The following is a 113,116-nucleotide window of genomic DNA, read 5'->3' as shown; positions in this document are numbered from 1 at the left end:
GACTCACTCGCCGCTGCCGTGGGCGTCGGGCAGCGACCGCGTGCGCACGACGTCGGCCGCGACCCGGCTGAGCTTGACGTTGTTGTCGCGCGAGTACCGGCGCAGCACCTCGAACGACTGGGCGGCGTCCAGGCCGTACCGCTCTATGAGGATGCCCTGCGCCAGCCCGATCTGGTAGCGGGCGTCGATGGCCTCGCGCAGCGTCGACGACCGCCGGGAGTCGGTGATCGCGATGGCGGCGTGCCGCAGCAACATCCGCGCCACGGCGACGTGCCGCTCGGCCGGCTGCTCGGGCTGCTCCCAGAACACGACGATCGCACCGGAGAAGTGCGGCCCGAGCTCCAGCGGCAGCGCCAGCAGGCTGCGGTAGCCGAGCTCCGCGAGGGCCAGTCGCCAGCGTGGCCAGCGCGGCTCGGCGTCGGTGTCGTCGACCAGGACCGGCGCCCGCGCCGCCAGGGCGGTCAGCGACGGCCCCTCGGCGAGGTCGAACTGGGAACGATCGGCCTCCTCGGCCCGGCTGGTCGTGCCGACGACCAGCTCGCGGTCGCCGCGCGGGCGCAGCAGCGTGGCGCTCGCGGCGTCGCCGCCGATGATCTCGACACCTTGCTGCGCGACGGCGGTCACCGTCGAGTGCACGTCGGGCTGCAGGTAGAGCTGCGACGCGGCGGCGGCGAGGAGCCGGGTGACGGTGTCCGGCTCCGGCTCGGGGAGCGCCTCGTAGGGCGAGTCCATGAAGACCTCGGTGCGTCGGCCTGATGCGGCGAGACTGCCGCCGGCTGGCGTCTTAACCGGAGACCGTCAAGGTACAGAGCCCGGCCCGGAAAAGACAACTCGTGGGCGGTGCGGCCCGGCTTACGCGCCCGCGCCGCCCATGCCGCCGTCGTCGAGCGCCGGCGTCGCCTCGGGCATGGACCCGCCCGGCCGCCGCTGGAACACGGCCGTCCGCGGCGCCGGCTGCCCGGACACCTTCGCCACCATCCGCTCGGCGACGGTGCGCAGCTTGAGGTTGTTGTTCTGCGAGTGCTTGCGCAACAGCCCGAACGCCTGGTCGGCCGAGCACCGCTGCTGCGCCATGAGGATGCCGACGGCCTGGTCGATGACGCTGCGCGTGGCCAGCGCCTGCTCGAGCTGGTCGGTCAGCTCGGCGTCGTGCGCCTGGCGCAGCGCGAGCGTCAGCGCCGTCGACGCCTGCGCGGCGAACGTCTCGGCCCGGTGCCGGTTCTGGGCGTCGAACGCCTCGGGCTGGTCGAAGTCGTAGAGGTTCATCGCGCCGATGACCTCGCGATTCACGGTCAGCGGCAGGCTCAGCGACGAGCGCACGCCGAGCGCGACGGCGTGGACGCGGTACTTCGGCCAGCGTTCGTCGGACTCCTGGTCGGCGATCTCGACCGGGTCGCCGGTGGCCAGCGTGTGCACGCACGGGCCCCAGCCGCCGGTGTACTGCCCCTCGTCGACCTGCGCGGCGCGCGGGTCGCTGCTGACGACCGTCCGTGGCCGGCCGTCGTAGCTGGTGGTGATGCCGCACGACGCCGGCGGCTCGACGAGGTCGGCGGCCAGCTTGGCGAGGTCGGTGAGGAACTCCTCGACCCGCGGCGAGTTGAGCAGCAGGTTGTGCACGGCGCCGAGCAACTCGGTGAGGTCGCGGCCGGCTTGCGGCCCGTCGTCGGTCATGGTGGTCGCCCCCCGTGGCGATGGTCAGCGGAACTGTTCGATCAGGCTGGCCGCCATCGCCCTGGCCCGGCGGGCGGCGTCGACGTCGCCCTCGAGCGCGGCGATGATGGAGCCCTTCATGAGGATCTGCCACGACCGGGCGAACTCGTCCGGGTCGCGCAGCCCGGCCTCGCCGGCCCGGTGGCTGACGATGCCGCGCAGGTTGGCCAGGTGCTGGATGCTGGCCTGGCCCAGCGGGTGCGACTTGCCCATCTCGAGCAGCACGGTGATGAAGGCGATGCCGTCGAAGTCGTCGCCGCGGAACCACTCGTCGAACACGTCGAAGATGGCGAGCAGTTGCTCCTCGGGGGTGTCGCCGCGCTTCTGCGACTCGGTCTCGACCAGGCCGATGGTCCACTCGCGTTCCCGCCGGTCGAGAAACGCCAGGACCAGGTCGTTCTTCGACGGGAAGTGTTTGTAGAAGGTGGCCTTGGCGACATGGGAGCGTTCGATGACCTCGTCGACGCCCACGCCCAGCACACCTCGCCTGGCGAACAGCCGATAACTGGTCGCCAGGATGCGCTCTCGCGCGGTCGGCGAGGCGCCGAGTGTGTCCGGAGCCTGCATGACGCTCCACCATACCCGTTGACAGCAATCGGTGTCGCACGGTAGACAGAACTGTCTGTTCGTCGGTGGTGGAGCCTCGTGCCCCCTGGCAGAAGGTGAGCGAAGCCATGGACCCCAATCCCACGTCCGATCTCGCCGAAGCGGCTGCTGGCCTGCACCGCGAGCCCGACGTCGAGAGCACGGTACAGAGCGTCCTGCAGTACGCGCAGGAGCTCACCGGCGGCGACGGCGTGGCCGTCATGCTCCGCCGGGGCAGCCGGCCGGCGGTGCTGTCGGCGACCAGCCCGGCGGCCGAGCGGGCCGACAGAGTGCAACTCGAGTGCGCCGAGGGCCCGGGTCTCCAGGCGATGTCCGCGCGCGACGCCGTCGTGGTCGACGACACCGCGGCCGATTCGCGCTGGAGCAGCTGGGGCCGTCCGGTCTGTGAGCTGGGCTTCCGCAGCGTGCTGTCGCTCTCGCTCGGCACCAGCCGGTCGTCGCTGGGCGCGCTGAGTGTCTACTCGGCGAAGGTGGGCGCGTTCGCCGCCGAGCGGGCGGAGCTGACCCGGTTCTACGCCCAGCACGCGTCCGTCGCGCTGGTGTCGGCCCAGCGCGAGTCCGGGCTGCGCCGGGCCATGAACACGCGGCATGCCATCGGGCAGGCGCAGGGCGTGCTGATGGAGCGGCACGGCCTCGACGCCGGCCAGGCGTTCGCGCTGCTGCGCAACAGCGCCCGCGATCACGGCGTCACGCTCGGCGAGCGGGCCGAGCAGATCGTCGCCTCGCGGCCGGCCGACGTCGGCTGAGCCCCGGCTCATCCCGGCGCCGGCCGGTCCCACCGCAGCAGGGCGGCGACGCCGTCGTCGGGCAGCAGCGACGGCGCGGTGAAGACGGCCTCGGCGCCGGTGGCCGCGGCCGCGGCGAGCACCAGCAGGTCGGACCGGACCGCGGGCGCCGCGCGCACGCCGTCCGGCAACGGCAGGAACGGGTGATCGGCCGGGCGCACCGAGCGGCCGGCCGTCCGCTCCTCGTCGAGGACGACGGTGTCGACGCCGGCCTGGACGGTCATGTCCAGCACGTCGGCGAGCCCGACGGCGACGGCGTACTGCCGGCCGAGGTGCTCCTCCAACCGGGCCGCCGCGCGCCGGTGCCGCTCGTCCACCGCCCGCTCCACCGCGGCGTCGACCTCCGCGACGAACGCGTCGGTGGCGGCGCCGTCGGCGCGGCTGCCGCGCTCGACCTCGACCACCCGCTCGGCGATCTGCGGCGGCAGGCCGGTGCGGACGTCGTGACGGGCGCGCGGGTCGCCGGCGAGCACGATCAGCGGGGGCTCCGACCCGGCCAGCCGTTCCACCTCGGCGACCACCGCGCGGGCGTTGAACCGCCACAGCTCGTCGGTCCGGCCCTGCGGGTCGGCGCGGTCCATGCCTCCGTCGGAGACCTTGGCCGGCAGCTCGCTGCCGCCGTCGACGGTGTGGACGATGACGGCCGCGCGGCCCCAGGCGGCGCAGTGCAGCAGGTCGGCGCCGGCCTGGTCGGCCAGCACGACGAGCACCGGGACCGCCGTCTCCTGGTAGGCCAGCCATCCCGTCGCGTCGGGCAGCGGGCCCCACGTCAGCGCCTCTCGCCCGGCCCAGCCCGGGAGCAGCTCGTCCACCAGCACGCCGTCCCGCCCCGCCACCACGAGCCGGGCCGTTTCGCCCGGCCGTCCGGACGGCTCCAGCAACCGCCCGACCACCTCCTCCGCGACGGCGTCAGGCGCGCCTGACGCCGCCAGCTCCGTCCGGGCGGCCCGGCCGCGCAGCTCCAGCCGCTGGCGTGCGTCCTCCGTCGTGCGGCTGACGTCCAGCAGCGCGCTGGCGAACGGTCCGGGATGGTCGAGGATGCCGGTGAGAGTGTCCAGTCGCATCGTCGTCACCTACCCGGCGGTCCCGCTGGCAAACGACGGCGGATGGTTTCGGCGGGGGCGGGTACGGGCCCTGTGACGGAGGTGATCTGGATGCCGAGACAGTGGAGTGACAAGCGGGAGCGGCAGTACGAGCACATCAAGGAGGGCTTGGAGGACCGCGACTACGGCGAGGATCGCGCCGAGGAGATCGCCGCGCGCACCGTCAACAAGGAGCGGGCGAGGTCCGGCGAGGCGCGCCAGAAGAGCCGCTCGTCCACCGACGACATCTCCTCCGGCCGGCGTGGGGGACTGCGCTCCGGCAAGGGCCCGGGCGGCCGGACGAAGGCGCAGCTCTACAACGAGGCCAAGGAGAAGGGCGTCAAGGGGCGCTCGAAGATGACGAAGAAGCAACTGGAGAAGGCGGTCGGCCGCTGACGCCTGACCGCCGATCGATGCATGCCGGGCCGGTGCCGAGGGTCACACCGGCCCGGCGCCTTGCTGTTGACGCCGGCGCCGCCATACTTCGGCCATGACGGTGGTCGCGTGGGTCTTCGCGGTGGTGGCCGGCCTCTTCCACCTCGCGGCGTTCGTGATGGAGAGCATCCTGTTCGACCGGCCGTCCGTGCAGCGGGCGTTCGTCCGCGATCCCGGCCATGCGGCCGGTGTGCGGGTGTGGGCCTTCAATCAGGGCTTCTACAATCTGGCCCTCGCGGCCGGCGTGCTGATCGGCGTCGGAGTGTGGGCGGTGGACGAGGACGCCGTCGGGAAGACGCTGGTGGTCTTCGGCTGCGCCGCGATGGTGCTGGCGGGGATCGTCCTGTTCGTCTCCGACCGGCGGCTCTGGCAGGGCGCCGTCGGTCAGGCGTTGCCGCCCGCCGTCGCGATCGTGGCGACGCTCGCCACGTGACGGCTGTTGACGGGGTCACGGAGCGGGGATAGCCTCGCCGCTTCCCATACAGGGCAGGGGGCCGGGGGGCCATGGGTTTCGGTGGAACGCGCCTGCGTACAGGCGTTCTCGTTCTTGTTCCGCTCGCGTTGACGGTGGCCGCGTGCGGCTCCGGCGACGACGGAGCGCGGGCCGCGCCGGTCGCGGCCGAACCGACGACGGCGAGCTCGACGCCGTCGCCGACTCCGACGCCGGTGGTGACGGTCGAGACGGTGACGCAGACCGAGGCGGTCCCGTTCGAGCGGGTCACCGTCGAGGACGACACGATGGACGTGGGCACGTCCGCCGTCACGACGGCCGGGGTCGCGGGCGTGCGGACGCTCACCTACGAGGTGACGCTGACCGACGGCGCCGAGACCGGCCGTGAGCTCGTCAGCGACGAGGTGACCACGACGCCGGTCGACGAGGTGACGTCGGTCGGGACGTACGAGCCACCGCCGCCGCCCCCGGAGCCCGAACCCGAGCCGGAACCCGAACCGGAGCCCGAGCCGGAGGAGGACGCTCTCGGGCTGGTCGACCCGCCGGACGAGGGCTGCGACCCGAACTACTCCGGGTGCGTGCCGATCGACTCCGACGTCGACTGCGCCGGCGGCAGCGGCAACGGGCCGTCGTACGCGGACGGGCCGGTCGACGTCGTCGGCGAGGACATCTACGGCCTGGACGCCGACGACGACGGGGTCGGCTGCGAGTAGCCGGCCCCGTCGCCGCAGGGTCAGCGCATCCGGCCGGTCCGGGTCCAGGTGCGCTCGGTGTGCTGGCGCGGATGCGCCGCCCGGCCCGGCACCGCGCGGGGCTGCCGCCGGCGCCGTCGCTCGGCCGGGTGCGTGGACCGGGACCGTCCGCGCAAACCCCGGCTGAGCAGGCCCGGCGTCAGCGACACCGCCGCCTGCGGCACCGAGTCGCGCGGCACGACGTACAGCAGGCCGCGGCCGGGCCGGTCGCGCAGGATGAGCCGGGTGGTCAGCCGGCCCTTCCGGGCCAGCACCGCCCCGACGACGACGGCGCCCAGCAGCGGCCCGGCGCCGCTGACGACCATGGCGACGTGCGCGCCGAACTCGTGCGCGATCCAGCCGATCAGCGTGCCGGAACCGGCCTGTGCGCCGAACAGCACGAGGATGTACAGCGCCATGACCCGGCCGCGCATGGTGCCCGCGACCGTCGTCTGGACCAGGGTGTTGCCGCCGGTCAGGTACAGCAGCGACACCGCTCCGACGCCGACGAGCACGATGCAGAACAGCGGCAGCGAGTTGATCACGCCGGCCGTCATCTGCAGCACGCCTAGCACGGCGGCCGAGTACACCAGCGTGCGCAGCCGCAGGCTCTTACGCCGGGTCGAGGCCAGCGCCCCGGCCACGGCGCCGGCGGCCAGACACGAGTTCAGCAGGCCGTACCCGGCCGCGCCGATGCCGAACACGTCGTCGGCGTAGGCGGCCAGGACGGTGGCGAGGTTGATGCCGGTGATCGCGACGAAGCCGACCAGCACAGTCGACCACAGGATCACCGGCTTCTCGCCGACATAGTGCAGCCCCGCCCGCAGCTGCCCGCGGGCACGGGCGATCGCCGGCGCGGCCGACAGTTCCGACGGGCGCATCGCGACCAGCAGCACGACCGCGACGACGCCGGCCATCGCGTTGACGACGAACGACCAGCCCTCGCCGACCAGTGCGATGCCGACGGCGGCCAGCGCCGGCCCGACCAGCGCGCCGAGCTGGAACACCGTCGAGTTGATGCTGATCGCGTTGCGCAGGTGCTCGTGCCCGGCGACCTCCGGGACGAACGCCTGCCGCGTCGGGTTGTCGACGACGATCGCCAGGCCCAGGAACGCGGCGCTGGCCAGGACGTGCCACGGCTCGATCGCGCCGAGCAGCGTCAGCAGGCCGAGGACCAGGGCGGACAGCGCGAACAGCGACTGCGTGATCATCAGCAGCCTGCGCTTGTCGAACCGATCCGCGACGACGCCGCCCCACAGGCCGAACAGGAGCATCGGGGCGAGCTGGAGGGTGACGGTGAGCCCGACCCAGGCGACGTTGCCGGTCAGGCTGAGGATGAGCCAGTCCTGCGCCACGCGCTGCATCCAGCCGCACGTGTTGGTCAGGACCTGGGAGATGACGTAGAGACGGTAGTTGCGGACCCGCAGCGAGGCGAACGTGTCGCGCCAGTGCGGGCGGTGGGTATCTGAGTGGGCTGGTGAGGATGGGTGCGGGGCGACGGGCGCCGGTCTCACGGTGCGATTCCTTCGATGGTGCGTTGGCAGGACCGTGTTCAACGTTAGGTGCTGAACTGCCGATTCGCGAAGCCGATAAGGGCTATAAATGTCATCAAGAAACTCAATGACAGTGGGGTGGCCCGTGTTCGATCCGGTGCATCTGCGGACATTCCTGGCGGTCGCGTCGACGCTGAACTTCACTCAGGCGGCGCAGCAGCTGGGCATCAGTCAGCCGAGCGTCAGCCAGCACGTCCGCCGGCTCGAGGAGGCGGCCGGCCGGCAGCTGCTGCTGCGCGACACCCGCGTCGTCACGCTCACCGACAACGGCGAGGCGATGGCCGGCTTCGCCCGCTCGATCCTCGCCGTCCACGACGAGGCGGCCAGCTACTTCACCGGGACGGCGATGCGCGGCCGGCTCCGCTTCGGCGCGGCCGACGACCTCGCGCTGGCCCAGCTGCCCGCCGTCCTGCGGGCGTTCCGGCAGCTGCACCCGCGGATCAACCTGGAGCTGACGGTCACGCAGACGCGCACGCTGATGCGCCGGCTGGAGGCCAACCAGCTCGACCTCGTCTTCATCAAGGAGTTCCCCGACGAGACCGTCGGCCGGGTCGTCCGCCGCGACCGTCTCGTCTGGATCGGACTGCCCGGCACCCAGGTCCGGCCGGACGAGCCGATCCCGCTGATCACCTACACCGCGCCGTCGGTCAGCCGGGTGACGGCGCTGCGGGTGCTTGCGGAGTCCGGGCGCAGCTGGAAGATCACCTGCAAGACGCTCGAGGTGAACGGCGTCCTGGCCGCGGCCCGCGCCGGCATCGGCGTCGCGGTCTTCCCCAGCAGCCTCGTCCCGGCCGACCTCCAGGCCCTGCCCGCGTCGGTCGGCCTCCCCGAGCTCGGCGACATCGACTTCACGCTGCTGTCGAACCCGCGGTCGCCGGTCGAGCCGGTCGAGGCGCTCACCTCCGCCATCCTCGGCCAGCCGTTCGCCGCCCGAGCCGCCGCACCCTGAACCCGCGTTGATCTTGGAGTTGTTCGGCCATCTATCGGACAATTCGTCCTGCGATTGCCGAACAACTCCAAGATCAACTTGGCTCGGGCCAGGTGATGGCGGCCTTGACGAAGCCGGGCGCCTTGTCGACCAGGGCGGTGAAGGCGGCGTCGACGTCGTCCAGCGCGAAGCGGTGGGTGATCAGGGCGCCGACGTTGATGCGGCCGGCGGCGACCAGGTCGAGGCCGCGACGGACGCTGTCGCGCAGCCGGTCGCGGTCGCGGACGTGCGCGTTGACGACGTCGATGGACTTGAAGTTCCACGTCTTCAGGTCGACGGTGCGCGGGCCCTGGTGGTAGCCCATGATCGACAGCACGCCGTGCGGCCGCACCAGCGTCGTCGCGAGGTCGAGTCCCGGCGCGGTGCCGGACGCCTCGACGACGACGTCGAAGGCGTCGGCGTACGCGGGCCCCGCCGCCTCGCCCGGCGCCACCACGGCGTCCGCGCCGTGGATCAGTGCCTGGTCGCGCGCGTCCGGCCGCGGGTCGATCGCGACGACCTGGCGCGTGCCCGCGTGCCGGAGCAGCTGCAGCAGCACCAGCCCCATGAACCCGGTCCCGACGACGGCGACCCGGTCGCCGGTGTCGAGCCGGGTCCGGCGCAGCGCCTCGACGACGCAGCCGAGCGGCTCGCCGAGCGCCTCGGCCGGCTCCAGCCCGGGCGGGACGACGACGAGGTCGCGGGCGTCGGCGATGGTGTGGTCGGCGAACGACGCGTCGACCCGGCCGGTGACGACGTCGCCCGGCCGCACCGCCGAGACGTCGGGGCCGGTGGCGACGACCTCGCCCACCGGCTCGTGCCCCAGCGCCAAGACGCCGGCGCCGTCGCCCGGTCCCGCCGTCCACTCCGCCACCTCGCTGGCGCAAACACCGCTGACCAGCAGCCGTAGCAGCACCTCGCCGTACCCCGGCTCGGGCAGGTCCACGGACCGGACGGCCGACGTCCGCGGAGCGGTCAGCTCGCTCCGTCGCGTCTGCATCGCGCTCACCGCGCCGGGTAGGCGATGGTCGACATGAGGGCGTTGGCCGCCTGCCGCGAGTCCAGTCGCGTGTGCTGCACCACGACCGGCACGTCACTGTGCAGGACGACGCTGTAGTCGACGCCCGCGGGGACGCCGAGCGCGCCGAGCTGCTGGTGGAACGCCCGCCGCGCCGGGACGGGCAGGACGTGCGGGCCGTCGGGATCGCGGTCGGTGAAGTACACCCACAGCTCGACGGCCGCGTCCGCCGGCCCGGTGTTGAGGATGCAGACGCTCTCGTGACTGGCCAGCGCCGGGTCGTCGCCGCTGCTGCCCGGCGGGATGTACCCGTCGGCGACCACCCACACCGTCGAACCGATCTCCTCCACAAGGCCTCCTCGGAAGTCAGAAGTCGTTGGCGCTCTTCGCCATCAGCCCGCCGTCGCAGACCAGGTGCGACCCGGTCACGTATGACGATTCCCCGGACAGCAGCCACAGAACCGCCGCGGCCACCTCGTCCGGCCGGCCGAGCCGCCCGAGCGGGATCTGGGTCGCGGCCGCCGCCCGCAGCCGGTCCGGGTCGGCGCCCCCGGCGGTGAGCATCGCGGTGTCGGTCGCGCCCGGAACGACGGCGTTGACGCGGATGCCGTACGGCGCGTAGTCGAGCGCCGCCGACCGGACGAACGCCGACACCCCGCCCTTCGACGCGGCGTAGGCGCTGTTGCCGCCGCCGGAGTGCCCGACGAAGGCGGCCGGCGACGATGTGCAGACGACCGAGCCGCCGCGCCCCGCATCGACCAGCCGGCGCAGCGCCTCACGGCAGGTGAGGAACACGCCGACCAGGTTGACGGCCACCACGCGCTCCCAGTCGCCGGCCGGGAACTCGTGCAAGGCGGCGTTGACCTCGATGCCGGCGTTGGCGTACACCGCGCCCGGGTCGCCGACCGCCGCCGACACCGTGTCGAACGCCGCGGCCACCGACGACTCGGACGCGACGTCGCACCGCACGGCCACGGCGCGCGCCGCCCCGGCGGTCAGCGCCTGCTCGGCCACCGACGCGGCCGCCGCCTCGTTCACGTCCAGCGCCGCCACCCGTGCTCCGCGCGCGGCCGCCGCCAGCAGCACCGCCCGGCCGATGCCGGAACCGGCCCCGGTGACGGCGACCGTCTCAGCCCACATCGTCGCCGGCTCCGCGCGGGGCGAGGTGGATGTGGATGTGCCGCTCGACGGCGTCGAGCACGGCGTCGCGGTCGCCGCCGCGCAGGACGTCCAGCAACTCCTGGTGCTGCCGGGCGACCTCGGCCGGGTCGTCGTGCGCCGGTGCGTCGCGGCGGAAGTACGCCCGCACCCGCGGCTGGATGGTCTTCCACATCTGCAGGCAGTGCCGCTGCTCGGAGCGGGTGATGACCAGCTCGTGGAACCGGATGTCGAGGTCGGCCAGCCGTTCGGCCTCGCCCGCCGACGCAGCGGCGAGCATGTCGTCGACCATGCCCTGCAGGGCGTCGAGGTCGTCGTCGGTCAGCTTGTCCAGCGCCTTGCCGAACGCGAACCGTTCCAGGGTGATCCGGATCGGCACCAGCACCTGCTCGACCTCGTCCTGTGAGACGCCGAGCACCTCGCTGCCGCGGTACGGATAGGACGCGACCAGCCCCTCCTGCTCGAGCTGGCGCAGCGCCTCGCGGATGGGGGCGCGGCTGGTGCCCAGCTCGGCGGCGAGGTCGAGCTCGATCAGCCGGTCGCCCGGTTTGAGCCGGCCGCTGGTGATCGCCTCACGCAGGATCTCGGCGACGTGCTCGCGCCGCGACAGGCTCGGAACCCGGCGCAAGCCCAGCCCGCTCATGGAAGACCTCCGCCGTTTCGAGGGTGCATGGCCATGATCCTAGAGCATATGAGCGACTGTCGACAATCGGCCGTCGACCCTGCTACGGTCCCGCTCTACGAAACCCACCGGCCATCCCGACGAACCGAGGAGCCGACCATGAACCTGCGTCACCGTGGGACCGCGCTGGTCGCGGCGGGTGCCGTCATCACCGCGCTGGCCGCGTGCAGCAGCGGCGACCAGTCCGCCCGTCCGGAGGAACCGGCGGCCGACGACGCCGCGGTCGCCGCCGCCGAAGAAGCCGCGCTCGCGGCAGCCGACGGCGAGGAGCTCGGCGGCAGCGTGACGATGCTCGGCGTGCTGGGCGGCGAGGAGCTCGACGCGTTCCTCAGCGTGGTCGCGCCGTTCGAGGACGCCACCGGCATCGAGGTGCGCTACGAGGGCACCCGCGACTTCGCCGCCGTCCTGCAGACCCGCATCGACGGCGGCAACCCGCCCGACCTCGTCGCCACGCCGGCCATCGGCGAGATGGCGGCGCTGGCCGAGCAGGGCGCCCTCGTCGACCTCGCAACGGTGGTCGACGACGCCGTGCTCAGCGCGAACTACCCGGCCAGCATGCTCGAGACCGGCACGGCCGGCGGCGAGCTGTTCGGCCTGTACAGCACCGTCAACCTGGGCGGCCTGATCTGGTACGACCCGCGCCGCTACGACGGCCCGACCGAGCCGGAGAGCTGGGACGAGCTGCAGACCTGGGCCGCGGAGAAGGCAGCCGCCGGCGAGACGCCGTGGTGCGTCGGGCTGGAGAGCGGCGCCGCGAGCGGCTGGCCGGCCGCGGACTTCATCGACGAGATCCTGCTCCGCCAGGCCGGTCCGGAGTTCCACCGCGCCTGGCGCGAGGGCGCCGAGCCGTGGACGTCGCCGCAGGTCGCGCAGGCCTACCAGACGTACGGCGAGATGATCGCCGACGGCATGGTCTACGGCGGCACGACGACGGTGCTCAGCACCGACTTCTCCCAGGCGGCCAACCCGATGTTCGCGCCGGAGCCCGGCTGCTACCTGCTCCAGCAGGCGACGTTCATGGGCGGCATCATCACCGACGCGTTCCCCGACCTGGTGCCGGGTGAGGACCTCGACTTCTTCCCCGCGCCGGACTTCAATCCCGAGCATCCGGGCATCTCCTCGTTCTCCGGCGAGATCCTCGGCCTGGTCAACGAGACGCCGCAGTCGGCCGCGCTCACCCGGTACCTCGCCTCCACCGAGGCGGGCACGCTGGTCGCGGCGACCGGCCGCTGGCTGTCGCCGAACGTCACGGTGCCGGCCGACGCGTACGAGGACCCGTTCCTGCGCCGCGCTCAGGAAGTCCTGACCGCGGCGGAGGCGACGTACCCGCTGGGCAACTCGCTGATGCCGCAGTCCGAGGTGGACGCGTTCTGGCAGTCCGGGCTGGCGTTCGCGCAGGAGCCGGGCGACCTGGACGCGATCCTGCAGGGCATCGAGGACGCCCGGGGATGATCGCCGATCGCATCGTCCTCACGCTGGCGGCGACGGCCGTGATCGTCGTCGCCGGCTGGGCCTACCTGCGCCTCGGCGACCGTGCGCTGGCGGCGCTGCCGCGGGGCGCGTACCGGCGGCTGGTGCCGTGGCTGTTCGCCGGCCCGGCGGTCGCGATGGTGCTGCTGGCGCTGGCCTTCCCGGCGGTCGTCACGGTCGGGTGGAGCTTCGTCGATGACGACGGCGGGTTCGCGGGGTTCGCCAACTACACGCAGACGCTGTCCGACGAGGTCACCCGCGTCGCGCTGCGCAACACCGTGCTCTGGGTGGTGCTGCTGCCGACGCTCGCGGTGCTGGCCGGGCTGGCCATCGCCGTGCTGGCCGACCGGGTGCGCTACGGCGCGCTGGTCAAGGCCGCGCTGTTCCTGCCGATCGCGATCTCGGCCGTCGCGGCCGGGGTGATCTGGAGCTTCATGTACGACTACCAGCCGCCCGGCGCCCCGCAGACCGCGACGTTGAACGCCGTCGTGACGGCGCTGGGCGGCGAGCCGGTCGCGTGGATCGTCGACACCGCGACGAACAACTACGCGCTGATCGGCGCGACGCTGTGGACGCAGGCCGGGTTCGCGATGGTGATCTTCGACGCGGCACTGCGCTCGGTGCCGGGCGAGCTGCTGGAGGCGGCCCGGCTGGACGGCGCGTCGGAGTGGGCGGCGTTCCGGCACGTCACGCTGCCGTTCCTGGTGCCGACCGTCGTGGTCGTCGCGACGACGATGACGGTGACCGCGCTCAAGGCGTTCGACATCGTGTACGTGATGACCAACGGCAACTACGGCACCGACGTGCTGTCGACGGTCATGTACCGGGCGCTGTTCACCGCGAAGGACAACGGGCTGGCCGGGGCGGTCGCGACGATCCTCATGCTCACCGTCGTGCCGATCATGGTGTTCAACGTGCGGCAGTTCCGGCGGGAGAGCGCGGCGGCATGACGGCGGCGGGAGCGGTGCGCGTGCGGCCGGCGTGGTGGCGGCGGGTGCCGTTGCACGTCGTGGTGGTCGGCGTCGCGGTGATCTGGGCGGTGCCGCTGCTCGGCCTGGTGGTCAGCGCGTTCCGGCCGTCGTGGGCGGTGCTGTCGTCGGGGTGGTGGGAGTCGTTCGCGCTGCCCGGCGACTACACGCTGGAGAACTACCGGCGGGTGCTCGACCGCGACGGCATGGCGTTGAGCCTGTTCAACAGCCTCGCTGTGGTGGTGCCGGCGACGGTGCTGACGGTGGCGCTCGGCGCGGCCGCGGCGTACGCGCTGGCCGGCATGCGGTTCCGGCTGCGGTCGGCGGTGCTGCTGACCGTCGTCGCGCTGATCATCGTGCCGATCCAGATCACGCTGGTGCCGCTGCTGCGGGTGTTCAACACGCTGGACCTCACCGGTAGCTTCCTCGGCATCTGGCTGGTGCACCTGGGCTTCGGGCTGCCGTTCGCCGTCTACCTGCTGCACAACTTCTTCGCCGCCATCCCGCGCGAACTGTTCGAGGCGGCGGAGATGGACGGCGCGAGCCGGAGCCAGATCTTCCTCTCCATCGTGCTTCCAGTGGCCCGGCCGGCGCTCGCGGCGCTGGCCATCTTCGACTTCGTGTGGACGTGGAACGACCTGCTGGTCGCGCTGATCTTCCTCGGCGGCTTCCGCGATGTCGCGCCGATGACCGTCGCGGTGTCGCAGCTGGTCGCCTCGCGCGGCGACGGCTGGGAGATCCTCACGTCCGCCGCCGTGCTGTCCGTGCTGGTGCCGATGGCCGTGTTCGTCGCGCTGCAACGGCACTTCGTCCGCGGCCTGCTGGCCGGTGTCTCGAAAGGATGACCTGACCATGACCTTGCGGATCGGCTTCGGCCGGACCGACCTCACCCCGCCGCTGGGCGTCGAGCTGGCCGGCTTCGGCCCGTTCCTGCGCCGCCGGGCGACGTCCGTGCACGCCCCGCTGTACGCCCGGGCCGTCGCGGTCGCCGGTGCCGACGGCGGGCGCTGGGTGCTGGTCAGCTGCGACCTGCTGGGCGTGGCGGCCTCGATCGTCGACGACGTGGCCGCGCGGGTCGCCGCCGCGACCGGCTGGCGGCCGGACGAGGTCGTCGTCCACGCCACGCACAACCACTCCGGCCCGGCCACCGTCGAGAACGTGGGCTGGGGCGCGCCGGACGAGCAGTACGTCGCGGGGGTCGCGGACCTCATCGCCCGCGCGTGCGTCGCGGCGGTGCGCGGGCTCGCCCCCGCGACCGTGCGGCACGCCGTCGTCCCCCTAGAGGAGTTCGCGCACAACCGCATGCTGCCGTCGCGCGACCCGGCACTGATCGATTCCGGCGTGCACGTGCTGCGGGTCGACCACGACGGCGCGCTGGCCGGGTTCGTCGCGTCGTACTCGTGTCACCCGGTGATCTGCTGCGAGTCGACGTCGGCCGTGCACGGCGACTTCCCGGGCGAGGCGCTGCGGATCGTCGAAGCGGCGCACCCCGGCGCGACCGGGGTGTTCCTGCAGGGCGCGCTCGGCGACGTCAACCCGCTGTACGCACACGGCCCGGCGGACGAGTCGATGGTCGCGCTGGAGCTGTTCGCCGGCCGGTTCGCCGACGCCGTCACCGCCGGCATCGCCGGGAGCACCCCGGTCGAGGACGACGCCGTCGCCGTCGTCAAGCAGGAGATCCCGTACGAGCTGGCCCCGTACGACCTCGATGAGCTGCGCAAACGCCGCGACGAGGGCGACGACGTCACGTCCCTGTCGCTGCGCCGCACCGTCGCCGCGCTGGAGGAGGGGCGAGAGGTGCGCCGGCCGCTGTGGGTGCACGCACTGCGGCTCGGCCCGCTGACGCTGCTCGGCTACAACGTCGAGGTGTTCGACGGCATCAAGCGGCGGCTGGTGGAGGCGCTGGGCGAGCACTGCCTGGTGCTGTCGACGACGAACGGCTGGCTCGGCTACGCGCCGACGCACGACGCGTACGAGCCGCCGGCCGACCCGTACCCGGCCTACGAGGTGCCGATCATCGCCGGTCACCTGCCGTTCCGGCCGGACATCTCGGACGACCTGGTCGCGGCGGGGGTGCGGGCGGCCGGGCTGCTCCGCGGGTCCGCCGATCCGGAGTGGTGGCGCGGCGCCGTCGTCTACGAGTGCCACCTGCCCAGCTTCCGCGACGGGTCCGGCGACGGCATCGGCGACCTGGAGGGGCTGATCGAGGGCCTGGACTACCTGCGCGACCTGGGCGTCGATGCGGTCTGGACCGGGCCGTTCTTCCGGTCGCCGCTGCTGGACCAGGGCTTCGACGTGTCCGACTACCTCGACGTCGAGCCGGTCTTCGGGACGCTCGGGACGTTCGACCGGCTGGTCGCCGCCGCCCATGAGCGGGGCATCCGGGTGATCGTCGACTACATCCCGAACCACACGTCCGACCAGCACCCGTGGTTCGTCGCGTCCCGCTCGTCGCGAGACGACCCGAAGCGGGACTGGTACATGTGGCGCGACGAGCCGAACAACTGGACCAGCGAGGCCGGCGGCTCGGTGTGGGAGTACGACGAACCGACCGGGCAGTACTACCTGCACTCGCACCTGGTCGAGCAGCCGGACCTCAACTGGCGCAACCCCGAGGTCCGCAAGGCGCTGCTGGACGTGCTGCGGTTCTGGCTGGACCGGGGTGCGGACGGCGTGCGGATCGACGTCGCGCACATGCTGATGAAGGACCCCGAGTTCCGCGACAACCCGTCGGCGCCCGAGGGTCATCACAACGTGTTCGACCTGCAGCATCCCGACTTCGGCACCCAGCTGCACGTCCACGACCGGCGGCACCCGGACACCTTCGCGGCGCTGGCCGAGATCCGCGCCGTCGCCGACGAGTACGCGGGCGGCCGCGTGACGATCGCCGAGATCGAGGCGATGCCGTGGGCGGACTGGGCCGCGTACTACGCCGCCGGGATGCACCTGCCGTTCCCGTTCCGGCTGCTGGAGACGCACTGGCGGGCCGACCTGCTGCGCTCGGAGCTGGAGGCGTTGTACGCGGCGCTGCCGGACGGCGCCTGGCCGATCGTCGCACTGGGCAACCACGACCGGCCGCGGCTGGCGACGCGGCTGGGCCCGGCGCAGGCGCGGGTCGCGGCTGTCCTGCTGCTCACGCTGGCCGCGACGCCGTGCCTGCTGTACGCCGACGAGCTGGGCATGACCGACCAGCCGGTGCCGGTCGATCGGCAGCGCGACTACTTCGCCCGCACCCACGGCGGCGTGAGCCGGGACCCGTCCCGTACCCCGATGCCGTGGACGGACGGCGCGACCGGCGGCTTCTCCACGGCGGACGAGTCGCGGCTGTGGCTGCCGGTGTCGCATGACGTCGCGACGCTCAACGTGGCCGCTCAGCTGGCCGATCCGGCGTCGATGCTGCGGCTGTACCGGGCGCTGACCCGGCTGCGGCACGCGTCGCCGGCGCTGCGTCGCGGCTCGATCGCGTTCGCCGGCGGAACCGACTCGGTCCTCGCCTACACCCGGTCCGCGGGGAGCGACCGGAAGCTCGTCCTGCTCAACCTGACCGACCGGCCGGCGACGGTGCCGTCGTCCGTGACCGGGCGGGTGGTGCTGTCGACGACCGGCGCGGCGCCGCGGCCGGTCGCGGGGACGGAGCTCGAGCTGGCCGCCGGCGAGGCGGTCGTCATCGACGTGGAGAGGGATCATGCGGATCACTGACATCAGGGCGGCCGGACTGCGCGGCGCGACCCCGAAGGGCGGCTGGGCGCGCGAGCTGGACCCGGACGACAACGTCCACACGCTGGTCGCGGTGCACACCGACGAGGGCGTCGTCGGCATCGGCAGCGTGTTCTCCAGCGAGGCGCTGGTGCGGGCGGCGCTGGAGACGCTGCGTCCGCTCGCCGTCCGCGCCGACCCGCGAGAGCCGGACCGGGTCAGCCAGATCCTGCACGAGCACACGTTCTGGCTGGGCCGCGGCGGCGCCGTCACGCACGCCGTCAGCGGCATCGACATCGCGCTGTGGGACATCCTCGGCCAGGTCACCGGGCTGCCGGTCAGCACGTTGCTGGGCGGGCGGTACCGCGAGCGGGTCCGGCCGTACGCGTCGGTGCTGATGGACGACCCGCCGGTGCTGAAGGACGACCTCGCCCGGCTGGTGGCGCTCGGGTTCACGGCGTTCAAGATCGGCTGGGGCGCCTTCGGCCGGGTCGGCGACGCGGTGGACGAGGAGATCGTGCGGGCCGCGCGCGAGACCGTCGGGCCGGACGCGCTGCTGGCCGTCGACGCCGGCGGGTCCGACGCGTTCTGGGCTCGCGGCCTGTCGTGGGCGGTGCGGACGTCGGACATGCTGGCCGGCTACGACGTCGCCTGGTTCGAGGAGGCGCTGCGACCCGATGACGTCGAGGGCTTCGTCTCGCTGCGGTCGCGCTCGCGGGTGCCGATCTCCGGTGGCGAGGTGCTGACCCGGAGGCAGGACTTCCACCGGTTCCTCACCGCCGGCGCCTTCGACCTCGTCCAGCCCGACACGACGAAGGGCGGCGGGCTGTCCGAGTCGCGCCGGGTGGCCTGGCTGGCCGGCGAGTACGGCGTCGGCTTCGTCCCGCACGGCTGGAACACCGCCGTCGGGCTGGCCGCCGACCTGCACCTGGCGGCGGCGCTGCCCGGGACCGAGCTGGTGGAGTACAAGACCGGGTCGGCCTACATCGACGAGCTGGCCGCGGGCGGGTTCGCGCTGGACGCCGACGGGCTGCTGCCGGTGCCGTCGTCGCCGGGGCTCGGGGTGCGGCTCGACGCCGACGCGCTGGAGCGGTACGCGCCGGGCCATTCCCTCTTCTCTGACGCAGGCCCGCGATGAGCGGCGTCGCGCTGCCGGCCGTGCTGGGCGGTGACCCTGTCGTCACCTCGGCGAACGACCCGGTGTGGCCGGAGGTCGGCGGCGTCGAAAGCGCGATCCTCGGCGAGGTCACCGACGGCGGGCAGTGGGTCGGGTATGCCAACCACCCGGCGAAGTGGCGGGCGGTGCTCGAGCAGGTCGTCGCCGACACCACCGGCTACCGGTACGGCGTCGGCCAGCCCAACGGCACCCTGGCGATCGCGAGCGGGCTGCGGGCCCAGCTGTTCGCCCGGGGTGCATCGCGTGCGTCGTGGGCGCAGGGGCGGGACGAGGTGCTGGTGGCGGACCTGACGCACGCGTCGGCGCATCACGGCGTCGTGCTGGGCGTGGCCGCGCAGCTGGGCCGGTCGCCGCGGCTGGTGCCGATCCCCGCCAAGCTCGACGCGACGATGGACGAGGAGGTCGCGGCGGAGTACTTGGCGCGGCACGCGGACCGGGTGCTGGCCGTCGTCCCCGCGACCATGTACGGCAACTTCGGCGCGATCGACCGGTTCGCCGCGCTCGGCCGTCAGTACGACGTCGTCGTCCACCACGACAACGCGCTCGGCGGCGCGGCCCGGTTCGACGGCGATGGGGCGCCGACGGCGTCGATCTCCGGCCAGGGCGGCGGCAAGGCGGCACCGTCGTGCGAGGGCGGGCTGACCGTGACCTCGGACCCGGAGTTGGCCGCGCTACTGCGCGCCGACACCGACTGCGGCACCGGGCCGGGCCGCCTCGACCCGATCCCGTACGCCGAGGTCGGGCCGATGATGGCGGGCAACCAGCGCATGGGCGAGCAGCCGGCGGCGCTGCTGCTGGTGCAGTGGCTGCGCGCGCTGCACGCCCGGCTGGTGATGCGGGAGAACCGGCGGCTGATCCGCTCGCTGATCGCTGATGCCTCGGTGTTCCCGGAGCCGGTCCTGTGGAACCCGCCGCCGGACGCGGAGTACCCGCCGTTCTTCGCGCTGTACCTGTCCTGCACCGATGCGCTCGAGTCGTCGCTCGGCCTGACGCCGAAGGACCTGCGGGTGGCGCTGGCCGCGGAGGGCGTCTGGGCCGAGGCCGGCTTCACGCCGACGCACCTGGACCCGGCCTGGCGGCACTGGGCCGAGGGCGTTGATCTTTCCTACGACGTGTCCGCGCGGGTGGTCGAGCGGGCGGTGTTCGTGCACACCAAGTTCCTGCGCGATCCGCGGTTCCCGGACGTCCTGGCCGAGATCTTCCGCCGGGTGGTCGCGCACCGTGACCGGCTGCGCGGCATCGGGGACGGGCGGCCGGAACCGGCGTGGTGAGCTCACTTCGGCGGGAAGCCGCCGGCGAAGTCGAGGCCGCGGCCGGCCCAGCGGTGCAGGTCATCGTCCTCGGCCAGTGCGGTGGCGTCGACGACCAGCCAGCCCTTCATCGGGCGGCCGGTCAGGTCGAAGATGCTTGCGCCTGGCTCGCCGAGCGCCGCCTCGTGCTCGTCGGCGGGCAGCCGGACCAGCAGGTCGTCGTGGTGGACCGCGCAGGCGAGGTTGCCGTTGACCAGGAACGCGAGGCCGCCGAACATGCGCTTCTCGGTGACGTCGAGGCGGTCGGCCACGACCTCGCGGATGCGGGCGGCGAGCCCTTCGTCGTACGCCATGGCCTCAGCCTGCCAGCCGGGCGGGCGTCGTGGGGTAGGCCTGCCGCATGCCGTTATCGTGCCCGATAGGTTCGGGGGGTGGGCAAGGTCCTGTGGCATGTGACGATGTCGGTCGACGGCTTCATCGCCGGGCCGGAGCACGACATGGACTGGGTGTTCGAGCAGCCGGCGCCGCCGGAGGCCTCGGCCGACGTCGTGCCGCGGGTCGGCGCGATCCTCTCCGGCCGGCACACCTACGACGTCGGGCAGCGTGACGTCGGCAAGGGCAGCGGTGAGGCGTACGAGGGCGCGTGGTCGGGCCCGGAGTTCGTGCTGACGACGCACCCGCCCGCCGCGGCGGAGGACGGGCCGGCGTTCCTGTCCGGCGACATTCTCGCCGCGGTCGCGACGGCCCAGGCCGCGGCCGGCGACGGCGACCTGCTGGTGCTCGGCGCCGACGTCGCCCTGCAGTGCGTCGAGGCCGGGCTGGTCGACGAGCTGCTGGTGCATATCGCGCCGCTGCTGCTCGGCGACGGCATCAGGCTCTACGGCGGGCCCGGCCGCGACCGCGTCGACCTCGAGCTGGTCGAAGCCGCCGGCACGGTGCTGCGCTACCGCGTGGTCAAGCCCTAGCCGCGCGGCGGCGAGACCGATCCCTCCAGCGTGTGTGTGCACGGCAGCAGGATCTGCCGTTCGTAGTCGCCCTGCGGGTCGGTGATCAGCGACGTCAGCAGCCGGACCGCGCGCCGCCCCATAGCGTTGCGCGGCACCTGCAGCGACGCCCACTCGCGGCCGCCGACCTCGCCGCCCGGATCGTCGACCAGGAGGACGACGGAGAGGTCGTCGGGGATGGACAGGCCACGCAGGCCGGCCATGGCGGTCAGCACGCGCAGCAGGCCGACCGACTCGACCATGACCACGGTCGCGCCGGCATCGAGGACGCCGTCGAGCCACTGGGCGGTCAGTTCGTCGGGCCGGTCGTAGGCGGGCTCGGGCACCGGGAGCCCGAACCGGCCGAGCGCGCTGCTGAAGCCGTCCCAGCGGTCGACCTGCGGCTCGTCGCGGAGGGCGTCGCCGAGGTAGGCAAACGTGCGGTGACCCATGGCGACCAGTTCGTCGACGATGCGGCCGGTGCCGGACCGGTAGTCGCCGCCGACGTAGCTGATCTCGGCGCCCGACACCTCGCGGTGGCCGATGTAGGCGAACGGGTAGCCGTCGGCGGCGAGGTGGGCGAGGTCGTCGCGGTGCGGGTGGTAGCCGAGCAGCAGGCTGCCGGTCGCCTGCCCCAGGCGGTTGAGGTTGTCCTGGTAGATGCGCCGGACGCCGTCCTCGTCCTGCGCCGCCGTGAACAGCACCAGGTTGTGGCCCTCGGCGCCGGCCTGCACCTCGATGCCGCGCAGGAACTCGAAGTAGTAGTCGCGGGCGCTGGTCGGGAAGATCGGTTCGAACGTGTGCACGCCGAGCAGCAGCGGCGAGGCCAGCTGCCGCGCCGCCGCCTGCCGTGACCCGGCCTGCCGTGACGCTGCCTGCCGCGCGGTCGCCTGCCGAGTCGCGACCTGCCGGGTGACCGGCCAGCCGACCCGCACGCTCTGGGCCGCCGGAATGTAGTCCAGCTGCCGGGCCGCCTCGAGGACGCGCCGCTGGGTCTCTGGCGAGATGCGGCCGAGGTCGCCCGCGCCGGTGAGCACCATGGACACCGTCGACTGCGAGACGCCGGCCTCGCGGGCGACGTCGGCCTGCCGCGACCGGCGGCTGCCACTGGTGCGCTCGCTCTCGGAGTCGGTCACCGCTGTGTCACCCCCGTGTCAGTTGCCGGCCGGCAGAATGGCGTCGCCGAGCACGAGCTCGCGCCGGAGCGCGGCGTACTCGACGTCTTGGACCGCGACCTTATCGGTGATCGCCTTCCCCGCGGCGACGCCGGCGGCCTCGCCGAGCATCATGAACACCGGCTCCATACGGGCCGACGCGAACGCTGCGTGCGACGCGGAGATGGCCGACGCGACCAGCAGGTTGGAGCACTCGCCGGCCCGCGGCACCAGCGCGCGGTAGGAGACGCCGAACGGCGCGGTGAGCGGCTGCTGGACGTTGCCCTCGTTGCGTGGCTGCCCGTCGACGAGCACCCGCTTCGCGTTGTGGGAGTCCATGACGTACGAGGCCAGCGCGACCGGGTCGGCGGCCCGGGACCCGCCGGTGGCGTCGTGCTGGGTGATGACGTAGGCGGACACCATGCGCCGCGCCTCGCGGATGTACAGCTGCGCCGGCCAGTGCGAGCTGTCGGCGAACTCGCCCGGCGCCAGCCCGAACCGGTTGGTCTCGGCGCGCACGTCCGCCGGCAGCCGCGGGTCGGTGGCCAGGAAGTGCAGCAGCCCGGCCTGGTAGCGGACGTGGTCCTGGAAGATCTCCTCGCGCCGGGCGTAGTCGCCCTCGGGCCAGTCGTAATTGGCGCCGATGTGGTCCGACGAGAACGCGCCGTGGTTGTTCATGTCGTAGACGTCGCCGCGGACCCGGGTGGTGCGGCCGAACAGCTCGTAGCCGCCGGCTTCGACGTAGCGGCGCAGCAGCTCGTAGCGGGCGGGGTCGTAGCCGGCCGGCCGCGGGAACGGCAGCCGGCCGGGCGCGGTGGTGACGTGCAGCCGGAAGTTGTACGCCTGGATGCGCCGGTCGCCGTCGCCGACCTTGCCGTACGGGTCGGCCGAGATGCCCGGCAGTAGCCCGGACGCCGGCTCGCCGGGCACGACGTACGGGTCGACCGGTAGGTCGAACTGGTGGTTGACGCTGTGCCGGACGCCGGCGACCGTCTCGTCGTAGACCGAGGACGCCTCGCGGCCCAGCGTGTACGTGACCCCCGCCGCGGCCAGCAGGTCGCCCTCGTAGGAGGCGTCGACGTAGACCTTCGCGCGGTACCCGCTGCCGTCGTCGGTGCGCAGCTCGGTGATGCGCTCGCCGTCGCGCTCGGCCGACGCCAGGTGCCGCCGCCGGTGCACCGTGACGCCCGCCTCGGCCAGCCAGCGCTCGAAGACCTCCTCGCCGACGTGCGCCTCGACGTCCCAGTGCGGCGCGGGTGCGCCGTAGGCCGCCGCGACGTCGTCGTAGAACGACCTGGCCAGGCCGCCGACCGTGCGCGCGTCGCCGACGTCGGTGGTGCCGAGGCCACCCGTGGTCATGCCGCCGACGTGGTCGCCGAAGGCCAGCAGCACCACCGACTGCCCGCCGCGGGCGGCCCGCACCGCCGCCACGACGCCGCCCGACGTGGCGCCGTAGACGACGACGTCGGCATCGGCGTCCACGGGTGGGCCGTCGGGTGGATGGTGGTGGCGCAGACCGGGCAGCGCGGGTTCGGGCGTCATGGATGAGGTTCTAGCATCAGCAACATCGACTTGTCCATCGCTGATATCAGCATGCCGACCATCTCACCTTCACCCTGGAACTTTCCTCTTGACATCATCCGGGGACTTGGCTGTAGCGTGACCGAAACATTTGTGGCGGGCGCCACATCGGCTAATATTAGCAGCGTCTGGAGTGAGATCGGCGTGACGGAACTGAAGACTGATCTGCTGGTCGTCGGCGGTGGCCTCGGCGGTGTGGCGGCGGCGCTGACGGCGGCGACGCTCGGCCTTCGCGTCGTGCTCACCGAGGAGACCGACTGGCTCGGCGGGCAGCTCACCGCGCAGGCGGTGCCGTCCGACGAGCACCCGTGGATCGAGACCCCGCACGTCTCCGCCGGCTACGCCGACCTGCGCACCCGCGTCCGCGACTACTACCGCCGCAACTACGCCCTGACGCCCGAGGCGGCCGCCGACCCGACGCTCAACCCGGGCCTCGGCAACGTCAGCAAGCTCTGCCACGAGCCGCGCGTCGGCGTCGCCGTCATCGACGAGTTGCTGGCCGGCTGGATCTCCGCCGGCCGGGTCAGCGTCCGCTACCACCACGTGCCGGTGGCGGCCGAGGTCGACGGCGACCACGTCACCGCCGTGACACTGCGCGACACCCGCACCGGCGAGACCGTCACCGCCACCGCGCCGCTGATCGTCGACGCCACCGAGCTGGGCGACCTCCTCGAGCTGGCCGGCGTCGAACACGTCATCGGCGCCGAGTCGCACGACCAGACCGGCGAGCCGTACGCCGCGCCCGTCGCCGACCCGACCGACCAGCAGGCCATCACCTGGTGCTTCCCGCTGGAGTACCGGCCGGGCGAGGACCACACGGTCGCCAAGCCGGCCTCGTACGACCACTGGAAGACCCACGTCGACCCGTTCTGGCCGGGGCCGCAGCTGTCCTGGGAGAAGATCGACATCCACACGATGTCGGGCAAGGTCAACCGCATCTTCGAGGGCGACCTCGACGCCGTCCGGCTGCCCGACCTCTGGCACTTCCGTCGCATCCGGGCCCGCACGCAGTTCCGCCGCGACGTCGTCGACACCGACATCTCGCTGGTCAACTGGCCGAACATCGACTACTGGGAGGCGCCGCTGCTCGGCCCGGGCGTCGACGACACCGCCCGCGAGACTGCGCTGCAGCGGTGCAAGGAGCTGTCGCTGTCGTACCTGCACTGGATGCAGACCGAGGCGCCGCGGCACGACGGCGGCACCGGCTACCCGGGCCTGACCCTGCGGCCCGACCTCACCGGCACCGGCGACGGCCTCGCGAAGTACGCCTACATCCGCGAGGCGCGCCGCATCCAGGCCCGGTTCACCGTGCTCGAGCAGCACGTCGCCGTCGTCGACCGGCCCGACGGCAAGGGCGCGGAGCAGTTCGCCGATGCCGTCGGGGTCGGGCACTACAACATCGACCTGCACCCCAGCGCCGCCGGCGTCAACTACGTCAACCTCGAGACCTACCCGTTCCAGATCCCGCTCGGCGCGCTGCTGCCGGTCCGGGTGCGCAACCTGCTGCCGGCCAACAAGAACATCGGCACCACCCACATCACCAACGGCTGCTACCGGCTGCACCCGGTCGAGTGGAGCATCGGCGAGGCGGTCGGCGCTCTGGCCGCGCTCTGCCACCGCGAGGGCACCGAGCCGCACGCCGTCGGCGACGCGCCGGCCCGCGTCGAGGACCTCCAGCGCCTGCTCACCGGCACGGTCGGCGCGCCGGTTCAATGGCCCGACGACATCCGGCGCACCCGGCCCTCGCAGACGGTGAAGAACTCCACCCCGGTGCTCGCACTGCCGGAGAGGCGGGTGCGCCGTGCCTGAATCCGCGGACCACCGCGACTACGACGTCGTCATCTACGGCGCCACCCTGGCCGGCATCATGGCGGTGCTGCGGCTGCGGCTGCGCGGCTACACCAGCCTGGTGCTCGAGCCGACCGGCCACGTCGGCGGCATCGTCGCCGGCGGGCTGGTGAAGTCCGACACGCCCGGCGTGCCGGCGGCGCTGGCCGGGTTGACCCAGGACCGCTTCTTCGCCGGCATCGGCGCCGAGTACGCGGCCGAGGGGCTCGACGACCCGAAGGCCCAGTACCTGTTCGAGCCGAAGGTGGCCGAGCGGGTCGCCTGGCGGCTGCTCGACGAGGCCGGCGCGACGGTCGTGCTGAACGCGCGCCTGCACGACTCCGAGGACGTCGGCGTGCGCGGCGGCCGCATCGTCGCCGTCCGGGCCGACGGCCGCTGGCGCCGGGCGTCGTTCTTCATCGACGCGTCCTACGAGGGCGACCTGCTGGCCGCGGCGGGCGTGCCCTACGCAGTCGGCCGCGAGGCCGCGTCGCAGTACGGCGAGGCGTACGCCGGGTTCCAGCCGGGCCGGGCGCACCGCATCCAGTCGTTCCGGCCCAACACCGGGTACCCGGTCGGCCCGGTACCCGACTCCGAGCCCGGCGACGGCGACGCCAAGGTGCAGGCGTACAACTTCCGCGGCGTGCTGACCCGCGAGGCCGACCGCCTGCCGTTCCCGAAGCCCGACGGCTACGACCCCGCGCTGTACACCCACCTGCGCAGCCTGCTCGAGCACCGCGGCGTCCCGGGGCTGTCGTCCATCGTCACGCACACCGCCGCGCTGCCGCACGGCAAGTTCCAGACCAACCAGGCGCAGTTCATCGGCTTCGACCTGCCCGGCGTGAACTGGGACTACCCCGACGGCGGCTGGAAGCGACGCGACGAGATCATCGCCGAGCAGGTCCGCTGGCACCAGGGCATGCTGTACTTCCTGGCCAACGACCCGGCGCTGCCCGCGACGTTCCGCGCCGACGCCCAGACCTTCGGCCTGCCGCCCGACGAGTTCGCCGACAGCCCCTACGGCGCCGGTTTCCCGCACGCGCTCTATGTGCGCGAGGCCCGCCGCATGATCGGCGAGCACGTGTTCACCGAACACGACACCCAGCGGCCGGACAACACCAAGGCCACCGCGGTGTGCTGCTGGCAGTACGGCCTCGACTGCCACATCGTCCAGTACTACCCCGACGGCGACGACACCATCGTCGGCGAGGGCAGCACCACGGGGAGCTACCGCAACGCGCCGGCCGACCTCTACCAGCTGCCGGCCGAGAGCCTGTTCCCGGCGCGGGGCAGCATCGAGAACCTGGCCGTGCCGGTGTGCTTCTCCGCCAGCCACGTCGGCATCCTGTCGCCGCGCATGGAGCCGGCCTACGGCATGCTCGGCGAGGCCGCCGGCGAACTGGCCGCGCAGGCGCTGCGCAGCGGGCGGCCGGTGCAGCAGTACGACTACCCCACGTTGGCCGCGGCGCTGGCCGAGCACGGCACCGTGCTGGAGCTGCCCGAGCTCGAGGCGGCGCCATGACGCTGACCCTCGCGACTCCCGGGGTGGAGCTGCCGGCGTTCCAGCCGGGACCGCTCGACGCCGCGGGCGGCTGGCGCGACCACCGGGTCGAGCTCCCGTTCGCCGTCGCCGAGGCGGCCGGCAGCGTGCTGCGGCTGGAGTTCGACGCCGGCCACGGGCCCTGCCCCGACCTGCTGGTCGAGCTCGACGGCCGACGCGGCTTCTTCCATCCGGCGGTGGTCCGCGACGACCGCGCCGAGGTCTACCGCCACGGCCCCATCGCGGGATCTTGCGTGCTCGAGATCGCCCTGCCGGCCGCCTGGCTGGCGCCGGGCGACCACGTCCTCGCCCTGACGACGACGCTCGACGCCGCGGCCGCCACCGGCCCGGTCGACGTGCCGGCCGACGCGCTGGGTGGGCGGCATCGGGAGCAGTTCGGGCACCACTTCGGCAGCGGGATCACCTGGCGGAGCCTCACGCTCGCGCCGTCGGCCACCGCGGCCGGCCCAGCGCCGGTGCGGCCGTCGGCCGGCGCGCGACTGTTCAGCACGCCGCTCTACCCGCTGGCCGGCGGCCAGCTGGCCGAGCTGACCGTCGACGTGCCGGCCGGTGCGTCCTGGCCGTCGGCCGCCACAGTCGTCGTCGGCGGCGAGTCGCAGACGCTTCAGCTGGCGCGGGAGGGCCGCGAGTTCGGCCAGGTCCGGGTCCGGTTCCCGATCACCGAGCTGACCGCACCCACGTCCGCCGCCGTCACCATCGACGACGCCGCACCCACGACGTTCACGCTCGCGCCGCAGCGCAAGTGGACCGTCCACCTCATCCCGCACGTCCACCTCGACGTCGGCTACACCGACGTCCAGGGCAAGGTGCTCGAGCTGCACAGCCGCAACCTCGACCGCGCGCTCGACGCCCTGGATCGCGACGACGCGTTCGCGTTCTCCGTCGACGGCTCGCTGGTGGTCGGGCAGTACCTGGCGACGCGGTCGGAGAAGCGGTCGCAGCGAGTGCTCGACGCGCTGCGGTCGGGCCGGCTGTCGGTCAACGCGTTCCACAGCCTGTTCCTGTCCGGCGTGGCCAGCCTGGAAGAGGTGTACCGCGCGGCGTATCTGGCCGCCCGGCTGCGCGACGAGTACGGCGTCCCGGTCGGCTACGCGAACCTCACCGACGTGCCGTCGTACAGCGCGGCGGTCCCGTCCATGCTGACGGCGCTGGGCATCGACGCGTTCGTCGGCATTGAGAATCACCACCGCGGCGGCAACGCCGACAGCGACCTCCAGCACCTAGCCAGCCCGGTGCAGTGGGAGGGCGTCGACGGATCGCGGGTGCTCACCCACTTCTCCGACACCTACTCGCAGCTGCGGTTCATGGCCGGCGACCCGCAGACGGTGGCCGGCGGCGCGCACGCGCTGGTCCGGCTGCTCGACCGGTACGAGCGCGCCGACTACCTGCCGCACGACCTCGCCGTCATCGGCACGCACGCCGACAACGAGGACCTCGCCGACGGCGACGCCGCGTTCGCCGCCCGCTGGAACGCCGTGTTCGCCTGGCCCCGCGTCGCCGTGTCGACCATGGCCGGCTACCTCGACGCCGTCCGCCCGTTGGCCGACCGCCTCCCGGTGTGGCGCGGCGACGGGGGCAGCTACTGGGAGGACGGCGTCGGCACCGGCGCGGTCGTCATCGCCGAGCACCGACGGGCCCAGGTGGCGCTGCCGACGGCGGAGGCGCTGGCCGCGCTGGTGGCCCGGGCCGACGACACCTACCGGCCGAACCGCGCCGCGCTCGACGCCGCCTGGGACGGCGTGCTGTTCGGCAGCGAGCACACGTGGACGTGGTCGCACGCCAACGCGCACCCGCACGGCGAACAGGTCGGCGACCAGCTGGACTGGAAGCGGCACCAGGTGCACAGCGGGTACCGCACCGCGGTCGACGAGACCCGGCGGGCGTTCAGCCAGCTCGGCGAGCTGGTCAGCACCGCCGGCCCGACGGTGCTCGCGTACAACCCGCTGGGCTGGGCGCGCGACGTCGAGATCGAGGTCGAGGCGCCGGCCGGCACGCCGTTCTTGCTCGACGGCGCCGAGCTGGCCACCGAGGTGCTCGAGGACTGCAACGGGCTGCTGCGCTACCGGCTCACGGTGCCCGACGTGCCGCCGTTCGGCTACCGGACGGTCCCGCTGGGCGCCGCCCGCACGCTGGCGCCCGGTGAAGAGGGCGGCGCGGCCGGCGGCGGTTCGAGTGCGGGCGGTTCGAGCGCCGGCGGTTCGAGTGTGGCCGGCGACGGCGGATGGGCGCCGGTCCCGCCGAGCCTGGAGACGTCCCGGTGGCAGGTGGAGTTCGACCCTGCCACCGGGTCGGTGACGACCTTGACGCACCAGCGCACCGGCCGATCGCTGCTCGACGACGCCGCGCCGTGGCGGCTCGGCCAGGTGCTCTACGTGCTGAACGGTCCGGCCGCCCTGACCCGCGGCTACGATCCGCACGAGCTGATCCACTCGGGTACGCCGCACGTGCATCCGCCGGCGCCGCGCAGCACGCTGTCCGGCCGTCGCCCGGTCGCCGACCGTCCCGAGCTGACGGTCACCGCCGCGACGATGCGACCCGTCGGCCTGCGCCGCACCCACGACGGCTGGCGGCTGCGTACGGTCGGGTCGGCGCCGAGCCTGCCCAGCATCGAGGCCGACGTGCTGCTGCGCGACGACTCCGACCGCGTCGACGTCACGGTGCGGCTGACCAAGGAGCGCGAGCTGGCCAAAGAGTCGGTGTACATCGCGTTCCCGTTCGCCGCCGACGCGCCCCGGTTCCGCTACGACCGTCAGCAGGGCTGGATCAACCCCGCCACCGACCACGCACCCGGCGCGTGTCACGAGTGGTTCACCACCCAGTACGGCGTCGTGGTCGAGTCCGCGCCCGGCGGCCCGGCGGTCGCCTGGACCAGCGCCGACGCGCCGTTGTTCACCGCCGGCGACATCGTCCGCGGCGCCTGGCCGGAACGGTTCGAGCCGGCGAGCGGCAGCGTCCTGTCATGGGTGATGAACAACTACTGGCCGACCAACACGCCACCTGAGCAGGACGGCGAGCTGACGCTGCGGTACGCGTTCACGCCGCTGCCGTCGTTCGACCCGGTGGCGGCAGGGCGGTTCGGCCGCGAGGTCCGGGTTCCCGCAGCCGTCTCCGAGGTGACCCGGCTGGACAAGTTCGGCACCGACCCGCGGCCGCTTCCGGCGGGCGGCGCCTCGCTGCTCGACCTCGGGCTGCCCGGCTGGGTGCACGCGACGGTCGCCGAGGCCCGCGACCGCGACGGGCTGCTGCTGCGGCTGCAGGACCTCTCCGGCGACGGCGGGACCGTCCGCCTGCCGGTCGCAGGCCGCGTCGTACGGTGTCACGCCGACGAACGCGAGGCCGGTCCGGTGCCGGTCGACGACTCCGGCGCCGCGGTCGTGCAGCTGCGCCCGTGGCAGGTCGTGTCAGTGCTGGTACGCGGTGGGGAGGGTGGGCGATGAGACGGCGCAGTTTCCTGGGTGCCACGACGGCGCTGGTGGCCGGTGGTGCGCTGGCGAGTGGTGCGGCGGCCGCGAGCGCGACCGCGGCGCCGGCCGCCCGCGGGGTTCGGGCCGGCACGTGGGGCGCCGGAGCCTACGGCCTCGCCGGCGTCACGTTCGGCGGGCGTACCGGGCGGTTCATCGTCCGCACCAGCGTCGGCGGCACCAATCCGCGGGTCCGGCTGTCCAACGTCGCCGGTGCCGAACCCATCACGGTCGGGCCGGTGCACCTCGGCCTGCACGCCGGTGGCGGCGCCGTCAGCCCGGGCACCAACCGGGCGGTGACGTTCGGCGGCGCGGCCACCATCACGATCGCCGCCGGCGCCGTCGTCCTCGGCGACGCCGTCGACCTCACGCTGCCCGAGCAGGCCGACCTCGCCATCAGTGTCCACCTCGGCACCCCGGTCGCCAACGTCACCGGGCACAGCATCGCCGCACAGCGCTCCTACCTGAGCACCGACGGCGACCACGGCGCGGACGAGTCTGCGGCGGCGTTCGTCACGCCGATCTCGCAGTGGTACCTGATCGACGAGGTGACGGTCGAGACCGGCGCGGCCGGCGGCACCGTCGTCTGCCTCGGCGACTCCATCACCGACGGCGTCGGCTCGACGTCCGGCACCAACCGGCGCTGGCCCGACTTCCTGGCCCGGCGGCTGCTGGCGGCGGGCGGCACGTTCGGCCCCGTCGGCGTCGTCAACGCCGGCATCTCCGGCAACCGCGTGCTCTGGGACGGCGCCTCGCCCAACAGCCAGGCCCGGCTCGACCGCGACGTCCTGTCGCACCCCGGCGTGTACGCGGTCGTGCTGGTCGAGGGCATCAACGACATCGCCAGCGGCAAGGCCGCCAGCGCCGACGACCTGCTCGCCGCGTATCGCCAGATCGGCGAGCGGCTGAGCCTGCACGGCATCCGGTTCAGCTGCGGCACCATCACGCCGTGGCTGGGCTCGGCCAGCTACACGGACGAGAAGGAAGCGATCCGCGAGGCGGTCAACACCGCCGTCCGGGCCGCCGGCGGCGTCGACTTCGACCTTGCCGTCCGCGACCCGGCGAACCCGAAGCAGCTGCGCGCCGAGTTCGACTCCGGCGGCGGCGTGCACCTCACCGGGGCCGGCTACCAGGCGATGGCCGACGCCGTCGACCTGGCTCTGCTCGACCCGGCCCTGACCTCCACTTCCAGCATGATCGGAGTAGCCCCATGAGCGACATGCGATTCACCAGGCGGCGGTTCCTCGAGGTCACCGGAGGCCTGGCCGCCGTCGTGGCCGCTCCCAGCCTCCTGTCCGCGTGCGGCGGCGACGGCGGCGCCAGCCCGTCCGACGCCGCGTCGGCCAACAAGGCGGTCCAGCTGCCGACGTACACGCCGTGGGAGCAGGTCAGCCCCGACCTGCCGGCGACGCCCGACGGCGTCATGGCCGGCTTCTACAGCTACCCGACGCCGGTCGACGCGTTCAGCTCGCCGCCGCTGGCCGGCGCCGAGCCGGTCGAGATGCTGACCAGCCTGCTCGGCCCGCTGCCGCCGGCCGTCGGCGACAACGCGTACTGGCAGGAGCTCAACACCCGGGTCGGCACCGAGCTGAACGTCACGATGACACCGCAGGCGGACTACCCGAACAAGCTGGCGACGGTGTTCGCCGGCGGCGACCTGCCCGACATCATCCTGATCAACACGACGCTGGCGAACCGGTCCGACGTGCTGACCCGGCTGTGCGCCGACCTGACCGAGTACCTGTCCGGCGACGCCGTGAACGAGTACCCGTTCCTGGCCAACATCCCGGCCGACTCGTGGCCGAACATGGTGTACGGCGGCGGCATCTACGCGCTGCCGATCCCGCGGGCGGTCGTCGGCACCATCTTCTTCTCGCGCGCCGACTTCATCGCCGAGCGCAGCCTCAACCCGGCGCCGGCCGGCTTCGCGGAGTTCCGTGAGCTGGCCGAGGGCCTCAACGACCCGGCGAACAACCGGTGGGCGTTCAGCAGCGGCGAGGTCGGCAACGGCAAGAACATCATCACGTTCGTCGGCAACATGCTCGGCGTCCCGAACGCGTGGAAGGAAGAGGGCGGCACGTTCACGTCCGAGCACGAGACCGAGGAACGCAAAGAGGCCATCGCCCGCACCGCTGAGCTGGTGCAGGCCGGGCTGTTCCACCCCGACGCGCTCGGCGGCAAGCTGCAGGAACGCGAGCTGTTCGGCAATGGGACGCTGGCGTTCAAGTCCGACGGCTACGCGGCCTGGGACATCCTGGCCGACACCTACCCCGTCGAGGTCGGCGCCGTCGCCGCACCGAAGTTCGACGGCGGCGGCCCAGGCATGGTCCGCGCCGGCGCCACCAGCTTCGGCTACACCGCGTTCAAGCAGGCCGACCCCGAGCGCATCCAGCAGCTGCTGGCGCTGTGCAACTGGCTGGCCGCGCCGCTGGGCACCAGCGAGTTCATGTTCCGCAAGTACGGCATCGAGGGCACCCACTACACGATGGAGAACGGCGCGCCGGTCCGCACCCCTGAGGGCGACACCGAGGTCAAGGTGCCGCTGGAGTACGTCGCCGACTCCCCGCACGTGCTCGGCCCGCGCGCTCGCGACCGGGTCGACGCCCAGCGCGCCTACCAGGAGGAGGCCATCCCCAACGTCGTCCGCAGCGCCGCCGAGGGCCTGTACTCCGAAGCGTCCATCAACAAGGGCGGCCAGCTGACGAAGATCGTCGACGACGGCGCGCTCGAGATCCTCGCCGGCCGCCAGCCGATCGAGTACTGGGACACCGTCGTGGACAACTGGCGCCGGCAGGGTGGCGACCAGATCCGCACGGAGCTCGAGGCCGCCTTCGCCGAGGCACGCTGAGGATGCCGCCGACCGGCATGGAGGCAGCATGGCCACAGAGGTAGAGACGACACCGGCTCCGGCCGGCCGGAGCCGCCGGCCGCGCCGGAGCGGCCGGCCCGGGTCGCCCGGGGCGGGCGCGCCGCAGGCGCGGGCGTCGCGGCGGACCAGGTTCCGTCGCGACCGGTTCCTGCTGCTGCTCGGTGTGCCCGGGCTGCTGGTCGTGCTGCTGTTCAACTACGTGCCGCTGCTCGGCAACGTCATCGCGTTCAAGGACTACCAGCCCTACATCGGCATCTGGGACTCCCCCTGGGTCGGGTTCCAGAACTTCGAGGTGGTCTTCAACGGCGACCCCGCGTTCGTCAACGCGCTGACGAACACCCTGGTCATCTCGTTCGTGCAGATCGTCGTCGTGTTCCCGGTGCCGATCGCGCTCGCACTGCTGCTGAACTCCATGCTCAGCGAGCGGCTCAAGCGGCTGGTGCAGTCGATCCTGTACCTGCCGCACTTCATGTCGTGGGTGGTCGTCGTCGCGATCTTCCAGCACATGCTGGGCAACGCCGGGCTGCTGAACAACTTCCTGCGGTCGCACGAGTGGGCGACGCTGTCGATCTTCGGCAACCCCGACATGTTCCTCACGCTCATCACGTCGCAGGTGATCTGGAAGGACGCCGGCTGGGGGACGATCATCTTCCTGGCCGCGCTGTCGCGGGTCGACATGGAGCTGTACGAGGCCAGCGCGGTCGACGGCGCGTCGCGCATGCGGCAGCTGTGGCACGTCACGCTGCCGAGCATCCGCGGCGTCATCGTGCTGCTGCTCATCCTCAAGCTCGGCGACGTGCTGACCGTCGGCTTCGAGCAGCTCATCCTGCAACAGCAACAGGTCGGCGCCGACGCCGCCGAAGTGCTCGACACCTACGTCTACTTCAACGGCGTCATCGGCGGCAACTGGGGCGTGTCGGCGGCGGTCGGCCTGATCAAGGGGCTGGTCGGCGTCGTCCTGGTGCTGGGCGCCAACAAGGTCGCGCACCTGCTCGGCGAGAGAGGGGTGTACTCCAAGTGACCGACACCATCATCCGCGACGACCGGCGCGACGACCGCCGCGGCGGCCGGGCCCGCCGGCCGCACACGATCGCCGGGACGCCACGGCCGGGGCTGCCGGTCCGCGGCCTCAAGGGCATCGTGCTGCTGATCGCCTGCGCCCTGGTGATCCTGCCGTTCCTCGCCGTCGTCTCGACCAGCCTGGCCGACCAGCAGCAGGTCACCGAGGCCGGCGGCTACGTGCTCTGGCCGGACCGGCCGAACCTCGACGCGTACCGGGCGATCCTGTCCGGCGGCGTGGTCACCCGCGCGTTGGTGATCTCCATCGGCATCACCGTGGTCGGCACCGGGCTGTCGCTGACCTGCGTCACCCTGCTCGCGTACTCGCTGAGCCGGTCCAGCAGCTTCCTGCACAAGCCGGTGCTGCTCACCGTGCTGTTCACGCTGTTCTTCACGCCGGGCATGATCCCGACGTACCTCACCGTGCGGCAGCTCGGGCTGCTCGACTCCTACTGGTCACTGATCCTGCCGACCATGGTGGGCGCGTTCCAGGTGATCATCATGCGCGCGTTCTTCCAAGAGATCCCCGGCGAGCTGGTCGACGCCGCTCGCATCGACGGCGCCAACGAGCTGCAGATCCTCACCCGCATCGTGCTGCCGCTGTCGAAGGCCGTCATCGCGGTCATCGGGCTGTTCAACGCCGTCGCCTACTGGAACGCGTTCTTCAACGCCGTCCTCTACATCAACGACACCGAGAAATGGCCGTTGCAGCTGGTCTTGCGCACGTACGTGGTCGACAACGCCGCGTTCGGCGTCGACACCGCGGACATCGCCGGCACCGTCATGCCGCCGGCGCAGTCGCTGCAGATGGCGATCCTCGTCATCAGCCTGGTCCCCATCGCGCTCGTCTACCCGTTCCTCCAGCGCCACTTCGCGAAGGGAATGCTCATCGGCGCGGTCAAGGGCTGAGCCCAGGCCGCACCACCCGCTCGATCGTCACGCCCGTTCTGCTCGCCCAGCTGAACATTCTCGTCCTCGGTTGAGAGACGTACCTCGGCCGGGAGCGTGCCCCCGCGCGCCCTCACAAAGGAGTGATCGCCATGAGCACAGGTGACCGCACGATCAGCCGCCGCGGCCTGTCCGCCCTCGGAGTCGCCGGCCTGGCCGCCGCCGGCGGCGCCGCGCTGGCTCCGTCTGCGGCGGCCGCCCCACGCGCCGCGCTGGCCGGCATCGAGACCATCGAGTGCGTCGACGACCTCCTGGCCGGCGCGGCCGACGGCGCCCAGCTCCAACTGCTCGGCTACTGGAAGGACGCCCCCGGCATCGCCGGCGCCGGCATCGGCGGCGGCGTGCTGTACTGGGACGCCGCCTCCACCGAGGCCGGCAACGGCGGCACCGTCTTCGCCGTCGACGGGGTCGCCACCGGCCGCTGGAAGCGCCCGGCCTCGACGACGATCAACCTGGCCGACTTCGGCTGCCTCGGCGTCGGCGACACCGACGACTCCGACCGCGTCCAGAAGGCCGTCGACGCCCTGCCGCTCGGCGGCATCATCGAGTTCGGGCCGGGCAAGATCCGCATCCAGTCGACGATCCGGGTCGAGCGGGTACCGATCACCTTCCGCGGCGTCGGCCCCACCGACTCGCTCGGCACCGGGACGCAGTTCCTCATCGCGACCGGCACGGCCGACGGCTTCGTGTTGTCCGGCTGCCACGGCGGCGGCTTCCGCGACCTGCAGTTCCAGGGCGTGAACCTTCAGGGTGGGTACATGATCCGCACCGAGCGGATCGGCCCCGAGAAGGACGACGGCAACTACATGCTGACGTTCCAGAACGTCCGGTTCCGGCTCGGCTACAACGGCATCCTGCTGCGCTCGTGCAACACCGTCCGGTTCCTCAACTGCGTCTGGAACGAGTTCCACGGCGAGCAGGTGATCCTGCTCAACGGCGAGGCGAACACGTCCCGGGCCGACCCGGTCGAGTTCGTCGAGTGCGCCATCGCCGCCGGCACTGACAACCCGAACACCGACAACGTCGTCATCGACGGCCAGGGCGGCTCGATCAAGTTCATCGGGGTAGCGATCCTGTTCGGGCGGCACGGCATCTGGATGCGCAACACCATCACCACCGACCCGGATGACGACGCCCTGCCGAAGTTCCTCTACTTCGAGGGCGGCGGCTTCGAGAACGGCCACGGCCACCCGGTGCTGCTGGAGAAGGGCGCCCAGGCGAAGTTCGCCAACTGCTACATCTCCTGCGACGGCGTGCACGACAACGTCCGCATCCTCGAGACGTTCACCGGCGGCGCCCTGTTCACCGGCTGCGTGATCCGCGGCTCGGGCCGGCACGGCATCGACGTCGCCTCCACCCGCGTCACGGTCACCGGCTGCACCATCGGCAACAACGGCCGCTTCGCCCACACCGACTACGGCCTCGCCGTCACCGGCGTTGCCGCCGTCTCCGGCGGGGTCCGGGTCACGCTCGGCACCGCGCATGGCTGGGAGACCGGCGACCGCGTCCGCATCGAGCAGGTCGCCGGGGCCGTCGGGGTCAACGGCACCTGGCCCATCACCGTCGTCGACGCCACCCGGGTCGACCTGGCCGGCGCGGCACTCGGCGGCACCTACAGCGGCGGCGGGCTGGCCATGCTCACCGGCACCGGCATCCACCTGCGCTCCACCGCGTCGAAGGTGGTCGTGACGGGCAACATCCTGGGCCGGCTGGCCGAGGGCAGCCACCGTCAGGACTACGGCCTGATCAGCGCCGCGCCCGACGTGCTGATCAGCAACAACGACCTCGCCGGCAACGCCGTCGGGCCGTACCTGCTGACCGGGACGCAGAACGCGCAGACCCGCATCATCGGCAACAAGGGCATGGAACAGCTCGACGGCCGCCTCATCGCGCGTGTCGCCGGCGCGGTCGCCGATGGCCTGTACGACTTCGGCAACCTCCTCTACCTCGACGGCCAGCGGATCCGCATCACCCGTGTCACCCGGGTGGTCGGCGCCGGCAGCTGCACCGTGCAACTTGAGGCCGCCGGCGCGCTGGTCGGCTCGCAGCAGGCCACCACGACGTCGCTGCAGACCATCCAGCTCACCGTTCCACCGGCCGTTGACGCGCTGGCCGCGCCGAAGCGGCTGCAGGTGCGGGTCGCGGGCGCCAGCGGGGCGCAGAACCTCGAGGTCCAGTTCGGCTACCAGCTGGTCAGCTGAGCGCGGGGCGGGCGGTTCGCGCGGCGTCGTGGCTGCGCGAACCACGCGCCGTCAGCGGATGGTGACACTGCCCTCGGGGAAGTCGGCCACGACGCGCACCCGGCCGCCCAGCGCCTCGACGTAGCGGGCGACGGTGTCGACCTCGGTCTTCATCAGGTCGCCGGACTCGATGGCGCTGATCCGCTTCTGGCTTACCCCCATGTCGGCAGCGACCTGCGTCTGCGTACGTCCCTGGGCCTTGCGGATTTCCGTGAGCTGGTAGGCGGCGATCTCGGTGTCCAGCTGCGCCCGGGCTTCGGACAGGGCTGCCGGGCCGATGCTCCGCTTGGCCTCATCGGGGTCGTAGACGACCCACGGCCGCCCGTCGGCGGTTCGTGGCGTGCGGTCAGTGGGGTTCGAGGCCACGGTCGCTCCTTCGTCATCGCATCGAGCCACTCGTCGTACCGGGCGTCAGCCGTCCTGACGGCGGTCGCGTACCAGCGGCTCCACGCGCCTCTCTTGTCGCCGCCCACCAAGAGGACGGCGCGTCGCTGCGGGTCGAACGCGAACAGCACGCGGATCGTGCGGGCCCGCAGTTCCTTCAGGTGGTGATGCCGGCTGCCCCTGATGGTGTCGACGAGCGGTCGTCCCAGGCCGGGGCCGTTCTGGGACAGCCGATCGAGCGCGTCGGCCACGAGGGCGGCCTTGGCTTCGTCCAGACCCTTCCGCCACTCCACCACGTCCGGGTGCTGAATGATCGTCCATTGGTCCACAGCATATACCTCACGTATTCTAGAACGCAAGCGTGGTGCGATACGCCGGTGCGTTCAGTGCCGTGGCCGGGCGAGACCAGCCTCGCCGATGGAGCGCCTCCCCTCAACTCGACGTCGGGAGGCTGTGGACAACCGGTGTGCCGCCGCGCTTGACGGCGCCGGGCGGGAGGCCGACGACGCGTTTGAAGGCGCGGGCGAAGGCGGCCTCGGAGCGGTAGCCGAGCCGCCGGGCGAGCTGGGCGGCCGTCGCCTGCTCGGACTGCAGTGCGTCGAGCGCGAGGTTCATCCGCCACGTCGTCAGGTACTGCATGGCCGGCTCGCCGACCACCTTGGTGAAGCGGTCGGCGAACGCCGACCGGGACATCGCCAGCTCGGAGGCGAGGCTGGCCACCGACCACTCGCGGTCGGGCTGCTTGTGGATCAGTGAGATCGCCCGGCCGATCTGCTCGTCGTGCAGGGCGCCGAGCCAGCCGGTGCGGGCGGCGGGGTCGGTCTCGAGCCACGCCCGGATCGCCTGGATCACCAGGATGTCGCCGAGCCGGGTGATCACCTCCTCGCCGCCGGGGCGCAGCTGCTGCGCCTCGACCGCCATCAGCCGCAGGGTGCTGTGGATCCACTCCTGCTGCGGCGAGCCGCCGACCTCGACGTGGATGGTCTCGGGGAGCGCGTCGACGAGCTTGCGCGCGGCCGGGTGGTCGAACCGGACGGCGCCGCAGATCAAGGTGGTCGGGTCGCCGCCACCGCCGTAGCGGATCAGCTCGTACCGGTCGCTGACGGCCTCGCGCTCGAGGCTCATGACGTCGGGCGCGGGCACGCCGGGCGCGCCGAGGATGAGATGCCCGCGGCCGTGCGGGACCAGCGCCAGCTCGCCGGGGAGCAGCGGCCGCGGCTCGCCGTTCTCGGGCTGCAGCCAGGCCGGGCCGGACGTCACGATGTGGAACCAGATGTGGCCCGGCATCGCCGGCATCGTCATGCCCCACGGGGCGGTCAGCTCGGAACGGCTGTAGAACGCGCCGTTCATGCGCATCTGATGCAGCGCCTCACCCAGCGGGTCGGTGGGCGCCCAGTAGTCCGGCGTCGTCGTCATACGTCGAGTATCCGCCCGTCCATGCCGGAGATCCAGCCCCGCTGGACGATCGAGCATGAACGGCGGCCGAGCAGTCATAGATCCGCCGGTGGAGCGCTGCTTGACTGGACGACAAGTCAAGAACACACCGAAGCAACGGAGGAGACACCATGAACGCCACCACCCTCGTCCTCGGCGGCACCGGCAAGACCGGCAGCCGGGTCATCGAGCGGCTCACCGCCCGCGGCGTCGACGTTCGCGTCGGGTCGCGGTCGGCCGAGATCCCGTTCGAGTGGACCGACCGCTCGACCTGGCCGGCCGCGCTGGCCGGGGCCCGCCGGGTGTACGTCGCGTACTACCCGGACCTCGCGGTCCCCGGCTCCGTCGAGGCGATCACCGCACTGACCGACGCCGCCCGCGAGGCCGGCGTCGAGCGGATCGTGCTGCTGTCCGGCCGTGGCGAGGAGGAGGCGCAGGCCGCAGAGAAGGTCGTGCAGGAGTCCGGGCTGGAGTGGACGATCGTGCGGTGCTCCTGGTTCAACCAGAACTTCGACGAGAACTACCTGCTCGAGCCGATCCTGGCCGGCGAGGTCGCCCTGCCGTCCGGCGACGTGCCGGAGCCGTTCGTCGACGCCGACGACATCGCCGATGTCGCGGTTGCGGCGCTGACGGAGGACGGCCACCTCGGTGAGCTGTACGAGCTGACCGGCCCGCGGATGCTGACCTTCGCCGAGGCGGTCGCCGAGATCGCCAAGGCCACCGGCCGCGAGATCGCCTTCGTCCACGTCCCGCTGGACGACTACAGCGCGGCGCTGGAGACCGAGGGCCTCCCGGCCGACATCGCCTGGCTGCTCGGCTACCTGTTCCGCGAGGTGCTCGACGGCCGCAACTCGTCCTTGGCCGACGGCGTCCAGCGTGCTCTGGGCCGCGCTCCCAAGGACTTCTCCGACTACGCTCGCGACGCCGCCGCCCGCGGCGTGTGGACCGCCTGACCAGCCCAACGACCCCCTCCGCACACCGAGACCAGCGAAGGAGACCGGCCATGTCCGGCAGCCTCGAGACCACCGCCACCGTCATCGCGATCACCGGCAGCGCCCTCATGGCCGGTCTGTGGTTCTTCTGCTCCATCGCCCTGATGCCCGCCCTGGCGAAGCGCCCGGTCCCCGAGGCGATCGCCGCGATGCAGCAGATCAACGTCGTCATCCTCAACCCGGTCTTCGGGCTGGCGTTCGGCGGGACGGCGCTGGTCTCGCTCGGCCTGACGATCTCGACGTTCTTCCGGCTGGACCGGCCGGCGTCCGGGCTGCTGCTGGCGGCGGCCCTGGTGATCCTCGTCGGCACGTTCGTCGTGACGATGGCGTTCAACGTCCCGCTCAACGAGCAGCTGCACGCCGCCGACCCGGCCAGCGCCGCCGGCGCCGAGGTCTGGGAGCGCTACCTGTCGCGCTGGACCGCCTGGAACCACGTCCGGCTGGTCAGCTCGACGGCGTCGGTCGTGCTGTTCGCGACCTACCTCATCCGGCGCTGAGCTCGACGTCGAGCTGATCGTGGCCCGCCAGCCACTCGACCGCCTCGCGGACCGCCGCCTCCGGCGTGTACCGCGGGGCGTAGCCGAGCAGCCGCACCGCCTTGTCGATCGAGGCGAACTGGCTCCGCGACAGGTGGTCCCAGCTCTGCTCCGCGTACTCCGGCGCGGTGCGGGCGCGGAACTCGTCCCAGCCGACGAACTCCAGCGCCGCCTCGCGACCGAACCAGCCCGCCGCGTACCCGGCGAAGCCGCGCACCGTCAGCGCCGATGGCGCCGTGACGTGGAACGCCTCGCCGGCCGCGGCGTCGCGGTTCTCGATCGCCAGCTGGAAGCCCTGCGCGACGTCGTCGGCGTGGACGTGGTGCAACAGCTCCGCGCCGATGCCGGGGACGGCCAGCGGCGCGCCCGAGGCCAGCGCCGTCCACACCGACGGGTCGAGGTTGCCGAGCGGGTTGATCGGGTGCCAGCCCGGCCCGCTGATGTGCCCGGGATGCAGTGACGTCGTCACCAGCCCGCCGCCGGCGGTCTCGTCGCGCAGCAGCCGCGCGATGGCCGCCTTCTGCACCCCGTACTCGCCGAACGGGACCGTCTCGCTGTCCTCGTGCAGCGGGATGGACCGGCTCGGCCCGTGCATCCAGATCGACCCGCAGTGCACGAGGTGCGCCACCCGGCCGCGCAGCCCGTCGACCAGCTGACGCGCGGACTCCTCGGTGAAGCAGACCATGTCGACGACGACGTCCGGCCCCAGGCCGGCGACCCGGCCGGCGAACGTCCCGGCCCGGTCCTCCGCCTCCCGGTCGGCGACCAGCTGCTCGACCTCCGCCCAGGCCGGGTGCTCCGAGTACGGACGGCGGGTGCCGCGGCTGAGGTTGACGACCTGGTGGCCGGCGGCGACCAGCCGCGGGATCAGGTACGTGCCGACATGACCGGTCCCGCCGATCACCACGATGCGCATGGGGACATCATGGGTCATCCTGCCCGTGCCCGACTCTTCCGAGCCGGGTGAGTGGCGTCGAATTGATCTTGTCGGTGGGCCCGGCTAGGGTGGTTCGCATGTTCGAGGAAGCGCTGCTGTCTGCTCCGTCGCCGGGTATAGGCCCGGCGTCGGAGGGTGAGTGCGTGGTGCTGGACCCGTGCGATGTGATCGATCCCGACCTGGATGCTCAGCTGGACCTGCTGGCCGCCGGCTACGCCGCGGTGCCTGCGGCGGCGGTGTTCCCGCCCGACGCGGACGAGTTGCCTCCGGGGCCGGAGCTGGCGGCGATGGTCGCCCGGTTCGACCCGGCGCATGCCGAGGCGGGTGACCTGCTGGAGGTGGCCGCGGCGCTCGGCCGGTTGGAGGCGTGGACCGAGGGTCTGCAGGCGGCGGTCTCGGCCGCGCTCGCCTCACGGGCGGAGATGCGCCCCGACCAGACCGGGTACAGGTCGGCGAACCCGGTGACGAACACCGCGGTCGCGGTGGCCGGGCGCTGCCACCTCACCGCCAGGCAGGCGGAGAACCTGGTCGGTCACTCGCTGCAGCTGGTCGAGGACTTCCCCGACACGCACGCTTGCCTGTCGGCCGGGTTGATCGATCTGCGGCGTGCTCGAGTCATCACCGACGAGCTCGGCGGACAGGACCCGGCCGTGCGGGAGCGGGTGGAGGCCGCGGTGTTGCCGAAGGCGCCGCACCTGGATTCTGTTGCTCTGCGGGCGCTGATCAAGCGGTTGCTGCATGAGCTCGCGCCGGTCGAGACCGCCGAGCGTCACCGGCGTGCTCGTGACCGCCGGTATGTGGCCGTCACGCCGGCGTCGGACGGGATGTCGTTCGTCGAGGCGCTGATGCCGGCGGAGGACGCCACCGCGATCGACACGGCGTTGAACGTCGCCGCCGCGGACGCCAAGCGCGCCGACGCCGCCGCCGGGAGGCCGGCCCGCACCCGAGACCAGCGCCGCGCCGACGCCCTCGCCGACCTGGGCTGGGAAGCCCTCACCGCCTGCGCCGACGCCGCCACTCGCCCCACCCCCGACCCCACCCCCGGCCAGACTGCCGCGGCTGCGACGAGCAGCGGCCCGCCCGAGCGAGCAACGGCGGTGACGACCGGGCCGCGGCGGCGGCCGATCAGCGTGCACGTCACGATCCCGTTCACGGCACTGTGCGGGCTGACCGACGAGCCCGGCGAGCTGGACGGGTACGGGCCGATCCCCGCCCACGTCGCGCGAGCCTTGGCCGCCGAGGGGGTGTGGACCTGGCTATCCACCGATCCCGGCACGGGGCAGCTGCTCGACCTCGGGCGCAGGAAGTATCGGCCCACCAAGGCGCTGGCCGACTTCATCACCGCCCGCGACCGCACCTGCCGCGCACCGGGCTGCCACCGGGCCGCCCGCAGCTGCGACCTCGACCACATCGTCCCGTTCGCCGCCGGCGGCGCCACCTCGGCCGCGAACTGCCACGCGCTCTGCGAAACCCATCACCTGCTCAAACACCACGCCAACTGGACCGTCGAACGACAACCCGACGGCACCACCCGATGGCGCAGCCCCACCGGACACCACTTCCTGAAGCCGCCCCCGCGGGCGGGCTAAGGCTGCACGAAGTACGGTGCTGACCACTACCGAAGACCACTCGAGGCGATCACTCCCGACTCCGGGCCCGCCCCGGCCTCTAGGCTCGTCGCTATGAAGGCGCTGCGGGCGGTCGATGTCAGAGGCGTGTGGGGGACGGTGCTGCTGCCGCTGGGCGGCGACGGCGCGATCGACTGGTGCCGGCTGGCCGCGCAGGTCGACACGCTGGTAGCCAGCGGGGTCGACGGCGTCTACGCGCACGGGACGGCGGGGGAGTTCCACGCCATCGACGAGGACGAGTTCGACCGCGTCAACGAGGTGCTGGCGACGCGGTGCGAGGCGGCCGGGCTGCCGTTCCAGCTGGGCGGTTCGCACCCCGCGACGCCGGTGATGATGGGCCGGATCCGCCGGGCCGCGGCGCTGGAGCCGGGCGCGATCCAGGTGATCCTGCCCGACTGGGTGCCGCTGAACGACGACGAGGTCGTGCGCTTCCTCGCCGGTGCGGCCGCGGCCGCCGGGCCGGTGCCGCTCATCCTCTACAACCCGCCGCACGCGAAGACGCAGGTCGGGCCGGCGCTGCTGGCGCGGGCCGCCGCGGCGACGCCGTCGCTGATCGGGGTGAAGATGGCCGGCGGCGACGAGGACTGGTACGCGGCGATGGCCGAGTCGGCCGGCGACCTGTCCGTCTTCGTGCCCGGTCACCTGCTGGCGACGGGGATCGCCCGGGGCGCGCACGGCAGCTACTCCAACGTCGCCGCGATGTCGCCGTGTGGCGCCGTCGCCTGGTACCGGATGATGACGACGGACCCGGAGGACGCGCTCGACCTGGAGGCGCGCATCGCCGAGCTGTTCCGCCGGCACATCGCCCCGCTGCAGGCCGCCGGGCTGTCCAACCCGGCCCTGGACAAGTTCCTCGCCACCGTCGGCGGCTGGGCCGACGTCGGGACGACCCTGCGCTGGCCCGCGTCGTCGGCCCCGCACGACGCCGTCGCGCCGGCCGGCGCCGACGCCCACCGGCTGCTGCCGGAGCTGTTCCCGGCCTGATCGCACCGGTTACCGTGGCCAGATGCTGGAAGCCGCGGGCGTCACCGCCGTCGAGGAGCAGGTCTACGGCGCCCTCGTCGACTCGCCCGCCGACACCGCGGCGGCCATCGCGACCGGGCTCGGGCTGTCGCTCGACGAGACCGCGGCGGTGCTCGCGTCGCTCGAGGCCAAGGGGCTGATGAGCCGCACGGCCGACCGCACGCCGCGGTTCCTGGCGACGCCGCCGGACATCGCGATCGAGCCGCTGATCCTGCAGCGGCAGGCCGAGCTCCAGGAGACCCGCCGGGTCGTCGACGAGCTGCTGCGGCGGTACCGCGCCAGCCGCCGGCCGCGCGAGGCGGCCGAGCTGGTCGAGGTCGTCGTCGGGCGCCCGGCGGTCGCGCAGCGCTTCCAGCAGCTCCAACGGCGCGCCGAGCGTGAGGTGCTGGTGCTGGTCAAGCCGACGTTCGCGATCCCGCACGAGGCCAACGACACCGAGCTGGACCTGCTCGCCCGCGGCGTCACCGCCCGCGCCGTCTACGAACGGTCGGTGCTGGAGTCCGACGGCGGCAGCGCGGCCGTCGCGCGCTACGTCGCCGCCGGCGAACAGGCTCGCGTCGTCGACGAGCTGCCGGTGAAGTTCGCGCTGATCGACGGGTCGGAGGCGTTCGTGCCACTGACCCCCGACGACCCCGAGACCGAGCCGACGTTCATGGTCGTGCATCGCAGCGGGCTGCTGGCGGCACTGATCGCGCTGTTCGAGTCGCTGTGGGAGCGGGCGTTCGAGCTGTCCGCTCTGACGGCGCAGACGCCCGGCGATGGCCAGCCGCAGCGGCTGCCCCCGGCCGACGCACAGCTGGTGTCGCTGCTGCTGGCCGGGCTGACGGACAAGGCGATCGCCGGCCAGCTGGGGCTGAGCATCCGCACCGTGCACCGGCGGATCAGCGCGCTGCTCGACCGCGCCCAGGTCTCCACCCGCATGCAACTGGGTTGGCACGCCGCCCAGCACGGCTGGCTGGACGGCTACGGGCCGGCGGGTGCTCGCGGCGGCGCGGACTAGCTCGCCCCACCCCGAAGTTGATCTTGGAGAAAGTGGGCCATCTATCGGACATTTCGCCCGGTAATTGCCCCAGAACTCCAAGATCAACTTCTGGTGGGGCGAGAGCGGTTCAGGGCCGGGTGGTCAGCGCAGGCCGTATGCGCGCAGCACGGTCTGCTCGATCCAGTTACCGTCGCCGTCCCAGGCCTCGACCCGGAGGCTGACGGCGTCGGCGGCGCGGTCGGGGTCCAGCATCGCGGTGTACGCCGAACCTCGGCGGGTGACCCGCGCGGGCTGCCAGCTGGCGCCGTCGTCGTAGGAGGCCCAGAGCCGCAGCCCGCCGCCGGTCACCGGGGCGGCGTCGGCCTGCCGGTGCACCGTCAGGCCGACGCGGGTGCGGGTGCGGTCGCTCACCGCGCCCCACTGGTCCACGTCGACGGCGTAGTCGACCTGCAGCAGTGGCAGCGCCGCCCGCGAACCGGCGGCCGGTCGCGCCGACTCGAACGTCCACGCCGTCCGGGTCGACGTCGACCGCTCCCACCAGGGCGCGTCGCGGTCGACGTCCAGCTCGAGGCGGTAGGTCGCGGACCCCGGCGCCGCCGGCCAGCCGCCGTACACCGCATCGCGCTCGGCGACCAGCGTGCCGTCGCGGTAGAGCCGGGCCGCGGTCGTGTCGACGCCGGCCTCGTCGCCGTTGCGGTCGCTGCCGTCGAGGAACGAGCGGACCAGGACGGTGAGCTCGTCACCCTCGCGGAAGCCGGGCATGCCGTACTGCCCGTAGTGATCCGTGTCGAGCGGCACACCCGGCCGGACCACCGGGCCGAACCACGACCGCGGGTCGGACTCGCCGGCCGTGTACGTGCGCTCGCCCTCGATCATGCCCGCGACCAGCAGCCGCTGCGCCCACACGAACTGCTGCCAGCGGGTGTCGCCGGGCGAGACCCACTCGTCGCGGTGCGACGGCAGCGCCACCTCGCGCGGGCTGCGGATGGAGTAGTTGTCGTACGGCCGGAACGCGTGTCGCGCCTCGTTGCCCAGGTGCTCGGGACCGGTCGCGACGTAGGTGCTGTCCAGCTCGGCGAGGTCGCGCGGGCGCACCCGCTCGGACACGTCGGACGGGATCGCCGCGGGCCACGACTGCATGAGGTCGTACAGGTACGGGCTGACGGCCACCCCGTCGAACTGGAGGACAGGCAGCCGGGCCAGCAGCATCACCCCGTCGGCCTGCGAGATCGTCACCACCGGGACGGCCGTGCCCTCGGCGACCTCCGTGAGCAGCCAGCCGGGCCGGTCATGGTGGACGATCACCGCCGACGCGCCCGCGGCGGCAGCCGCGGCCGCCTGGTCGGAGACGTTGATCTCGTCGGAGCGGCGGACCAGCGCGGCGGCGCCGGTGAGGTCGCGGCCGGCCAGCTCGGCGGGGGTGCCGGTGCCGGCGTCGGCGACGGGGTAGCGGTGCCGGCCGTCGATCTTCGGCGAGCCGATCGCGTACTCGTGCGCCAGCGCGCGGCCGCCGGCCCGCAGCGTCAGCTCCGGCGCGAACAGCTCCCACAGGCTGGAGAACTCGAACGTGCCCCGCTCCACCGGCTCGGTGGGCGCCGCGTACGCGACGTCGATGTACTGGTCGAGCATGTACTTGAGGTTGAACATGTGCTCCTCGGAGCTGCGGTACCAGCCGAGCGTGAGGCCCTGGTGCTCCGTCGGCTCGGGGGTGTCGACGGCGACGCGCGTGGCGGTGCGCCCGTCCAGCACGAGGTGGGTGTCCTCGGTCAGCTCCAGCTCGGTGTCGCCGACGATCGCCACCTCGCGTGCCTGCTCGCCGGACTCGTCCGGGCTGAACAGGATGCCGAGCAGGCTGTACGTGCCCGGCTGCACCCGGAACACCACCGGCTGGCTGCCGCCGCCCTTGCTGCCGAAGAAGCCGCTGCCCCACCAGTCGGTGTCCAGGCTCCACAGCTCGGCCGAGCTGGTGCCGGCCGCCGGCGCGCCCTCGTGGTCGATGCCCTCGATCGTCACCTCGATGGTCTGCGGCTCCTTGGTCACGCCCACGACCGTGTGCACGACGACGGCGCCGTCGGCCGAGCGGGCGGTGACGCGGCCGCCGTAGACGTCGGGGTCGCCGACGTTCGGGTCGAGCGTGACGTCGACGGTCGCGGTGCCGCCGGCCGGGACGGTCAGCTCCGGGCGGCTCAACGTCAGCATGCCGGCCGGCGCGGGGGCGCCGGTGGCGCCGGTCAGCGTTGCCTCGAGGGTCAGGACGACCGGCGCGGCGCCGTCGTTGGTGTACGTGACGGCGTGTGTGACCAGCGGGTCGGTGCCGTCGTGCGGCCAGTCGTACGTGCCGAGGTTCAGCGTCGCGGTGTCGGCGAAGGTGGTCTGCGTGACGGCGCGGGCGGCGTCGAGGCGGCCGGCGCCCTGCTCGTAGACGGTGTACTCGTCCAGCTCCTGCGCCGACTGCACCAGCGCCTGCTTGAGCCGGTCCGCCGCCCAGTCCGGGTGCCGCTGCTGCAGCAGCGCGGCCGCGCCGGCCACGTGCGGCGTCGCCATCGAAGTGCCGTCCAGGCTGGTGTAGTGCGCGTCGACGGGGTCGCCGAGCGACGTCCCGGCAGCTCGCGCGGCGACGATCGCCACGCCTGGCGCGATGATCTCCGGCTTGATCGCGTGGTCGCCCAGGCGCGGGCCGCGGCTGGAGAATCCGGCCAGGACGTCGGACTTGTCGACGGCGCCGACGCTCAGCGCCGCGTCGGCCACCCCCGGCGCCCGGACGCTGGTCGCGCCGGGGCCCTCGTTGCCGGCCGCCGCCACGAACAGCGTCCCGCTCGCCGCGGTCAGCTCGTTCACGGCTTGGCTGAGCGGGTCGGTACCGTCGGTGACCTCGCTGGACAGGCTCATGCTGACGACGTCCGCGCCCTGCGCGACCGCCCACTCCATGCCCTCGATCAGCCACGAGTTCTGGCCGCTGCCGTCGTCGCCGAGGACCTTGCCGATCAGCAGGTCCGCCCCCGGCGCGACGCCAGGGCGGGCGCCGCCGGAGGCCGCACCGGTCCCGGCGACGGTGGCCGCGACGTGGGTGCCGTGGCCGTGCGCGTCCTGGACGCCGTTCCCGGAGAAGTCCGCCGCCCCCGCGACCTGCCCGGCGAGGTCCGGGTGGGCGGCGTCGTAACCGGTGTCGAGGACCGCGACGGTGACGCCGGCGCCGTCGTACCCGGCCGCCCACGCCGCGGGCGCGCCGACCTGCGGCACGCTCTCGGACAGTGCCGGCCGGACCTGCGCGTCCAGCCAGATCTTCTCGATGGTTGACGCGGCCCGGCGGGCGTTGCCGTCCGGCAGGTCCGCGGCCACGTCGGCCCAGAACGCGGGCAGGTCGGCGGCGGTGGCGTCGACGGCGACCGAGCCCACGCTCTCCAGCGTGGCGGTGACGACGGCGTGCTCCGGCGCGTCCAGCGCGGCCCGGGCGGTGCCGCCGCCGGCGTACGTGACGATCAGCGGCAGCGCGTCGCCGGTGTAGCCCTGCTCGATCAGGCCGGTGACGTTGAACAGCGCGCGGTCCAGCGACCCGGCCGCGAGGTACGGCTCGGCCTCGGCGGGGATCGCGTAGAGGCCCTCCGGCCGCTCGACCACCTTGAGGTTCGCCCGGACGGCGCCCGGCGCGGGCAGCGCGGTGACCGCCTGCCGGCCGTCGGCGAACCTGTCGACCCGCAGCCGGTGCCCGGTGACCAGCGTGACCGTCGCGCTGGACGATGCGCCGTCCGTCATGGGCGGGGCGGCCGGCGTCAGGTCGGCCGGGGCCGGGTCGGCGGCGCCCGGCGCGGCGGCCGCGACCAGCAGACCGGCGGCACAGAGCGCGAGCAGGGGACGAGACCGGCGCATGGGACCTCCCGGGCAGAGGCGCCGAAAGCGGCGCGGATGCCCGGGAGCCTAGAGGCGCGCGGCCGCCCGGCCGAGAGGTCGAGGCTGACCGATGACCGCCATGGCAGAAACCCGCCAGCCGCCCAGAGGCGTCAGACCCGCCGGCGCAGCGCCCACACCGAGAGCGGCGCGAACACCGCGGCGATGGCGGCCGCCCAGATCAGCGACTGCACGGCCGGACCGGTGGCGGACTCGACGTACCACTCGGTGTCGATGGTGTCGTCGCCCACCATGAGCGCCCGGCAGGCGTCGGCCAGGATGGTGACCGGGTTCGCCTCGACGATCGGTTGCAGCCAGCTCGGCATGGTGTTGGTCGGCGCGAACACGTTGCTGACGAACGTCACCGGGAACAGCGCCGTGAAGCCGAACAGCTGCACCTTCTCGGGATCTTTCGCCACCACGCCCACCAGCACCGACACCCACGAGAACGCGAGCGCGAACACCAGCAGGAGGCCGATCGCCGCCAGCACCGACCAGACGTCGGTGCCGATGCGGAAGCCGAGCACCATGCCGATGGCCAGCAGCAGCAGGATCGACCACGCCTGCTTGACCTGGTCGGCGATGATGCGCCCGGCCATGGGCGCCCACCGCGCGATGGGCAGCGACCGCAGCCGGTCGAAGACGCCTTTGGTGAGGTCGATGTTCAGGCCGGTGCCGACGTACATGGTGATGAACAGCATGTTCATGACGATGATGCCGGGCAGCGCGAACGTGAGGTACTCACCGGTCGACCCGGCGATGGCACCGCCGAACACGTAGGTGAACAGCAGCACGAACATGATCGGCTGGATGCTGAAGTCGCCCAGCTCCCACGGGTTGTGCCGGACCTGGACGATGGTGCGCCAGGCCAGCGTCATGGTCTGCCGGATGCCCTCGCCGACTCCGACGCGCGGGCTCAGCTCGGCCGGTGCGGGACGGGCCGCGGTGGCGGTGGTCATGCCGGCCTCCCTTCGGACTCGGTCTCGTCTTCGACCGGCCGCCCGGTGAGCGAGAGGAACACCTCGTTGAGGCTGGCGCCGCGCAGCGTCAGCTCGATGACCAGCACGCCGGCGTCGTCGAGCCGGCGGACCACGGCCGGCAGAACGGCGGGGTCGGCGACCTGCGCGGTGACCCGGGGTCCGTCGATCTCGGGGGTGGTCTTCGTCAGGTCGGCCACGACGGAGACGACGACCCCGAGCTTGGTGTCGTCCTCGGGCCGGACGACCAGGGTCTGCGAGCCGGTCTTGGCCTTCAGCTCGTCGGGCGTGCCGGACGCGATGACCCGGCCGTGGTCGATGACGGTGATCTCGTCGGCCAGCGCGTCGGCCTCGTCGAGGTACTGCGTGGTGAGCAGCACGGTGACGCCCTTGGCGACCAGGCCGCGGGTCAGCGCCCACAGCTCCGAGCGGGCCCGTGGGTCGAGCCCGGTGGTGGGCTCGTCGAGGAACAGGATGGACGGACGGCCGACCAGGCTGGCGGCGAGGTCGAGCCGGCGCCGCATGCCGCCGGAGTACGTCTTGGCCGCGCGGTCGGCGGCGTCGGTGAGGTCGAACTCGGTCAGCAGTTCGCGCGCCCGCTGCTTCGCGGCCGCCCGCGGCACGCCCAGCAGCCGGCCGATGAGCAGCAGGTTCTCGGCACCGGTGAGCATCTCGTCGACCGCCGCGTACTGCCCGGTGAGCCCGATGAGCTGGCGGGCCTGGTGCGCCTGCCGGATGACGTCGTAGCCGCCGACCGACGCGTGGCCGTCGTCGGGCCGGAGCAGGGTGGCGAAGATGCGCACGGCCGTGGTCTTGCCGGCGCCGTTGGGGCCGAGCAGACCGAGCACCGTGCCGGTGCGCACGGACAGGCTGACGCCGTCGAGCGCCGTCGTCTCGCCGAAGCGCTTCACCAGGCCCTCGGCCTGGATGGCGTGGTCCATGGGGAACCTCCTTGTTCCTCCTGGCAGGGGACCAGCATGCCCTGTGCCACCGACATTGTCGGTGTCCACTGCCATGCTGTTTCGGTGCCGCCCCCCGAGCTGCCGCCCGACGACGTGCTCACCGGCCTGCTGCTGGCCGGTGACGAGTCGGCGTTCGCGCAGGTCGTCGACGCGTGGTCGCCGGGCATGGTCCGGCTGGCCCGGGTCTACGTGTCGACGGAGGACTCGGCGGCCGAGGTGGTCCAGGAGGCGTGGCTGGCCGTCGTCCGCGGCATCGGCACGTTCGCCGGACGGTCGTCGCTGCGCACCTGGGTCTACCGCATCGTCGCGAACCTCGCCCGCCGGCGCGGCGGGCGCGAAGCGCGTACCGTCCCGGCCAGCAGCCTGCGCGGCGTGGGCGACGGCGGCGGTCCCACCGTCGACCCGGCCAGGTTCGCCGCCCCCGGGCACCCGTTGGCCGGCCACTGGGAGCGGCCGCCGACGCCCTGGCCCACGCCCGAACAGGCGCTGCTGGCGGCCGAGGTCCGGTCCGAGGTGACGGCCGCGCTGGCCGGGCTGCCGGCCCGGCAACGCGTGGTCATCACCCTGCGTGACGTGCACGGTTACGACGCGGCCGAGGTGTGCTCGATACTGGAGATCTCGGCGGCGAACCAGCGGGTGTTGCTGCACCGGGCCCGGGCCACGGTCCGGCTCCGGTTGGAGCGCTACTTCGACCACGCCGCCGTCCGCACCGGAGAGGAGGTGCCGTGACCGAGTCGCTGAACGACCCCGTCGACCACCTCGCCTGCAACGAGCTGGTCGAACTGGTCACCGCGTTCCTCGAGGGCGACCTCGACCCCGCCACCGAGCGGCGCGTCGTCGACCACATCTCGCTGTGCGACGGCTGCCACCTCTACGTCGACCAGGTGCGCCAGACCACCGACGTGCTGGCCGGGCTGTCCGGCGGCGCGCCGCTGTCGCCCGAGGACCGCGAGCGGCTGCTCGCCGCGTTCCGAGATTCCTCCGCCTGAGGCGTAACGTTTCGCGGTCCCGCTGACACTGAACGGGCATGCCGAAACCAACCGCGTTGCGCCGCCGGCTGCGTCCGCTGCAGTTGGCCGTTGTCCTGCAGGCCGTCCTGCTGTGGGTGCCGATCGAGAAGCTGTTCCTCAGCGAGATCGGCTTCGACCCGATGACCATCGGCATCATGACCGCCGTCTACGCCGGTGTGGTGCCGCTGATCGAGATCCCGTCGGGCGTGCTGGCCGACCGGTGGAGCCGGCGGTCGGTGCTGCTCACCGGGACCGCCGGACTGGCGGGCGCGGCGCTGATCGGTGGCCTGAGCACCGGCGTCCCGCTGTACCTGGTCAGCGCGATGTCGCTGGGCGTGTACTTCGCGATGTCGACCGGCACGCTGGACGCCGTCGTCTACGACACCGTGCTCGAGGAGACCGGCTCCAGCGACGCGTACGAGCGCACCCTCGGCCGGATCCGGCTGATCGAGAGCGTCTCGCTGGTGGGCAGCTCGTTGGCCGGCGGCTGGCTGGCCGGACTGCTGTCGCTGCGGGCGACCTACTTCCTGACCGTGCCGTTCATGGTGCTGGCGGCCGTGGCGCTGCTGTGGTTCCGGGAGCCGCGGCTGCATGAGGCCGGCCGGCCGGAGTCGCTGCGCCGGCACCTCGCGCAGACCTACCGGATCCTCGGCGACCGCGGCCGGGTGCTGCCGATCGTGGCCGCGATCGTGCTGGCCGCCGTGACGACGTCGTTCCTGTTCGAGTTCGGGCCGCTGTGGCTGGTGGCGCTGGCCGTCCCGGCGGTCGCGTTCGGGCCGTACTGGGCGGCGCTGACGGCGGCGTTCGGCATCGCCGGCGCGCTGGCCGGGCGGGTGCGGCTGGACTCGCCCCGGGTGGCGGTGGGCGGGACGGCCCTGCTGGCGGCGACCGGGCTGGTGCTGACGACGGGCGCCTCGGCCGCGCTGATCGTGCCGGCGCAGGTCGTCATGGCCGTGCTGACCATCCTCGCCGGCATCCACCTGTCGAAGCTGTTGCACGACGCGGTGCCGTCGGCCGTCCGCTCCGGTGTGGCGTCGGGCGTGAGCGCGCTGTCGTGGATGGTGTTCCTGCCGGTCGCGCTGGTGGCGGGGGCCGTCATCGACGGCGGTGGCGTGCGGTCGGCCGGCTGGATGGTGCTGGCGACGGCGATCTTGACCGGTGTCCTGCTGGTCGGCCTGGCCCGCCGGTCGGCGGCGGCGCCGGCGCCGGCGCCGTGCCCCGAGGCCGAGCTCGTCGGCGCCCGCTGACGTCCGAAACCTTCAAGCGGGGCGGGCCGGGCGGCGCGAGGATGGCGGCATGGATCTCACCGCTGCTTCCGCGTTCATGGCCGGCCACTCCCGTCAGCTGGACCGGCTCCGGCTGGGTCTGGTGAGCGGCACCGGCGACCGGACGGCGACGCTGGCCGCCCTGGCCGGTTACCGCAACCCCGACGGCGGCTTCGGCTGGGGCCTGGAGCCGGACCTGCGCTCCCCGGAGAGCCAGCCGCCGGCCGCGCTGCACGCGTTCGAGGTACTCGCCGAGACCGGTCCCGGCGACGGCGGCCTGGCCGGCCCGCTCTGCGACTGGCTCGCCTCGGTGACGCTGCCCGACGGCGGCGTGCCGTTCGCGTTGCCGGTCACCGTGCCCGAGGGGACGTCGCACTGGTGGATCGGCGCCGACGCATCGGAGTCGTCGCTGCAGATCACCAGTGCGGTCGCGGGTCAGGCCCACCGCGCGGCCCGGCTGGACCCCGTCATCGCCGGACACCCGTGGCTGGACCGGGCCACCGAGTTCTGCCTGACGACCATCGCCGCGACCGAGCGCCCGCGCGCCCACGAGCTGATGTTCTCGCTGGGCTTCCTCGACGCCGTTCACGACAGCCGGCCCGAGGCGGCAGCGGAGCTGGAGCGGCTGGGCCGGCTGGTCCCGTCCGACGGCGGCATCCCCGTCGAAGGCGGCATCGAGGGCGAGGCGATGCACCTGCTCGACCTGTCGCCGGAGCCCGGCCGGCCGCTGCGCGCGCTGCTCGACCCGGACGCCGTCGAGCGCGACCTCGACCGGCTGGCGGCCCTGCAGCAGGACGACGGCGGCTGGGTGGTCGACTTCGACTCGTCGTCGGCGGCCGGCGCGCTGGAGTGGCGCGGCTACCAGACGGTGTGGGCGGTGCGGACGCTGCTCGCCCACGGCCGCCGCTAACTTTGGCTGCTCAGCGTTTGACGCAGGTGTAGGCGCCGAACAGGCCGGCGGCGTCGTACTCGACGTCGGCGATGTCGAAGCCGGCGTGGTCGAGCATCGGCTCGAGCAGCCAGCGGAAGGTGCTGTTCTCGGTGCGGACGTGCTCGGCGTAGTCGGCGCCGGTGTACCCCTCCGCCGGGTCGGCCACGCCGCCGGACACCCAGCGGTCCATGATCTGCTCGGTCGCCGCGGACGGGAAGTCGTAGACGAGGTCGCGCAGCCGCAGCACGCCGCCGGGCCCCAGGATGCGGGCGATGCGGTGCAGCGCGACGACCTTCCAGAAGTCGGGCAGCTGGTGCAGCGCGTGCCGGGTGTAGACGGCGTCGACCGGCTCGCCCTGGTGCTCGTAGCTGACGAACCCGGCCTGCGCCAGCTCCAACGTGACGCCGGCGCTCTCGGCCTGTGACCGCAGGTAGTCGACCATCGCCGGTGAGACGTCGACGGCCACGACGCGGTCGAACCGCGCGGCGGCCGGGACGGCGAACTGGCCGGTGCCGGCGCCGATGTCGACGACGGAGCGGACGCCGCGCTCGTCCAGCAGCGCGATGTCGGAGGCGGGGTCGGGATAGCCCTGTTTGCGGTCGAACCCGGCCACGAACGCCGGGTCGAGGTGCTCGTGGCCGGCGTGGGCGGTCTCGTCGAGCTTCCAGGACGGGCGCATGTGGTCGATCGTCACATGTGCCCGCGCCTGGAAGCGAGTGCGTTTACGAGCCGGTGATCTCGTTCAGCCGGTCGATGTGCTCCTGCGCGTTCTCCTGGGTGATCTGCGGGGAGTCGACGACGGTGTCCTTCTCGACGTCCTCGCCGTCCAGGATGTCCAGCGCACGGTCCAGGCCGAGCCGGCCGATCTCGTCGGCGCTGTTCAGGCCGGTGACGACGTAGTTGCCGCCGGCGGCGATCGCCTCCAGCGCCTCCAGCTGGCCGTCGACGCCGGCGAGCACGATCTGGTCGGTCAGGCCGGCGTTGTCGATGGCCCGCTGCGCGCCCAGGCACATCGCGTCGTTCTCGCAGAACACCGCGGCGAGGTCCGGGTGCGACGCGAGCAGGTTCTCCATGACGGTCAGGCCGCCGTCGGAGCCCCAGCCGCCGAAGTCGGGCGCCTCGACGACCTCGAACCGGTCGTCCGCGCCGATGACGGACGTGAAGCCCTCGGTGCGGGCCAGCCCGATGCTGTTGTCGGCCGGGCCGCCCTTGATGATGCCGACCTTGCCGCCGTCGGGCAGGTACTCGGCGATGAACTCGCCGTCCTGGACGCCGATGCGCTCGTTGTCCGGGCCCAGCCAGCTGGTGTACTCGCCGGACTGGAACTGCCGGTCGACCAGCACGACGGGGATGCCGGCGGCGTCGAGCGAGTTGAGCACCGCGGGCGCGGACTCCAGCGGGCCGCCGGAGATGATGACGGCGTCGACGCCGCGGCTGATCAGGTCCTCGACGTCGGAGGCGAGCTTGGCGGCGTCGCCGTTGGCGTCGGTGCTGATCGCCTCGACGCCGCGCTCGTCGGCCTGGGCGCGGATCGCGGTGTCCATGCCGTTGAAGTACGGGCCGCCGAGGGTGAAGTTCGCGACGCCGACCGTGTAGTCGCCGTCGCCTCCGCCGTCGCTGCTGGTGTCGTCGGAGTCGTCCGAGCCGCAGGCCGCGAGCCCGAGGGCGAGCAGTCCGGCGACCACTGTGGCACCGATCCGGGAAGCCTTCATGTTCGTGTGCTCCTGTTCCTTGTCAGGCACGCTCGCCCATGGAGCGGCGCTGGACGATGATGACGGCGATGATGATCAGGCCCTTGAGGACCTGCTGCCAGAAGCTCTGGACGCCGTGCAGGTTCAGCAGGTTGTTGATCAGCGAGAGGACGAGGACGCCGCCGAGCGTCGCTCGCACGGACCCCCGTCCACCCGCCAGGCTGGCGCCGCCGATGACGCAGGCGGCGATCGCGTCCAGCTCGAACGCGACGCCGACGCTGGGCTGTGCGATGCCGACCCGGCTGGCGAGGATGACGCCCGCGAGGCCGGCGCAGGTGCCGCTGATCGTGTAGGCCAGCACCAGGTGCTTCTTGACGCTGATGCCGGCCAGCCGCACGGTCTCGCGGTTGCCGCCGATCGCGACGATGGCCCGCCCGGCCGGCGTCCGGGTGAGGAAGACCCCGCCGAGCAGGAACACTCCGATCATGATCAGCGTCGGGACGGGGATCGGCCCGGCCAGCGCCGTGCCGAGGGTGAAGAAGCCGGGATCCTCCGGCGCGATCGGCACCTCGGAGTACACGAACGCCAGGCCGCGGATCGTGGTCAGCGCGGCCAGCGTGACGACGAACGGCGCGAGGTCGAACCCGGCGATCAGCAACCCGTTGACCAGCCCGAACCCGAGGCCGGCCGCGACGCCCACGGCGAGCGCCAGCGGGATCGGCAGGTCGGACACCAGCCCCGCGCTGACGATGCCGGAGAACGCGACGACCGACCCGACCGACAGGTCGATACCCGCGGTGAGGATGACGACCAGCATCCCGTAGGCGAGCAGCCCGACCGTCACCATCTGCCGCAGCAGGTTGGTGAGGTTCTGCTCGGTCAGGAAGTTCTCCGTGGTGACGGCCGCCAGGACCACGAGCAGCGCCAGGGCGACGACGAACCCGACGCCGCTGGTGACGTCGCGGCCGCCGACCACGAGCCGAGGCAGCTGCCGCCGGGTGCTCCGGCGGTCGTCCTCGACGGGTGGCGGTGCGGTCTGGGATGTCATGCTGCCTCTCCGATCGAACGCGCGAGCACCTGGTCCTCCGTGGCGCCAGCCGAGTCCAGCTCGCCGGCGATCCGCCCCTCGTGCATGACGAGCACCCGGTCGGTCGCGCCGATGACCTCCGTCAGGTCGGACGAGATCAGCAGGACCGTGCAGCCGGAGCGGGCCAGCTCGTCGACGGTGCGGTAGATGTCGACCCGGGTCGCCATGTCGACGCCGCGGGTGGGCTCGTCGAGGATGAGTACGCGTGGGCCGGCCAGCAGCCACTTGGCGAGGATCGCCTTCTGCTGGTTGCCGCCGCTGAGCCGGTCGATGCGCATGCCGGCGCTGTGCGCGGGGCGGATGTCGAAGCGCTGCACCATGTCGGCCACCTGGGCGCTCTGCTTCGGCCCGTCGATGAGCGGCCCGCGCATCGTCGAGCGCATGGTGGCCAGCGCGATGTTGTCGCGGACGGTCATCGACGCGACGATGCCGGTGCGCTTGCGGTCCTCGGTCACCAGCGCCAGGCCGGACCCGATGGCGGCGCCCGGACCGCCGGCCCGCAGCTGCGCGCCGTCCAGCCGCACCGTGCCGCCGTCGGGCCGGGTGGCGCCGAACAGGCACAGCGCCAGCTCGCTGCGGCCGGCGCCGACCAGCCCGAACAGGCCGACGATCTCGCCGGCGCGCAGCTCGAAGCTGACGTCGGCGAACTCGCCCTCGCGGCTGAGGCCGTTCACCTGCAGGACGGGGTCACCGGCGGGCGGGCGGCGGTCGGGGTAGATGCGCTCCAGCCGGCGCCCGGCCATCAGCGCGATCAGCTCGGTCTCGTCGGTCTGCGCCGGCGTGGTGGTGGCGACGACGGAGCCGTCGCGGATGACGACGATCGAGTTCGCCAGCGCCGCGACCTCGGCCAGCCGGTGCGAGATGTAGACGACGATGACGCCGCGCTCCTGCAGCCGCCGGATCAGGGCGAACAGCGAGTCGAGGTCGCTGCCGGCCAGCACCGCGGACGGCTCGTCCAGCACCAGCACCTTCGGCTCGCTGACCAGCGCCTTCGCGATCTCGACCATCTGCTGACGAGCCACGCTGAGCCGGCCCGCCTTGGTCGTCGCCTTGACGCCGCCGAAGCCGAGCTCGTCGAGCAGCGCCTGGGCCCGCCGGTGCGCGGCCGGCCAGTCGATCAGCCCGGCCCGCCGCGGCAGCGCGCCGATCAGCAGGTTCTCGGTGACGGTCAGCTCCGGCACCAGCGTGAGCTCCTGGTAGACGGTGCGGATGCCGGCCTCGTGCGCGTCGTGCGGGGAGCGCAGGTCCAGTCGTTCGCCGTCGAGCGACAGCTCGCCCGACGACGCCGGCTGCGCGCCGGCCAGGATCTTGATCAGCGTCGACTTGCCGGCGCCGTTGGCACCGACGACGGCGACCACCTCACCCTTCGCGGCCTCGAGGTCGACGCCGTGCAGGACCTCGACCGACCCGAAGGACTTGCGTACCCCGCGGATCCGCAGCGTCACCCGAACGCCTCCATCACGATCATCGTCTTCTCGCGGGTCAGGTCGCGGACGGTGTGGTGGTAACCCTCGCGGTGCCCGCCGGTGTCCTTGGTCCCGCCGAACGGCAGGTTCTCCGCGCGCAGCGCCGTCGAGCCGTTGATCACGACGCCGCCGACGTCGAGCCGCTTGGCGATGGAGAACGCGCGGGAGACGTCGCGGGTGAACACGGCCGCCTGCAGGCCGTACGGCGACGCGTTGGCCAGGGCGACCGCCTCGGCCGGGTCGGTGAACCGGGCGACCGGCGCGACCGGGCCGAAGATCTCCTCGGCCAGCGCCGGGCTGTCGGCCGGCACGTCGGTGAGGACGGCCGGCGTGTAGAAGGCGCCGTCGCGCACACCGCCGGCCGTCAGCCGGGCGCCGTCGTCGATCAGCTGCTTGACCGCACCCTCGACGGCCTCGGCCGCGGACTCGGCGATGAGCGGGCCGACCTCGGTAGCGCGCTGGAGCTGGTCGCCGACGGTGAGCGCGGCGGCCTTGGCGGTCAGCGACTCGACGAACGCGTCGTGCACCGAGGCGTCGACGTAGACCCGCTTCACGGCGCAGCAGATCTGCCCGTTGCCGCGGGCCAGCCGGCCGAGCACGACGGCGTCGGTGGCGGCGTCGAGGTCGGCGTCGGAGCAGACGATGAGCGCGTCGTTGCCGCCCAGCTCGAGCAGCACCTTCTTGAACGTCGCGCCGCCGCGGCGGCCGATCTCACGCCCGGCGACGGTGCTGCCGGTCAGGGTGACCGCGGCGATGCCCGGGTGGTCGGCCAGCTGCTGCGACACAGGGACACCGCCGGTGACCAGCTGGTGTGCGAACTCCGGCGCGCCCGCCTCCGCGAACAGCTCGTGCACCCGCAGCAGCGAGAGCGGGCAGCGGGCCGGCGGCTGGACGACGACGGCGTTCCCGGCGGCCAGCGCGCCGGCCGCCTTGTGCGCGTACAGCTCGACGGGGTAGTTGAACGGCACGATCGCGGCGACGACGCCGAGCGGCTCGCGGATCGTCACCGCGAGGTTGCGCTCCAGGCCGGGCACGGCGTCGAGCGGGTACTGGGTGCCGAACAGCCGGGTGGCCTCGCCGGCGGTGCCGCGGAAGATCCGGATCGCGGCGTCGACCTCGCCCTCGGTCTGCTCGATCGGCTTGCCGTTCTCGGCGGCCAGCAGCGCCGCCAGCGGGTCGCGCTCGGCCTCGAGCCGGGCGGCGACGTCCAGCAGCAGCGCGGCGCGCGCATGAGCGGGCAACGCGGCCATGGCGTCCTGCCCGGCCGCGGCGTTCGCGACGACCGCGTCGACCTCGGCCGCCGTCATGATCGGCAGCCGGCCGAGCACCTCACCGGTGCCGGGGTTGGTCACCTCGGTGTACGCCGCTTCATCAGGCATCCGGCAACGTCTCCAGCTTCGTCGATGGCGTTCGCAGTGCCGCGGCGGGGAACCGGGCCGCGTGTTCGCGATTACGAACATGGTTCGCAATTCTGGACGGGACGCTACAGCCGCCGCCATGGCTCGTCAAGGTTCCATCGCCGCTCGGCGGCCTCGTCGACCCCTTGACGCCGAAACGACGCCGCCAATATGGTGACGTCGCGTATGAGAACGTAGTTCGTATTTGGGAACACCAGGCGGGCGCGGGTCTCGTCGCCCCCGGAGCCACACGCCCGGCGTATGACGCATGCTCCACCGGTGAGAACACACGTTCCATCACAGAGAAGGACAGTGACGTCCATGCTGCGATCGACTCGAACCCTTGTGTCGCTGACAAGTGTGACGGTGATCGCACTTGGCCTCGGCGGCTGTCAGGCGGCCGACCAGCCTGCGGAGACGGCGGGGTCGCCGGACCCGGCGAGCCTCTCCTCGGCCGCCCCTTCGGTCGATGCCTTCCAGGCCGACGGCTTCACGATCGGCATCGCCAACTACTCGCTGGCGACCCCCTACCTGGCTGCCTTGAACACGGCCATGGAGGACCGGGCGGCCGAGGTCGGCGTCACCGCCATCAGCACGGACGCCGGCGGCGATCCCGCTCAGCTCGCCGCCGACGTCACCGACCTGCTGGCTCAGGAGGTCGACGGCATCATCGTCTCGGGCGGCGATCTGGTCAACGCACCCGGCGTGTCCTTGGCGATGAAGGACTCCCAGGTGTCGCTCGTCTTCGTGGACAGGCTCTTCGACTCCGGCTTCTACAACGCGTGGATCGGGCCGGACTACTCGACGATCGCCTGGGATTCGTGCGACTACATCGGCAGCGCCCTGGGTGGACGGGGCAAGGTCGCCACCATCAAGGGTGGCCCGGCCAGTCACCCGATCGGGCTCCTCCTGGCCGAGAGTTTCGGGGAGTGCTTCGCGCAGACCTTGCCCGAGATGTCGCTGGTCGAATCCGGCGAGCTCGGCGACTGGACCGAAGCCGGCGGTGAGCGCGTCATGAACTCACTCCTGGCCGAGCACGGGGACCTCGTGGCCGTGTTCTGTCAGAACGATGCGATGTGTCTCGGGGCGCAGAAGGCTGCCGCCGATGCGGGACGTACTGACGAGATGATCTTCGTCGGCGTGGGCGGAACTCCCGAGGCATTCGAGGCCATCATGGCCGGCTCCAATTTCAATGCCACGTCCCTGGTCGACCCGGATGAGATCGGCGAGCAGGGCGTCAACCTCATGGTGACCATCTTCCGGCGAGAAGACTTCGCCCGAAATTCCTTCGTGCCATCTCCGCTGGTCCGGCCGGGAAATGCGGCCGAGTACCAGGAATAGCGCCCATCAACAGAAGGGAAGAAGGCGGTACCAGCTCTCGAACGCACCAGAAGGAAAGAGGGTAGTACAAGTGCGAAGAAGACGTGAACTGACCCCGGTGCTGGGGCTGGGGGTGGGTCTGGCGGTCGTGCTGACCCTGACCGCCGGCCCGTCAGCGGCGTCGGCCAGTGGGGACGGCGAGGGCGGTGCGGCACAAGCGGCCGACGACACCTTCCGGCCCGGCTGGGAGTTGAAGTACCGCGAGCTGTTCGACGAAGAGGATCTCGACATCAACATGGACGAGATTCCTTGGAAGCTCGACAACTACGAGAACGTCTACGACACGATCAGCGACGACGACGGCGACGCCTACTGGGGCGAGATGGGCATGGGCTTCGGCCAGGCCATCAGATCGTTCCGGACCTGGGAGAAGACCAAGGAGATCGGCGAGGACAACTGGATCACCGTCGCGCTGACCGGCCGCCAGCAGGATCTGACCTCGGGCAAGAACCAGCCCGAGCGGCCGGGCGTCTTCCACGTCATCGAGCAGCCGGAGACGGGCAACATCGTCGCCGAGCTGAGGTCCGACGACCCCACCGCCGGCGCCATGATCCGCAACACCGACCCGATGCCCGCGGAATACCGCATGGAGTACACGGTCACCCGCTATGAGATGGGTGGCGAGCGGTACGACCCGGAGACCGGGGAATGGTCGGCCTGGACCGAGCACCCCGGATTCGAGTACGGCGACGACGGCGAATACAGCATCGAGCCGGGCACCCCGCGGTGGAACGGTTTCACGCTGACCGACGCGCTGGGCCGGGAGAACTGCAAGAACCAGTACCCGTGGCCCGACAGCCAGACCAACGCGTACACCACCCCGCAGTGCGGTGTAGGCAACTGGAACCCGCTCAATTACGGGGGTGCCGGCTACAACGGTCTGCACGCGCTGACGGTCACCGACGTCCAGAACCCGATGCCGCGCAACCTGCACTTCTGGCACTATCACCGCAAGGTGCTGATGGACCAGTTCGCCACTGATCCGGACCGCATCAACAACGGCGCGGTCTGCAACTCCGAGACCGGCGTTCTGACCCGCATGCAGGAAACCCACCGCAACGGCGTCAACCCGTGGGTCAGCGGTCGCATGAACGGCTTCAACAGCGCCGGGGGCTACTACGAGGTCGGCCGAATGGCCGGGCAGTCCCAGCGATTCTTCTCCGACTGCAACAACTCCGTGCCGGACCCGGATCACCCCGGCCGCATGATCTACGAAGACACCACCACCAACGCGCCGCGCGCCATGGCGCAGTCCGACCCGCGGTTCTTCCCGTACATTCCGTACACCTTCGCGGTCGAGCGCTCCGAACTGGGTTACACCCTCGAGTGGAGCGGCATGTTCCAGGACGTGGGCTGGCACACCTACCGCTACTACCGTCCGTTCATCCTGAACAACAACCCGGTCTGGCGTTACAACGCCTACCCGGGCGACCACTACGACGGCCGCTACAACGGCTATGCCCGGTCGACGACCAGTCAGTTCCAGCCCGACGGTACGCGGGCGCCGAGTTCGACCAAGCGCACCTGGCCGGACATGTGGCATGCCAACTCGGCCTACCCGGACTTCGTGATGATGGGCATCGAGTACACCAACTCGACCGAGGGCTGGCTGCAGTTCGACGACGTCCGCCTGTACGAGCCCGCCGACAACCGGCCGCCGGTGTCCATCACGGCCAAGGCCAACGTCGACAACTGGCACGGCACGCAGCCGCAGTTGGACATCGAGGTGATCAACCTCGAGGAGACGGTTCCGAACGTCGACGTCACCGTGACGACCGATTACGGCACCCAGACGTTCACGGACGTTCGTCCCGACGCCCATCCGAACGCCAGATTCAAGGTCAACGGCCCGATTCCCGACGGCGTGGCGCACGTGACCGCGACCAAGGGCGACCAGACCTATTCGCTCGAGGTGCCCTACGAGGGCATCGACTCACTCGAGCTGACGACCGAGGTGTCGGGCAGATGCTTCGCCGACCGCGCGCGGATGGATTATCGGGTGACCAACACCGATGACGTCGCGGCCGAGGACGTCACCGTCACCACCCCGCAGGGCACGAGGACGTTCGACTCCATCGCGCCCGGCGCCACGGTGAACGTCTCCATCGGGACCCGTCTCGACACGGTTCCGGAAGGGACGTACACGGTCGCGGCCACCGCCGGCGGTGATCCGGTCGAGTATCCGTTCACGAAGGACGTGGAGTACCAGTACACGGCTGCTCCATTCGCCTGCGACGACTAGGGGGTGTCTGACGGATATTGGTGGATGCGGGCGGCGTTCAGGCGTCGGTCCAGCAAGGCGTCGAAGTAGCTCGATGCCGCGCCATCGGGTGATGACACAACGCAGCTGGTCGGCGTCTGGGCGTCGATCCGCGCCGCCGAAGATCCGTCAGACACCCCCTAGTGCTCGAGGCCGTGCCGCCGGGGACTCCCGGCGGCACGGCCCCACGACACACGATGAGGACCGGACCCATGCGCCGAACCACCCGTTTCACCGCCGTCTGCGTGACCCTGACCGCCGTCCTGCTCACCGGGTGCGGCGGGGAGGACGGTGCAGCCGGCTCGTCTCCTGCCGCGTCCGCGCTCCCGTCGATCGACGCGGCCGCGGACACCGCGGCGCTGGCCACGGTGGAACAGACGGCGGAACCGGGCACCGCGCCCGTCCTGGGCTTCACCGCGCCCCTGCGCGTGACCGGGCCGGTCGCCCGCGTCATGCAACCGGGCGCGGGCGAGGTCATCGAGGTGAATCGCGCCGTGGTGGCCGACGTCGTGACCGTCAACGGCTCCGACGGGACCGAGGAGGGCAACACCTATGACGGCTCGCCGCAGATCCTGATGACCGACGAGGCCAACATGCCGGGGGCCCTGCTGGACGTGCTGGTCGGCGCCCAGGTGGGTGCCCGGCTCCTCCTGGCCTCGCCGGTGGCCGAGGACGAGACCACGCTGTGGGCGTTCGAGATCGAGTCCGTGCTCGACGTACCCGTCCAGGCCGAGGGCACCGAGGCGAGACTGCAACCCGGACTGCCGGTCGTCGACCATGCCGACAGCGCCACGACCGACGTCCGCATGCCGGTGATCGTTCCCGCCGACGGCCCGCCGCCGGAGGAGCTGGTCGTCCAGCCCCTGCTCATCGGCGCCGGCCAGCCGGTCACGGCGGACTCCAGCCTGGTCGTCCAGGTCGCCGGGTCGCTCTGGGACGGCACCCAGTTCCAGAACACCTGGGAGGAGGGCGCCGGGAAGCCCATCGTCCTCAGCGGAGCCATCGAGGGCTGGCGGCAGGGGCTCCTGGGCCAGACCATCGGCAGCCGGGTGATGTTGGTGGTTCCGCCCGAGCTGGCGTGGGGTGATGATGGCCGCGGCGACCTCATCCCCGCCGGTTCGACGCTGGTGTACGTCATCGACATCCTGGCCGGAATCTAGGGCGGGCGGCACATATGCGACGTAGCGCTTCCGTCATCGCGGCCGGTACGGCCCTGAGCCTTCTCCTGCTCGTGGGGTGCTCCGGAGACGGGCCGGACGACGACACGTCCGCCCGCGACCAGGCATCGACCACCGAGCCGTCCGTGCCTGCCGGGCCGTCCGCGCCTGCCGAGCCGCCCCCGGCCGAGGCCCCTCCCGCCGACCACGAGGCCGACGTCGCCGCCCTGGCCGGCGTCACGCTGACCGGGAACCCGGGCACCATGCCGTTCTTCAACGTGGAGACACCACTCGCCCTCACCGGGGAGGTCGCCCGGGTGGCGGACGTCGGCGCCGGCCCGGTCGTCGAGTCGGGCGACGCCGTGGCCGTGCACGTCGCATCCTTCAATCCGGATACCCAGACCATCGAGGCCAGCTCCTACGAGCAGGGCCCCGAGCTGCTGCTGGCCGAGCCGGGCGGCCTGCCGCAGGCGCTGCTCGACTCGATGCTGGGGGCGCAGGTCGGCTCCCGGGTCCTGTTCGGCGCTCCGGCCGACGGTCACACGACGATCTACTCGTTCGAGATCCTCGGCACGGGCCCGGTCTTCGAGCGGGCCGAAGGCACCGCGGTGACTCCGCCGGCCGGCCTGCCGGTCGTCACCCTCGCCGCCGACGGCACGCCCGCCCTGACGCCGGCCGAGGGCGAGCCGCCGGCCGGCATGGTGGTGCAGCCGCTGATCACGGGGGCGGGCGACCCCGTCAGCGCGGACTCCTGGCTGGTCGTCAACTCCAGCACCTGGCTGTGGGACGGGACCGAGGTGTTCTCGACGTGGCAGGGCGGCACCACGACGGTCATGCGGCTGGCCGACGCGATGACCGGCTGGCAGGAGGGGCTGGCGGGCCAGACGATCGGCAGCCAGGTGCTGCTGGTGCTGCCGCCCGACAAGGCGTTCGGCGCCGAGGGCACGGAGGAGGTGCCCGCGGGTTCGACCGTGGTGGTCGTCGTCGACATCCTGGCCGGTATGTGAGTCGCTCAGCGGGTTGATTCGGCCGGCCTGACCGGCGCCTGCGTCGTGGCGCCGACCGTGCTGCTGAGCAGCGCCAGCGCCTGCTCGGACGGGCTGCCCGGCTCCGCGTGGTAGGCGATGACCAGCTGGCCGGGCGAACCGGTGATGGCCAGCGTCTCGTAGTCGAGGGTGAGGTCGCCGACCATCGGGTGCCGGAAGCGCTTCGTGCCGGACACCTTCACCCGGACGTCGTGGCGGGCCCACAGCCGGCGGAACTCCTCGCTCTTCAGCGACAGCTCACCGACCAGTTCGGTCAGCCGCGGGTCGTCGAGGTCGGCGCCCGCGGTCGCGCGCAGGGTGGCCACGGTCTCGGCGGCGATGATGTCCCACTCGGGATAGACGTCGCGCGCGACCGGGTCGAGGAAGAACGCGCGCACCTGGTTCTCGCCCGCGCGCAGGCACGAGTTCAACGCGCCGGCCAGCGCGTTCGCGGCCAGCACGTCGAGGTAGCGGCCGTAGACCAGGGCCGGCGTGAACGCCCAGCTGTGGATCAGCCGTTCCGCGCCCGGGCTGACCCGTTCCGCCCTCGGGCGCGGCCGGCGACGGCGGCTCACCGGCCGGGCCAGCTCACGGACGTGGGCGACGGCGTCGTCGTCGAGCCCGAGCACACCGGCCAGGGCCTCGATGACCTGCTCGGACGGGTGTTTGTCGCGGCCCTGCTCGAGCCGGACGTAGTAGTCGGCGCTGACGCCGGCCAGCATCGCCACTTCTTCGCGGCGCAGCCCCGGCACCCGCCGCCGGCCGAACCCGCCGGGCAGCCCGACGTCGGCCGGCTGCGCCAGCTCACGCCGTGCGCGCAGGTACTCGCCGAGCCGGTTGTCGCCGTCCGCCATACCTCCTGAGCGTAGGCGCTGCGTCGGCGCGGCTGGGTGGCCGTGCCACTCCCAGGGTCCGGTCTCCTGGTCGTCAGCCGATCTGGTTGGACCCGCCCGCAGCGCGCAGCCTGAAGCCATGACCACAACCAACGCAGGACCCCTGACCGGCCGCGTCGCGGTCGTCACCGGCGCCACCAGCGGGATCGGCGCCGAGACCGCCCGCCGGTTCGCCGCCGACGGCGCCGCCGTCGCCGTCCTCGGGCGGCGCGAGGACCGTCTGAAGGCCCTCGCCACCGAGATCGGCGCCCTCGCGGTGCCCGTCGACGTCACCGACCAGGACGCCGTCGGGGCCGCGGCCGCGACCGTCCGGGCCGAGTTCGGCCGGGCCGACCTCGTCGTCGCCAACGCCGGCGTCATGCTGGCCGCGCCGTTCGAGTCCGCCGACACCCGCGAGTGGGACCAGATGATCGGCACCAACATCACCGGCCTGCTGCACACCGGCCGGGCGTTCGCCGACGACCTGATCGCGACGGCGGCCGGCGGGGGCGCGGCCGACCTGGTGCACGTCGGCTCCGTCGGCGGGCACATGGTGTTCCCCGACTACGCCGTCTACTGCGCGACGAAGGCGGCCGTGGCGCACCTGACCCGCAACCTGCGCGCTGAGCTCGGGCCGCGCAAGGTCCGGGTCAAGAACGTCGAGCCCGGTTTCGTCGGCACCGAGCTCGGTGCCGGCATGCAGCACGACGGCAACCGCGAGCAGCTGACCGGGTGGCGCGAGTCCATGGAGATCCTCGTGCCCGAGGACATCGCCGACGTGATCGCCTACGCCGTTGCCGCCCCGCCGCGGGTCAACGTCGCCGAGCTGGTCGTTGTGCCGGTGGAGCAGGGCTGAGCCCTCAGGCCCTCGTCTTGGCGATGACCTCGATGGCGGCCTTGCAGAACTCCGGCAGGTCGTCGGGGACGCGTCCGGTGACGACGTTCCCGTCGACCACCGCCGGCTCGTCGACGAAGACGCCGCCCGCGTTCTTCAGGTCGTCCTGCACCGCGGCGTAGGCGGTGCAGCGGCGGCCGCGGATGAGGTCGGTGCCCTCGTGCAGGTCGGTCGAGATCATGATCTGCGGGCCGTGGCAGATGGACGCGATGACCTTGCCGGCGCGGTGCGCCTCGGCGACCAGCCGCCGCGATGGCGCGTGCAGCCGGACCGCGTCGGGGCCGAAGCCGCCGGGCAGGTAGACCGCGTCGTAGTCGTCGACGGAGACGTCGGCAGTGGGCGCCTGGCGCCAGCGCTTGCCCTCCTCGAGCACCACGAACGGGATGGTGGTGCCGAACCGGCCGGTGATCGGCTTATCGGGGGCGTAGGACCGGGGCGAGAAGTGCCCGGGCATGTCCTTGGGCGGGTACGTGATGGTGATCGCCGCGCCCTCCTCGCTGAACCTGAGCAGCGGGTACAGGACCTCGACGTCTTCGAACTCGTGCGCGGTGATGAAGAGGATGCTGCTGCCTTCCAGGGCCCCCACAGGACTACTCCTTTGCTCCGTTGCGGTGAGAGGTGTCGGTGGTGCCGATGGGCTGGATGTGGGTGAGTGCGAACCGGATCGCGAGCCGGTCGAGGTCCTCCGTCGTGCTCTCGGCCAGGGCGACGCCGCCGGCGTGCGCCGCCTCGGACTGGTGCCGCTCGACGTCGCCGGGCAGCCGGACCGCGGGGTGGCCGGCGGCGAGCGTCGACGACGCGACCCGGTCGGTCAGCTCGACCGCCCGCTCGGTGTAGACGCCGGTGCCGGTGAGGCTGCCCGGCTGGATCGCGATGACGAGGTGCCCGGTGCCCATGCGTGAGCCAGGGTCGACCCAGATGTCGGTGATCTGGTGGCTGAGCAGCGCGCCTGGTAACGCCGCGGCCAGCAGCTCGATGGCGATGGCCAGGCCCGACCCCTTGTGCTCGCCGAACGGGAGCAGCACGCCCTTGAGCGCGGCCTCCGGGTCGGTGGTCGGCGCGCCCGCGGCGTCCAGCGCCCAGCCCGCCGGGATGTCGTCGCCGTTCTTCGCCGCGGCGACGATGCGCCCGAACGCGCCGGCGGACGTGGCCATGTCGAGCACCACCGGCGGCCGGCCGTCGACCGGGAAACCGATCGAGATGGGGTTGGTGCCCAGCAGCGGCTCGGCCGAACCGTACGGTGCCATCGACGGGCCGGTGTTCGACAGCACGAACGTCACGATACCGCGCGCGGCCAGTCGCTCCACCCAGGGAGCGGCCATGCCGAAGTGGGTGCTCCGGCGTACCCCGACGACCGCGCAGCCGTAGCGTCCGGCCAGCTCGCCGGCGCGCTCGATGGCCAGCTCGATGGCGGTGTGGCCGAACCCGAAGCCGGCGTCCAGCGTCGCCGTCGCGCCGTGCTCGTGCGCCCACGTCATCGGCGCGTCCGGCACGATCCCGCCGGCGTCGACCGACGACACGTACAGCGGCAGCCGCAACAGCCCGTGCGAGGGCAGGCCGCGCGCGTCGGCCTCGACCAGGCACGACGCGACTCGGGCGGCCTCGGTCGCGGAGCAGCCGGCCGCCCGCAGGACCGCGGTGGTGAAGGCCGTCAGGTCGGCGGGACGGTACAGCCGTGGCTGGTCGCTCAACGGGGCTCCTACGGGGCTCGGAGGTCGTGACCGGGCTCCGGTGCGGGAGCGGCAGCCCGCTCATGTTCCCAAATAGGAACAATGTTCCAGATGGTGCACGGTGACGCTACAACCGCCGGTGCACCCCGTCAAGGTCGCTGGTTGGCGACTCAGAAGGCCCGGCTGGAGACCCGCCCGTTGATGCGGCCCGCGGCCTCGCGCAGCCGCGCGACCACGGCCTCCTCGGTGTCGTCGTGGAGGCGCGCGATCGGGATGGCGCAGCTGACGGCGTCGTGCGGCGGGTTCGTGGTGCCCAGGGCGACGGCGAAGCCCTTGATGCCCTCGCTGTTCTCCTCGTTGTCGACGGCGTAGCCGCGCTCGCGGGTCAGCGCGAGGTCGGCCCGCAGCGCCTTGAGGTCGGCGATGGTGTGCGGCGTGAGCCGGGTGAGCGGCCGGGGGAGGTGGGTCTCGAGCTGGTCGTCCGGGAGTCCGGCGAGGATCGACTTGCCCAGCGCGGTGGTGAACGCGGGCAGGTGCCGGCCGATCGCGGAGAACAGCCGCAGCGGGTGCACGGACTCGCGCTTGTCGAGGTAGACGATGGAGGTGCCGTCGAGGCGGCCGAGGTGGACGGTCTCGCCGGTCTCCGCGGCGAGCTGGTCGAGGACGGCGGCGGCCAGCGCGACCAGGTTGTCGGACTCGACGTAGGAACGGCCGACCAGCAGCGCGTGCAGGCCGATGCGGAACCGTCCGCTGGCCTCGTCGGACTCGATCCAGCCGCGGCCGGTCAACGTCCACAGCAGCGCGTGCAGCGTGCTCTTCGGGATGTCGAGCGTGGCGGACAGTTCCGCCAGCGTCTGCGGCCGTTCGCTGCGGGCCAGCAGCTCGACGATCTCCAGCGCGCGGTCGACCGAGCGCACCACCTTGGAGCCGGGCATGGCTCTCCTCCCCCTCGTTCCGGACCTCGTCGCGTGTCTTGACGAAGGTCGAATCATCGCAGTACGTTCGCGTCCACGATAGCGAACTTTGTTCGTATTTGGGAACGCGCGCCACATCCTACCGAGGAGGTTGCCCGATGATCGCCGCAGCCGGGCCGCACAGACTCAGGTCACTGCCGATCGGTCTCGTTCTCCTGCTCGTGCTGGCGGCACTGATCCCGCTGACGAGCTCGCGGCCGGCCGGCGCCGACGAGGGCCTCGCGATCGAGGGCGTCGTCGCCACCGACGACAAGACCATCGAGATCGACTTCGACCGGGCCCTGGACGAGGGGCTGCGGCAGTACGTCGAGGCCAACGCGAACGCCGTCCGCGCCTTCATCCACGTGGACGGCGGCACCGCGGGCGGCCCGGACGCCGCGCTCGACGGCGCGGACCTGCAGACGCTCGGCGCCGAGGTGTTCGCCGTCGACACGCCGGAGCAGGACACGCTGCGGATCGTGCTGCCCGCCACGACGACACTGGCCGCCGACGGCTCCTACCAGCTGTGGCTGGACGGCGCCGGGTCGTCGTTCGACGACCTGCGGATCCGGGCCGCCGACGGCAGCGCGCTGGCCGGCGCCTCGACCGCGCGGTTCGCGTTCGCCGGGTCGCCGGCGGCCGCCACGCTCGCTTCGGTCGCGAGCGTCGAGCCGGTCACGTCGCGGCTGGTCCGCGTCACGTTCGCCCAGCCGATCCTGGCCGGGATGGCGGCGCACGCCTACACGACGAACCCGAGCCGCATCACCGTCGGCGGCGTCGCAGCGACGTACGTCCAGAAGGTCGCCGGCTCGGACTCGCGCGTCTACGACCTCTACCTGGGCGCCGACCTCGCCGCCGGTCAGCAGCACGCGCTGCAGCTGCTCGGGAACCCGACCGGCACGGCGGCGAACGGCGCGCTGCGCACCAGCGCCGGCCGGGTCGACCCCGCTGCACCGGTCGGTGGCGCCGTGACGTTCACGGGCGCGGCCGTTCCCCACGCGAACGGCCTGGCCGGCGTCGAGGTGAGCGACGACCGCCGGCAGCTCACCGTTACCTTCGACCACAAGCTGGCCGAGCTCGCACAGCTGCCCACCTGGCGGCCCAACGGCATCGGCGACCGCCCGGTCGTCGAGAGCCCGCGCACCGGCACCACCGGCGACAGCCTGAGCGTCGCCGAGCTGTCGACGGTCCTCGACCTCAGCGGCGTGGTCGCCGACGCCGGTGCGGACCCGTCCGGAACCCCGGGCGTGGCCGCGGACCTGGCCGGCTCGCTGCGGCACACCGCCGCCTACTTCGCCGACCGGCGCACGATCGTGGTCAGCCTGGCCGAGGGCAGCGTGTTCGGGCGCGGCTCGTCCGGTGCCGTGACGCTGCTGGCCGGCAGCGTCACCGACGTCGCGGGCGTCACCAACGCCGCGGCCGAGACGCTGGAGTTCACCGCGCCCGCCGGCGACCTGCCCGAGCGCGGCGCGGACTACGAGCCGCGCGACCGCGACTACCTGACCGTCGACGAGGACGCCTCGACCACGTTCACCCACTACGACTACACGTTCACGCCGGGGACGCCGACGCCGGACTACCGCGTCGACCAGGCGAACGTCAGCGACCGGGTCGTCGAGGAGGAGGTCGACGCGATCGTCGTCGAGAACAAGTACATCAAGGCGACGTTCACGCCCGACTACGGCGCCCGGCTGCTCTCGTTGATCTACAAGCCGACCGGCAACGACCTGCTGTACGCCAACCCCGTCGGCACGCCCTACGGTCACGGCGCGAACTCGCCGTTCTACGCGAACTGGCTGATGGTCTGGGGTGGCGTCGCGCCGACGTTCTCCGAGGCCGAGCACGGCAAGTACTGGTTCCTGCCGTGGGACTACGAGATCGTCGAGACCGACGACAGCGTGTCGATCGTCATGACCAAGACCGACACCATCAACCACCGCCAGGACGGCCGGTTCCGCTACGGCGCCACGGGCATGGAGATCTCGGCGACCTACACCGTCTTCAAGGACAAGCCGGTCGTCGACCTCGACGTGTCGCTGCACAACCCGGGCGCCGTCGCCAAGGAGTACGAGTACTGGACGCTGACGACGCTCGGCCCGGGCCGCCCGCTGCACGAGGGCTCGCCGACGGTGGAGCACCTGACCCCACTGGAGCAGGTCCGACGCGACTCGTCCTACACCTGGATGGCCGACGTCGAGCGCCGCGTCAATCCCGATGCGCCGCCCAACAGCGAGGCCGGGCGCGAGCTGTACTTCGACAACATGCGCTACCTGTCGCGGTGGCTCGGCGGCAACGGCATCGCCTACGGCCTCGACCTGCCAGAGAACCCGCAGGGCGACTGGTGGGGCGCGGTCAACCACGAGAACGAGGAGGGCGTCATCCGGGTGTCGGAGAACGACATCACCACCGGGATGAAGTTCTGGACCTGGGGCTTCAACAGCTCCTTCGACACCAACCCGTACTCGAAGGGCAACTCCGGCCGGCCCTACGTCGAGCCCTGGGGCGGCGTCACGGACCGGTTCTTCCTGCCCGACGTGCTCGGCCCGGGCGAGACGAAGTCGTGGACCGAGACGTTCATGCCGATCCAGGACCTGTACAGCGTCACGAACGCCAACGAGCACGGCGCCGCGGTCGTCGACTTCGGCGAGGACGGCACCGTGAGCGGCCACGTCTTCCCGACCGACCTCGGCCGCGACGCGGTCTTCCGCGCCTCGCTGGTGGACGCCGCGTCTGGTGAGGTGCTGGTTCGCGAGCTGTTCCGCAGCGACGAGTACGAGTCGGCCAAGCTCGAGGCCGACGCGGGTTCCGCCACCACCGTCCAGCTCGTGCTCGAGCGGGTCTCCGGCGGCCGGCAGACGCTGCTGACCGCGGAGGAGAGCCGCTGACCGGCCGCACCGGCTGAGGCCGCGCTCCTGGAACGTCCGCAGCGATTCCAGGGGCGCGGCCGGCTGGACGCTGGTCGCGCGGGTGTGTTTGACTTGTCGTGCTGAGGGCACTAGCCCGAAGAAGTGAGCCCCGCGGCCAGCCGGAATGACTGGTAGGCGGGGTTTCGCGCTATCCGGCGTCCAGGACCGTGACGTGGTCGGCCACGCGTTGGCGCCAGCCGCCGCCGCTCGCCCAGCACCACGCGATCGCGTCGGGCACCCAGAGCAGCGGCTCGTGGTGCGCGAGCTCGTGCTGATAGGTCATCGCGGCGCCGGCCTTCCTCGTCTCCTCGAACAGGACTCGTTTGTCGAGCAGCTCGGTGGCGGTGTCCAGCTCCAGTACCAAACGGTCGACGCTGAGATCCACCAGATCCGGGACCATCCGGCTGAGGCAGTTCTCCCGGGCGCTTCGCCGGCCACCGCACACGTACAGGCGGCAGCCGGAGCTCACCTCGAGAGCCGCGGCGAGGACCTGCTCCTTGCGGGCCGGCTTCTCGTCCTTGAAGTGGATGCGCCGCTGCTTGCCGATACGCAGGTCGCGGAGAACGCGACGAGCGGCGGCGACGTCGCTCGCTGACACGAGGGCAGCAGCCAGGATGTAGTCGTTCTTCTTGGACTCGTCGGCATAGGCGTGCAACGCCACGGTCGCACCCCTTTCGGCGCACTGACGGGATCAGCCATCCAGTCTGCCCATGCAGGCGCGGTGCCGGGCCGCTGCGGACGCGACTTGTGGATAGTCGCTCGGTTGTCCACAGCCCGGCGCCGAGCGGTCGGCAAGCGCGGCTTCTTCGCGTGTTCGGCAGCGGCGCGACCATCGGGTGTGTCATGATCGGCCCCGATGAACATGAGTCTCACTAGCAACATATTCGGTCAAATCGACGTGACCGACCCTCGCCGTCCGACGGCGGAGGACATTACTGCGTCGGTGGGTGAGGTGTACCGCGATCTGGCCGCCCGCGACGATCTTCGTCCGGGGCCGGAGGTCGACGGGCTGTTCGACCGGCTGGTGCGGCTGGTGCTGACGGCGCCGGCGGAGACCGTGCCGGCCGTCCTGAACGACGTCGAGATCCAGCACCTGGCGCCCCGCCTGCGCGCCCTCTGCGCCCTCGGCGAGGGCGAGCTGGAGCACGCCTGGGCGAACCGGATCGTCGCCGGCCGGCCGCCGCGCGAGGAGCTGGCGCGGTTCCCGTACTTCGGCAACTACCGGCAGCTCAGCCGCATGGAGATCGGCATCCTCGCGTCCGCGCTGCCGCGGCGGGTGCGCTCGGTGGCGTTCGTCGGCTCCGGCCCGCTGCCGCTCAGCTCGCTCTACCTGGCCGGCGAGCTGGACGCGTCGGTCGACAACTTCGACCGCGACGCCGCCGCGCTGCGGGCCGGCGAACGGGTGGCGACGGCGCTCGGCTACGGCGAGCTGGGCTTCCACGAGGCCGACGTGCTGGCGGCGGATCTGTCCGGCTACGACGTGGTCGTGCTGGCCGCGCTGGTCGGGGACACGCTCGAGGCGAAGCGGCGGATCCTGCGTCACCTGGCCGACACGATGCGCCCGGGCGCCGTCCTGCTCGCCCGCAGCGCCCGCGGCCTGCGCACGTTGCTCTACCCGCCGATCGACCGGACCGCGCTCGACGGTTTCGAGCCCCTCACGGAGGTGCACCCGGTGAACGACGTCATCAACTCGGCGATCCTGGCCCGGGCAGGAGGCTGACGTGGCGACCCTGCTCATGGTGGAGAGCTGGGTGCAGTCGACGGGGCTCGCGCTGCCGCCGCTGCTGCGCGAGCTGGGCCACGACTACATCCTGTTCACTCGTGACCCCGGGCTCTATCCGGACGTCGACGGCGAGCGGCACCCGGTGGTGCGCGACGCCGACGAGGTGATCGTCGTCGACACGAACGACCGGGCCTCGATGACCGCCGCCGTCATCGGCATCGTCTGCCGGCGGCGCATCGACGGCGTGCTCACGACCTGCGACTATTACCTCGACGCGGTCGCGGAGCTGGGCAGGATGCTCGGCCTCGCCGGCGCGTCGCCGGACATCATGCGGCGGGCGGTGCGCAAGGACGCGGTGCGGACGGTGCTCGCGCGGGCCGGGCTGCCCGGGCCGCGGTTCGCCGTCGCCGCGACGTGGGACGACGCGCTGGCCCGCGCGACGGAGCTCGGCTTCCCGCTGGTCGCGAAGCCGGTCGACCTCAACTCCGGCACGTCGGTGCACCTGGTCGACGGCGAGGCCGCGCTGAAGGACGCGTTCCACGAGGTCACCGGCGTCGAGCGGAACACCCGCGACCAGCCGCTGGCCCGCCGGCTGCTGCTGGAGGAGGTGCTCCAGGGCCCCGAGGTCAGCGTCGAGGCGGTCACCGTCGCCGGCCAGACGACGATCCTCGGCATCACCGGCAAGAGCGTCACGCCGTCGTTCGTCGAGGCCGGCCACGTCTTCCCGGCGCCACTGCCGCCCGCTGTCGCCGCCGCCGTCACGGAGCATGTCCGCGCCGCCCTGGCCGCCATCGGCTACAGCCACGGGCTCAGCCACACGGAGCTGCGGCTGACGCCGTCGGGGCCGCGGATCGTCGAGATCAACCCGCGCCAGGGCGGCGGCTACGTGTTCGACCTCGTCCGCACGGTCACTGGGGTGAACCCGCTCGCCCTGCTCGTCGACCTCGCGCTCGGCCGCACGCCGGCGCTCGACCCGCACCCGACCGGCACGGCGGCGGTCGCGTTCGTGCTGTCGCCCGTCGACGGCGTCGTCACCGGCGTCGACGGCCGGGACGAGCTGGACGCGAACCCGTCGATCGCCCGCTGGCAGCTCGACGTCCCGGGGGCGGTGCGCCGTCCGCGCGACAACAACGACCGCGTCGGCCACGTCCTGGCCGTCGACCCGTCGGGCGACCGGGCCGGCGAGTTCGCGGCCACCGCCGTCGGCTCGCTGCGGCTGCGGCTGGCCGACGGCGCCGAGGTCGCCCCGGCCTCGATCTGAGCGACGAGGGCCGGCCGCCGCCGCGGATGTACGTTGACGTCGTGGACATCGGAATCACCACCTTCGCCGGCGAGTACGGCATGGAACCGCCCGCGCTCGGCCGGGCCGTCGAGGAGCGCGGCTTCGAGTCGCTGTTCTTCCCCGAGCACACCCACATCCCCGTGCACAGCCGGCGGGCCGATGGCAGCTCGACCCGGGGGTATGCCGAGACCTACGACCCGTTCGTCGCGCTGTCCTCGATCGCGGCGGTGACCAGCAGGCTCACGCTCGGCACCAGCGTCTGCCTGGTGACCCAGCGCGACCCGATCGTCACCGCCAAGGAGGTCGCGTCGCTCGATCGGCTGTCGGGCGGCCGTTTTGTCTTTGGCGTCGGCGCCGGCTGGAACCGCATGGAGCTGGCCAACCACGGCACCGATCCACGCACCCGCATGGCGCTGCTCGCGGAGCGGGTGCTGGCGATGCGCCAGATCTGGACCACCGACGAGGCCGAGTTCCACGGTGAGTACGTCGACTTCGAGCCGGTGTGGTCCTGGCCCAAGCCGCTGCAGCGCCCCCACCCGCCGGTCCTGGTCGGCGGCAACGGCCCGGGCGTCGAGGACCGGGTGCTCGCCTTCGGCGACGGCTGGTTCCCCCAGTGCGGCGGGCTGGCCGACGTCGACGAGCTGGGCCGGCGGGCCGCGGTGCTCCGCCAGCGCGCCGCCGACGCCGGCCGCGGCTCGATCCCCGTCACGGTGTTCAACACCCCGCCTGACAAGCGGCTGCTCGACGCGCTGGCCGGCGCCGGCATCGACCGGTGCCTCCTGCTGCTGCCGGCCGGCACGGAGTCGGAGCTGCTCGCCACGCTCGACGAGTGGACGGCGCTCGCGGCCGGGCGGTGAGTCAGGCGGCGAACAGGCCGATGGCGTCCCAGGCGATCCAGGACCCCTCGTCCTTGACCATCGTGACGACGTTCTCGCCCGGCTGGATCAGCCCGGCCGGCAGTGGCCGCTCCAGGTAGGACGGACGAAGCCGGGTGCCGGGCACGGTGGTGTCGCCCTCGAGCGAGCCGCGGGTCGCGCCGCCCTCGAACCGCAGCCGGTCGACCGCCGTGTCGTTGACCGACAGCAGCGCCGAGCCGGGGATCGTCGCGTGGCTGTCGATCAGCCAGACGGCCAGCCAGATCTCGCCGGTTGGCACCGCGGCCAGGTCGAACCGGAACCGGAACGTGTAGGTACGCCGGCCGGCCCACGAGTCCGACGGGCCGGGGAACAGGTAGCTCCAGCCGGTCCCCGGCGCGTCGGCGCCCACGCGGAAGTCGACCCCGTCGGGGAAGGTCGCGGGGAAGCGGCTGTAGCCGTTGGGCGAGAGCGCGAACTCCAGGCCCTTGCCGTCGTACTGGCCGATCACCGCGAGCGGCGAGCCGGTCGCCGTCACCGACACCTGGCTGCTGGCGGCGAGCGGAGCGGACGGTTTGCTGCGGGCGCCGGCGGCGTCGACGGTGACGACGCGGTAGGCGAACCGGCGCGCGTTGCCGCCGAGGCCGCTGTGCCGGAAGTGCGGGTAGACCGTCTTCGTGAGCAGCGTCGCCGGGCCGACCTCGACGTCGGCGGCGTCGGGTGCGCCGTACACCGCGTAGTGGTCGACGACGGTGTCCCAGGGCACCGGCGTCCAGTCCAGCTCGATGCGGCCGAGCTGTCCCTCGGCGCGCAGGCCGGTGACGGTTCTGACGTGGCGGCCGCTCATGCGAGGCGCTCCAGACCCGGCGCACCGGCCGGCGTGACGAAACGGGCGACGGTCTCCAGTGGGGCGCCGGCGTCGGCCTCGACCCACGGCACGACCTTGAACTCCGACGTCATGGCCGTGCCCGTCAGGGTCACGTGGATGTAGCCGCGGCGGCCGTCGTAGAGCTTGACGTAGGGGTGCTGCACCCAGTCGGGCGTGTAGGCGTCGGTGGGCGCGCCGTCGCCGTCGGAGGCGATCGACGTGCAGATCAGCTCGACGCCGACGGTGGCCGAGGCGGGGTCGGCGAAGTCGGCCTTCAGCTCCGCGGCGACGTGCTTGTGGATGTCGCCGGTGAGGACGACCGGGTTGCTCGTCGTCCGCATCGCGGCCAGCAGCCGGCGGCGGTTGGCCGGGTAGCCGTCCCACTGGTCGGTGCGGTTCGTCGTGATGGCCGCGACCGTGACGCCGTTGGCGATGACGTTCCACGTGGCCGGCGACGCCGCCAGCTCGTCGTACAGCCAGGCCTCCTGGTCCGCGCCGAGGATCGTGCGGTCCTCGCGGTTCTGGTCCGCCGCGTCCGTGGGCAGCGGGTCGCGGTACTGGCGGGTGTCGAGGACGTGGAAGCGGACCAGCCCGCCGTCGCCGAACGCGCGGTGCACCGTGCTGTCCGGGCCCTCCGGCAGGGTCGACAGCGACACCGGCAGGTTCTCGTAGAACGCGCGGTAGCCGACCGCGCGCAGGTGCACGAAGTGCTCGGGCAGCACGCCGTACTGCGAGCCGTCGGCGCCGTAGTTGTTCTGCACCTCGTGGTCGTCCCAGGTGACGATCCAGGGCGCGGCGGCGTGGGCGGCCTGCAGGTGCGGGTCGGACTTGAACAGCGAGTAGCGCAGCCGGAACTGCTCCAGCGTCTGGATCTCGACGCCGTGCTCGGGTGTGACGGCCGCGCCCAGGCGCCACAGGTTCGACGCCGTGATGCCGTACTCGTAGATGTAGTCGCCCAGGAAGACGACCGCGTCCAGCTCCTCCTGGACCAGGTGCTTGTACGCCGTGAAGTGGCCGTGGTACCAGGCCTGGCAGGAGGCCGTGGCGAACCGGAACGTGGCGTCGGCGGTCGCCGGGAGCGTCTTCGCACGGCCGGTCGGGCTCACCTGGCGGCCGACCTGGAACCGGTAGAAGTACTCGCGCCCCGCCTCCAGCCCGTCGATCTCCGGGTGCACCGAGTGGGCGAGCTCCGGCGAGGCGACTGCGGCGCCTCGCCGGACGACCTGGCGGAACCTCGCGTCGGCGGCCACCTCGTACCGCACCGGCACCGGGCGCAGCGGCATCCCGCCGTGGCCGTCGGGTGCCAGCGGCTGCGGCGCCAGCCGGGTCCACAGGACCACGCTGCTGGTGCTCGGGTCCCCCGAGGCGACGCCCAGGCCGAACACGCCGTCCGGCACCGCGCCACCATCCTCGGCGGCGGCCAGCGCCTCGGCGGGCGCGGCGACGCCCAACGCGAGAGCGGCCGAGCTGACGCCGCTGAGCTGCAGGAACGTGCGTCGGTTCAGACGGGGCTCGGTCACGCCGTCGACCTAACCGAACCGAAGTGTCCGAGAGCTGTCCTACAGGTGACGCCTAGACCTGTGGTCCATGTCAGGCGGGCGACAGGGGCAGGCGGGCGGTGAAGGTCGTGCCGTCGGGGCCGGTGGTGAAGGCGAGCGTGCCGCGGTGCCGCTTCTCGATGATGCGCTTGGCGTTGTCGAGCCCGAGCCCGCTGCCCTGACCGACCGGCTTGGTGGTGACGAACGGCTCGAAGAGGCGGTGCTTGACCTCTTCGGGGATGCCGTGCCCGTGGTCCCTGACGTCGACGGCGGCGAAGTCGCCGTCGCGGTAGGTGCGCAGCTCGAGAACGCCCTTGCCGTCCATGGCGTCGACGGCGTTGTCGATGAGGTTGGTCCAGACCTGGTTGAGCTCGGCCGCGAACGCCGGCACGAGCGGCAGCGTGGTGTCGTAGTCGCGGTGCACCTCGACCTCGGCGAGCTTGTGGCCGAGCATGACCAGCGTGCTCTCGATGCCGGGGTGCAGCTCGATCTCCTGGTGCGCGGCCTGGTCGAGGTGGGTGTACTGCTTGACCGACGCGACCAGGGTCGAGATGCGGTTGGAGGCGTCCTCGATCTCGTCCATCAGCGCCTCGGTCTCGAGCGTGTAGCCGAGCCAGGCCAGCGCCGACGGGAGGGAGTCGCCCACTTCGGCGGCGACGTCGTCGAAGAAGGTGGGGTCGAGGCCGGCCGAGACGAAGACCGGCGCGACGTCGACGGCGTAGGGGAAGCCGAGCGCCTCGAGGTGGTCGGTGAGCTCGTCCTCGAGGTCGGTCTCCTGCAGGGCGGTGAGCGGCTCGCGCTTCTTCGACGCGATCTCGACGGCGCGTTCCTGGATCTCGATCAGCCGGGCGATGACGGCCGGCTCGAGCGTGCCGGACGCGATGGCGCCGAGCTTCTGCCGCATGTGCGCCACGCGGTCGCGCAGCTGCCCGGCGGCCCGGACGGTGGCGGCGGCGGGGTTGTTCAGCTCGTGCGCGAGGTTCGCCGACAGCGTGCCCAGCTGGGCCAGGTGCTCGCGCTGCCGGACGGTCGCCTCGGTGGTGCGGATGCCGAGGTACAGCCCGTCGAACAGGTGGATCGCCATCGGGAACCACTGGCGGACGAGGTCGGCGAACGCTTCGGCGGGGTAGCGCAGGAACCGGCACGGAGTGACGGCGACCAGCGACGTTTGGTAGACGGCGGCCGCGGACGTGGCGAAGGCGCGGACGGCGCCGGCGTACGAGCCGCGGTAGTCGGTCTCGTTGACGGTGACGGCGCCGTCGTCGTCGGTGTGCCGCATCAGCCGCAGTGTGCCGTCGAGCAGCACCCACAGCGCGTCGGACGCCTCGCCCTCGGCGTAGACGGTGGCGCCGGCGGTGTAGGCGCGCACCTCGGCGGCGTCGGCCACCTGCTCCAGCTGCTCGGGCGTCATCGCCTCGAACAGGAAGAGGGTGCGCAGTTCCTCGATGTCGATGCGTGAGTCGGTGGTCACGTCGCCTCCAGATACCGGTGGACCAGGGTCACCGCCATGGCGCCCTCGCCGACGGCCGACGCGACGCGCTTGACCGACTCGGCGCGGACGTCGCCGGCGACGAACACGCCGGGGACGCTCGACTCCAGGTGGTACGGGTTGCGCGCGAGCGGCCAGTTCCGCGGCGGACGTCCGTCCTCGTCGAGCAGGGCGGGACCCGTCAAGACGAAACCACGCTGGTCGCGCGCGAATTCCTCGCCGAGCCAGGCCGTCGGCGGCTCGGCGCCGATGAAGACGAACAGCCGCGACGCCGGCACGGTCTCGGTCACGCTGCTGCGGGTGTCGGTGAGCAGGATGCGCTCGAGCCGGCCGTCGCCCTCGGTGGCGGCGACCTCGGTCCACGTGCGCACCTCGATGCGGGGGTCGTTCTCGATGCGCCCGACCAGATATTCAGACATGCGGCGGCGCAGGTCCGGGCCGCGGACCAGCATGATCACCTTGTTCGCGTAGTTGGCGAAGTGCAGCGCGGCCTGGCCGGCGGAGTTCGCCGCGCCGACGATGTAGACGTCCTCGCCCTTGCAGCCGTGTGCCTCGTGCGCGACGGCGCCGTAGTAGACGCCGCGGCCGGACAGCTCCTCGGCGCCCTCGGCCGGCAGCCGGGTCCACCAGACCCCGGTGGCGATGATGACGGCGTGCGCGGTGACCTCGTGGCCGTCGTCGAACTTGACCACTCGGCCCTCGCCCTGCGCGACGACGTCGACGGCGGCCGCGGCGGTGACCAGCTCGACGTCGAAGCGGACCGCCTGCTCGCGGGCCCGCTGGGCCAGTTCGGCGCCGGACACGCCCTGCGGGAAGCCGAGGTAGTTCTCGATGCGGCTGCTGCGCGCCGCCTGCCCGCCGACGCCGACCTTGTCGACCAGCAGCGTGCGCAGGCCCTCGCTGGCGCCGTACACGGCCGCGCCGAGCCCGGCCGGGCCGCTGCCGATGACGACGAGGTCGTAGAGCGGGCTGCCGGCGTGGGTGGACAGGCCCAGCCGCTGGGCCAGCTCGCGCAGCCCCGGCCGGCGCAGGACGACGCCGTCGGACAGGCCGAGCGCCGGCAGCTCGTCGTCGGCGACCCCGGCGGTGCGCTGGTAGGCGTCGGCCTCGGCCCCGCGCAGGTGCTGGTACGGCACCTGGTTGCTGGCCAGGAACTCCTTGAGCTGCTGCGTCTCGGCCGACCACTGGTGGCCCAGCAGCTTGATGCCGTCGTACCCGAGCCGGCTGTCGCGGGCCCACCGGTCCAGCAGCTCGTCGAGGACGGGGTACAGCTGCTCCTCGGGCGGGTCCCACGGCTTGACGAGGTAGTGGTCGAGGTCGACGTCGTTGACGGCGCGGATGGCGGCGTCGGTGTCGGCGTACGCCGTCAGCAGGACCCGCTTGGCCTGCGGCACGATGTCCATGGCCTGCTCGAGGAAGTCGATGCCGTTCATGCCGGGCATGCGGTAGTCGGCCAGGATCAGCGCGGTGGCCTCACCTCGCAGCGTCAGCTCGCGCAGCACTTCCAGGGCGTCGGCCCCGCTCTCGGACCGGACGACCCGGTGGTCGGAGTTGTAGCGGCGGCGTAGGTCGCGCGCGATGGCGCGGCTCACCGCGGGATCGTCCTCGACGGTCAGCAGCACAGGTCCCTGGCGTGGCACGTCCCCAGAGTACGGCGTCAGAGCCCTCGTGCGTTCAGCCAGTTCAGCCCGCCTGCCGCGGCGCCGCGAGCTCGCGGCTGATGACGGCGCGCAGCGACTCCAGGTCGTAGGCGCCGAAGTGCCGCACGCCGTTGACGAAGAACGTCGGCGTGCCGGCGACGCCGCTCTGCTCGGCGCTCTCGACGTCGCGGGTCACCCGCAGGGCGAAGTGGCGCGACGACAGGTCGCGGGCGAACCGGTCGACGTCCAGGTCCAGGTCCTCGGCATAACGGAGCAGGTCGGGGTAGGTGAGCGCGTCCTGGTGGGTCAGCAGCAGGTCGTGCAGCTCCCAGAACCGGCCCTGCTTGCCGGCCGCCTCCGACGCCTCCGCGGCCAGCTGGGCGTGCTCGTGCACGTCGGTGAGCGGCAGGTGCCGGAACACGAACGTCAGGTCGTCGCCGAAGGCCTGGGTCAGCTCGCGCAGCACCGGCTCGGCCCGGCCGCAGTACGGGCACTCGAAGTCGCCGTACTCGACCAGCGTGACCTTGCCGTCCACCGGCCCGCGGATGTGGTCGACCTCGGGGTCGACCGGGTCGGCGAGGTCGACGATCGGCGCGGCCAGCCGGTCCTGCCCGGCCGTCCGGGCCCGCTGCGGCAGCCGTCCGATCAGCCGGAACACCAGCAGCGAGAGCAGCGTGGCGAGAATCGACGCGGCGAGGATGCCGAGCTTGGCGTCGTCGAGCTCGCGGCCCTCGAAGGCGATGCCGGCGATCAGCAGCGAGACGGTGAAGCCGACGCCGCCGATCGTCCCGGCGCCGATCAGCTGCGGCCACGGCACAGTCAGCGGGAAGCCGAACCGGCTGGCCAGCCACGTCACCCCGATGATGCCGACCGGCTTCCCGACCACCAGCCCGAGCACGATGCCCAGCGTGATCGGCGACGTCGCCGCCTCGCGCAGCACGTCGCCGTTGATCACCATGCCGGCGTTGGCCAGCGCGAACAACGGCACGATCAGGTAGTTGGCCCACGGATGGAACAGGTGCTGCAGCCGCTCGTTCGGCGAGATCGCGGTCGCGAGCGAGCGGGTGGCGGTGCGGGCGTACTCGGGCACCGGCTGCTCGCGGAACAGCCGCCACATCGCGCCGACGCGTTCCAGGTCCTCGCGCGACGGCGGGAAGGCCGACGCGATCAGCCCGAGCGCGATGCCGGCCAGCGTCGCATGCACGCCGGAGATGAGGGTCGCCAGCCAGATGCCGGTGCCGACGAGGAAGTACGGCACGCCGTGGCGCACCCCGCTGTGCTTGAGCACGAGCACGACGCCGAACAGCGCAACGGCGACGGCGAGCGCCACGATCGAGACGTCCTCGGAGTACGCGACCGCGATGATGGTCAGCGCCACGACGTCGTCGACGATCACCGCCGTCAGCACGAACGTCCGGGTCCGCGGCGACGCCCGCTGCCCGGCCAGCGTCAGCACACCCAGCGCGAACGCGGTGTCCGTCCCCATCGCGATGGCCCAGCCGTGCACGGCCGAGCCTTCGCCGGCGTTGACGGCCAGGTAGAGCAGCGCCGGCACGGTCATCCCGCCCAGCGCGGCCAGCACCGGCGTCGCCACCCGGCGGCGTTCGCGCAGCTCACCCATGTCGAACTCGCGGCGGATCTCCAGCCCGACGACGAAGAAGAACAGCGCCATCAGCCCGTCGTCGACCCAGTGGCGGATGTCCAGCGACAGTTCCGCGTCGCCGAGCCGGATGGCCAGCTCGGTCTGCCAGAACTCCTCGTAGCTGTCCGGCCACGGCGAGTTCGCCCACACCAGCGCCACCACGGTCGCCGCGAGCAGCACGACCGCGCCGGAGCTCTGCGTCGCGATGAACTCGCGGATCGGCGAGGTCAGCCGCCGGGACCGCGGAGTCTGCCCGGTCGCCATCTACGTGAGTGTGCCGAGCTGCTGCTTGGCCTCGCGGCGGCGCCGCCGGGCGGCCTCGGACGCCTTGCGGGCCGCCTCGACGTCGTCCTCGGCGGAGCCGACGTCGTCGCGGGCCTGTTCCAGCTCGCGGCGAGCGGCCGCCAGCTCCTCGGTCAGCCGCTCGGCCGTCTGTTGGGCGCGCTCCAACCGCTGCCGCTGCTCGTCGAGCGCGGCCTCGGCGTCGTCGACCTGCTCCTCGGCGGCGTCGACGGCGGACTCGGCCTGCTCGAGCTCGCGTTCGGCCCGGGCGACGTCGTCGTCGCCCTCGTCAGCCGGCTCCTCGTCAGCCGGTTCCTCGACGGCCGGTTCCTCGGCCGCCTCCTCCTCGGCGGGCGGGGTGGCGCGTGGCCGTCGGGTCGTCTCCAGCCGCTGGCCGCGGGCGACCCGGGCGTCGGACAGCGAGATGACCTCGGCCGGCTCGCCGTCGTCCTCGGCCGCGCCGAACCCGACGTGTTCGAGCCCGTGCGACAGGTGCGCGGCCCGCAGCAGCTCGGCGGCGCGGGGGTCGGCGATGGCGGCGTCGAGCGACGCGGCGACGCTCTCGATGAGGTCGGGGCCGGCCTTCTGCCCGGCGTCCTTGGCCACCTTGTGCGCCGCCTTGAGCAGCGCGTCGACCTGCTTCTTCCGTTCGGCGGTCAGCTCGCGCAGCGCCGCGCCGTCCATCGCCGACATCGCCTTGCGCATGCGCCCGCCGAGTTCCGCGAGCGCCGCCACCTCGTCGCCATGCCGGCGGGCGAGCTGGTTGGTCAGCCACGCGGCCACCGTCGGCTTGCGCAGCGCCTTGACCCGCGCGGCGACGTCGCCGTCGCCCTCGCTCTTGAGTCGCTTGGCCAGCGTGTTGCGGGCCTCGACGAACTCATCGATCGGAAGCGCGTACAGCTCGTCCGCCGCGTCGTCGAGGTTCATGTGTCCAGTGTCCTACTGGAGGTACTTCTCCACCTCGTCGACGGGCCGGGCGGCGGCCTCGTCGGGGTTCTGCCCGGCCTCGACCCGGGCGCGGCGCTGGCGCAGCAGGTCCCAGCACTGGTCCAGCTGCTCCTCGACCTGACGCAGCCGGGCGTGCTCGTCGTCGGTCGAGATCTCACCGGCCTGCAGCCGCTGGCGCAGGTCGTGCTCGTCCTCGACCAGCGCGTTGATCCTGCTCCTGATGTCGTCTTCCTGCATCCTTGCTCCCACGGCTCGGTCGAGCACTGACCCTGCTGAGCATATGTGCCGCTCAGCGGATGAGGTCGAGCATCGCCCGAGCCGCCGCCGACAGCAGCTCGCGCGGCGGGTGCGCGACGGCGACCCGCCAGGTGGGCGCGGGGTCGACGGTGACGTACTCGAGCCGGGCCCGCTCGGCCGCCACACCGGGCGGGACGAAGCCGATGCCGAGGCCCTGCCCGACGAGGTCGGTGAACAGCGGGATGTCGTTGACCTCGAACGCCGTGAGCCGTTCCAGCCCGGCCGCCCGGAACAGGTCGTCCGTCGCGGTGCGAGCGCCCCAGCCGGGGCCGAAGTCGACGAACGGCTCGCCGGCCACCTCGGCCAGCGGCACCGGCCCGGCCGCGGCGAACCGGTGCCCGGGCGGGCAGGCCAGCGGCATCGGCCCGGCGCTGAGGATGCGGACAGCGACGCCGCCCGGCGGCCGGTCGCCGATCGCGACGAAGGCGAGGTCGAGTCGGGCGGTGCGGACGCCCTCGACCAGCTCGGCGCTGGGCGCCTGGCGCAGCCGCAGGTGCACCTTCGGGTGCGCGGTGTGGAACCGGCGCAACAGATCGGGCAGGTCGTAGCTGTACGAGGCCTGCATGAACCCGACCACCAGCCGCCCTGTGGTGAGTCCTTGCACCGCGGCCACGGTCTCGCGGGCCACGGCGGCCGCCCGCAGCGTCCGGCGGGCCTCGGGCAGGAGCGCCCGCCCGGCCTCGGTGAGCTGCACCTGCTTGGTGCTGCGGTGGAACAGCGGCGTGCCGAGGTCGGACTCGAGCGCGCGGATGGACGCCGACAGCGCCGACTGCACGATGTGCAGCCGGCCGGCAGCCCGGGTGAAGTGCAGCTCGTCAGCGAGGAGGACGAAGTGTTCGAGCTGGCGGAGTTCCATCGGTGATCCCGATGAGTGGAATCGAAAAGATCTGTTGGCAAGATGGATCTTCTCGCGCGCACGCTGGGGACGTCAACCGCACGAGAAGGATGAAGATGACCACCGAGGTCCTGACCCGGCCCGAGCGCGGGACCGTCGCGCACGGCACCGGGTTCTGGCTCACCGCCTACGCGTTCACCGTCACGATGGCGTTCTCGGCCGTCCCGACGCCGTTGTACGTCGACTACCAGCAGCGCGACCAGTTCTCCGCCGCCACTGTCACGGTCGTGTTCGCCGTCTACGCGCTCGGCGTGGCGGCCAGCCTGCTGCTCGTCGGCCACGTCTCGGACCGGTTCGGCCGCCGCCGGGTGCTGGTGCCGGCGGTGCTGGTGTCCGTGCTGGCCGGCTTCGTGTTCCTGTCCTGGTCGACGCTGCCCGGCCTGCTGCTGGCCAGGGTGCTCACCGGGTTCGCCGTCGGCGCGATCACCGCGACCGCGACCGTCCACCTCGCCGAGCTGCACCGGGCCGCCCGCCCGGAGGCCGGTCGGCGGCGGGCCGAGATCGTCGCCGTCGCGGCGAACCTCGGCGGCATCGGGCTCGGGCCGCTGGTGTCCGGGCTGCTGGCCGACGTCGCCGCCGACCCGCTGCGGCTGCCGTACCTGGTCGTCACCGTGCTGCTGGTGTTCGCGGCGATCGGGCTGTCGCTGGTGCCGGAGACCGCGCCGGTGCTGGACCCGCCCGGGCCGTACCGGCCGCAGCGGGTCCGGGTGCCGGCGGGCGAGCGTGGGCTGTACTACGCGGCGGCGCTGACGGCGTTCACGGCGCTGGCGGTGTTCGGGCTGTTCACGTCCGTCACGCCGACGCTGCTGAGTGACCTGCTGGACGCGCCGTCGCACGCGCTGACCGGCGCGGTCGTGTTCGTGACGTTCGCCGCCGGGGCGACCGGTCAGGTGCTGCTGGCCGGCCGTCCACCGCGGGGGACGCTGACGACGGGCGCGGGTCTCGTCGCGGCGGGGCTGAGCGTGCTGGCGGTGTCCGTGTACGCGTCGTCGCTGGCCGGGTTCGTGCTGGGCGGGGTCGTGGCGAGCGCCGGGGCCGGACTGCTGTTCGCCGCCGGAGTCGCCGTCGTCGCCGGGCTGGCCGGGGCGTCCGGACGGGCCGAGGCGCTGGCCGGGCTGTTCCTTGCCGGCTACATCGGCCTGGCGGTGCCCGTGCTCGGGCTGGGGCTGGCGAGCCGGGCGTTCGGGCTCACCGGCGCGCTGGTCGCGTTCGTGGTGGTCGTCGTCGCACTCGGCGTGGGATCGGCTCTGGTCGCGCGGCGCCGGCTCCGCTAGCGTCGAGTCGTGACCGTCATCGGCACGTGGAATCTGGAGAATCTGTTCCGGCCCGGCGACGAGGACGGCCGGCCGCCGGACCAGGCGACGTACGAGGCGAAGCTCGAGGCGCTGGCCGGCACCATCGACCGCATGGCGCCGGACGTGCTCGGCGTGCAGGAGATCGGCGAGTCCGTCGCGCTGGACGACCTCGTCGAGCGGCTGGCCGGCGACTGGACCACGCACGTGTCCGCCCACCCGGACCCGCGCGGCATCCGCAACGCCGTCATCTCGCGGCTGCCGGTCGAGGAGACCGAGGACCTGGTCGCGTACGCCGACGGCGTGGGCCCGGTCCGCGCGTCCGACGGTGGCGCGCTGTCGACGGAGATGGGCCGCGGGGCGTTCCGGGTTCGCGTGCGGACGGCCGGCGGCGGCACCGTCGACGTCGTCACGTGTCACCTCAAGTCCAAGCTGCTCAGCTACCCCGGCGGCCGGTTCAACCCGCGCGACGAGTCCGAGCGGGCCCGCTACGGCGCGTTCGCGCTGTACCGGCGCGCGGCCGAGGCGGCCACCGTCCGCGAGTGGGCGAACACGTTGCTCGACGGCGACGGGCAGGACCGCTCGTTGGTGGTCTGCGGCGACCTCAACGACGAGCCGGGTGCCGCGACGACGCAGATCCTGCTCGGCCCGGGTGGCTCGGAGATCGGCACGCCCGGCCAGAACCAGCCGGACCAGGGCGACGCGTGGCGGCTGTGGAACACCGCGCCGCTGATCCCGGAGGCGCGCCGGTACAGCCGCATCTACCGCGGCCGCGGCGAGCTGATCGACCACGTGCTCATCTCGCACCGGCTGCTCCAGCGGGTCGAGACGGTCGACAGCCTGGTCGACCGCGGGCTGCCGTCCGTCACCGACGACCCGCGTCCGCGGGCCGCGGCCGAGGACTCCGACCACGCGCCCGTCGTCGCGACCTTCAGCGACTGACGACCGGCCGACCGGCGAGTCGCCGCTGGTCGGTGGTGGGTGCTGGCCGCTTTGCAATGAGCACCTATACGCACCGGCGCGCGGGTGGTGCGTATAGGTGCTCATTGCAAAGGGCCTGAGCAGGTAGGCGCTCGCCTCGTTCAGCAGGGGGGACCGGCGTTCTCAGGTGAGCGTCAGGTTCTCGAACACGGCCAGGCCGAGCCGGTCCTGGACGTGTGCGCACGACAGCACGCCGACGTCCTGGGTGGCGGCCGCGGTCGGCAGGTCGATCGAGCCGATCGCCTGCCACGTCGTGCCGTCCAGGCTGTACGAGCCGTGGAACCGCTGCCCCTCGCGGGTCAGCCGCAGGTGGACGGGGTACGGCGACGGCGTCAGCACCGCGCGCAGTACCGACTCGACCGTCCCGCTGCCGTCGGCGTCCCAGAGCAGCAGCAGCCCGTTCTCCGGCTTGACCACCAGCGCGACGTAGCCGGTGGACGTGCCGGCGGCGCGCAGGTCGTTGCGGAACACCAGCCCGGCCCGCGCGTTGGGGTCGGTGGCCTCCTGTGAGACGACGGTGACGGTCGCCGTCGTCGCCGGGCCGGCCGCGCCGTCGTGGAAGATCGCGCCGTACTGGTCGATGCCGGTCCACAGGTCCGCGCCGTTGCCGAGGATCGCCAGCCGGGCGCCGCGCTGCCCGAAGTGCGCCCGCGTCGAGGCAGCCGTCTGCAGCGGCGCCTGGACGGGCTCGGCGACGGCGACCACGTGCGCGGCGCTGTGGCTGACGCCGCCGGAGTACGTCACGGTGGCCTCGAGCGCCGACTGCGTCACCGGCTCGGCCGGCGCCGGCGCCGTCACCCGCCAGGTCGCCTCGAACTCCTCGCCCGGCTCGACCGCCTCGGCGTCCACGGGCGTCGACGGTGTCACCGTCCAGCCGGCGGGGGCGGCCAGCACGAGCCGTACGCCGGTCACCGTCGCCACCTCCTCGTTGACGAACGTGACGGTGACGTCGCCGGCGGCGCCCGGGCGCAGCTCACCCGGTGCGTCGAAGGCGAGCACGCCGGCGTTCGGCGGCCACGTCAGCACCATCTGCTCGGCGCGCAGCCGTTGCCGCAGCGTCGGGTAGTGGACGTCCTGCACCGCGACGCCGGCGCTGAGTGCGAGGTCGGCCGCGACCGCCGCCGCGTGCCCCGTCGCCATGAACACCGGCTCCATGCGGGCCGACCCGAACGCGATGTGAGAGGCCGAGATCGCACACGCGACCAGCAGGTTCGTGCACTCGCCGCGGGCCGGGACGATGGCGCGGTAGGAGATGCCGTACGGGCCGGCCGGCGGTACCTGCACGTCGCCCTCGTTGCGGGCGAACCCGCCCACGACCACGCGGGCGCAGTTGTGCGAGTCCATCGTGTACGAGGCCAGCGCGATCGGGTCCGGCGCGGCCACCGTCCACCGGCAGTCGTGCTCGGTGATGACGTAGTCGGCGACCATCCGGCGGGCCTCGCGGATGTACAGCTCGTGCGACCAGCCGCCGGTGCCGGCGAACTCGTCGTTCGTCAGGCCCCAGCCGTTGACCTCGGCCCGGATCGCCTCCGGCACCCGCGGGTCGTTGGCCAAGAACCAGAGCAGGCCCTGCTGGTAGGTCACGTGGTCCTGGAAGATCGCCTCGCGGGTAGCGTGGCCGGCGTCCGGCCAGGCGTAGTTGCGGCCGATGTTGTCCGTGCTGACCGCGCCGTTGTTGTTCATGTCGGTCTTGCCGTTCGGCATCGGCGTGTTCAGCCGCATCGCGTCCCAGACGCCGGCCTGGAGGTAGCGCAGCAGCAGCTCGTAGCGCTGTGCGTCGTAGTTCGGCGGCTGCGGGAACGGGCGCCGGTCGGCCGCCCTCGTCAGGCAGACGCGGAAGTTGAACGCCTGGATGCGGTCATCGCCCTCGCCGGTGCTGCCCGGCGGGTCCGCGACGACGCCCGGGACGAGGCCGCTGGCCGGGTCGCCCGGGACCACGTACGGGTCGATCTGGCGCTGGAACTGGTGACCGGAGCGGAACTGGACGCCGTTGAGCGTCTCGCCGTAGGTCGCGTTCGCCTCGCGGCCGACGGTGTAGCTGACGCCGGCCGCCGCCATCAGGTCGCCCTCGTAGCTGGCGTCGATGAACGCCTTCGCGACGAACACCTTCCCGTTCTCGGTGCGCAGCGAGTGGATCCTGTCGCCGGTCAGCCGGACGTCCTCGAGCCGGTGGTCGCGGTAGACGTCGACGCCTTCCTCTTCCACCCAGGCGTCGAAGGTCTGCTCCGCCACGTGCGGCTCGAACGTGAACGACTCGGGGCGGCCGTAGTGCGCCCCCAGGCGCCGGTAGAACTCGCGGCTCAGCCCGCCGATCGACTCGATCCGCCCGGTGTCGGTCGCGCCCAGCCCGGCCGAGCTGAGGCCGCCCAGGTGCCGGCCGAACACCACCAGCGCGACGCTGCGGCCCGCCTGCGCGGCCCGGACCGCCGCTGTCACCCCGGCCGAGGTACCGCCGTAGACGCACACGTCGGTGCGCACGACGCCCGGGTCGCGGGGGACGGGGTACCAGTAGCGCAGCCCGGGGTGCTCGCCCGGCCCGACGACGGCCTCGGCCGCGGCCGGGGGCGACGCCGCGGCCGTGGGCGCGCCCGCGGCGAGCCAGAGCGCGCCGGCGCCGGCGGCGCCGAGCACGGTGCGTCGGGTGGGTTCGGGAGCGGACATGCGCATCACCAATCCGGGCCGGGCGCTGGAAAGCGGTTGCCCCGGATCGTACTGATCATCCCGGTGCGAGCGGAAGGGCTATCGCCAAGGCGATGGCGAAACTTGTCCGGCTAGTGGCGAAAGTCGCGGGACAGCGACCAGAGCGTGTCGCGGAACGCGGCCGGGACGAGTTCCGGCGCGGCCGCCAGGAAGTCCCGTTCGACCACGTCCATCGCCCGGGTCGCGTCGGCGCCGGTCCGCCGTCCGTGCTCGGTCAGCTCGACGACGTTCTTCCGGCGATCGTCCGGGTCGGGCCGGCGGCGGACCAGGTCCAGCCCCTCGAGCCGGTCGACCAGCGCGACCATCGTCGTCCGGTCCACCTGCAGCTGGCGGGCCAGATCCTGCTGTGACAGCGCGTCGTCGCCTGTCAGCAGCGTCAGTGCGGCCAGCTCGCGCGGGTCGATGCCGTACGGCTCCAGCGCCTGGCCCACCAGCTCGGCCAGCTGCAGGTGGGCCCGCTTGAGCAGGTAGTGCAGGCGGTAGGCGGGCGGCGGCGAGCCGGTGTCGTCGTCGGTGGCCATGGCCCCGATTCTGCCATCGACCGATCATCAGTTAAGCTGACGATCAGTCGTACTGACGAAAGGATGGCCACCATGGACGGTGTCAGCTTCGGGATCAAGACCACGCAGGTGAATACGGGCTACGACGACCTCGTGCGGGTGTGGCGCGAGGCGGACGAGGTCCCCGTCCTCGCCGACGCCTGGCTGTGGGACCACCTGGTGCCGATCTTCGGCCCGCCGACGACGCCGGCGTTCGAGGGGTGGACGCTGCTGACCGCGCTCGCCGCCCAGACGTCGCGGATCAGGCTGGGGCACCTGGTCACCAGCAACCGCTTCCGGGCGCCGTCGGTGCTGGCGAAGATGGCGGCGACGCTCGACGTCATCTCCGGCGGCCGGCTGATCCTCGGGCTCGGCGTCGGCGCGACCGACGCACACGGCGAGGGCCAGGAGTTCGCCGTCCGCGAGCACGCCGCCTACGGGCTGCCGCTGGTGCCGCCGGCCGAGGGGCGGGCCGCGCTGGCCGAGGCGTGCACGATCATCCGGCGGCTGTGGACCGAGGACCTGTTCGACTTCGACGGCGACCACTACACGCTGCGCGGCGCCGTCTGCGAGCCCAAGCCGGTGCAGCGGCCCGGTCCGCCGGTGCTGCTCGGCGCCTGGGGCCCGCGGTCGCTGCGCGTCGTCGCCGAGCACGCCGACGTGTGGAACGTGCCCGGCCCGCCGCACTTCGACCTCGGTCTCCTGCGGGAGCGTTCGGCGCTGCTGGACGAGCGGTGCAAGGAGATCGGCCGCGACCCGGCCGAGATCGTCCGCTCCACCCAGGTGATCGTCGAGTACGACCAGGTGGCGCAGGCTCAGGCGGTGGTCGGCGAGCTGATCGAGGCCGGCTTCGGGCACATCGTGCTCAGCGTGCGGCCCCCGTTCCCCGACGGCGTCGCGCATTGGCTGGCCGACGAGATCATCGCGCCGGTAATCCGGTAGCGTCCCGCATCGCTCGCCCGGCCAAGTTGATCTTGGAGTTCTCCGGGAATCAACTGGACATTTCCCACCGCAATTGCCGAACAACTCCAAGATCAACTTGTGGGTGGGGCGGTCAGGCCGGAGCGGCGCCGTCCACCAGCGCGGCCAGCGCCGGCGAGTCCGTCTCGCTGACCGAGCGCAGCGCCGTGACGACCGGGTGCCCGCCGGCCAGCAGGTCCGCGTCGGTGCCGGGCTCGGACGGGTCGGACAGGTCGGTGACGGAGATCCGGACGTGCTTGTCGGTGTGTTCGGTCAGCGTCGTCTGGACGATGCCGAACTCGGCCAGCGGCGCGGAGCGCAGGGCGCCCAGCTCGGCCATCTCGCGGTCGGGGACGTTGACGTTGAGCACCGTCCCCGGCTGCTGGTCCAGCAGCACCGGCACCACCCGGGCGGCCAGCTCGGCCGCCGTCGCCCAGTGCGCCTCGGTCTCCGGCGGCTCCATGCCGAACTCGGCGGCCAGTCCGACGTCGAGCGAGACGGCGAGGCCGCGGCCGCCGTTGATGCCGGCGGTGAGTGCGGCGCCGACGGTCCCGGAGTGCAGGATCGCCCGGCCGACGTTCGCGCCGTGGTTGATCCCGGACAGGACGACGTCGGGCGGGTCGCCGAACGCGCCGTAGGCCGCGATCAGCGCGATCAGCCCGGGCGCGGCGCCCACGGCGAACGCCGGCGCACCGTCGAGCGTCCGCTGCTCCAGGGCGATGCGGTCGCGCTCCTCCAGCCCGGCGACGATCGACGCGCCGCTGCCGCTGAACTGGACCGCCGGCGCCGCCACGACGACGTCGAGGCCGAGGCCGCGGGCCATGCCGGCCAGCACCCGCAGGCCGGGCGCGTCGATGCCGTCGTCGTTGGTGACGAGGGCGCGACGGGGGCCGGTCATGAGTCGCGGGCCCGGTCGTCCAGCCGGTCGATCTCGACCAGCTCGCGCAGCTTCAGCACCGCCTCGGCGTCGCCGGTGCCCAGGCCGTGCCGGGTGACGTTGAGCATGCCGGCCGCGGCGCCCAGCCGGACGGCCTCCTCGATGTCGCCGCCGCGGGCCAGCGTCGCCGTCACGCCGGCCGTGAGCGAGTCGCCGGCGCCGTGGGTGTCGGCGGACTGCAGTTGCGGCACCCGCACGACCCGGGCGACGTCGTCGGCGAGCAGCAGCAGCGGCTCGTGCGCCCGCGTGACGACGACGTGCTCGGCGCCCTGGTCGTGCAGCTCGTGCATCGCCCGGACCAGCGCGTCCTGGTCGTCGGAGTCCGCGCGGCCGTCGGCGAGCAGCTCCTCGTGGCTGACCTTGACCACCGTCAGGCCGCTCTCGAGGACCGCGGCGAGGCGGTCGCCGGCGAGGTCGGCGACGACCGGCTTCCCGACGGCGCGCAGGTCCGCGGCCAGCCGCCGGTACGCGTCGGCCGGGATCGAGTCCTGCGCCGCCGCATGGTCCGACGGCCCGCTGAGCAGCACGGCGTCGGCGTCCAGAGCGGCGCTCAGCGTGAGGCCGTACAGCTCGTCCAGCTCGTGCCGGGTGAGCGGGTCGGACGGCGCCTCGGCCACGGTGACCCGCTCGCCGTCGCGGCGGTCGTGGACGTAGGCGCCGTTGTGCCCGGTGCCGTCGACCGACTTGACGATGATCCCCTCGTCCTCGATCAGGTGACGCAGCACCATCCCGGTCTCACCGCCCAGCACGCAGCAAAGCGTCACCGACGCGCCCAGCGTGACGAGCATCCGCGCCTGCCAGACGCCCTGGCTGCCGGCGTGGATGTGGATGTCCGCCTGGCCGGCCTGATCCTCGATGGTGAGCGTCAGCACCGGCGACGGGGCGAACAACACGACCTGGCTGTGCGCCATGGGGCTCCTTCGGTTGGTTCCCGGCGACGTACCCACGGCGCGATGAATCCACGCCATCGGGGTATGCCATCGGGCAGGATTGAGACACACCTACCTCGGGAGGGCTCGTGGACGTCACCGGCATCATCTCGGCCATCGTCATCGGCGCGATCATCGGTGCGCTGGGCCGGCTCGTGATCCCCGGGAAGCAGTCCATCCCGATCTGGCTGACCGTGGTCATCGGCATCGTGGCCGCGCTCATCGGCACCGCGATCGTCGGCCCATTGCGCGACACCGACGGCGTCGACTGGATCGAGATCATCGTCCAGGTGGGACTCGCCGCCGTCGGCGTCCTGCTGGCGACCAGCATGAGGACCAAGCGCGGCACCTGAGGCTCACGACAGCTCGCGCGCGACCGCCCGCTGGAACCAGGCGAGCGTGGCCGTCAGCCCCGCGCGCACGGAGGTCCGCGGCCGCCAGTCCAGTAGCTGGCTGGCGAGTGTGATGTCGGGCCGGCGGGCGTGGACGTCGACGGCCGGGGGCTCGACGAAGACGACCTCGGCGTCCGGGCCGGCGATCTCGGCCACTGTACGGGCGATCGTGAACACCGACACCGTCTCCGGGCTGCCGATGTTCACCGGCCCCGGGTAGCCGCCGCGGCCCAGCGCCAGCAGCCCGGCCACCGCGTCGTCGACGTAGCAGAGGGAGCGGGTCTGGGTGCCGGGACCGGGCACCGTCAGCGGCGCCCCGGCCAGCGCCTGCCGGATGAACCGCGACAGCACGCGGCCGTCGTCCAGGCGCATCCGCGGCCCGTACGTGCTGAAGATCCGCGCGATCGCCGTGCGCAGGGCGTACGTCGACCGGTACGCGGTCGTCAGCGCCTCGGCGAACCGGCGCGACTCGTAGTACGCGCCGTAGCCGTCGGCCGGGTCGACCTGACCGACCTGGTCCTCGCGGCTGGGCTCGTCGCCGGCCGGTCCGTACACCTCCGACGTCGACGCCAGCACGAACCGGGCCGACCGGGCGCGGGCGAGGTCCAGGGCGTTCAGCGTGCCGGAGCTGGCGCTGCGCATCGTCGCGACCGGGTCGAGCAGGTAGTCGCTCGGCGCCGCCGGCGCCGCCAGGTGGTAGACGACATCGACCGGCCCGGCGAGGTCGGCGCCCTCGTACACGTTGAGGTCGCGCCGCAGCAGCGCGAAACGGGGCTCGTCGTCCAGATGCCGGACGTTCGCCGCCCGGCCGGTCTCGAAGTTGTCGACGCAGGTCACCCGGTGGCCGGACGCGATGAGCGCGTCGCACAGGTGCGAGCCGAGGAAACCGGCTCCTCCGGTCACCACCGCATGCGGTTCAGCGCCGTTACCCACCATGTTCAGGTGCGTACCCGATGGGGGAGGATCGACACCGCCGACCCGGGTCGGGAAGAATGGACCATGGAGCTCGACGTGGCGGAGGACGGGCGTGAGCGAACCTGATGCGGGCGACTTCGCCGACATGGCGCTCGTGCTGCACGAAGAGCCCGACGTCGAACAGACGCTGGAACGCGTGGTCGAGTACGCGCAGCAGGCCACCGTCTGCGACGACGCCGGGCTGATGCTGCTGCACGGCGGCGGTCGCATCGAGACCACCGGCGCCACCGACCCGCGCGTGGGCAAGGCCGACGAGCTGCAGACCACGCTCGAGGAGGGGCCGGGCCGGGCCGCCATAGAGACCCGGGCGTCGGTCCTGGTCGAGGACACCGCGACCGACCCGCGCTGGCCGGCGTGGGGTCCGCAGGTCGCTGACCTGGGCCTGCGCAGCGCGCTGTCGGTGCGGCTGCACACCGGCAGGACCACGCTCGGCACGCTGAACCTCTACGGCCACCGGCCCGGCATGTTCGACGACGACGACACCGACGTCGCGGAGATCTTCGGCCGGCACGCCTCCATCGCGCTCGCGTCCGCGCGTGAAGAGGACGGCCTGCGGCAGGCCATCGGCGCCCGGCACGTCATCGGGCTGGCCCAAGGCATCCTCATGGAGCGCTACGGCGTCGACGCCGACCGCGCCTTCGCCGTCCTGCGCCGCTACTCCCGCAACTCCAACGTCAAGCTGCGCGTCGTCGCCGAGCGGGTCATCGCCACCGGACGGCTGCCCGACGAGCCCTGATCGTCGGGCCATCGCCCGGTTTGACCCGGGAGCCCCTGGGTATCCGGGGGTGATGGATGTCGGTGTGATGCGGATCGTGCCGCGGACCGAGGCCGGCCGCCGCAGCGATGTGGTGGTGCCGAGCCCGGACGAGCCCGGCGCGCGCGCCGACTCGGCGTCGTGGTGGGAGTACGGGCTGTGCCGGGCGTGGGACGCGGACCTGTTCTGCGTCCCCGAGGGCGTGACGCCGAGTCGCAAGCGCGCCCAGGAGACCCGGGCCAAGCGGATCTGCGAGACCTGCCCGGTCCGCGAACGCTGCCTCGCCGAGGCGATGGACCGCGACGAGCAGTACGGCGTATGGGGTGGGCTGGACACCGACGAACGGCGGCAGCTGGAGCGACGGCGACGGGGGCTGCGCCGCTCCAGCTGACCGCCTGCGGCCGGGTCTACCAGCCCTGACGCCCGCGGTCGCCGTCGTCCGCGACGACGTCGTGGCCGTCGGGATCCCGGCCGTTGGTGTCGCGACCGTTGGTGTCGCGGTCGTTGGTGGTCCGGCCGTCGGCGTCCGGGCCGTCGGCGTCTCGCCGCGGCGGCAGCGTGGTGGCCGGATCCGGCCGGTCGGGGTGCAGCGCGTCGGCCTTGCGGCGCCGTTCCGCTGCCGTCTCGGCCTCCTCGCCGGCGGTGACCCGCAGCCGCTCGGCCTCGGCCTCGCGTTCCGCGGCCTCGGCCCGCTCCCGGCGGGCCCGGGCGGCCAGCTCCTCGGCCTCGGCGTGGTGCCGTTCGGCCGTCCGTTCCGTGGCGGCCGCCTCCTTGTGCTCCTGGAGGGCGGCCTCGCGGCGCGCCGCCGTGTCGTGCGTGCGCCGGCGGGTGTACAGCCAGGCGGCCACGGCGATCAGCACCACGAGCACGATCAACACGATGATCAGCTCGGTACTCATGTCAGGGCACCTTCCCTTCGCCGCGGTCACGGTGACCGCGGCACAGGGGATCCGTACCCGATATGTCCCGGTTCAGTGGTCCGGCGGCGGGACCGGGCCAGGACCCATGGATACATCGCCGGCCGGCTTGTCGTCGCGCAGCCCCTCGAAGGACGGATGCCGCAGCGTGCCGGCGCCGGTCCACTCGGCGAACTCGACCTCGGCGACCAGCTCGGGCCGGACGAAGACGGCGTCGCGCTGCGGCTGGCGGCCGGTGAACGGGCTCTCGCCGATACGCAGCGCCTTCAACCGGCGCAGCAGCCGGGCGCGGGTGGCGTCGTCGAAGCCGGTGCCGACCTTGCCGGCGAACCGCAGAGCGCCGTCGTCGTCGTGATAGCCGGCCAGGAGCGCGCCGAGCGACCCCGCCAGCCGGCCCTGGCCCGGCACCCAGCCGCCGATGACGACCTCCTGGCGGCGCACGTTCTTGATCTTCAGCCAGTCGCGGCTGCGCCGTCCCGGCCGGTACGGGCTGTCCAGCCGCTTGGCGACGACGCCCTCCAGGCCCTGCCGCCGCGTGGCGTCGAGCAGGACGTCGCCGTCGCCGCGTTGGTAGTCAGGCGCCTGCCAGTGCGGGCCGGCCAGCTCGAGCGCCGCCAGCGCGCGCCGTCGCTCCTCGTAGGGCCGGTCCAGCAGCGACTCGCCGTCGAGGTAGAGCAGGTCGAAGACGACGTAGACCACCGGTGTGGTCTCCGCATGGCGGCGGATGTCGGCATCGGAGGCGAGGTGGATGCGCGGCTGGATGCGCTGGAAGCTGGGCCGCCCGGCGTCGTCGAACGCGACTATTTCGCCATCGAGCACCAGCCGGTGCGCGCCGACGGCGTTCGTCAGCGACCGCAGCTCGGGGTACTGCCGGGTGAACTCGCGGCCGTTGCGCCCGACCAGACGGAGCCGGCCGGGCTCGCCGAACGCGAGCGCGCGGACGCCGTCCCACTTGATCTCGAAGCCCCAGCCGTCCTGGTCGGGCGGCAGCGTCGACAGCGTGGCGGCCATCGGCACCAGCGACTCCGGCATCGGCTCGCCGTCGTCGGCCGGGCCGTCCATGCGGTGGATCATCCAGTCGTCGCCGCGGGTGCGGAACAGCGCGAACCGGCCCCGGACCCGCTCGCCGAACAGCCGGGCCACGACCTTGTCGTCGCGGAACTTCTCCGCCTCGTAGGTGCCGCTGTCCCAGATGGTCAGGGCGCCGCCGCCGTACTGGCCGGCCGGGATGTCGCCGTCGAAGGTCAGGAACTCCAGCGGGTGGTCGTCGGTGCGGACGGCGAGCCGGTTCTCGTCGGGCGTGCGCGGGAAGCCGCGGGGCAGCGCCCACGACGCCAGCACGCCGTCGTGCTCGAGCCGCAGGTCCCAGTGCAGCCGGCGGGCGTGGTGCTCCTGCACGACGAACCGTCCGCGGGAACCATCGTCCTCGCTCATCCGTTCCATCGTCGCTGGGGTAGCACTCTGCCGACAAGCGCGAACGCCGGAATACCCGGCTCTATCGGGACGTTCCCATTGCTGGAAGTCCCCGATAGGCCGCGATCGGCCCGGGGCTTCGGGAGCCGGATCGAGAGATTCGCGGGCTCCCGCAGGGCAACCCACCAGACGCAACCACCGACGGTTCGCGCGCCCATGGGCGCGCGGCCTGGGCGTGCCGTGGCCGCCACGACGACGTTGAGACGAGCAAGGGAGACAGAAACGCATGACGATGGTGGAGGAGCAGGTCCGCGCCCCGAACCGGGGGGCGGGTGAGGACTACGACCTGGTCGGCCAGTACCTCAAGCAGATCGGCACGACGCCGCTGCTGTCGGCGGCCGAGGAGGTCGAGCTGGCGCGCCGCATCGAGGCGGGCGTCTACGCGGCGTCGCTGCTGGAGACCGAGGGTCCCGGCCGGCGGCGCGACGAGCTGGCGGCGCTGGTCCGCGACGGCGAGCAGGCCAGGGACCACATGATCCGGGCCAACCTGCGGCTGGTCGTGTCGGCGGCGCGCAGGTACTACCGCAACAGCGGGCTGCCGTTCCTGGACGTCGTGCAGGAGGGGAACCTGGGCCTGATCCGGGCGGTCGAGAAGTTCGACTACTCGAAGGGCTTCAAGTTCTCGACCTACGCGATGTGGTGGATTCGGCAGGCCATCGAGCGCGGCAAGGCCGAGCGCGCCCGCACGATCCGGCTGCCGGTGCACGTGCTCGAGACGCTGTCCAAGGTGGGCAAGGCCGAGCGCAAGCTGACCGTCTCGCTGGGCCGCGACCCGACGCCGGAGGAGCTGGCCGCCGAGACCGACCTCACGCCCGCCCGGGTGGTCGAGCTGCGTCGCATTTCGCGCGACACCCTCAGCCTCGACACCCCGGTCGGCGAGCAGGGCAGCGCGAGCATCGGCGACCTCATCGAGGACACCGAGACCCCGCAGGCCACCGACGTCGTCGAGTTCCAGGCGCTCGGCGAGCAGGTCCGCGACCTCGTCAACACGCTGGCCCCGCGCGAGGCGCTGATCGTCTCGATGCGCTTCGGCCTCGAGGACGGCGAGCAGCACACCCTCCAGGAGGTCGCCGAGCGGGTCGGCCTGACGAAGGAGCGGGTGCGGCAGCTGGAGAAGCTGGCGCTGGCCGAGCTCCGCGACCCCGCGCGGCACCAGCCGCTGATCGAGTGGGCCGGCTGAGTCCCGAACCGCACGGAGGGCCCAGGGTTAACCTGGGCCCTTCGGCGTATTCGGAGGCTGTCATGAGCGAGCACCGCGACGGTGTGCACCACACCACCCAGGAGGATCGGGACCGCGCGATGGCCGTCCACTCCGTCGACGACGAGACGCGCGTACACGGCGATCCCGACGAGACCGAGCAGGTCATGGGCGCCGGCGGCGACCTGCGGACGCCCGAGCCCGAGCCGGAGCCCGAGGACGGCGACGGCGGCTGAGCTCAGCCGGCGAGGAACGACAACCGCAGCTTCCGGTCGCGGTTGTCGACGTTGGAGTCGACGACGACAACGCTCTGCCAGGTGCCCAGCGCCGGCGAGCCGCCCAGCACGGGCAGCGTCAGCGACGGCGCGATGAAGGCGGGCAGGACGTGGTCGCGTCCGTGGCCGAGGCTGCCGTGGCGGTGCCGGTAGACGTCCTGGCGCGGGAGCAGCCGGTCGACGGCGTCGGCGAGGTCGGGCTCGGTGCCGGAGCCGGTCTCGATCAGCGCCAGCCCGGCCGTGGCGTGCGGCACGAACAACTGACACAGGCCGTCGCCGCGGCCGCGGCAGAAGTCGAGCACGTCGCGCGTCACGTCGGTCACGAGATCGGTGCCGGTGCGCAGGTCGATGAGCAGGCTGTCCACGGGTCCATTCTGGCTGCTGTTGTGCACGTACGTTCCGGGATGCCGACGTCTGCCCGTAACCTTCTGGCCAGCGAGGTGATCACACTGTGAGGCAGGCGCCGACGGGAGGCGAGCGATCATCGGGGAAGACTTCGGGGTCGTGCTCGACGCGGCGCGCGCGGGTGCGCCGTGGGCGTTCGAGCGCCTGTACAACGACCTCGCGCCCGTCGTCACGGGCTATCTCCGGCTCCAGGGCGCGGCCGAACCCGACGATCTGACCAGCGAGGTCTTCCTCGGCGTGTTCGCCGGACTGCCCACGTTCGAGGGGACGGAGCCGCAGTTCCGGTCGTGGGTCTTCACCATCGCGCACCGGCGGTTGATCGACGAGCGGCGGCGGGCCGTTCGCCGTCCCAGCGAGCCCACCGACGACCCTGCGACGCTGGACGGGCCGGCCGGCGACGCCGAGGCGGAGGCGCTCGACGCGTTGGGGCTGCGGCGGGTGTACGAGCTTTGCGCGACGCTCTCGGCCGAGCAGCGCGAGGTGGTGCTGCTGCGCGTCGTCGGCGACCTCACCGTCGAGCAGGTCGCCCGCGCCGTCGGCCGGTCCGTGGGTGCCGTGAAGGCGCTGCAACGGCGCGGGCTCACGGCGCTACGAAAAAAAGTCGAGTGACCCCGTACCCCTGGGCGCCCCCGCGGCGATCACAGTGACGAGATGCTTCCACTGCACCTGCTCGACGAGGACGCCGTCGAGGCCCTGCTGACCGGCCGCCCGGTCACGCCCGGACTCGCGCCGCTGGCCGGCGCCGTCGGGGAGCTCCGGGCTGCCGCGCGGCAGCCCGCGCGGCCGTCGGCCGAGCTGGCGCAGCGGATGGCCGCCGGCGACTTCAGCGGCATCGCTCCCGCCCCGCTGACCCCGCAGCCGGACGGGCGCCGGCTGCGGTCCTGGCTGGCCGGCGTCAGCCCCCGGGTCCGCGCGGTCACGGGTGCGGTCGTCGTGTTCACCGGCCTCACCGCCGCCACCGCCACGGGCGCGCTCCCCGGCGCCGCTCAGGCGCACATGCAGTCGTTCATCGAGACGGTGACGCCGATCAGCTTCCAGCCCGACGAGCCCGACGCCGACGTCGTCGAGGACGTCAGTGACACGGGCCGGCCCGATGACTCCGGCGAGTCGGTGCGTCCACCCGGCAAGCCGGAGACCCCGCCCGGGAAGCCCGAAACTCCGGGCAACCCGAACAAGCCCGAGACGCCGCCGGGTAAGCCGCCTGAGAAGCCGGACAACCCGAACAAGCCGGAGTCGCCACCGGGCAAACCAGAGAAGCCGGAGAAGCCGGAGAAGCCCGAGAACCAGGGCAACGGTAACGGCAACTCCGGTGACGGCAATTCCGGGAACAACGGGAATGGCCAAGGCAACGGCAATTCCGGAAACGGCAACAACGGTAACGGCAACGGAAACGGCCCTTAGGGCCCCGAGAACGCCCGACGTACCACGAAGACGTCGGGTGCAGGTTGCGGCCCCGGTTCGCTGCGGAGGCCGGGGTCGCAACCTTCTACTCCCGAATGTCTGCCACCGGACCGGGGTAAGCAGACGCATGTCCCCATCGGGAGGAGTCGCGGTGTCGAAGCCCGCAGCAGACCTGACCATTCGGCCGGAGCCACAGCTGCTCGGCATCTACCTCAACGACCACCTGGCCGGCTCGACGGCCGGTGTGCAGTTGGTCCGCCGGCTCGCGCGCAGCATGCGTGGCACGCCTGTGGGGGAGCCGCTGAGCGGCCTGGCCGACGAGATCGGCGCCGACCGCGAGGAGCTGCTCGCCATCATGGACGAGCTCGAGGTGCCGATCCGGCGCTACAAGCTCTACACCGCGGCCGCCGCGGAACTGGCCGGCCGGCTGAAGTTCAACGGCCACCTGCTGACCCGCTCGCCGCTGAGCGTCATCGTGGAGCTGGAGATGCTGCGGCTGGGCATCGAGGGCAAGGCCAGCGGCTGGCGCACGTTACGCACGGTCGGCGCGGCCCGCGGGCGGCCGGACGTCGGCCGCGTCGACCGGCTCATCGAGCGGGCGACCGAGCAGGCGGCCCTGATCGAGACGCTTCGCGTCCGGGCCGCGGCGCGGGTGTTCGGCGTCGCGGCCTGAACGCGGGCGTCGGACGGGTCAGACGGATCGCTGGTAGGCGCGGAACGCCCGGGTCGCGAGCCAGGCCATGACGAGCGTCAGCGCGGCCAGCAGCCCGGCCCGGCCGAGGACGGCGGACCAGTCGGGGTCGCCGAGCAGTGCGTCACGGCTGGCCCGTGCGGCCCAGTCGACCGGGTTGTAGCGGGCGACGGTGCCGACCCAGTCGGGCAGCAGCGCCGGCGCCATCATCACCGTCGACGTGAACGCCAGCGGCAGCGTCAGGAACTGCGACACCCCGATCAGCGACTCCTGCGACCGCAGCGACAGCGCCACCGCGCAGGACAGCGCCGCGAAGATCACCGCGAGCAGCGTGGCGCAGAGGAGCACAACGAGCACGCCGGCCACGCCGCCGTCGTACCGGGCGCCGGCCAGCAGGCCGACCCCGAACACGATCAGCGACTGCACGACCGTCACGACCGCCTGGTACGCCAGCACGCCGGTGATCAGGGCGCCGCGGCTGACCGGCGAGGTGAGGTTGCGGTCCATGACGCCGCGTTGCATGTCGTCGATGAAGCCGGTGCCGGCCCACCCGGCCGACATCATCGCGGTCATGACGACGACGCCGGGGGTGAGGTACTCCAGGTAGGAGATGTCGCCGAAGCCGGGCAGGTCGGCGACCCGCTCGAACAGGGCGCCGAACAGCAGCAGCCACACCATCGGCTGGATCAGGGTGAACGCCAGGTACACGGGCTCGCGGCGCAGGATCCGCAGCGAGCGCCCGATGAGGTAGACCGAGTGCCGCAGCGCGAGGCCGCGCTGGACGTCGGGCCGGGCCGGCGCCACGGGTGCGAGGGTCGCGCTCATGCCGCCACCTCCGTCGCGGCCCGGTCGGTCAGGCCCGCGCGGTCGGCGCTGTGGAAGGACCGGCCGGCGTGGCGCAGGTACACGTCGTCGAGGGACGGACGGGCGACGGTCACCGAGGCGAGCGGGACGCCGGCGCCCTCGAGCGCGGCGAGCAGGCCGGGCAGCGTCGCCGCGCCGTTGCCGACGCGGGCGTGCAGCCGCGCGCCGTCGACGCCGACGTCGCCGACCCCGTGGACCGTGTCGATGGCCCGCCGGGCGGCCGCCTGCTGGCCCGGGTCGGCCAGCTCGACCTGGACGGTGTCGCCGTCGAGGCCGCCCTTCAGCTCCTCCGGCGTGCCCTCGGCGACGACCTGGCCGCGGTCGATGATGACGAGGCGGTCGGCCAGCTGGTCGGCCTCCTCCAGATAGTGGGTCGTGAGCAGGACGGTGACGCCGTCGGCCCGCGTGACGCCGGAGATCTCCGCCCACATGTCCGCGCGAGCCTCCGGGTCCAGGCCGGTGGTCGGCTCGTCGAGGAACAGCACCTGCGGCCGGTGCATCAGCGCCAGCGCGACGTCGAGCTTGCGCTGCATGCCGCCGGACCACGTCTTGGTGATCCGGTTCGCGGCCTCGGCCAGCCCGAACCGCTCCAGCAGCTGGTCGCCGCGGCTGCGGATGTCCGCGCGCGGCAGCCCGTAGACGTGGCCCTGCAGGGTGAGGTTCTCGCGCCCGGTCGCGGTCGGGTCGAAGCACGGCCGCTGCGGCACGTAGCCGATCGCGTGCCGGACCCGGCCGGGCTCCTTCGCGACGTCCAGGCCGGCGACGACGGCGGTGCCGCTGTCAGGCGTGGAGAGCGTGGTGAGGATCTTGGTGGTGGTGGACTTGCCGGCCCCGTTCGGCCCGAGCAGCCCGAACACGGTGCCGCGGGGGACCGCGAAGCCGACGCCGGACAGCGCCCGGACGGCCTTGGCCCCCTTGCCGTAGGTCTTCACCAGACCGTCGGCCTCGATGGCGTGCTCCATGGTGCGGATCTCCTTCCGATGGAAGGAACCGGTGCCGCACGGCGTCGCCCGTATCCTTGAAGGTGCAGAACCTGGGATCGGGGCGATCCTCGCGGTGAGTCTCCGGCTCCTGGTTTTCCGATCGGCTCCCGGTCGTGGTGTTGCAGCACCGCGGCCGGGAGCCGTGCTCGTCTAGGTCTTCTCGTAGGGCTGGGCGAAGGCGAGGTCGTCGGCGAACTCGACGCTGAGCTTTGCCTCGATCTCGTCGGGCGGCACGCCGTCCTGACGCAGCTCGTGCATGCGCTGCCACATGGCGAATCCGCCGAGGCTGCCGGCGCGCAACTCCGTCAGCAGCTGCTCGACGAACGCGGTCTCGGCCGTCAGCAGCGCGGCGGAGAACTCGGCCTCGATCATGAACAGCCGCGGCAGGTTGACCGACCGTGCCTCCTCGAACATCGCCTCGACGGCCTTCTGCTGGAAGCGCAGGTTGCGCAGCCGCTGGCCGAGCAGCTCGATGACCTCGTCCGGCGGCAGCGCGCCGGCCAGCGACAGCGCCGCCTCGAACTGGGTGAACTCCTTCTTCGGCGTGCTCAGCAGCTCGACCAGCCAGTCGACCATGATCTGGCCGCCGGTCTCGGTGATGGCGTAGACCGTGCGCTCCGGCCGCCGCCCCTCGCGCACCGTCGCGCCCACCTCGATCAGACCGCGCTTCTGCAGCGACTCGACGACGGAGTACAGCGAGCCGTAGTTGAGCTTGATGCTGTCCTCCTTGCGCCGCTCGCGCAGGGTGCTCGACATCTCGTAGGGGTGCATGGGCCGTTCCCACAGCAGCACGAGCACGGCCAGTGCCAGCGGATTGGACGGACGGGTGGCGGCCACGGCAACTCCTCCAGCTCGAATACTCGACTTCGAGTATTCGCCGCCGAGCGAGGCTTGTCAACTAGGGGGTGTCTGATGGATCTTGGTGGATGCGGGCGGCGTTCAGGCGTCGGTCCAGCAAGGCGTCGAAGTAGCTCGATGCCGCGCCATCGGGTGATGACACAACGCAGCTGGTCGGCGTCTGGGCGTCGATCCGCGCCGCCGAAGATCCATCAGACACCCCCTAGTCTGCGGCCATGTCCGAGGCATGCGTCATCGTCACCACGACGGCGGGCAGCGAGGCGGCGGCGCGCGAGCTGGCCGCCGGCGTCGTGGCGGCCCGGCTCGGCGCCTGCGCGCAGCTCGTCCCGATCACCACCGTCTACCGGTGGGGCGGTGAGGTGCGGACCGAGCCCGAGTGGCGGGTCGAGGTGAAGACCACGGCGGCCCGGGCCGAGGCGCTGACGGCACACCTGCGCGAGGTGCATCCGTACGACCTGCCGGAGATCGTGGTGACGCCGATCGTGGGCGGCAGCGGCGAGTATCTCGCCTGGGTGAGCACCGAAACCGGCTGACGGCCAGGGCCCCGCTCCGGGGGTCCGGGTCCGCGCTCAGGGCACGGACCCGGCCACCCGGTGCGCCGCGAACGGCGCGGGCACCCCCGTGGCGGGCTCGCCGGCCCGCCACTCGAGATGACGCCCGACCAGGGCGCACGGTTGCATCCGGCGCGGCACGTGAGGTTGACGGCGCAAAGGATCTTGATTCCGGGCGGCCGCCGTGCCAGAGTGACGTCCTCGCGATGATCCATGGAGACCTTGACAGTTCACACGACGCTCAGTAAAGGTAGGCGTCGGGTGAAATCGGCACCGGACGGGGCGAACGTTCCCCTCGCCGGGTGCCGACCACTGGAGGCTTGGCAGGACTCGGGGTGGAGTCCAGGCCTCCCGAACCGATGGTGGTGAAGCGTCCGTGAGCAACGACGTCGCCGTGCAGGCCCGCGACTTCGGTGGCTGCACGATCCTGACCGTTCCCGGCGATCTCGACGCCGCACTGGCCGACGAGGTCCGGTGGGCCGCCAACGCCGCCGACAGCCGTCATGTCGTGGTCGACCTGGGCCGAGCCGGCTCCGTCGACCCGTCGGCGGCGTCGGTGCTGGCCGGCCTGCATGAGCGTATCCGCGCCAGGGGCGGTGGCGTCTGCGTGGTCACCCGCGACCACGGTGTGCGAGCCCAGCTGGAGCGGCTCGCGGCCGACCTGGGGCTGCGCTGCTACACCGAGATCGGCGACGCCCTCGAGGCGTCCATGTCCGAGCGCCAGGCGGGCCTGGCCCGCGCGTAACGGAGAGAAGTGGTGGGCGGCGCCAGCACGCCGCCCACCGGTCCAGAGGTGTCGCTCAGCCGAGCGAGGCCAGTTCCTCCGGCGTGAGCACCAGCTCCACCGCAGCGGCCGAGTCGCGGATGGTCTCGGGCCGGCTCGAGCCGGGGATCGGGACCACGCGCTCGCTCTTCGCCAGCATCCAGGCGAGGCACACCTGCTGCGGGCTGACGCCGTGCGCGGCGGCCACACGGGCGAACGGCTCGTGCGCCGAGCCGAGCCCGCCGGCGCGGGTGATGCCGCCGAGCGGGCTCCACGGCAGGAACGCGATGCCGAGGCGGTCGCACAGCTCCAGCTCCGGCTCGCTGGTGCGGAACCGCGGCGAGAACTGGTTCTGCACCGACGCCAGGCGGCCGCCCAGGATCTCGTTGGCCAGCTCGATCTGCTCAGGGTTCGCGTTGGAGATGCCGGCCATCCGGATCTTGCCCTCGTCGAGCAGGTCGCGGATGGCGCCGACGGAGTCCGCGTACGGCACCGCCGGGTCGGACCGGTGGAACTGATAGAGGCCGATCGCGTCGACGCCGAGGCGCTTCAACGACGCCTCGCAGGCCGCCTTCAGGTAGTCGGGCGAGCCGTTCTTCGTCCATGACCCGTCGCCGGGGCGCAGGTGGCCGCCCTTGGTGGCGACCAGGACGCCGGACGTGTCGCCGCCGTACGCGGCCAGCGCCTTGGCGATGAGCGTCTCGTTGTGGCCGACCTCGCCGGCCAGCAGGTGGTACGAGTCGGCGGTGTCGATGAACGTGATACCCGCGTCGAGCGCCGCGTGGATCGTGGCGATCGATCGGGCTTCGTCCGGCCGGCCTTCGATGGACATGGGCATGCCGCCCAGCCCGATGGCGCTGACCTGGACGTCGCCGATGTGGCGGAACTGCATGGGACGTGACCTCCGGGGATCGGATCGGTGCTGCGCCTCCAGTCTCGGCGCGGCGTCCACGGTGTGTCCAACAGGAGAACCCGAACGAATTCAGAAGCTACGATTCTCAATCGTGGAACTGCGGCACTTGGAGCATTTCGTCGCCGTCGCCGAAGAGGGGCACTTCACCCGGGCGGCGCAGCGGCTGATCATCAGCCAGTCGGGGCTGTCGGCCTCGATCCGGACGCTGGAGCGCGAGCTGGGCGCGGCGCTGTTCCACCGCAACACCCGGCAGGTCAGCCTCACCGAGGCCGGCCGGGCGCTGCTGGCGGAGTCGCGGCGGGCGCTGGCGTCGGTCGAGGCGGCGCGAGAGGCGGTGGCCGCGGTCAACGGGCTGCTGCGCGGGACGGTGCGCATCGGCGCCGAGCAGTGCCTGGGCGCCGTCGACGTCCCCGGCCTGCTGGCCCGGTTCCGGGCCGCGCACGCCGGTGTCGAGGTGCGGCTGGACCAGGCCGGCTCGGCCCGGCTGCTGGCCGACGTCCGGGCCGGCGTGCTCGACGTCGCGTTCGTGCCGGTCGTCGCGCCGCCGCCTGACGACGTCGACCTCGTCCCGCTGAACACCGAGGCGATGGTCATGCTGTGCCGGCCCGACCACCGGCTGGCCGGGCGCGGCAGCATCGCGCTGAGCCAGCTGCACGGCACGGCGTTCGTCGACTTCCAGGAGGAGTGGGGCGCCCGGCAGCTGACCGACGCCGCGTTCGCCGCGGCCGGCCTGGACCGCCAGGTGACGATGGAGGTCAACGACGTCCACACGCTGCTCGACCTCGTGGGGCACGGCCTCGGAGTCGCGCTGGTGCCCGAGCACGTCAGCCGCAAACGGGCCGCCCAGGGGCTGGACGTCGTCATGATCGACGACACCCTGCCGCGCTGGGCGGTCTCCGTCGCGCTACCGGCCGCCCAGCGCCGCGGGGTGGCCGTCGACCGGCTGCTCGAGCTGCTCAGCGGCCACTCCTAGGCGGCGACGCTGGCGCCGACACGGGTGCGCAACTGGCCCAGGATGCGGGCCAGCAGGCGCGACACCTGCATCTGGGTGACGCCCAGCTCCTTGGCGATCTCCTGCTGCGTCCAGCCCTTGAAGAAGCGCAGGTAGAGGATCTGCCGGTCGCGGGCCTTGAGCTCCCGGCAGGCCGGGGCCAGTGCGACCACGGCCTCGGCGCGGCCGAAGCCGTCGTCGTCCTCGCCGAGCGTCTCGGCGAGCGGGGTCTCCTCGCCACCGCTGCCGCGGTAGTCGATCGAGGCCACCGTGAAGCACTCGTGCGAGGCGCTGGCCTCGAGGACGTCGTCGACCTCGACGCCGAGGTGCTCGGCGAGGTCGGCCGGCGTCGGCGCCGCACCCTTGGCCTGCGAGATCTCCGCCGTGGCGGCGGTGACCCGGGCGTGCAGCTCCTGGACCCGGCGCGGCGGGCGGACCGTCCAGCCGTGGTCGCGGAAGTAGCGCTTGACCTCACCGGTGATGGTGGGGACGGCGAAGGAGACGAAGTCCTTGCCGCGGTCGGGGTCGAACCGCTGTGCGGCGTTGACCAGGCCGAGGTTGGCGACCTGCAGCAGGTCGTCGCGCTCGATGCCGCGCCCGTAGTAGCGCCGGGCGATCGACTCGGCGAGCCGTAGATGAATGAGAACGACCTCGTCGAGGAGCCGCTGGCGCTGCATGCCGGTACTGCGCGCCGCCCGGCGAAGAAGGTCGTGGGTGAGTTCGTGACGCTCAGTGTTCTGGTGCTGGTGCTGATGGTCGTCCGTCGACGCGAGTACGTGGGTCTGCACGGCCTACACCTCTCCAGAATGAAGCGGAAGTGGCGATTGCTTGACCACGTGCCATACACCGAACCACAGTAACCTGTTCGTTATCAAGCCCCTTCTGAACAGAACGGTCCGTCTGCCCCCTGGCCGGCGGCCGTCGCAGGGTCGCTGAGCAGCGCGAACGGCCGTTTGAGCGAGGTCCGGACCACCTGGAATACTGCTCTGGACGCGCCGCGGCCCCCGTACCTGCGGGAGGTACGGGGGCCGCGGTGTGACAGGTTGATCAGACCGGACGGACCGCGTCAGCCTGCGGGCCCTTCGGGCCCTGGGTGATCTCGAACTCCACCCGCTGGTTCTCGTCCAGCGTGCGGTAGCCGTCGGCCTGAATCGCCGAGTAGTGCACGAAGACGTCCGGCTCGCCGTTGTCCTGTGCGATGAAGCCGAAGCCCTTCTCAGCGTTGAACCACTTGACGGTTCCCTGTGCCATGTGCCGTGTCCTCCTACGGGACGGTGACGAAGGCCGCACCGTGCGACCTCCGGGTTGCTGCCGCCGTCTCCCGCTACCACAGTGCTGGAGGCACAGAGAAGCGAAAAACGCCCGCGATAACATCCCACGGGCGTTCAAGGACGTGCGAGGAACTGTTACTGCAACCGCGGAAACAGTACCACCTTGGGCCCGCGCCGGGAAGCATACGATGATCGAACGCTAGTTGCACAAGTGTGTATCCCACTTTGTGAACGCGGCGTATCAGGGGAGCTTCCAGTCGACCGGCGCTGCGCCCAGGCCCTGCAGGAGCTCGTTTGCCCTACTGAACGGCCGTGAGCCGAAGAAACCGTTGCGCGCAGACATGGGGCTCGGGTGGGCCGACTCAATACATGGAACGTTACCAAGTAGTGGCCGGAGATTTCTCGCATCGCGACCCCACAAGATGGCGACGATAGGCGTTCCACGTCCGGCGAGCGCCCGGATGGCTTGCTCGGTGACTTCTTCCCAGCCCTTTCCCCTGTGCGCGCCGGGATTTCTCGGCGCCACCGTCAGAGCCCGGTTGAGCAGCAGCACGCCGTGTTCGGCCCACGGCGTGAGGTCGCCGGTGGCGGGCGGCGGGTGGCCGAGGTCGGCGCCGTACTCCTGGAAGATGTTGACCAGGCTCGGCGGCAGCGGCCGGACGTCGGGCGCCACCGAGAAGCTCAGCCCGACCGCGTGACCCGGCGTCGGGTACGGGTCCTGGCCCACGATGAGCACCCGGACGTCGTCGAACGGCTGGGTGAAAGCGCGCAGCACGTTCTGCCCGGCCGGCAGGTACGTGCGTCCGGCGGCCAGTTCGGCGCGCAGGAACTCGCCCATGGCGGCGATGCGCGGGGCGACCGGCTCGAGGGCGCGCGCCCAGCCGGGATCGACGAGTTCGGAGAGCGGCCGAGCGGTCATTGCGGCCAAGTGTAGAGAAGCGGTGCGCCGGCGTCAGTCCGCCCCGGCGACCAGCGGTTCGAGCGCGACGTCGGGGTGCCGGCGCTGCACCGACGCCAGCCGCCACTTGTCCGGGAACAGCGCCAGCAGGGCGCCGTCGCGCCGCTCGGCCACCTCGACGCCGGCCTCGGCGTTCAGCAACGCGACGCCGTCGGCGTCGGTGCGCCGGGCCAGGCCGTAGGGCAGCGAGTCGAGCGCGATCGGCACGCCGAACTCCTGGCCGAGCCGGGCGGTGGCGACCTCGAACTGCAGCGGCCCGACGGCGGCCAGGATCGGCGCGCCGTCGCCGCGCCGGTTCGAGGTGAGGATCTGCACGACGCCCTCCTCGGCCAGCTGCTCGATGCCGCGGCGGAACTGCTTGGCCTTGCTGGTGTCGGTGGTCCGCGCGGTGACGAAGTGCTCAGGGGCGAACGACGGCATCGGCGGGAACGCGACGGGGGAGCCCTCGGCGTACAGGGTGTCGCCGACGGTCAGCGCGTTCGCGTTGACCAGGCCGACGATGTCGCCCGGGAAGGCGATGTCGATGGTCTCGCGCTCGCGGCCGAGCATGGTGCGGGCGTACTTGGTGGCGAACGGCCGGCCGGTGGCGGCGTGCGTGACGACGGCGCCGCGCTCGAACCGTCCGGAGCAGACCCGGACGAAGGCCAGGCGGTCGCGGTGCGCCTTGTCCATGCCGGCCTGCACCTTGAACACCAGCCCGGAGAACGGCGCCTCGACCGGCCGCGGCGTGCCCTCGGCGTCGGGCCGGGCGCTGGGCGGCGGGGCCAGTTCCACCAGCGCGTCGAGCAGCTGGCGCACGCCGACGTTCACCACGGCGGCGCCGAACAGCATGGGCGTCGAGGTGCCGGCGTGGAACGTCTCGAGGTCCAGGGTGTCGAGCAGCGACACCTCGTCGAGTGCGGTGCCCCACGCGTCGGCGTAGCGCTCCTTCGCCTCGGCCGCGCTCAGGAGCTGCTCCTCGGCGATGCGCGCGCCGCCGGGCGCCCGCTCGAACGTCGTCATGGTCTCGTCGTCGCGGTCGAGCAGGCCGTGGAAGGTGCCGGCCTCGCCGACCGGCCAGTTCAGCGGCGTGGCCGTGAGCCCGATGCGCTGGTCCAGCTCGTCGACGAGGTCGAGCACGTGCATGCCCGGCCGGTCCCACTTGTTGACGAACGTGACCACCGGGACGCCGCGGTGCCGGCAGACGTCGAACAGCTTCAGCGTCTGCGGCTCGAGGCCCTTCGCGGCGTCGAGCAGCATGACCGCGCAGTCGACGGCGGCCAGCACCCGGTAGGTGTCCTCGGAGAAGTCGGCGTGCCCCGGGGTGTCGAGCAGGTTGACGACGTGTCCCTGGTACTCGAACTGCAGCGCCGCCGACGTGACGGAGATGCCGCGGGCCTGCTCCATCTCCATCCAGTCGGAGATGACCGCCCGCCGGCCCGACTTCCCGTGCACCGCGCCGGCCTCGCCGATGACGCGCGCGTGCAGCGCCAGCGCCTCGGTGAGCGTCGACTTGCCGGCGTCGGGGTGGCTGATGACGGCGAACGTGCGGCGCCTGGCCGCCTCGGCGGCGACGCCGGA

General features: G+C 72.5%; 104 protein-coding genes and 1 pseudogene (1 of these 105 cut by a window edge). 52 read left to right on the top strand and 53 right to left on the bottom strand.

The window, feature by feature from the left end:
- Positions 1–3: 3 nt before the first annotated feature.
- From BLV05_RS01345 to BLV05_RS01335, 3 genes are all read right to left on the bottom strand, one after another.
- Positions 4–732, bottom strand: coding sequence for a GAF and ANTAR domain-containing protein (locus BLV05_RS01345; protein ID WP_046772463.1), 729 nt, complete (start codon positions 730–732; stop codon positions 4–6).
- A gap of 120 nt (positions 733–852) precedes the next feature.
- Positions 853–1,671: a GAF and ANTAR domain-containing protein gene (locus BLV05_RS01340; protein WP_063932648.1), complete on the bottom strand. Its 819-nt coding sequence runs from the start codon at positions 1,669–1,671 to the stop codon at positions 853–855.
- 24 nt (positions 1,672–1,695) lie between these two features.
- Positions 1,696–2,277, bottom strand: coding sequence for a TetR/AcrR family transcriptional regulator (locus tag BLV05_RS01335; protein ID WP_046772462.1), 582 nt, complete (start codon positions 2,275–2,277; stop codon positions 1,696–1,698).
- A 107-nt stretch (positions 2,278–2,384) separates the two neighbouring features.
- Between BLV05_RS01335 and BLV05_RS01330 the strand changes: the two genes are divergently transcribed.
- A complete protein-coding gene (locus BLV05_RS01330) occupies positions 2,385–3,062 on the top strand; it encodes a GAF and ANTAR domain-containing protein (protein ID WP_046772461.1) in 678 nt (225 codons plus the stop codon).
- 8 nt (positions 3,063–3,070) lie between these two features.
- Here the strand turns inward: BLV05_RS01330 and BLV05_RS01325 are convergent, their stop codons facing one another.
- Entirely contained in the window at positions 3,071–4,165 is a 1,095-nt protein-coding gene (locus tag BLV05_RS01325; RefSeq protein ID WP_046772460.1) for a baeRF2 domain-containing protein, read from the bottom strand.
- A gap of 90 nt (positions 4,166–4,255) precedes the next feature.
- On the opposite strand from BLV05_RS01325, the gene BLV05_RS01320 reads away from it, so the two are divergent.
- From BLV05_RS01320 to BLV05_RS01310, 3 genes are all read left to right on the top strand, one after another.
- Positions 4,256–4,579, top strand: coding sequence for a hypothetical protein (locus tag BLV05_RS01320; RefSeq protein ID WP_046772482.1), 324 nt, complete (start codon positions 4,256–4,258; stop codon positions 4,577–4,579).
- Positions 4,580–4,673: 94 nt separating this feature from the next.
- Positions 4,674–5,051, top strand: a complete 378-nt coding sequence (locus BLV05_RS01315; RefSeq protein ID WP_046772459.1) for a DUF1304 domain-containing protein — start codon at positions 4,674–4,676, stop codon at positions 5,049–5,051.
- Positions 5,052–5,179: 128 nt separating this feature from the next.
- Positions 5,180–5,782: a G5 domain-containing protein gene (locus BLV05_RS01310; RefSeq protein ID WP_197683490.1), complete on the top strand. Its 603-nt coding sequence runs from the start codon at positions 5,180–5,182 to the stop codon at positions 5,780–5,782.
- Between the two features lie 20 nt (positions 5,783–5,802).
- Here BLV05_RS01310 and BLV05_RS01305 read toward each other — a convergent pair whose 3' ends face one another.
- A complete protein-coding gene (locus tag BLV05_RS01305) occupies positions 5,803–7,314 on the bottom strand; it encodes an MFS transporter (protein WP_082155796.1) in 1,512 nt (503 codons plus the stop codon).
- A 124-nt stretch (positions 7,315–7,438) separates the two neighbouring features.
- Here BLV05_RS01305 and BLV05_RS01300 point away from each other — a divergent pair, with 124 nt between their 5' ends.
- Positions 7,439–8,302, top strand: coding sequence for a LysR substrate-binding domain-containing protein (locus tag BLV05_RS01300; protein ID WP_046772458.1), 864 nt, complete (start codon positions 7,439–7,441; stop codon positions 8,300–8,302).
- Between the two features lie 73 nt (positions 8,303–8,375).
- On the opposite strand, the gene BLV05_RS01295 is transcribed toward BLV05_RS01300, so the two are convergent.
- Genes BLV05_RS01295 through BLV05_RS01280 form a run of 4 tightly spaced genes read right to left on the bottom strand, consistent with a single transcriptional unit; the run spans position 8,376 to position 11,139 of the window.
- Positions 8,376–9,320: a zinc-binding dehydrogenase gene (locus BLV05_RS01295; RefSeq protein WP_046772479.1), complete on the bottom strand. Its 945-nt coding sequence runs from the start codon at positions 9,318–9,320 to the stop codon at positions 8,376–8,378.
- 5 nt (positions 9,321–9,325) lie between these two features.
- The gene (locus BLV05_RS01290) at positions 9,326–9,688 is read right to left on the bottom strand and encodes a sensory rhodopsin transducer (RefSeq protein ID WP_046772457.1); all 363 of its coding nucleotides are present in this window, start codon (positions 9,686–9,688) and stop codon (positions 9,326–9,328) included.
- 16 nt (positions 9,689–9,704) lie between these two features.
- The gene (locus BLV05_RS01285; RefSeq protein WP_046772456.1) at positions 9,705–10,478 is read right to left on the bottom strand and encodes an SDR family NAD(P)-dependent oxidoreductase; all 774 of its coding nucleotides are present in this window, start codon (positions 10,476–10,478) and stop codon (positions 9,705–9,707) included.
- The gene (locus tag BLV05_RS01280; protein WP_046772455.1) at positions 10,468–11,139 is read right to left on the bottom strand and encodes a GntR family transcriptional regulator; all 672 of its coding nucleotides are present in this window, start codon (positions 11,137–11,139) and stop codon (positions 10,468–10,470) included. Before BLV05_RS01280 ends, BLV05_RS01285 begins: the two co-directional genes overlap by 11 nt.
- 138 nt (positions 11,140–11,277) lie before the next feature.
- Here BLV05_RS01280 and BLV05_RS01275 point away from each other — a divergent pair, with 138 nt between their 5' ends.
- The 6 genes from BLV05_RS01275 to BLV05_RS01250 are packed head-to-tail and all read left to right on the top strand — an operon-like array spanning position 11,278 to position 19,760.
- The gene (locus BLV05_RS01275; protein WP_046772454.1) at positions 11,278–12,630 is read left to right on the top strand and encodes an ABC transporter substrate-binding protein; all 1,353 of its coding nucleotides are present in this window, start codon (positions 11,278–11,280) and stop codon (positions 12,628–12,630) included.
- Entirely contained in the window at positions 12,627–13,598 is a 972-nt protein-coding gene (locus BLV05_RS01270) for a carbohydrate ABC transporter permease (protein ID WP_052763113.1), read from the top strand. The genes BLV05_RS01275 and BLV05_RS01270 overlap by 4 nt, the downstream gene beginning before the upstream one ends.
- Positions 13,595–14,461, top strand: coding sequence for a carbohydrate ABC transporter permease (locus BLV05_RS01265; RefSeq protein ID WP_046772453.1), 867 nt, complete (start codon positions 13,595–13,597; stop codon positions 14,459–14,461). Before BLV05_RS01270 ends, BLV05_RS01265 begins: the two co-directional genes overlap by 4 nt.
- 7 nt (positions 14,462–14,468) lie before the next feature.
- Positions 14,469–17,315, top strand: coding sequence for a neutral/alkaline non-lysosomal ceramidase N-terminal domain-containing protein (locus tag BLV05_RS01260; protein WP_052763112.1), 2,847 nt, complete (start codon positions 14,469–14,471; stop codon positions 17,313–17,315).
- Positions 17,302–18,450, top strand: a complete 1,149-nt coding sequence (locus BLV05_RS01255) for a mandelate racemase/muconate lactonizing enzyme family protein (protein WP_046772452.1) — start codon at positions 17,302–17,304, stop codon at positions 18,448–18,450. Before BLV05_RS01260 ends, BLV05_RS01255 begins: the two co-directional genes overlap by 14 nt.
- Positions 18,447–19,760, top strand: coding sequence for a DegT/DnrJ/EryC1/StrS family aminotransferase (locus BLV05_RS01250; RefSeq protein ID WP_046772451.1), 1,314 nt, complete (start codon positions 18,447–18,449; stop codon positions 19,758–19,760). Before BLV05_RS01255 ends, BLV05_RS01250 begins: the two co-directional genes overlap by 4 nt.
- A gap of 2 nt (positions 19,761–19,762) precedes the next feature.
- Here the strand turns inward: BLV05_RS01250 and BLV05_RS01245 are convergent, their stop codons facing one another.
- Positions 19,763–20,092 carry a TfoX/Sxy family protein gene (locus BLV05_RS01245; RefSeq protein WP_046772450.1) on the bottom strand — a complete coding sequence of 110 codons (330 nt, stop codon included), beginning with the start codon at positions 20,090–20,092 and terminating at the stop codon, positions 19,763–19,765.
- A 78-nt stretch (positions 20,093–20,170) separates the two neighbouring features.
- Here BLV05_RS01245 and BLV05_RS01240 point away from each other — a divergent pair, with 78 nt between their 5' ends.
- Complete coding sequence (locus BLV05_RS01240) at positions 20,171–20,704, top strand: dihydrofolate reductase family protein (protein WP_052763111.1); 534 nt, start codon at positions 20,171–20,173, stop codon at positions 20,702–20,704.
- Here BLV05_RS01240 and BLV05_RS01235 read toward each other — a convergent pair.
- Positions 20,701–21,858 carry a LacI family DNA-binding transcriptional regulator gene (locus tag BLV05_RS01235; RefSeq protein ID WP_046772449.1) on the bottom strand — a complete coding sequence of 386 codons (1,158 nt, stop codon included), beginning with the start codon at positions 21,856–21,858 and terminating at the stop codon, positions 20,701–20,703. The genes BLV05_RS01240 and BLV05_RS01235 overlap by 4 nt on opposite strands.
- An 18-nt stretch (positions 21,859–21,876) precedes the next feature.
- Complete coding sequence (locus BLV05_RS01230) at positions 21,877–23,418, bottom strand: FAD-dependent oxidoreductase (protein ID WP_052763110.1); 1,542 nt, start codon at positions 23,416–23,418, stop codon at positions 21,877–21,879.
- Positions 23,419–23,601: 183 nt separating this feature from the next.
- Between BLV05_RS01230 and BLV05_RS01225 the strand changes: the two genes are divergently transcribed.
- From BLV05_RS01225 to BLV05_RS01190, 8 genes are all read left to right on the top strand, one after another.
- The gene (locus tag BLV05_RS01225; protein ID WP_063932647.1) at positions 23,602–25,266 is read left to right on the top strand and encodes an FAD-dependent oxidoreductase; all 1,665 of its coding nucleotides are present in this window, start codon (positions 23,602–23,604) and stop codon (positions 25,264–25,266) included.
- Complete coding sequence (locus BLV05_RS01220) at positions 25,259–26,806, top strand: FAD-dependent oxidoreductase (protein WP_052763109.1); 1,548 nt, start codon at positions 25,259–25,261, stop codon at positions 26,804–26,806. The genes BLV05_RS01225 and BLV05_RS01220 overlap by 8 nt, the downstream gene beginning before the upstream one ends.
- The gene (locus BLV05_RS01215; protein WP_052763108.1) at positions 26,803–30,282 is read left to right on the top strand and encodes a glycoside hydrolase family 38 N-terminal domain-containing protein; all 3,480 of its coding nucleotides are present in this window, start codon (positions 26,803–26,805) and stop codon (positions 30,280–30,282) included. Before BLV05_RS01220 ends, BLV05_RS01215 begins: the two co-directional genes overlap by 4 nt.
- Positions 30,279–31,520 carry an SGNH/GDSL hydrolase family protein gene (locus BLV05_RS01210; protein WP_046772448.1) on the top strand — a complete coding sequence of 414 codons (1,242 nt, stop codon included), beginning with the start codon at positions 30,279–30,281 and terminating at the stop codon, positions 31,518–31,520. Before BLV05_RS01215 ends, BLV05_RS01210 begins: the two co-directional genes overlap by 4 nt.
- The gene (locus BLV05_RS01205; RefSeq protein WP_046772447.1) at positions 31,517–33,154 is read left to right on the top strand and encodes an extracellular solute-binding protein; all 1,638 of its coding nucleotides are present in this window, start codon (positions 31,517–31,519) and stop codon (positions 33,152–33,154) included. The genes BLV05_RS01210 and BLV05_RS01205 overlap by 4 nt, the downstream gene beginning before the upstream one ends.
- A gap of 28 nt (positions 33,155–33,182) precedes the next feature.
- Entirely contained in the window at positions 33,183–34,196 is a 1,014-nt protein-coding gene (locus tag BLV05_RS01200; RefSeq protein ID WP_082155794.1) for an ABC transporter permease, read from the top strand.
- Entirely contained in the window at positions 34,193–35,143 is a 951-nt protein-coding gene (locus BLV05_RS01195) for a carbohydrate ABC transporter permease (protein ID WP_152691091.1), read from the top strand. Before BLV05_RS01200 ends, BLV05_RS01195 begins: the two co-directional genes overlap by 4 nt.
- A gap of 131 nt (positions 35,144–35,274) precedes the next feature.
- Positions 35,275–37,383, top strand: coding sequence for a right-handed parallel beta-helix repeat-containing protein (locus BLV05_RS01190; protein WP_046772446.1), 2,109 nt, complete (start codon positions 35,275–35,277; stop codon positions 37,381–37,383).
- Between the two features lie 51 nt (positions 37,384–37,434).
- Here BLV05_RS01190 and BLV05_RS37455 read toward each other — a convergent pair whose 3' ends face one another.
- From BLV05_RS37455 to BLV05_RS01175, 3 genes and pseudogenes are all read right to left on the bottom strand, one after another.
- Complete coding sequence (locus tag BLV05_RS37455) at positions 37,435–37,788, bottom strand: helix-turn-helix domain-containing protein (RefSeq protein ID WP_082155793.1); 354 nt, start codon at positions 37,786–37,788, stop codon at positions 37,435–37,437.
- Positions 37,789–37,835: 47 nt separating this feature from the next.
- A pseudogene (locus BLV05_RS38460) lies at positions 37,836–38,099 on the bottom strand (type II toxin-antitoxin system RelE/ParE family toxin); the annotation flags it as partial.
- Positions 38,100–38,238: 139 nt separating this feature from the next.
- On the bottom strand, positions 38,239–39,222 hold the full coding sequence (locus BLV05_RS01175; RefSeq protein ID WP_046772445.1) for an AraC family transcriptional regulator: 984 nt from the start codon (positions 39,220–39,222) through the stop codon (positions 38,239–38,241).
- A 149-nt stretch (positions 39,223–39,371) separates the two neighbouring features.
- Here BLV05_RS01175 and BLV05_RS01170 point away from each other — a divergent pair, with 149 nt between their 5' ends.
- Both BLV05_RS01170 and BLV05_RS01165 read left to right on the top strand, forming a co-directional pair.
- The gene (locus tag BLV05_RS01170) at positions 39,372–40,193 is read left to right on the top strand and encodes an NAD(P)H-binding protein (protein WP_046772444.1); all 822 of its coding nucleotides are present in this window, start codon (positions 39,372–39,374) and stop codon (positions 40,191–40,193) included.
- A gap of 50 nt (positions 40,194–40,243) precedes the next feature.
- A complete protein-coding gene (locus BLV05_RS01165; RefSeq protein ID WP_046772443.1) occupies positions 40,244–40,729 on the top strand; it encodes an anthrone oxygenase family protein in 486 nt (161 codons plus the stop codon).
- Here the strand turns inward: BLV05_RS01165 and BLV05_RS01160 are convergent.
- Positions 40,716–41,684 (bottom strand): NAD-dependent epimerase/dehydratase family protein, encoded by a 969-nt coding sequence (locus tag BLV05_RS01160; protein WP_046772442.1) that lies wholly within the window; start codon positions 41,682–41,684, stop codon positions 40,716–40,718. The two genes, BLV05_RS01165 and BLV05_RS01160, sit on opposite strands and share 14 nt — an antisense overlap.
- 98 nt (positions 41,685–41,782) lie before the next feature.
- On the opposite strand from BLV05_RS01160, the gene BLV05_RS01155 reads away from it, so the two are divergent.
- The 3 genes from BLV05_RS01155 to BLV05_RS01145 all read left to right on the top strand — a co-directional run bounded on the left by BLV05_RS01155 (position 41,783) and on the right by BLV05_RS01145 (position 45,356).
- Entirely contained in the window at positions 41,783–43,294 is a 1,512-nt protein-coding gene (locus tag BLV05_RS01155; RefSeq protein WP_083421255.1) for an HNH endonuclease signature motif containing protein, read from the top strand.
- 93 nt (positions 43,295–43,387) lie between these two features.
- On the top strand, positions 43,388–44,317 hold the full coding sequence (locus BLV05_RS01150; protein WP_046768366.1) for a dihydrodipicolinate synthase family protein: 930 nt from the start codon (positions 43,388–43,390) through the stop codon (positions 44,315–44,317).
- Positions 44,318–44,339: 22 nt separating this feature from the next.
- The gene (locus BLV05_RS01145; RefSeq protein ID WP_046768365.1) at positions 44,340–45,356 is read left to right on the top strand and encodes a helix-turn-helix transcriptional regulator; all 1,017 of its coding nucleotides are present in this window, start codon (positions 44,340–44,342) and stop codon (positions 45,354–45,356) included.
- 123 nt (positions 45,357–45,479) lie between these two features.
- Here the strand turns inward: BLV05_RS01145 and BLV05_RS01140 are convergent, their stop codons facing one another.
- The 3 genes from BLV05_RS01140 to BLV05_RS01130 all read right to left on the bottom strand — a co-directional run bounded on the left by BLV05_RS01140 (position 45,480) and on the right by BLV05_RS01130 (position 51,141).
- Positions 45,480–49,205, bottom strand: a complete 3,726-nt coding sequence (locus tag BLV05_RS01140; protein ID WP_046768364.1) for a S8 family peptidase — start codon at positions 49,203–49,205, stop codon at positions 45,480–45,482.
- Positions 49,206–49,336: 131 nt separating this feature from the next.
- On the bottom strand, positions 49,337–50,182 hold the full coding sequence (locus BLV05_RS01135; protein ID WP_082155169.1) for an ABC transporter permease: 846 nt from the start codon (positions 50,180–50,182) through the stop codon (positions 49,337–49,339).
- Positions 50,179–51,141 carry an ATP-binding cassette domain-containing protein gene (locus BLV05_RS01130; RefSeq protein ID WP_046768363.1) on the bottom strand — a complete coding sequence of 321 codons (963 nt, stop codon included), beginning with the start codon at positions 51,139–51,141 and terminating at the stop codon, positions 50,179–50,181. Before BLV05_RS01130 ends, BLV05_RS01135 begins: the two co-directional genes overlap by 4 nt.
- Before the next feature lie 84 nt (positions 51,142–51,225).
- Here BLV05_RS01130 and BLV05_RS01125 point away from each other — a divergent pair, with 84 nt between their 5' ends.
- From BLV05_RS01125 to BLV05_RS01110, 4 genes are read left to right on the top strand one after another with little or no spacing between them, the layout of a single operon-like run.
- The gene (locus BLV05_RS01125) at positions 51,226–51,891 is read left to right on the top strand and encodes an RNA polymerase sigma factor (RefSeq protein ID WP_231948685.1); all 666 of its coding nucleotides are present in this window, start codon (positions 51,226–51,228) and stop codon (positions 51,889–51,891) included.
- Positions 51,888–52,151 carry an anti-sigma factor family protein gene (locus tag BLV05_RS01120; protein ID WP_201777970.1) on the top strand — a complete coding sequence of 88 codons (264 nt, stop codon included), beginning with the start codon at positions 51,888–51,890 and terminating at the stop codon, positions 52,149–52,151. Before BLV05_RS01125 ends, BLV05_RS01120 begins: the two co-directional genes overlap by 4 nt.
- A gap of 38 nt (positions 52,152–52,189) precedes the next feature.
- Positions 52,190–53,419 (top strand): MFS transporter, encoded by a 1,230-nt coding sequence (locus tag BLV05_RS01115; RefSeq protein ID WP_046768361.1) that lies wholly within the window; start codon positions 52,190–52,192, stop codon positions 53,417–53,419.
- A gap of 49 nt (positions 53,420–53,468) precedes the next feature.
- A complete protein-coding gene (locus tag BLV05_RS01110; RefSeq protein ID WP_046768360.1) occupies positions 53,469–54,347 on the top strand; it encodes a hypothetical protein in 879 nt (292 codons plus the stop codon).
- Positions 54,348–54,357: 10 nt separating this feature from the next.
- Here BLV05_RS01110 and BLV05_RS01105 read toward each other — a convergent pair whose 3' ends face one another.
- Genes BLV05_RS01105 through BLV05_RS01085 form a run of 5 tightly spaced genes read right to left on the bottom strand, consistent with a single transcriptional unit; the run spans position 54,358 to position 59,991 of the window.
- The gene (locus BLV05_RS01105; protein ID WP_046768359.1) at positions 54,358–55,047 is read right to left on the bottom strand and encodes a class I SAM-dependent methyltransferase; all 690 of its coding nucleotides are present in this window, start codon (positions 55,045–55,047) and stop codon (positions 54,358–54,360) included.
- A 43-nt stretch (positions 55,048–55,090) separates the two neighbouring features.
- Positions 55,091–56,080, bottom strand: coding sequence for a substrate-binding domain-containing protein (locus BLV05_RS01100; RefSeq protein ID WP_046768414.1), 990 nt, complete (start codon positions 56,078–56,080; stop codon positions 55,091–55,093).
- Positions 56,081–56,102: 22 nt separating this feature from the next.
- Entirely contained in the window at positions 56,103–57,107 is a 1,005-nt protein-coding gene (locus tag BLV05_RS01095; protein WP_082155168.1) for an ABC transporter permease, read from the bottom strand.
- Positions 57,104–58,591: a sugar ABC transporter ATP-binding protein gene (locus BLV05_RS01090; protein WP_046768358.1), complete on the bottom strand. Its 1,488-nt coding sequence runs from the start codon at positions 58,589–58,591 to the stop codon at positions 57,104–57,106. The genes BLV05_RS01095 and BLV05_RS01090 overlap by 4 nt, the downstream gene beginning before the upstream one ends.
- Positions 58,588–59,991 (bottom strand): aldehyde dehydrogenase family protein, encoded by a 1,404-nt coding sequence (locus BLV05_RS01085; RefSeq protein WP_046768357.1) that lies wholly within the window; start codon positions 59,989–59,991, stop codon positions 58,588–58,590. The genes BLV05_RS01090 and BLV05_RS01085 overlap by 4 nt, the downstream gene beginning before the upstream one ends.
- A gap of 378 nt (positions 59,992–60,369) precedes the next feature.
- On the opposite strand from BLV05_RS01085, the gene BLV05_RS01080 reads away from it, so the two are divergent.
- From BLV05_RS01080 to BLV05_RS01065, 4 genes are all read left to right on the top strand, one after another.
- Positions 60,370–61,350: a substrate-binding domain-containing protein gene (locus BLV05_RS01080; protein ID WP_052762380.1), complete on the top strand. Its 981-nt coding sequence runs from the start codon at positions 60,370–60,372 to the stop codon at positions 61,348–61,350.
- Between the two features lie 70 nt (positions 61,351–61,420).
- Complete coding sequence (locus tag BLV05_RS01075; protein ID WP_152690708.1) at positions 61,421–63,631, top strand: COG1361 family protein; 2,211 nt, start codon at positions 61,421–61,423, stop codon at positions 63,629–63,631.
- Positions 63,632–63,861: 230 nt separating this feature from the next.
- Complete coding sequence (locus BLV05_RS01070) at positions 63,862–64,809, top strand: FKBP-type peptidyl-prolyl cis-trans isomerase (RefSeq protein WP_046768355.1); 948 nt, start codon at positions 63,862–63,864, stop codon at positions 64,807–64,809.
- Between the two features lie 71 nt (positions 64,810–64,880).
- Positions 64,881–65,813, top strand: a complete 933-nt coding sequence (locus BLV05_RS01065) for an FKBP-type peptidyl-prolyl cis-trans isomerase (protein WP_152690707.1) — start codon at positions 64,881–64,883, stop codon at positions 65,811–65,813.
- Between the two features lie 5 nt (positions 65,814–65,818).
- On the opposite strand, the gene BLV05_RS01060 is transcribed toward BLV05_RS01065, so the two are convergent.
- Complete coding sequence (locus BLV05_RS01060; protein WP_046768353.1) at positions 65,819–66,685, bottom strand: helix-turn-helix transcriptional regulator; 867 nt, start codon at positions 66,683–66,685, stop codon at positions 65,819–65,821.
- Between the two features lie 118 nt (positions 66,686–66,803).
- Here BLV05_RS01060 and BLV05_RS01055 point away from each other — a divergent pair, with 118 nt between their 5' ends.
- On the top strand, positions 66,804–67,559 hold the full coding sequence (locus tag BLV05_RS01055; protein WP_046768352.1) for an SDR family oxidoreductase: 756 nt from the start codon (positions 66,804–66,806) through the stop codon (positions 67,557–67,559).
- Between the two features lie 4 nt (positions 67,560–67,563).
- Here the strand turns inward: BLV05_RS01055 and BLV05_RS01050 are convergent, their stop codons facing one another.
- The 3 genes from BLV05_RS01050 to BLV05_RS01040 form a co-directional block, all read right to left on the bottom strand.
- On the bottom strand, positions 67,564–68,184 hold the full coding sequence (locus BLV05_RS01050; RefSeq protein WP_046768351.1) for a type 1 glutamine amidotransferase domain-containing protein: 621 nt from the start codon (positions 68,182–68,184) through the stop codon (positions 67,564–67,566).
- Between the two features lie 4 nt (positions 68,185–68,188).
- Complete coding sequence (locus BLV05_RS01045) at positions 68,189–69,289, bottom strand: Ldh family oxidoreductase (RefSeq protein WP_052762379.1); 1,101 nt, start codon at positions 69,287–69,289, stop codon at positions 68,189–68,191.
- Positions 69,290–69,438: 149 nt separating this feature from the next.
- Positions 69,439–70,203 (bottom strand): IclR family transcriptional regulator, encoded by a 765-nt coding sequence (locus BLV05_RS01040; protein WP_046768350.1) that lies wholly within the window; start codon positions 70,201–70,203, stop codon positions 69,439–69,441.
- Positions 70,204–70,340: 137 nt separating this feature from the next.
- Between BLV05_RS01040 and BLV05_RS01035 the strand changes: the two genes are divergently transcribed.
- Positions 70,341–73,106, top strand: a complete 2,766-nt coding sequence (locus BLV05_RS01035; RefSeq protein WP_052762378.1) for a DUF5107 domain-containing protein — start codon at positions 70,341–70,343, stop codon at positions 73,104–73,106.
- A 169-nt stretch (positions 73,107–73,275) separates the two neighbouring features.
- Here the strand turns inward: BLV05_RS01035 and BLV05_RS01030 are convergent, their stop codons facing one another.
- Complete coding sequence (locus BLV05_RS01030; protein WP_052762377.1) at positions 73,276–73,788, bottom strand: hypothetical protein; 513 nt, start codon at positions 73,786–73,788, stop codon at positions 73,276–73,278.
- A gap of 282 nt (positions 73,789–74,070) precedes the next feature.
- On the opposite strand from BLV05_RS01030, the gene BLV05_RS01025 reads away from it, so the two are divergent.
- Genes BLV05_RS01025 through BLV05_RS01015 form a run of 3 tightly spaced genes read left to right on the top strand, consistent with a single transcriptional unit; the run spans position 74,071 to position 76,989 of the window.
- Positions 74,071–74,847 carry a nicotianamine synthase family protein gene (locus BLV05_RS01025; protein ID WP_160312736.1) on the top strand — a complete coding sequence of 259 codons (777 nt, stop codon included), beginning with the start codon at positions 74,071–74,073 and terminating at the stop codon, positions 74,845–74,847.
- 1 nt (position 74,848) lies between these two features.
- Positions 74,849–76,111, top strand: coding sequence for an ATP-grasp domain-containing protein (locus BLV05_RS01020; RefSeq protein ID WP_046768349.1), 1,263 nt, complete (start codon positions 74,849–74,851; stop codon positions 76,109–76,111).
- A gap of 41 nt (positions 76,112–76,152) precedes the next feature.
- A complete protein-coding gene (locus tag BLV05_RS01015) occupies positions 76,153–76,989 on the top strand; it encodes an LLM class F420-dependent oxidoreductase (RefSeq protein ID WP_197683488.1) in 837 nt (278 codons plus the stop codon).
- Between the two features lies 1 nt (position 76,990).
- On the opposite strand, the gene BLV05_RS01010 is transcribed toward BLV05_RS01015, so the two are convergent.
- The 8 genes from BLV05_RS01010 to BLV05_RS00975 form a co-directional block, all read right to left on the bottom strand.
- On the bottom strand, positions 76,991–77,833 hold the full coding sequence (locus BLV05_RS01010; protein WP_046768348.1) for a polysaccharide lyase family protein: 843 nt from the start codon (positions 77,831–77,833) through the stop codon (positions 76,991–76,993).
- Positions 77,830–79,374: an alkaline phosphatase D family protein gene (locus BLV05_RS01005; RefSeq protein WP_046768347.1), complete on the bottom strand. Its 1,545-nt coding sequence runs from the start codon at positions 79,372–79,374 to the stop codon at positions 77,830–77,832. The genes BLV05_RS01010 and BLV05_RS01005 overlap by 4 nt, the downstream gene beginning before the upstream one ends.
- A gap of 70 nt (positions 79,375–79,444) precedes the next feature.
- Positions 79,445–80,863, bottom strand: a complete 1,419-nt coding sequence (locus BLV05_RS01000; RefSeq protein ID WP_046768346.1) for an ATP-binding protein — start codon at positions 80,861–80,863, stop codon at positions 79,445–79,447.
- A complete protein-coding gene (locus tag BLV05_RS00995; RefSeq protein ID WP_046768345.1) occupies positions 80,860–82,521 on the bottom strand; it encodes an FAD-dependent oxidoreductase in 1,662 nt (553 codons plus the stop codon). The genes BLV05_RS01000 and BLV05_RS00995 overlap by 4 nt, the downstream gene beginning before the upstream one ends.
- Before the next feature lie 43 nt (positions 82,522–82,564).
- On the bottom strand, positions 82,565–84,427 hold the full coding sequence (nhaA, locus tag BLV05_RS00990; RefSeq protein WP_046768344.1) for a Na+/H+ antiporter NhaA: 1,863 nt from the start codon (positions 84,425–84,427) through the stop codon (positions 82,565–82,567).
- Positions 84,428–85,372, bottom strand: a complete 945-nt coding sequence (locus tag BLV05_RS00985; RefSeq protein ID WP_052762376.1) for a hypothetical protein — start codon at positions 85,370–85,372, stop codon at positions 84,428–84,430.
- 12 nt (positions 85,373–85,384) lie between these two features.
- Positions 85,385–85,630 (bottom strand): DUF2630 family protein, encoded by a 246-nt coding sequence (locus BLV05_RS00980; RefSeq protein WP_046768342.1) that lies wholly within the window; start codon positions 85,628–85,630, stop codon positions 85,385–85,387.
- Between the two features lie 52 nt (positions 85,631–85,682).
- The gene (locus BLV05_RS00975) at positions 85,683–86,546 is read right to left on the bottom strand and encodes a LysR family transcriptional regulator (RefSeq protein WP_046768341.1); all 864 of its coding nucleotides are present in this window, start codon (positions 86,544–86,546) and stop codon (positions 85,683–85,685) included.
- Between the two features lie 95 nt (positions 86,547–86,641).
- Between BLV05_RS00975 and BLV05_RS00970 the strand changes: the two genes are divergently transcribed.
- Together BLV05_RS00970 and BLV05_RS00965 are read left to right on the top strand one after the other, a co-directional pair.
- Complete coding sequence (locus BLV05_RS00970; protein WP_046768406.1) at positions 86,642–87,859, top strand: MFS transporter; 1,218 nt, start codon at positions 86,642–86,644, stop codon at positions 87,857–87,859.
- A 9-nt stretch (positions 87,860–87,868) separates the two neighbouring features.
- Entirely contained in the window at positions 87,869–88,819 is a 951-nt protein-coding gene (locus tag BLV05_RS00965) for an endonuclease/exonuclease/phosphatase family protein (RefSeq protein WP_046768340.1), read from the top strand.
- A gap of 162 nt (positions 88,820–88,981) precedes the next feature.
- Here BLV05_RS00965 and BLV05_RS35385 read toward each other — a convergent pair whose 3' ends face one another.
- Complete coding sequence (locus tag BLV05_RS35385; protein ID WP_160312735.1) at positions 88,982–91,519, bottom strand: FAD-dependent oxidoreductase; 2,538 nt, start codon at positions 91,517–91,519, stop codon at positions 88,982–88,984.
- 110 nt (positions 91,520–91,629) lie between these two features.
- Positions 91,630–92,079, bottom strand: coding sequence for a MarR family winged helix-turn-helix transcriptional regulator (locus BLV05_RS00955; protein ID WP_052762374.1), 450 nt, complete (start codon positions 92,077–92,079; stop codon positions 91,630–91,632).
- 72 nt (positions 92,080–92,151) lie between these two features.
- Here BLV05_RS00955 and BLV05_RS00950 point away from each other — a divergent pair, with 72 nt between their 5' ends.
- Complete coding sequence (locus BLV05_RS00950) at positions 92,152–93,039, top strand: LLM class flavin-dependent oxidoreductase (RefSeq protein ID WP_197683487.1); 888 nt, start codon at positions 92,152–92,154, stop codon at positions 93,037–93,039.
- A 112-nt stretch (positions 93,040–93,151) separates the two neighbouring features.
- Here BLV05_RS00950 and surE read toward each other — a convergent pair whose 3' ends face one another.
- Both surE and BLV05_RS00940 read right to left on the bottom strand, forming a co-directional pair.
- On the bottom strand, positions 93,152–93,955 hold the full coding sequence (surE, locus tag BLV05_RS00945) for a 5'/3'-nucleotidase SurE (RefSeq protein ID WP_046768338.1): 804 nt from the start codon (positions 93,953–93,955) through the stop codon (positions 93,152–93,154).
- Positions 93,952–94,905 carry a 1-phosphofructokinase family hexose kinase gene (locus BLV05_RS00940; RefSeq protein WP_046768337.1) on the bottom strand — a complete coding sequence of 318 codons (954 nt, stop codon included), beginning with the start codon at positions 94,903–94,905 and terminating at the stop codon, positions 93,952–93,954. Before BLV05_RS00940 ends, surE begins: the two co-directional genes overlap by 4 nt.
- A 107-nt stretch (positions 94,906–95,012) precedes the next feature.
- Here BLV05_RS00940 and BLV05_RS00935 point away from each other — a divergent pair, with 107 nt between their 5' ends.
- Complete coding sequence (locus BLV05_RS00935) at positions 95,013–95,276, top strand: GlsB/YeaQ/YmgE family stress response membrane protein (protein WP_046768336.1); 264 nt, start codon at positions 95,013–95,015, stop codon at positions 95,274–95,276.
- Between the two features lie 3 nt (positions 95,277–95,279).
- Here BLV05_RS00935 and BLV05_RS00930 read toward each other — a convergent pair whose 3' ends face one another.
- Positions 95,280–96,218, bottom strand: a complete 939-nt coding sequence (locus BLV05_RS00930; protein ID WP_231948684.1) for an NAD-dependent epimerase/dehydratase family protein — start codon at positions 96,216–96,218, stop codon at positions 95,280–95,282.
- A gap of 124 nt (positions 96,219–96,342) precedes the next feature.
- Between BLV05_RS00930 and BLV05_RS00925 the strand changes: the two genes are divergently transcribed.
- Entirely contained in the window at positions 96,343–97,026 is a 684-nt protein-coding gene (locus BLV05_RS00925) for a GAF and ANTAR domain-containing protein (RefSeq protein ID WP_197683486.1), read from the top strand.
- A 52-nt stretch (positions 97,027–97,078) separates the two neighbouring features.
- Positions 97,079–97,435 (top strand): WhiB family transcriptional regulator, encoded by a 357-nt coding sequence (locus BLV05_RS00920; RefSeq protein WP_082155164.1) that lies wholly within the window; start codon positions 97,079–97,081, stop codon positions 97,433–97,435.
- A 16-nt stretch (positions 97,436–97,451) separates the two neighbouring features.
- Here BLV05_RS00920 and BLV05_RS00915 read toward each other — a convergent pair whose 3' ends face one another.
- Both BLV05_RS00915 and ligD read right to left on the bottom strand, forming a co-directional pair.
- Positions 97,452–97,943, bottom strand: coding sequence for a hypothetical protein (locus BLV05_RS00915; RefSeq protein WP_052762372.1), 492 nt, complete (start codon positions 97,941–97,943; stop codon positions 97,452–97,454).
- 72 nt (positions 97,944–98,015) lie between these two features.
- Complete coding sequence (ligD, locus tag BLV05_RS00910) at positions 98,016–99,491, bottom strand: non-homologous end-joining DNA ligase (protein WP_456152183.1); 1,476 nt, start codon at positions 99,489–99,491, stop codon at positions 98,016–98,018.
- A gap of 169 nt (positions 99,492–99,660) precedes the next feature.
- On the opposite strand from ligD, the gene BLV05_RS00905 reads away from it, so the two are divergent.
- Both BLV05_RS00905 and BLV05_RS00900 read left to right on the top strand, forming a co-directional pair.
- On the top strand, positions 99,661–100,614 hold the full coding sequence (locus BLV05_RS00905; protein WP_082155162.1) for a sigma-70 family RNA polymerase sigma factor: 954 nt from the start codon (positions 99,661–99,663) through the stop codon (positions 100,612–100,614).
- Between the two features lie 62 nt (positions 100,615–100,676).
- On the top strand, positions 100,677–100,868 hold the full coding sequence (locus BLV05_RS00900; RefSeq protein WP_046768333.1) for a hypothetical protein: 192 nt from the start codon (positions 100,677–100,679) through the stop codon (positions 100,866–100,868).
- Between the two features lie 2 nt (positions 100,869–100,870).
- Here BLV05_RS00900 and BLV05_RS00895 read toward each other — a convergent pair whose 3' ends face one another.
- Positions 100,871–101,263, bottom strand: coding sequence for a YjbQ family protein (locus tag BLV05_RS00895; protein WP_407716994.1), 393 nt, complete (start codon positions 101,261–101,263; stop codon positions 100,871–100,873).
- Positions 101,264–101,411: 148 nt separating this feature from the next.
- Between BLV05_RS00895 and BLV05_RS00890 the strand changes: the two genes are divergently transcribed.
- The 3 genes from BLV05_RS00890 to BLV05_RS00880 all read left to right on the top strand — a co-directional run bounded on the left by BLV05_RS00890 (position 101,412) and on the right by BLV05_RS00880 (position 103,386).
- On the top strand, positions 101,412–101,921 hold the full coding sequence (locus BLV05_RS00890; protein ID WP_046768331.1) for an RNA polymerase sigma factor: 510 nt from the start codon (positions 101,412–101,414) through the stop codon (positions 101,919–101,921).
- 42 nt (positions 101,922–101,963) lie between these two features.
- Positions 101,964–102,713: a hypothetical protein gene (locus BLV05_RS00885; RefSeq protein ID WP_046768330.1), complete on the top strand. Its 750-nt coding sequence runs from the start codon at positions 101,964–101,966 to the stop codon at positions 102,711–102,713.
- A gap of 151 nt (positions 102,714–102,864) precedes the next feature.
- Positions 102,865–103,386: a hypothetical protein gene (locus BLV05_RS00880; protein WP_152690706.1), complete on the top strand. Its 522-nt coding sequence runs from the start codon at positions 102,865–102,867 to the stop codon at positions 103,384–103,386.
- An 18-nt stretch (positions 103,387–103,404) separates the two neighbouring features.
- On the opposite strand, the gene BLV05_RS00875 is transcribed toward BLV05_RS00880, so the two are convergent.
- From BLV05_RS00875 to BLV05_RS00865, 3 genes are all read right to left on the bottom strand, one after another.
- Positions 103,405–104,229: an ABC transporter permease gene (locus BLV05_RS00875; RefSeq protein ID WP_046768328.1), complete on the bottom strand. Its 825-nt coding sequence runs from the start codon at positions 104,227–104,229 to the stop codon at positions 103,405–103,407.
- Complete coding sequence (locus BLV05_RS00870) at positions 104,226–105,230, bottom strand: ATP-binding cassette domain-containing protein (protein ID WP_046768327.1); 1,005 nt, start codon at positions 105,228–105,230, stop codon at positions 104,226–104,228. Before BLV05_RS00870 ends, BLV05_RS00875 begins: the two co-directional genes overlap by 4 nt.
- Before the next feature lie 171 nt (positions 105,231–105,401).
- The gene (locus BLV05_RS00865; RefSeq protein WP_046768326.1) at positions 105,402–106,088 is read right to left on the bottom strand and encodes a PadR family transcriptional regulator; all 687 of its coding nucleotides are present in this window, start codon (positions 106,086–106,088) and stop codon (positions 105,402–105,404) included.
- A 236-nt stretch (positions 106,089–106,324) separates the two neighbouring features.
- Between BLV05_RS00865 and cutA the strand changes: the two genes are divergently transcribed.
- Together cutA and BLV05_RS00855 are read left to right on the top strand one after the other, a co-directional pair.
- On the top strand, positions 106,325–106,642 hold the full coding sequence (gene cutA, locus BLV05_RS00860; RefSeq protein WP_046768325.1) for a divalent-cation tolerance protein CutA: 318 nt from the start codon (positions 106,325–106,327) through the stop codon (positions 106,640–106,642).
- A gap of 394 nt (positions 106,643–107,036) precedes the next feature.
- Complete coding sequence (locus tag BLV05_RS00855) at positions 107,037–107,405, top strand: STAS domain-containing protein (RefSeq protein ID WP_046768324.1); 369 nt, start codon at positions 107,037–107,039, stop codon at positions 107,403–107,405.
- A gap of 55 nt (positions 107,406–107,460) precedes the next feature.
- On the opposite strand, the gene BLV05_RS00850 is transcribed toward BLV05_RS00855, so the two are convergent.
- Positions 107,461–108,315, bottom strand: coding sequence for an aldo/keto reductase (locus BLV05_RS00850; protein WP_046768323.1), 855 nt, complete (start codon positions 108,313–108,315; stop codon positions 107,461–107,463).
- Positions 108,316–108,427: 112 nt separating this feature from the next.
- Here BLV05_RS00850 and BLV05_RS00845 point away from each other — a divergent pair, with 112 nt between their 5' ends.
- On the top strand, positions 108,428–109,309 hold the full coding sequence (locus BLV05_RS00845) for a LysR family transcriptional regulator (protein WP_046768322.1): 882 nt from the start codon (positions 108,428–108,430) through the stop codon (positions 109,307–109,309).
- On the opposite strand, the gene BLV05_RS00840 is transcribed toward BLV05_RS00845, so the two are convergent.
- The 4 genes from BLV05_RS00840 to BLV05_RS00825 form a co-directional block, all read right to left on the bottom strand.
- Complete coding sequence (locus BLV05_RS00840; protein ID WP_046768321.1) at positions 109,306–110,115, bottom strand: SigB/SigF/SigG family RNA polymerase sigma factor; 810 nt, start codon at positions 110,113–110,115, stop codon at positions 109,306–109,308. The genes BLV05_RS00845 and BLV05_RS00840 overlap by 4 nt on opposite strands.
- Before the next feature lie 259 nt (positions 110,116–110,374).
- Positions 110,375–110,578 (bottom strand): cold-shock protein, encoded by a 204-nt coding sequence (locus BLV05_RS00835; RefSeq protein ID WP_026874570.1) that lies wholly within the window; start codon positions 110,576–110,578, stop codon positions 110,375–110,377.
- Positions 110,579–110,839: 261 nt separating this feature from the next.
- Positions 110,840–111,517: a uracil-DNA glycosylase gene (locus BLV05_RS00830; RefSeq protein WP_046768320.1), complete on the bottom strand. Its 678-nt coding sequence runs from the start codon at positions 111,515–111,517 to the stop codon at positions 110,840–110,842.
- A gap of 33 nt (positions 111,518–111,550) precedes the next feature.
- Positions 111,551–113,116: the 3' portion of a peptide chain release factor 3 gene (locus BLV05_RS00825; RefSeq protein ID WP_046768319.1), read on the bottom strand. Its footprint extends 36 nt past the window's final position; only the last 1,566 of its 1,602 coding nucleotides appear in the window; the start codon falls outside the window, past its right edge — the gene reads right to left on this strand; it ends in the stop codon at positions 111,551–111,553.

The sequence above is a fragment of the Jiangella alkaliphila genome (assembly GCF_900105925.1).
Taxonomy (GTDB): Bacteria; Actinomycetota; Actinomycetes; order Jiangellales; family Jiangellaceae; genus Jiangella; species Jiangella alkaliphila.
The sequence above is the reverse complement of the archived record's forward strand: the minus strand, read 5'-3'. Positions and strand labels throughout refer to the sequence as shown.

Coding starts and splice junctions, on each gene's coding strand:
- BLV05_RS01345 (WP_046772463.1), bottom strand. CDS start 732: ATGGACTCGCCCTACGAGGCGCTCCCCGAGCCGGAGCCGGACACCGTC.
- BLV05_RS01340 (WP_063932648.1), bottom strand. CDS start 1,671: ATGACCGACGACGGGCCGCAAGCCGGCCGCGACCTCACCGAGTTGCTC.
- BLV05_RS01335 (WP_046772462.1), bottom strand. CDS start 2,277: ATGCAGGCTCCGGACACACTCGGCGCCTCGCCGACCGCGCGAGAGCGC.
- BLV05_RS01330 (WP_046772461.1), top strand. CDS start 2,385: ATGGACCCCAATCCCACGTCCGATCTCGCCGAAGCGGCTGCTGGCCTG.
- BLV05_RS01325 (WP_046772460.1), bottom strand. CDS start 4,165: ATGCGACTGGACACTCTCACCGGCATCCTCGACCATCCCGGACCGTTC.
- BLV05_RS01320 (WP_046772482.1), top strand. CDS start 4,256: ATGCCGAGACAGTGGAGTGACAAGCGGGAGCGGCAGTACGAGCACATC.
- BLV05_RS01315 (WP_046772459.1), top strand. CDS start 4,674: ATGACGGTGGTCGCGTGGGTCTTCGCGGTGGTGGCCGGCCTCTTCCAC.
- BLV05_RS01295 (WP_046772479.1), bottom strand. CDS start 9,320: ATGCAGACGCGACGGAGCGAGCTGACCGCTCCGCGGACGTCGGCCGTC.
- BLV05_RS01285 (WP_046772456.1), bottom strand. CDS start 10,478: ATGTGGGCTGAGACGGTCGCCGTCACCGGGGCCGGTTCCGGCATCGGC.
- BLV05_RS01280 (WP_046772455.1), bottom strand. CDS start 11,139: ATGAGCGGGCTGGGCTTGCGCCGGGTTCCGAGCCTGTCGCGGCGCGAG.
- BLV05_RS01275 (WP_046772454.1), top strand. CDS start 11,278: ATGAACCTGCGTCACCGTGGGACCGCGCTGGTCGCGGCGGGTGCCGTC.
- BLV05_RS01270 (WP_052763113.1), top strand. CDS start 12,627: ATGATCGCCGATCGCATCGTCCTCACGCTGGCGGCGACGGCCGTGATC.
- BLV05_RS01265 (WP_046772453.1), top strand. CDS start 13,595: ATGACGGCGGCGGGAGCGGTGCGCGTGCGGCCGGCGTGGTGGCGGCGG.
- BLV05_RS01260 (WP_052763112.1), top strand. CDS start 14,469: ATGACCTTGCGGATCGGCTTCGGCCGGACCGACCTCACCCCGCCGCTG.
- BLV05_RS01255 (WP_046772452.1), top strand. CDS start 17,302: ATGCGGATCACTGACATCAGGGCGGCCGGACTGCGCGGCGCGACCCCG.
- BLV05_RS01250 (WP_046772451.1), top strand. CDS start 18,447: ATGAGCGGCGTCGCGCTGCCGGCCGTGCTGGGCGGTGACCCTGTCGTC.
- BLV05_RS01245 (WP_046772450.1), bottom strand. CDS start 20,092: ATGGCGTACGACGAAGGGCTCGCCGCCCGCATCCGCGAGGTCGTGGCC.
- BLV05_RS01230 (WP_052763110.1), bottom strand. CDS start 23,418: ATGACGCCCGAACCCGCGCTGCCCGGTCTGCGCCACCACCATCCACCC.
- BLV05_RS01215 (WP_052763108.1), top strand. CDS start 26,803: ATGACGCTGACCCTCGCGACTCCCGGGGTGGAGCTGCCGGCGTTCCAG.
- BLV05_RS01210 (WP_046772448.1), top strand. CDS start 30,279: ATGAGACGGCGCAGTTTCCTGGGTGCCACGACGGCGCTGGTGGCCGGT.
- BLV05_RS01205 (WP_046772447.1), top strand. CDS start 31,517: ATGAGCGACATGCGATTCACCAGGCGGCGGTTCCTCGAGGTCACCGGA.
- BLV05_RS01200 (WP_082155794.1), top strand. CDS start 33,183: ATGGCCACAGAGGTAGAGACGACACCGGCTCCGGCCGGCCGGAGCCGC.
- BLV05_RS01190 (WP_046772446.1), top strand. CDS start 35,275: ATGAGCACAGGTGACCGCACGATCAGCCGCCGCGGCCTGTCCGCCCTC.
- BLV05_RS01175 (WP_046772445.1), bottom strand. CDS start 39,222: ATGACGACGACGCCGGACTACTGGGCGCCCACCGACCCGCTGGGTGAG.
- BLV05_RS01170 (WP_046772444.1), top strand. CDS start 39,372: ATGAACGCCACCACCCTCGTCCTCGGCGGCACCGGCAAGACCGGCAGC.
- BLV05_RS01165 (WP_046772443.1), top strand. CDS start 40,244: ATGTCCGGCAGCCTCGAGACCACCGCCACCGTCATCGCGATCACCGGC.
- BLV05_RS01160 (WP_046772442.1), bottom strand. CDS start 41,684: ATGCGCATCGTGGTGATCGGCGGGACCGGTCATGTCGGCACGTACCTG.
- BLV05_RS01155 (WP_083421255.1), top strand. CDS start 41,783: ATGTTCGAGGAAGCGCTGCTGTCTGCTCCGTCGCCGGGTATAGGCCCG.
- BLV05_RS01150 (WP_046768366.1), top strand. CDS start 43,388: ATGAAGGCGCTGCGGGCGGTCGATGTCAGAGGCGTGTGGGGGACGGTG.
- BLV05_RS01145 (WP_046768365.1), top strand. CDS start 44,340: ATGCTGGAAGCCGCGGGCGTCACCGCCGTCGAGGAGCAGGTCTACGGC.
- BLV05_RS01140 (WP_046768364.1), bottom strand. CDS start 49,205: ATGCGCCGGTCTCGTCCCCTGCTCGCGCTCTGTGCCGCCGGTCTGCTG.
- BLV05_RS01135 (WP_082155169.1), bottom strand. CDS start 50,182: ATGACCACCGCCACCGCGGCCCGTCCCGCACCGGCCGAGCTGAGCCCG.
- BLV05_RS01130 (WP_046768363.1), bottom strand. CDS start 51,141: ATGGACCACGCCATCCAGGCCGAGGGCCTGGTGAAGCGCTTCGGCGAG.
- BLV05_RS01115 (WP_046768361.1), top strand. CDS start 52,190: ATGCCGAAACCAACCGCGTTGCGCCGCCGGCTGCGTCCGCTGCAGTTG.
- BLV05_RS01110 (WP_046768360.1), top strand. CDS start 53,469: ATGGATCTCACCGCTGCTTCCGCGTTCATGGCCGGCCACTCCCGTCAG.
- BLV05_RS01105 (WP_046768359.1), bottom strand. CDS start 55,047: ATGCGCCCGTCCTGGAAGCTCGACGAGACCGCCCACGCCGGCCACGAG.
- BLV05_RS01100 (WP_046768414.1), bottom strand. CDS start 56,080: ATGAAGGCTTCCCGGATCGGTGCCACAGTGGTCGCCGGACTGCTCGCC.
- BLV05_RS01095 (WP_082155168.1), bottom strand. CDS start 57,107: ATGACATCCCAGACCGCACCGCCACCCGTCGAGGACGACCGCCGGAGC.
- BLV05_RS01085 (WP_046768357.1), bottom strand. CDS start 59,991: ATGCCTGATGAAGCGGCGTACACCGAGGTGACCAACCCCGGCACCGGT.
- BLV05_RS01070 (WP_046768355.1), top strand. CDS start 63,862: ATGCGCCGAACCACCCGTTTCACCGCCGTCTGCGTGACCCTGACCGCC.
- BLV05_RS01060 (WP_046768353.1), bottom strand. CDS start 66,685: ATGGCGGACGGCGACAACCGGCTCGGCGAGTACCTGCGCGCACGGCGT.
- BLV05_RS01055 (WP_046768352.1), top strand. CDS start 66,804: ATGACCACAACCAACGCAGGACCCCTGACCGGCCGCGTCGCGGTCGTC.
- BLV05_RS01040 (WP_046768350.1), bottom strand. CDS start 70,203: ATGCCCGGCTCCAAGGTGGTGCGCTCGGTCGACCGCGCGCTGGAGATC.
- BLV05_RS01035 (WP_052762378.1), top strand. CDS start 70,341: ATGATCGCCGCAGCCGGGCCGCACAGACTCAGGTCACTGCCGATCGGT.
- BLV05_RS01010 (WP_046768348.1), bottom strand. CDS start 77,833: ATGAGCGGCCGCCACGTCAGAACCGTCACCGGCCTGCGCGCCGAGGGA.
- nhaA (WP_046768344.1), bottom strand. CDS start 84,427: ATGGCGACCGGGCAGACTCCGCGGTCCCGGCGGCTGACCTCGCCGATC.
- BLV05_RS00985 (WP_052762376.1), bottom strand. CDS start 85,372: ATGAACCTCGACGACGCGGCGGACGAGCTGTACGCGCTTCCGATCGAT.
- BLV05_RS00980 (WP_046768342.1), bottom strand. CDS start 85,630: ATGCAGGAAGACGACATCAGGAGCAGGATCAACGCGCTGGTCGAGGAC.
- BLV05_RS00975 (WP_046768341.1), bottom strand. CDS start 86,546: ATGGAACTCCGCCAGCTCGAACACTTCGTCCTCCTCGCTGACGAGCTG.
- BLV05_RS00970 (WP_046768406.1), top strand. CDS start 86,642: ATGACCACCGAGGTCCTGACCCGGCCCGAGCGCGGGACCGTCGCGCAC.
- BLV05_RS35385 (WP_160312735.1), bottom strand. CDS start 91,519: ATGTCCGCTCCCGAACCCACCCGACGCACCGTGCTCGGCGCCGCCGGC.
- BLV05_RS00955 (WP_052762374.1), bottom strand. CDS start 92,079: ATGGCCACCGACGACGACACCGGCTCGCCGCCGCCCGCCTACCGCCTG.
- BLV05_RS00950 (WP_197683487.1), top strand. CDS start 92,152: ATGGACGGTGTCAGCTTCGGGATCAAGACCACGCAGGTGAATACGGGC.
- surE (WP_046768338.1), bottom strand. CDS start 93,955: ATGACCGGCCCCCGTCGCGCCCTCGTCACCAACGACGACGGCATCGAC.
- BLV05_RS00940 (WP_046768337.1), bottom strand. CDS start 94,905: ATGGCGCACAGCCAGGTCGTGTTGTTCGCCCCGTCGCCGGTGCTGACG.
- BLV05_RS00920 (WP_082155164.1), top strand. CDS start 97,079: ATGGATGTCGGTGTGATGCGGATCGTGCCGCGGACCGAGGCCGGCCGC.
- BLV05_RS00915 (WP_052762372.1), bottom strand. CDS start 97,943: ATGAGTACCGAGCTGATCATCGTGTTGATCGTGCTCGTGGTGCTGATC.
- BLV05_RS00905 (WP_082155162.1), top strand. CDS start 99,661: ATGACGATGGTGGAGGAGCAGGTCCGCGCCCCGAACCGGGGGGCGGGT.
- BLV05_RS00900 (WP_046768333.1), top strand. CDS start 100,677: ATGAGCGAGCACCGCGACGGTGTGCACCACACCACCCAGGAGGATCGG.
- BLV05_RS00885 (WP_046768330.1), top strand. CDS start 101,964: ATGCTTCCACTGCACCTGCTCGACGAGGACGCCGTCGAGGCCCTGCTG.
- BLV05_RS00875 (WP_046768328.1), bottom strand. CDS start 104,229: ATGAGCGCGACCCTCGCACCCGTGGCGCCGGCCCGGCCCGACGTCCAG.
- BLV05_RS00870 (WP_046768327.1), bottom strand. CDS start 105,230: ATGGAGCACGCCATCGAGGCCGACGGTCTGGTGAAGACCTACGGCAAG.
- cutA (WP_046768325.1), top strand. CDS start 106,325: ATGTCCGAGGCATGCGTCATCGTCACCACGACGGCGGGCAGCGAGGCG.
- BLV05_RS00850 (WP_046768323.1), bottom strand. CDS start 108,315: ATGCAGTTCCGCCACATCGGCGACGTCCAGGTCAGCGCCATCGGGCTG.
- BLV05_RS00835 (WP_026874570.1), bottom strand. CDS start 110,578: ATGGCACAGGGAACCGTCAAGTGGTTCAACGCTGAGAAGGGCTTCGGC.
- BLV05_RS00830 (WP_046768320.1), bottom strand. CDS start 111,517: ATGACCGCTCGGCCGCTCTCCGAACTCGTCGATCCCGGCTGGGCGCGC.